Source organism: Nonomuraea helvata (assembly GCF_039535785.1).
In the GTDB taxonomy this organism is placed as follows: Bacteria; Actinomycetota; Actinomycetes; order Streptosporangiales; family Streptosporangiaceae; genus Nonomuraea; species Nonomuraea helvata.
Window position 1 is genome coordinate 1,074,248 of sequence record NZ_BAAAXV010000001.1, and the last position, 115,343, is coordinate 1,189,590.

The 115,343-nt window shown below is 71.3% G+C and carries 103 protein-coding genes and 1 riboswitch (2 of these 104 running past the window's edge); of the genes, 27 read left to right on the forward strand and 76 right to left on the reverse strand.

The window, feature by feature from the left end; genetic code table 11:
- The 5 genes in view from hisH to hisD are tightly spaced (each overlapping or abutting the next) and all read right to left on the reverse strand, a layout consistent with a single transcriptional unit that may run on beyond the window.
- Positions 1-50, reverse strand: partial view of an imidazole glycerol phosphate synthase subunit HisH gene (hisH, locus tag ABD830_RS04880; protein ID WP_344987626.1) — the beginning only. 583 nt of this gene lie to the left of the window's left edge; the window shows 50 of its 633 coding nt (coding positions 1-50); the start codon lies at positions 48-50; the stop codon falls past the left edge of the window.
- Positions 47-202 (reverse strand): hypothetical protein, encoded by a 156-nt coding sequence (locus ABD830_RS04885; protein ID WP_344985127.1) that lies wholly within the window; start codon positions 200-202, stop codon positions 47-49. The genes hisH and ABD830_RS04885 overlap by 4 nt, the downstream gene beginning before the upstream one ends.
- A complete protein-coding gene (hisB, locus tag ABD830_RS04890) occupies positions 199-792 on the reverse strand; it encodes an imidazoleglycerol-phosphate dehydratase HisB (RefSeq protein ID WP_344985129.1) in 594 nt (197 codons plus the stop codon). Before hisB ends, ABD830_RS04885 begins: the two co-directional genes overlap by 4 nt.
- On the reverse strand, positions 789-1,859 hold the full coding sequence (locus tag ABD830_RS04895) for a histidinol-phosphate transaminase (protein ID WP_344985130.1): 1,071 nt from the start codon (positions 1,857-1,859) through the stop codon (positions 789-791). Before ABD830_RS04895 ends, hisB begins: the two co-directional genes overlap by 4 nt.
- The gene (gene hisD, locus ABD830_RS04900) at positions 1,856-3,172 is read right to left on the reverse strand and encodes a histidinol dehydrogenase (RefSeq protein WP_344985131.1); all 1,317 of its coding nucleotides are present in this window, start codon (positions 3,170-3,172) and stop codon (positions 1,856-1,858) included. Before hisD ends, ABD830_RS04895 begins: the two co-directional genes overlap by 4 nt.
- A 401-nt stretch (positions 3,173-3,573) precedes the next feature.
- On the opposite strand from hisD, the gene ABD830_RS04905 reads away from it, so the two are divergent.
- The 3 genes from ABD830_RS04905 to ABD830_RS04915 all read left to right on the forward strand — a co-directional run bounded on the left by ABD830_RS04905 (position 3,574) and on the right by ABD830_RS04915 (position 6,374).
- Entirely contained in the window at positions 3,574-3,768 is a 195-nt protein-coding gene (locus tag ABD830_RS04905) for a hypothetical protein (RefSeq protein WP_344985132.1), read from the forward strand.
- A 48-nt stretch (positions 3,769-3,816) separates the two neighbouring features.
- On the forward strand, positions 3,817-4,818 hold the full coding sequence (gene ligD / locus ABD830_RS04910; protein WP_344985133.1) for a non-homologous end-joining DNA ligase: 1,002 nt from the start codon (positions 3,817-3,819) through the stop codon (positions 4,816-4,818).
- Positions 4,819-4,910: 92 nt separating this feature from the next.
- Positions 4,911-6,374, forward strand: coding sequence for a trypsin-like serine peptidase (locus ABD830_RS04915; protein WP_344985134.1), 1,464 nt, complete (start codon positions 4,911-4,913; stop codon positions 6,372-6,374).
- Positions 6,375-6,396: 22 nt separating this feature from the next.
- On the opposite strand, the gene ABD830_RS04920 is transcribed toward ABD830_RS04915, so the two are convergent.
- A complete protein-coding gene (locus tag ABD830_RS04920) occupies positions 6,397-7,521 on the reverse strand; it encodes an MFS transporter (protein WP_344985135.1) in 1,125 nt (374 codons plus the stop codon).
- A gap of 53 nt (positions 7,522-7,574) precedes the next feature.
- Between ABD830_RS04920 and ABD830_RS04925 the strand changes: the two genes are divergently transcribed.
- The gene (locus ABD830_RS04925) at positions 7,575-8,354 is read left to right on the forward strand and encodes an AraC family transcriptional regulator (protein WP_344985136.1); all 780 of its coding nucleotides are present in this window, start codon (positions 7,575-7,577) and stop codon (positions 8,352-8,354) included.
- A 62-nt stretch (positions 8,355-8,416) separates the two neighbouring features.
- Positions 8,417-8,872, forward strand: a complete 456-nt coding sequence (gene ybaK, locus ABD830_RS04930) for a Cys-tRNA(Pro) deacylase (RefSeq protein ID WP_344987627.1) — start codon at positions 8,417-8,419, stop codon at positions 8,870-8,872.
- A 13-nt stretch (positions 8,873-8,885) separates the two neighbouring features.
- Here the strand turns inward: ybaK and ABD830_RS04935 are convergent, their stop codons facing one another.
- A complete protein-coding gene (locus ABD830_RS04935) occupies positions 8,886-11,120 on the reverse strand; it encodes a transglycosylase domain-containing protein (RefSeq protein ID WP_344985137.1) in 2,235 nt (744 codons plus the stop codon).
- Between the two features lie 74 nt (positions 11,121-11,194).
- Positions 11,195-12,502, reverse strand: coding sequence for a UDP-N-acetylglucosamine 1-carboxyvinyltransferase (murA, locus tag ABD830_RS04940; RefSeq protein ID WP_344987628.1), 1,308 nt, complete (start codon positions 12,500-12,502; stop codon positions 11,195-11,197).
- Positions 12,503-12,568: 66 nt separating this feature from the next.
- On the opposite strand from murA, the gene ABD830_RS04945 reads away from it, so the two are divergent.
- A complete protein-coding gene (locus tag ABD830_RS04945; protein ID WP_344985138.1) occupies positions 12,569-13,090 on the forward strand; it encodes a hypothetical protein in 522 nt (173 codons plus the stop codon).
- Positions 13,091-13,116: 26 nt separating this feature from the next.
- Here the strand turns inward: ABD830_RS04945 and ABD830_RS04950 are convergent, their stop codons facing one another.
- Together ABD830_RS04950 and ABD830_RS04955 are read right to left on the reverse strand one after the other, a co-directional pair.
- On the reverse strand, positions 13,117-14,487 hold the full coding sequence (locus ABD830_RS04950; RefSeq protein WP_344985139.1) for an amidase: 1,371 nt from the start codon (positions 14,485-14,487) through the stop codon (positions 13,117-13,119).
- A gap of 85 nt (positions 14,488-14,572) precedes the next feature.
- Positions 14,573-15,379, reverse strand: coding sequence for a CPBP family intramembrane glutamic endopeptidase (locus ABD830_RS04955; RefSeq protein WP_344985140.1), 807 nt, complete (start codon positions 15,377-15,379; stop codon positions 14,573-14,575).
- Between the two features lie 124 nt (positions 15,380-15,503).
- Between ABD830_RS04955 and ABD830_RS04960 the strand changes: the two genes are divergently transcribed.
- Both ABD830_RS04960 and ABD830_RS04965 read left to right on the forward strand, forming a co-directional pair.
- Positions 15,504-16,667, forward strand: a complete 1,164-nt coding sequence (locus ABD830_RS04960; RefSeq protein ID WP_344985141.1) for a sensor histidine kinase — start codon at positions 15,504-15,506, stop codon at positions 16,665-16,667.
- Positions 16,664-17,338, forward strand: a complete 675-nt coding sequence (locus tag ABD830_RS04965; protein ID WP_378520816.1) for a response regulator — start codon at positions 16,664-16,666, stop codon at positions 17,336-17,338. The genes ABD830_RS04960 and ABD830_RS04965 overlap by 4 nt, the downstream gene beginning before the upstream one ends.
- A gap of 707 nt (positions 17,339-18,045) precedes the next feature.
- On the opposite strand, the gene ABD830_RS04970 is transcribed toward ABD830_RS04965, so the two are convergent.
- The 3 genes from ABD830_RS04970 to ABD830_RS04980 all read right to left on the reverse strand — a co-directional run bounded on the left by ABD830_RS04970 (position 18,046) and on the right by ABD830_RS04980 (position 23,406).
- A complete protein-coding gene (locus ABD830_RS04970; protein WP_344985142.1) occupies positions 18,046-19,917 on the reverse strand; it encodes an ABC transporter ATP-binding protein in 1,872 nt (623 codons plus the stop codon).
- Positions 19,918-20,326: 409 nt separating this feature from the next.
- Positions 20,327-22,720 carry an ABC transporter permease gene (locus ABD830_RS04975; protein WP_344985144.1) on the reverse strand — a complete coding sequence of 798 codons (2,394 nt, stop codon included), beginning with the start codon at positions 22,718-22,720 and terminating at the stop codon, positions 20,327-20,329.
- Positions 22,717-23,406, reverse strand: coding sequence for an ABC transporter ATP-binding protein (locus ABD830_RS04980; protein WP_344985145.1), 690 nt, complete (start codon positions 23,404-23,406; stop codon positions 22,717-22,719). Before ABD830_RS04980 ends, ABD830_RS04975 begins: the two co-directional genes overlap by 4 nt.
- A 244-nt stretch (positions 23,407-23,650) precedes the next feature.
- Between ABD830_RS04980 and ABD830_RS04985 the strand changes: the two genes are divergently transcribed.
- Together ABD830_RS04985 and ABD830_RS04990 are read left to right on the forward strand one after the other, a co-directional pair.
- Positions 23,651-25,117, forward strand: coding sequence for a sensor histidine kinase (locus ABD830_RS04985; protein ID WP_344985146.1), 1,467 nt, complete (start codon positions 23,651-23,653; stop codon positions 25,115-25,117).
- On the forward strand, positions 25,117-25,815 hold the full coding sequence (locus ABD830_RS04990; RefSeq protein WP_344985148.1) for a response regulator: 699 nt from the start codon (positions 25,117-25,119) through the stop codon (positions 25,813-25,815). Before ABD830_RS04985 ends, ABD830_RS04990 begins: the two co-directional genes overlap by 1 nt.
- Positions 25,816-25,946: 131 nt before the next feature.
- Here ABD830_RS04990 and dnaE read toward each other — a convergent pair whose 3' ends face one another.
- A complete protein-coding gene (gene dnaE / locus ABD830_RS04995) occupies positions 25,947-29,474 on the reverse strand; it encodes a DNA polymerase III subunit alpha (RefSeq protein WP_344985150.1) in 3,528 nt (1,175 codons plus the stop codon).
- 168 nt (positions 29,475-29,642) lie between these two features.
- Between dnaE and ABD830_RS05000 the strand changes: the two genes are divergently transcribed.
- Together ABD830_RS05000 and ABD830_RS05005 are read left to right on the forward strand one after the other, a co-directional pair.
- The gene (locus tag ABD830_RS05000; protein ID WP_344985151.1) at positions 29,643-31,007 is read left to right on the forward strand and encodes an amino acid permease; all 1,365 of its coding nucleotides are present in this window, start codon (positions 29,643-29,645) and stop codon (positions 31,005-31,007) included.
- 13 nt (positions 31,008-31,020) lie between these two features.
- Positions 31,021-32,133: an SGNH/GDSL hydrolase family protein gene (locus tag ABD830_RS05005; RefSeq protein WP_344985152.1), complete on the forward strand. Its 1,113-nt coding sequence runs from the start codon at positions 31,021-31,023 to the stop codon at positions 32,131-32,133.
- A 102-nt stretch (positions 32,134-32,235) separates the two neighbouring features.
- Here the strand turns inward: ABD830_RS05005 and ABD830_RS05010 are convergent, their stop codons facing one another.
- A complete protein-coding gene (locus ABD830_RS05010) occupies positions 32,236-33,093 on the reverse strand; it encodes a chorismate mutase (protein ID WP_344985153.1) in 858 nt (285 codons plus the stop codon).
- Positions 33,094-33,382: 289 nt separating this feature from the next.
- Here ABD830_RS05010 and ABD830_RS05015 point away from each other — a divergent pair, with 289 nt between their 5' ends.
- The 6 genes from ABD830_RS05015 to ABD830_RS05040 are packed head-to-tail and all read left to right on the forward strand — an operon-like array spanning position 33,383 to position 40,150.
- On the forward strand, positions 33,383-35,323 hold the full coding sequence (locus ABD830_RS05015; protein WP_344985154.1) for a serine/threonine-protein kinase: 1,941 nt from the start codon (positions 33,383-33,385) through the stop codon (positions 35,321-35,323).
- Positions 35,324-35,333: 10 nt separating this feature from the next.
- Entirely contained in the window at positions 35,334-36,908 is a 1,575-nt protein-coding gene (locus tag ABD830_RS05020; protein ID WP_344985157.1) for a serine/threonine-protein kinase, read from the forward strand.
- Positions 36,909-36,932: 24 nt separating this feature from the next.
- Positions 36,933-37,778, forward strand: a complete 846-nt coding sequence (locus ABD830_RS05025; protein ID WP_344985159.1) for an AraC family transcriptional regulator — start codon at positions 36,933-36,935, stop codon at positions 37,776-37,778.
- 9 nt (positions 37,779-37,787) lie between these two features.
- Positions 37,788-38,462: an AzlC family ABC transporter permease gene (locus ABD830_RS05030; RefSeq protein WP_344985160.1), complete on the forward strand. Its 675-nt coding sequence runs from the start codon at positions 37,788-37,790 to the stop codon at positions 38,460-38,462.
- A complete protein-coding gene (locus ABD830_RS05035; RefSeq protein ID WP_344985161.1) occupies positions 38,459-38,764 on the forward strand; it encodes an AzlD domain-containing protein in 306 nt (101 codons plus the stop codon). Before ABD830_RS05030 ends, ABD830_RS05035 begins: the two co-directional genes overlap by 4 nt.
- Positions 38,765-38,779: 15 nt before the next feature.
- A complete protein-coding gene (locus tag ABD830_RS05040) occupies positions 38,780-40,150 on the forward strand; it encodes a serine/threonine-protein kinase (RefSeq protein ID WP_344985162.1) in 1,371 nt (456 codons plus the stop codon).
- A gap of 11 nt (positions 40,151-40,161) precedes the next feature.
- On the opposite strand, the gene ABD830_RS05045 is transcribed toward ABD830_RS05040, so the two are convergent.
- The 3 genes from ABD830_RS05045 to ABD830_RS05055 are packed head-to-tail and all read right to left on the reverse strand — an operon-like array spanning position 40,162 to position 42,058.
- A complete protein-coding gene (locus tag ABD830_RS05045) occupies positions 40,162-41,091 on the reverse strand; it encodes an RluA family pseudouridine synthase (protein WP_344985163.1) in 930 nt (309 codons plus the stop codon).
- The gene (lspA, locus tag ABD830_RS05050) at positions 41,088-41,606 is read right to left on the reverse strand and encodes a signal peptidase II (RefSeq protein WP_344985164.1); all 519 of its coding nucleotides are present in this window, start codon (positions 41,604-41,606) and stop codon (positions 41,088-41,090) included. Before lspA ends, ABD830_RS05045 begins: the two co-directional genes overlap by 4 nt.
- A 47-nt stretch (positions 41,607-41,653) precedes the next feature.
- Positions 41,654-42,058: a TraR/DksA family transcriptional regulator gene (locus ABD830_RS05055; protein ID WP_378520815.1), complete on the reverse strand. Its 405-nt coding sequence runs from the start codon at positions 42,056-42,058 to the stop codon at positions 41,654-41,656.
- A gap of 454 nt (positions 42,059-42,512) precedes the next feature.
- On the opposite strand from ABD830_RS05055, the gene ileS reads away from it, so the two are divergent.
- Together ileS and ABD830_RS05065 are read left to right on the forward strand one after the other, a co-directional pair.
- Positions 42,513-45,659 carry an isoleucine--tRNA ligase gene (gene ileS / locus ABD830_RS05060; protein ID WP_344985166.1) on the forward strand — a complete coding sequence of 1,049 codons (3,147 nt, stop codon included), beginning with the start codon at positions 42,513-42,515 and terminating at the stop codon, positions 45,657-45,659.
- A gap of 62 nt (positions 45,660-45,721) precedes the next feature.
- Positions 45,722-46,888: a tetratricopeptide repeat protein gene (locus tag ABD830_RS05065; protein WP_344985167.1), complete on the forward strand. Its 1,167-nt coding sequence runs from the start codon at positions 45,722-45,724 to the stop codon at positions 46,886-46,888.
- Positions 46,889-47,174: 286 nt separating this feature from the next.
- On the opposite strand, the gene ABD830_RS05070 is transcribed toward ABD830_RS05065, so the two are convergent.
- From ABD830_RS05070 to ABD830_RS05140, 15 genes are all read right to left on the reverse strand, one after another.
- Entirely contained in the window at positions 47,175-49,217 is a 2,043-nt protein-coding gene (locus ABD830_RS05070) for a hypothetical protein (protein ID WP_344985169.1), read from the reverse strand.
- Between the two features lie 42 nt (positions 49,218-49,259).
- On the reverse strand, positions 49,260-50,138 hold the full coding sequence (locus ABD830_RS05075; protein ID WP_344985170.1) for a DivIVA domain-containing protein: 879 nt from the start codon (positions 50,136-50,138) through the stop codon (positions 49,260-49,262).
- A 105-nt stretch (positions 50,139-50,243) separates the two neighbouring features.
- Positions 50,244-50,531, reverse strand: coding sequence for a YggT family protein (locus ABD830_RS05080; protein WP_344985171.1), 288 nt, complete (start codon positions 50,529-50,531; stop codon positions 50,244-50,246).
- Positions 50,532-50,611: 80 nt separating this feature from the next.
- Entirely contained in the window at positions 50,612-51,112 is a 501-nt protein-coding gene (locus ABD830_RS05085; protein WP_344985172.1) for a cell division protein SepF, read from the reverse strand.
- A 140-nt stretch (positions 51,113-51,252) separates the two neighbouring features.
- A complete protein-coding gene (locus ABD830_RS05090) occupies positions 51,253-51,945 on the reverse strand; it encodes a YggS family pyridoxal phosphate-dependent enzyme (protein ID WP_344985173.1) in 693 nt (230 codons plus the stop codon).
- 100 nt (positions 51,946-52,045) lie between these two features.
- Positions 52,046-53,545, reverse strand: a complete 1,500-nt coding sequence (gene ftsZ, locus ABD830_RS05095; protein WP_344985174.1) for a cell division protein FtsZ — start codon at positions 53,543-53,545, stop codon at positions 52,046-52,048.
- A 324-nt stretch (positions 53,546-53,869) separates the two neighbouring features.
- Complete coding sequence (locus tag ABD830_RS05100) at positions 53,870-54,535, reverse strand: cell division protein FtsQ/DivIB (protein WP_344985176.1); 666 nt, start codon at positions 54,533-54,535, stop codon at positions 53,870-53,872.
- A 144-nt stretch (positions 54,536-54,679) separates the two neighbouring features.
- The gene (gene murC, locus ABD830_RS05105; RefSeq protein ID WP_344985178.1) at positions 54,680-56,080 is read right to left on the reverse strand and encodes a UDP-N-acetylmuramate--L-alanine ligase; all 1,401 of its coding nucleotides are present in this window, start codon (positions 56,078-56,080) and stop codon (positions 54,680-54,682) included.
- Positions 56,077-57,153 (reverse strand): undecaprenyldiphospho-muramoylpentapeptide beta-N-acetylglucosaminyltransferase, encoded by a 1,077-nt coding sequence (gene murG, locus ABD830_RS05110; protein ID WP_344985180.1) that lies wholly within the window; start codon positions 57,151-57,153, stop codon positions 56,077-56,079. Before murG ends, murC begins: the two co-directional genes overlap by 4 nt.
- Before the next feature lie 12 nt (positions 57,154-57,165).
- Positions 57,166-58,443: a putative lipid II flippase FtsW gene (ftsW, locus tag ABD830_RS05115; RefSeq protein ID WP_344985181.1), complete on the reverse strand. Its 1,278-nt coding sequence runs from the start codon at positions 58,441-58,443 to the stop codon at positions 57,166-57,168.
- Positions 58,427-59,803, reverse strand: a complete 1,377-nt coding sequence (gene murD, locus ABD830_RS05120; RefSeq protein WP_344985182.1) for a UDP-N-acetylmuramoyl-L-alanine--D-glutamate ligase — start codon at positions 59,801-59,803, stop codon at positions 58,427-58,429. The genes ftsW and murD overlap by 17 nt, the downstream gene beginning before the upstream one ends.
- Complete coding sequence (gene mraY, locus ABD830_RS05125; protein WP_344985183.1) at positions 59,800-60,861, reverse strand: phospho-N-acetylmuramoyl-pentapeptide-transferase; 1,062 nt, start codon at positions 60,859-60,861, stop codon at positions 59,800-59,802. The genes murD and mraY overlap by 4 nt, the downstream gene beginning before the upstream one ends.
- On the reverse strand, positions 60,858-62,615 hold the full coding sequence (locus ABD830_RS05130) for a UDP-N-acetylmuramoyl-tripeptide--D-alanyl-D-alanine ligase (RefSeq protein ID WP_344985184.1): 1,758 nt from the start codon (positions 62,613-62,615) through the stop codon (positions 60,858-60,860). The genes mraY and ABD830_RS05130 overlap by 4 nt, the downstream gene beginning before the upstream one ends.
- Positions 62,615-64,153: a UDP-N-acetylmuramoyl-L-alanyl-D-glutamate--2,6-diaminopimelate ligase gene (locus ABD830_RS05135; RefSeq protein ID WP_344987630.1), complete on the reverse strand. Its 1,539-nt coding sequence runs from the start codon at positions 64,151-64,153 to the stop codon at positions 62,615-62,617. The genes ABD830_RS05130 and ABD830_RS05135 overlap by 1 nt, the downstream gene beginning before the upstream one ends.
- A 40-nt stretch (positions 64,154-64,193) precedes the next feature.
- On the reverse strand, positions 64,194-65,924 hold the full coding sequence (locus ABD830_RS05140) for a peptidoglycan D,D-transpeptidase FtsI family protein (protein ID WP_446686099.1): 1,731 nt from the start codon (positions 65,922-65,924) through the stop codon (positions 64,194-64,196).
- A 285-nt stretch (positions 65,925-66,209) separates the two neighbouring features.
- On the opposite strand from ABD830_RS05140, the gene ABD830_RS05145 reads away from it, so the two are divergent.
- Complete coding sequence (locus ABD830_RS05145; RefSeq protein WP_344985186.1) at positions 66,210-67,136, forward strand: hypothetical protein; 927 nt, start codon at positions 66,210-66,212, stop codon at positions 67,134-67,136.
- Between the two features lie 5 nt (positions 67,137-67,141).
- Here the strand turns inward: ABD830_RS05145 and ABD830_RS05150 are convergent, their stop codons facing one another.
- From ABD830_RS05150 to mraZ, 3 genes are all read right to left on the reverse strand, one after another.
- Positions 67,142-67,813 carry a hypothetical protein gene (locus ABD830_RS05150; RefSeq protein WP_344985187.1) on the reverse strand — a complete coding sequence of 224 codons (672 nt, stop codon included), beginning with the start codon at positions 67,811-67,813 and terminating at the stop codon, positions 67,142-67,144.
- The gene (gene rsmH, locus ABD830_RS05155; protein WP_344985188.1) at positions 67,803-68,768 is read right to left on the reverse strand and encodes a 16S rRNA (cytosine(1402)-N(4))-methyltransferase RsmH; all 966 of its coding nucleotides are present in this window, start codon (positions 68,766-68,768) and stop codon (positions 67,803-67,805) included. Before rsmH ends, ABD830_RS05150 begins: the two co-directional genes overlap by 11 nt.
- A 219-nt stretch (positions 68,769-68,987) precedes the next feature.
- Positions 68,988-69,419 carry a division/cell wall cluster transcriptional repressor MraZ gene (mraZ, locus tag ABD830_RS05160; protein ID WP_090930667.1) on the reverse strand — a complete coding sequence of 144 codons (432 nt, stop codon included), beginning with the start codon at positions 69,417-69,419 and terminating at the stop codon, positions 68,988-68,990.
- Between the two features lie 407 nt (positions 69,420-69,826).
- Here mraZ and ABD830_RS05165 point away from each other — a divergent pair, with 407 nt between their 5' ends.
- The 3 genes from ABD830_RS05165 (at position 69,827) to ABD830_RS05175 (ending at position 74,668) form a co-directional block, all read left to right on the forward strand.
- A complete protein-coding gene (locus ABD830_RS05165) occupies positions 69,827-70,867 on the forward strand; it encodes an AAA family ATPase (RefSeq protein ID WP_378520814.1) in 1,041 nt (346 codons plus the stop codon).
- A gap of 100 nt (positions 70,868-70,967) precedes the next feature.
- Positions 70,968-72,230 carry a DUF58 domain-containing protein gene (locus ABD830_RS05170; protein WP_344985190.1) on the forward strand — a complete coding sequence of 421 codons (1,263 nt, stop codon included), beginning with the start codon at positions 70,968-70,970 and terminating at the stop codon, positions 72,228-72,230.
- Complete coding sequence (locus tag ABD830_RS05175; RefSeq protein ID WP_344985191.1) at positions 72,227-74,668, forward strand: transglutaminase TgpA family protein; 2,442 nt, start codon at positions 72,227-72,229, stop codon at positions 74,666-74,668. Before ABD830_RS05170 ends, ABD830_RS05175 begins: the two co-directional genes overlap by 4 nt.
- A gap of 197 nt (positions 74,669-74,865) precedes the next feature.
- On the opposite strand, the gene ABD830_RS05180 is transcribed toward ABD830_RS05175, so the two are convergent.
- The 8 genes from ABD830_RS05180 to ABD830_RS05215 all read right to left on the reverse strand — a co-directional run bounded on the left by ABD830_RS05180 (position 74,866) and on the right by ABD830_RS05215 (position 81,960).
- Positions 74,866-75,270, reverse strand: a complete 405-nt coding sequence (locus ABD830_RS05180; protein WP_344985192.1) for a DUF3040 domain-containing protein — start codon at positions 75,268-75,270, stop codon at positions 74,866-74,868.
- Positions 75,271-75,500: 230 nt separating this feature from the next.
- Positions 75,501-76,742, reverse strand: coding sequence for a DNA polymerase IV (locus ABD830_RS05185; protein WP_344985193.1), 1,242 nt, complete (start codon positions 76,740-76,742; stop codon positions 75,501-75,503).
- A gap of 27 nt (positions 76,743-76,769) precedes the next feature.
- On the reverse strand, positions 76,770-77,522 hold the full coding sequence (locus tag ABD830_RS05190; protein ID WP_378520825.1) for a methyltransferase domain-containing protein: 753 nt from the start codon (positions 77,520-77,522) through the stop codon (positions 76,770-76,772).
- Between the two features lie 225 nt (positions 77,523-77,747).
- A complete protein-coding gene (locus ABD830_RS05195; protein WP_344985195.1) occupies positions 77,748-78,086 on the reverse strand; it encodes an MmcQ/YjbR family DNA-binding protein in 339 nt (112 codons plus the stop codon).
- Between the two features lie 202 nt (positions 78,087-78,288).
- Complete coding sequence (gene nusB, locus ABD830_RS05200; RefSeq protein WP_080041071.1) at positions 78,289-78,699, reverse strand: transcription antitermination factor NusB; 411 nt, start codon at positions 78,697-78,699, stop codon at positions 78,289-78,291.
- Position 78,700: 1 nt separating this feature from the next.
- Positions 78,701-79,261, reverse strand: coding sequence for an elongation factor P (gene efp / locus ABD830_RS05205; protein ID WP_344985196.1), 561 nt, complete (start codon positions 79,259-79,261; stop codon positions 78,701-78,703).
- 26 nt (positions 79,262-79,287) lie between these two features.
- Positions 79,288-80,361, reverse strand: coding sequence for a M24 family metallopeptidase (locus ABD830_RS05210; RefSeq protein ID WP_344985197.1), 1,074 nt, complete (start codon positions 80,359-80,361; stop codon positions 79,288-79,290).
- A gap of 66 nt (positions 80,362-80,427) precedes the next feature.
- On the reverse strand, positions 80,428-81,960 hold the full coding sequence (locus ABD830_RS05215; protein WP_344985198.1) for a serine/threonine-protein kinase: 1,533 nt from the start codon (positions 81,958-81,960) through the stop codon (positions 80,428-80,430).
- A 125-nt stretch (positions 81,961-82,085) separates the two neighbouring features.
- Between ABD830_RS05215 and ABD830_RS05220 the strand changes: the two genes are divergently transcribed.
- A complete protein-coding gene (locus ABD830_RS05220; RefSeq protein WP_344985199.1) occupies positions 82,086-82,691 on the forward strand; it encodes a DUF2975 domain-containing protein in 606 nt (201 codons plus the stop codon).
- Positions 82,691-82,912, forward strand: a complete 222-nt coding sequence (locus ABD830_RS05225) for a helix-turn-helix domain-containing protein (RefSeq protein ID WP_344985200.1) — start codon at positions 82,691-82,693, stop codon at positions 82,910-82,912. Before ABD830_RS05220 ends, ABD830_RS05225 begins: the two co-directional genes overlap by 1 nt.
- 19 nt (positions 82,913-82,931) lie before the next feature.
- Here ABD830_RS05225 and ABD830_RS05230 read toward each other — a convergent pair whose 3' ends face one another.
- Entirely contained in the window at positions 82,932-84,215 is a 1,284-nt protein-coding gene (locus tag ABD830_RS05230) for a dicarboxylate/amino acid:cation symporter (RefSeq protein ID WP_344985201.1), read from the reverse strand.
- Positions 84,216-84,443: 228 nt separating this feature from the next.
- The gene (locus tag ABD830_RS05235) at positions 84,444-85,484 is read right to left on the reverse strand and encodes an LLM class F420-dependent oxidoreductase (protein WP_344985202.1); all 1,041 of its coding nucleotides are present in this window, start codon (positions 85,482-85,484) and stop codon (positions 84,444-84,446) included.
- 94 nt (positions 85,485-85,578) lie between these two features.
- Between ABD830_RS05235 and ABD830_RS05240 the strand changes: the two genes are divergently transcribed.
- Positions 85,579-86,466, forward strand: a complete 888-nt coding sequence (locus tag ABD830_RS05240; protein ID WP_344985203.1) for an endonuclease/exonuclease/phosphatase family protein — start codon at positions 85,579-85,581, stop codon at positions 86,464-86,466.
- On the opposite strand, the gene ABD830_RS05245 is transcribed toward ABD830_RS05240, so the two are convergent.
- The 30 genes from ABD830_RS05245 to carB all read right to left on the reverse strand — a co-directional run.
- A complete protein-coding gene (locus tag ABD830_RS05245; protein ID WP_344985204.1) occupies positions 86,452-87,018 on the reverse strand; it encodes a nucleotidyltransferase family protein in 567 nt (188 codons plus the stop codon). The two genes, ABD830_RS05240 and ABD830_RS05245, sit on opposite strands and share 15 nt — an antisense overlap.
- 11 nt (positions 87,019-87,029) lie before the next feature.
- A complete protein-coding gene (locus ABD830_RS05250; RefSeq protein ID WP_344985205.1) occupies positions 87,030-88,124 on the reverse strand; it encodes an XdhC family protein in 1,095 nt (364 codons plus the stop codon).
- A complete protein-coding gene (locus ABD830_RS05255; protein ID WP_344985206.1) occupies positions 88,117-89,187 on the reverse strand; it encodes a vWA domain-containing protein in 1,071 nt (356 codons plus the stop codon). Before ABD830_RS05255 ends, ABD830_RS05250 begins: the two co-directional genes overlap by 8 nt.
- A complete protein-coding gene (locus ABD830_RS05260; protein ID WP_344985207.1) occupies positions 89,180-90,046 on the reverse strand; it encodes an AAA family ATPase in 867 nt (288 codons plus the stop codon). Before ABD830_RS05260 ends, ABD830_RS05255 begins: the two co-directional genes overlap by 8 nt.
- 56 nt (positions 90,047-90,102) lie before the next feature.
- On the reverse strand, positions 90,103-90,555 hold the full coding sequence (locus ABD830_RS05265; RefSeq protein WP_344985208.1) for a PH domain-containing protein: 453 nt from the start codon (positions 90,553-90,555) through the stop codon (positions 90,103-90,105).
- 19 nt (positions 90,556-90,574) lie between these two features.
- Complete coding sequence (gene ribH, locus ABD830_RS05270; RefSeq protein WP_344985210.1) at positions 90,575-91,042, reverse strand: 6,7-dimethyl-8-ribityllumazine synthase; 468 nt, start codon at positions 91,040-91,042, stop codon at positions 90,575-90,577.
- A complete protein-coding gene (locus ABD830_RS05275) occupies positions 91,039-92,268 on the reverse strand; it encodes a bifunctional 3,4-dihydroxy-2-butanone-4-phosphate synthase/GTP cyclohydrolase II (RefSeq protein ID WP_344985211.1) in 1,230 nt (409 codons plus the stop codon). The genes ribH and ABD830_RS05275 overlap by 4 nt, the downstream gene beginning before the upstream one ends.
- The gene (locus ABD830_RS05280; protein ID WP_344985212.1) at positions 92,265-92,924 is read right to left on the reverse strand and encodes a nicotinamide mononucleotide transporter family protein; all 660 of its coding nucleotides are present in this window, start codon (positions 92,922-92,924) and stop codon (positions 92,265-92,267) included. The genes ABD830_RS05275 and ABD830_RS05280 overlap by 4 nt, the downstream gene beginning before the upstream one ends.
- The gene (locus tag ABD830_RS05285; RefSeq protein ID WP_344985213.1) at positions 92,921-93,511 is read right to left on the reverse strand and encodes a riboflavin synthase; all 591 of its coding nucleotides are present in this window, start codon (positions 93,509-93,511) and stop codon (positions 92,921-92,923) included. Before ABD830_RS05285 ends, ABD830_RS05280 begins: the two co-directional genes overlap by 4 nt.
- Positions 93,492-95,135, reverse strand: coding sequence for a bifunctional diaminohydroxyphosphoribosylaminopyrimidine deaminase/5-amino-6-(5-phosphoribosylamino)uracil reductase RibD (ribD, locus tag ABD830_RS05290; protein ID WP_344985214.1), 1,644 nt, complete (start codon positions 95,133-95,135; stop codon positions 93,492-93,494). The genes ABD830_RS05285 and ribD overlap by 20 nt, the downstream gene beginning before the upstream one ends.
- A 109-nt stretch (positions 95,136-95,244) precedes the next feature.
- Positions 95,245-95,375, reverse strand: a riboswitch (FMN riboswitch).
- Positions 95,376-95,455: 80 nt separating this feature from the next.
- Complete coding sequence (locus ABD830_RS05295) at positions 95,456-96,265, reverse strand: oxygenase MpaB family protein (RefSeq protein ID WP_344985215.1); 810 nt, start codon at positions 96,263-96,265, stop codon at positions 95,456-95,458.
- A 30-nt stretch (positions 96,266-96,295) separates the two neighbouring features.
- Positions 96,296-96,958, reverse strand: coding sequence for a ribulose-phosphate 3-epimerase (rpe, locus tag ABD830_RS05300; protein WP_344985216.1), 663 nt, complete (start codon positions 96,956-96,958; stop codon positions 96,296-96,298).
- Between the two features lie 254 nt (positions 96,959-97,212).
- The gene (locus tag ABD830_RS05305) at positions 97,213-98,724 is read right to left on the reverse strand and encodes an RsmB/NOP family class I SAM-dependent RNA methyltransferase (RefSeq protein WP_344985217.1); all 1,512 of its coding nucleotides are present in this window, start codon (positions 98,722-98,724) and stop codon (positions 97,213-97,215) included.
- Between the two features lie 15 nt (positions 98,725-98,739).
- Complete coding sequence (locus ABD830_RS05310; RefSeq protein WP_344985218.1) at positions 98,740-99,303, reverse strand: hypothetical protein; 564 nt, start codon at positions 99,301-99,303, stop codon at positions 98,740-98,742.
- Positions 99,304-99,344: 41 nt separating this feature from the next.
- Positions 99,345-100,271, reverse strand: a complete 927-nt coding sequence (gene fmt / locus ABD830_RS05315) for a methionyl-tRNA formyltransferase (protein WP_344985219.1) — start codon at positions 100,269-100,271, stop codon at positions 99,345-99,347.
- Between the two features lie 4 nt (positions 100,272-100,275).
- Positions 100,276-100,824 carry a peptide deformylase gene (gene def, locus ABD830_RS05320; protein ID WP_344985220.1) on the reverse strand — a complete coding sequence of 183 codons (549 nt, stop codon included), beginning with the start codon at positions 100,822-100,824 and terminating at the stop codon, positions 100,276-100,278.
- Positions 100,825-100,851: 27 nt separating this feature from the next.
- The gene (locus tag ABD830_RS05325; RefSeq protein WP_344985221.1) at positions 100,852-102,186 is read right to left on the reverse strand and encodes a hypothetical protein; all 1,335 of its coding nucleotides are present in this window, start codon (positions 102,184-102,186) and stop codon (positions 100,852-100,854) included.
- Between the two features lie 37 nt (positions 102,187-102,223).
- Positions 102,224-103,663: a hypothetical protein gene (locus ABD830_RS05330; RefSeq protein ID WP_344985223.1), complete on the reverse strand. Its 1,440-nt coding sequence runs from the start codon at positions 103,661-103,663 to the stop codon at positions 102,224-102,226.
- A 49-nt stretch (positions 103,664-103,712) separates the two neighbouring features.
- The gene (locus ABD830_RS05335) at positions 103,713-105,932 is read right to left on the reverse strand and encodes a primosomal protein N' (RefSeq protein WP_344985224.1); all 2,220 of its coding nucleotides are present in this window, start codon (positions 105,930-105,932) and stop codon (positions 103,713-103,715) included.
- Positions 105,933-106,118: 186 nt separating this feature from the next.
- Entirely contained in the window at positions 106,119-106,286 is a 168-nt protein-coding gene (locus tag ABD830_RS05340) for a hypothetical protein (protein WP_344985225.1), read from the reverse strand.
- A gap of 66 nt (positions 106,287-106,352) precedes the next feature.
- On the reverse strand, positions 106,353-107,546 hold the full coding sequence (metK, locus tag ABD830_RS05345; RefSeq protein WP_344985226.1) for a methionine adenosyltransferase: 1,194 nt from the start codon (positions 107,544-107,546) through the stop codon (positions 106,353-106,355).
- Between the two features lie 128 nt (positions 107,547-107,674).
- A complete protein-coding gene (locus ABD830_RS05350; RefSeq protein ID WP_344985227.1) occupies positions 107,675-107,998 on the reverse strand; it encodes a hypothetical protein in 324 nt (107 codons plus the stop codon).
- A gap of 184 nt (positions 107,999-108,182) precedes the next feature.
- Positions 108,183-109,562, reverse strand: a complete 1,380-nt coding sequence (gene coaBC, locus ABD830_RS05355) for a bifunctional phosphopantothenoylcysteine decarboxylase/phosphopantothenate--cysteine ligase CoaBC (RefSeq protein WP_344985229.1) — start codon at positions 109,560-109,562, stop codon at positions 108,183-108,185.
- An 8-nt stretch (positions 109,563-109,570) separates the two neighbouring features.
- Entirely contained in the window at positions 109,571-109,840 is a 270-nt protein-coding gene (gene rpoZ / locus ABD830_RS05360) for a DNA-directed RNA polymerase subunit omega (protein WP_043638590.1), read from the reverse strand.
- Between the two features lie 4 nt (positions 109,841-109,844).
- Positions 109,845-110,438: a guanylate kinase gene (gmk, locus tag ABD830_RS05365; RefSeq protein WP_344985231.1), complete on the reverse strand. Its 594-nt coding sequence runs from the start codon at positions 110,436-110,438 to the stop codon at positions 109,845-109,847.
- Positions 110,439-110,553: 115 nt separating this feature from the next.
- Positions 110,554-110,877, reverse strand: coding sequence for an integration host factor, actinobacterial type (mihF, locus tag ABD830_RS05370; RefSeq protein WP_020541698.1), 324 nt, complete (start codon positions 110,875-110,877; stop codon positions 110,554-110,556).
- Between the two features lie 598 nt (positions 110,878-111,475).
- Positions 111,476-112,171, reverse strand: a complete 696-nt coding sequence (gene pyrF / locus ABD830_RS05375) for an orotidine-5'-phosphate decarboxylase (RefSeq protein WP_344987631.1) — start codon at positions 112,169-112,171, stop codon at positions 111,476-111,478.
- Between the two features lie 49 nt (positions 112,172-112,220).
- The gene (locus ABD830_RS05380; protein ID WP_344985232.1) at positions 112,221-113,198 is read right to left on the reverse strand and encodes a dihydroorotate dehydrogenase; all 978 of its coding nucleotides are present in this window, start codon (positions 113,196-113,198) and stop codon (positions 112,221-112,223) included.
- Positions 113,188-114,054, reverse strand: coding sequence for a dihydroorotate dehydrogenase electron transfer subunit (locus ABD830_RS05385; RefSeq protein WP_344987632.1), 867 nt, complete (start codon positions 114,052-114,054; stop codon positions 113,188-113,190). The genes ABD830_RS05380 and ABD830_RS05385 overlap by 11 nt, the downstream gene beginning before the upstream one ends.
- A gap of 23 nt (positions 114,055-114,077) precedes the next feature.
- Positions 114,078-115,343, reverse strand: partial view of a carbamoyl-phosphate synthase large subunit gene (gene carB / locus ABD830_RS05390; protein WP_344985234.1) — the final stretch only. It continues 2,022 nt past the right edge of the window; the window shows 1,266 of its 3,288 coding nt (coding positions 2,023-3,288); its start codon lies off the right edge, out of view; the stop codon is at positions 114,078-114,080.

Consider the following 115,343-nt stretch of genomic DNA (forward strand, 5'->3'; position numbering starts at 1 on the left):
GAGCGCAGATTGCCCGACCCGTAGTCAAGGATGACGATATTGGGCTTCACCACCACAGCACCCCCGCCGTGATCGCCATGGCGGCGCCCAGCGCGCAGATCGCCGCACCGATCTTGAGCCCCTGCCTGAACAGGGAGAACACGCCGCCGATGAGGAACAGGCCGATGAAGACCATCACCCCGGCGAGCAGGTTGTCGGTCATAGGACGCCCTTGGTGCTGGGCACGCCCGTGGCGCGCGGGTCGAGCTCGGACGCCTCGCGCAGCGCCCTGGCCAGGGCCTTGAACTGGGCCTCCACGATATGGTGGGCGTTGCGCCCATACGGGACGTGGACGTGGAGGCAGATCGCGGCCTGCGCGACCAGCGACTCCAGGATGTGGCGCGTCATCGTCGTGTCGTAGTCGGGGCCGATCATCGGCGCCATGCCCTCGGGCTCGGTGTGCACGAGGTACGGTCGCCCGGACAGGTCGACGGTGACCTGGGCGAGCGACTCGTCCAGCGGGCACGACGCACTGCCGAACCGCCTGATGCCCGACTTGTCGCCCAACGCCTCGCGGAACGCCGCGCCCAGCGCGAGCGCGGTGTCCTCGATCGTGTGGTGGGAGTCGATGTGCAGGTCGCCCTCGGTCTTGACCGTCAGGTCGAACAGCCCGTGCTTGCCGAGCTGGGCCAGCATGTGGTCGAAGAACCCGACCCCGGTCGCGACCTCGACCCGGCCGGTGCCGTCGAGACCGACCTCCACCAGGACCGAGGTCTCCTTCGTAACGCGCTCGACGCGGCCTACGCGACTCACAACACTCCTTCCATGGCGGCGCGGAAAGCCGCCATCTCCTCACCGGTGCCGATCGACACACGCAGCCATTGTGGCGGGCCCACCTCGCGGATGAGGACCCCGCGCTCCAGCAGCCCCTCCCACACCTTGCGCCGGTCGGGGAAGCGCCCGAACAGCACGAAGTTGGCGTCGGAGTCGGCCACGGCCAGGCCCTTGGAGCGCAGCCACGCGACCGTGTCGTCGCGCTCGCGCCGCAGCGCGTCGACCGTGCCCAGCAGCTCGGCGCGGTGCCGCAGCGCCACGCGGGCGGCCGCCTGGGTGAGCGTGGACAGGTGGTACGGCAGCCGCACCAGCAGCAGCGCCTCCACCACGGCCGGGTGGGCGGCCAGGTAGCCGAGCCGGGTGCCCGCCATGGCGAACGCCTTGGACATCGTCCTGGTGACGATCAGCCTCGGGTGGGCGGACAGCAGGGTGAGCGCCGACGGCGTGCCCTCGCGGGCGAACTCGGCGTAGGCCTCGTCGACCACGACCATGCCCGGGGCCGCGGCCACCACCGCCTCGATCGTCTCGAGCGGCTGGGCGGTGCCCGTCGGGTTGTTGGGCGAGGCCAGGAACACGATGTCGGGCCGGTGCTCCTCGATCGCCGCCGTCGCCTTGGCGGGGTCGATCGAGAAGTCGTCCTCGCGGCTGGCCGAGATCCACTCGGTGCTGGTGCCGCTGGTGATGATCGGGTGCATCGAGTATGACGGCTCGAACCCGATGGCCGTGCGGCCGTGGCCGCCGAAGGCCTGCAGGATCTGCTGGAGCACCTCGTTGGAGCCGTTGGCGGCCCACACCTGCTCGGTGGTCAGCCCGTGGCCCAGGTAGCCGGCCAGGTCGGCGCGGAGCGCCGTGGCATCCCTGTCGGGGTAGCGATTGAGGTCCGCGGCGCTCGCCCTGACCGCCTCGGCCAGGTCGGCGATCAGCCCGGGCGAGGGCGGGTAGGGGTTCTCGTTGGTGTTGAGCCTGACGGGGACGTCGATCTGGGGCGCGCCGTACGGCGACTTACCCCGGAGATCGTCCCTGATGGGCAGGTCGTCGAGGTTCACGCGTTCTCCGTGGGAACTTTCCAGTCGAATCGGGCACGGACGGCGGCGCCGTGGGCGGGCAGGTCCTCGGCGTCGGCCAGGACCGACACGTGGGCCGCCGCGCCCGCGAGCGCCTCGCGGGTGTAGTCGACGACATGGATGCCGCGCAGGAACGACTGCACCGACAGGCCGCTGGAGTGGCAGGCGCAGCCGCCCGTGGGCAGCACGTGGTTGGAGCCGGCGAGGTAGTCGCCGAGCGAGACGGGCGCGTACGTGCCCACGAAGATCGCCCCGGCGTTCCGGATCTTCCCGGCGACCTCGGCGGCGTTCGCGGTGTGGATCTCCAGGTGCTCGGCCGCGTACGCGTCCACGATCTTGATGCCGTCGTCGACGGAGTCGACCAGCACGATGCCCGACTGCCTGCCGCTCAGCGCCTCGGTGATGCGCTCGGAGTGCTTGGTCGCCGACACCTGGGCCGGCAGCTCCTTCTCGACCGCGTCGGCCAGCTCGGCGCTGGTGGTGACCAGCACGGCGGCGGCGATCACGTCGTGCTCGGCCTGGCTGATCAGGTCGGCGGCCACGTGGACCGGGTCGGCCGTCTCGTCGGCCAGGATGGCGATCTCGGTCGGGCCCGCCTCGGAGTCGATGCCGATGCGGCCCTTGAGCAGCCGCTTGGCCGCGGCCACCCAGATGTTGCCGGGACCGGTCACCATCGTGGCGGCCGGGCACTCCTCCGTGCCGTAGGCGAACATGGCCACCGCCTGCGCCCCGCCCACGGAGTAGACCTCGTCCACGCCGAGCAGCGCGCACGCGGCCAGGATCGTGGGGTGCGGCAGCCCGCCGTACTCCTTCTGCGCCGGGCTGGTGACGGCCAGCGAGGGGACGCCGGCCTCCTGGGCCGGGACGACGTTCATCACCACGCTGGAGGGATAGACCGCGCGGCCGCCGGGGACGTACAGGCCCACGCGCTCGACCGGCACCCACCGCTCGGTCACGGTGCCGCCGGGCACGACCTGGGTGGTGACGTCGGCGCGCCGCTGGTCGCGGTGGACCAGCCTGGCCCGCCTGATCGACTCCTCCAGCGCCGCCCGGACTCTGGGGTCGAGCTCGCTCAGCGCTCGCTCGATCGCCTCGGCGGGGACGCGGGTGGTGGCGATCTCGACACCGTCGAACCTGGCGGTCAGCTCCCGTACGGCTGCCGCCCCGCGATGGCGTACGTCGTCGCAGATGGGCCGCACCTTCTCCAGGGCGGCCTCGACGTCGAGCTCGGCGCGGGGCAGCACGTCGCGCAGATCCTCCGGCAGAGAACCGCGCATGTCGATACGGGAAATCACCCGTACAGTCTACGGAGTCCGTCCCCTGAATCAGGTTCTGTCCACCATGCGGGACGCCCGACACCCGCGGCCCCCACAGGCTCCCTACAGGTGACGTGTGGCGGCCGTGGGCGACGCTCGCCGACGTCGCGCCCACGGCCGCCGCGACCCCGGACCGGGCATGCCGGGGCAGCGCCGCGACCGTCACGGGGGGTACGGCCACGGCCGGGAAAGCTCAGGACCACACCACTGCCCCTCAGGAGCCTCTCGCTAACGCGCCACGCCAAAAAAGCGCCAAGCAGTTTTTGCCGGGTGATCACGGAGCACGTGTCGCGGCACGAAGGAGGTCACAGCGGCCTTCGAGGCCATGTGAGTACTTTCACATTGCATGTCCATTATGTCCGAGCCCATACGCTTGCCGGGTGGGACAGTGGCGAAGCCCGGACGGGCTCCTGGTAGAGGCGATCATTCTGGACGATCGCCCACTTCTGCGTGTCTCCCACCAGGTCAACGGCAGGACGTACCTACGCGGCTACTGCGCCACCGTCTCCGAGCTGGCCGTCCACGGCGTGGATCTGGCCGAGCTCGTCGAAGACCCCTCCCTTGACCATCTGTAAACCCTGACCCGCCACTGTCGATCAGCCGGGCCGGGTACGGCATGCACCATGGTCCGGCTGCCGCCCTACACGCCGATGCTGGCCCAGCTCGGCTCCCTGAACTCCGTCCAGGGCGCGGACTGGGCCGTCGAGATGAAATGGGACGGCGTCCGCGCCCTCGCCTACATCCAGGGCGGCGCCGTCCGCCTGATGTCGCGCAACAGCAAGGACATCACCACCGCCTACCCCGAGCTCCAGCTCATGGCCGGCGCCACCGGCGGGCACCCGGCCGTGATCGACGGGGAGATCGTGGCGTTCGACGAGACCGGCCGGCCCAGCTTCGAGGCGCTGCAACCCCGGATGCACCAGCGCAACCCCGTGGCGATCGCGGAGCTGGTCAGGTCGGTGCCGGTGACGTACATGGCCTTCGACATCCTCCACCTCGACGACGACAGCACCGTCGCCCGCCCCTACTCCCAGCGCAGGGAGCTGCTCGAGACCACGTTCAGGCCCGGCTACCGGTGGGAGGTGCCGGTGTGGTTCGCCGACCACGCCGGGCTGGCGTTCGACTCCTCCAGGCAGCTGGGGCTCGAAGGGGTCGTGTGCAAGCGGATGGGCTCGCCGTACCGTCCGGGCCGGCGCAGCGCGGACTGGACGAAGATCAAGAACGTGCGCGCCGTCGAGGTCGTGGTCGGCGGGTGGAAGCCCGGAGCAGGGCGGCGGTCGGGGATGATCGGCTCGCTGCTGCTCGGCGCGTACGACCCCCAGGGCCGGCTGCAGTACGTGGGGCACGTCGGCACCGGGTTCACCGAGGCCGCGCTGCGCGACCTGGGCGAGCGTCTCGCGGCGCTGGAGCGGCCGGAGCCGCCGTTCGACGAGGCAGTGCCGCGCGAGTACGCGAGGGACGCCCACTGGGTCGAGCCGCGCCTGGTCGGCGAGGTGCAGTACGCCGAGGTCACCGGCGACCGCCGGCTGCGCCACCCCTCCTGGCGCGGGCTGCGGCCCGACCGCGAGCCGCACGAGGCCACCATCGCGGAGATCCTCCCGGGACACGACGCGGCAGCCGGCTGACCGCCACGACACGCAGCACTCAATTACATTTCGCTTCCATACTGTGACTTAGAGTCATCGACAGGCTGTAGATCACCTTCCGAGGGGACGCTGTGTCGAAGACTCTGGTCACCACGCTGATCACGCTGGCCGGCGTCGCGTTCGCGATGCCCGCCGAGGCCGCCGAGCCACCGCCGCCCGCCGCGCCAGTCAAAGAAGGCTCCTGGGGCGTCGCGTCGTCACCGCTGATGCGCCCGAGCCAGGCCGTGCGTTACTGGACCGCCGGCAAGCAGGCCAAGGCCAGCGGCGCGAACCTGCCGCGGACCCTGCGCAAGCCCACGCAGGCCGCCGCGCGGCGCAGCGTGCCCAGCGCCAAGCGGCTCACCCCCGGCGGGGACGCCAACGGCTACGCCCGCGTGCACCGGCCGTACACCGACTCGGTGGCCAGCAGGATCACCGGCCGGCTGTTCTACGTCAACGCGAGCGGGGAGGACGACGCCTGCAGCGCCTCCGTGGTGCGCTCCGCGGCCAAGGTGCTCGTCGTGACCGCCGCCCACTGCGTGTACGGGGTGCCGATGGGCGCCTCGACCGGCCGGTGGCACTCGCACTTCGCGTTCGTGCCCGCGTACGACGGGCGGGCGAAGAGCATGCGCCAGCGCGAGCCGTACGGGCGGTGGGGCGCCCGCCGGGCGTGGAAACCCGACGGCTACACCGGCCTGAGCGGCGGCGACTGGAACTCGATCTACGACATCGCCCTCATCGAGGTCGGCAAGCGGAACAACCGCACGCTCCAGGACGCGGTCGGCGCCTTCACCCCGATGCTCAACCAGGGCGTCCGGCACACCATCGCCACCACGGGCTATCCCGGCGTGTCCGGCAGGAGGCCGTACGACGGCAGGGACCAGCTCTGGTGCATGGGCAGGAGCGAGCCGGCCGGCGGGATCATCGACGGCACCCTCTACGTCCCCTCCGGCTCCGCCCCCCTGCCGGAGGACGGGCGGATGGAGACGTACAACTGCCACCTGTTCAGAGGCCACAGCGGCGGGCCGTGGCTGCTCAAAGGCACCCGCGACCTGGTCGGCGTGCTGTCGGCGGGCACCGAGGACGGCGAGGACGGCGGGTTCTCCGTGGCCAACGCCCTCAACGCCGAGAGCTACGGCGCCATCGTGCAGCACGCCGACCCGGACGGCGTGTACGACGCGCTGTCCATCAGCGCCGACGGCCCGAAGAGCGCGGTCAGACCCGGCGACACCGCCACCGTCACGGCCACCGTCGCCGTGCGCGGGCTGATGTCCGCCGCGCGGGTGCCCGTCACGTTCACGCTCCCGGAGGGCACGAGCCTGTCCTCGGTGGACGGCGCCTCCTGCAGGCAGACGCGCGGAAAGGCCACCTGCACGATCCCCGTCGTCCGCCCCGGCCATCCGGTCCGGGTCTCGGCTCAGGTCCAGGTCGCCCGCGACGCCGCGGCCTCACCGCGCATCACCGCCACCGTCGGCTCCACGCCCCTCGACCCGTCCCAGACCGACAACACCAGCACGTTCTCCCTTCCCACCGCGGCCGCGTCCGGCCTGCTCTGATCATCCGGCGGGAGGCGCCGGGTCAGGCGGACGGCTCCAGCACCGGCTCCTTCAGCGTCCGCGCCAGCAGCCAGGCCAGGGCCGGGAAGGCGATCAGGCAGGCCAGGGCCGTCCTCAGGGTCGTCGCCTCCGCGAGCGCGCCCACCAGCGGGCTCGTCAGGCCGCCCACGCTCACCGCCAGCCCCAGGGTCACGCCGCCCGCCGTGCCCACCCGGGTGGGCAGGAAGTCCTGGCCCAGCGTGACGTGCAAGGAGAACGGGACATACAGCGCGATCGAGGAGGCCGCCACGAAGACGTACGCGACGGGACCGGGCGCGAGCACCACACCCGCGACCGCCGGGACGGCCAGCGCGTAGGCCAGGCGCATCGTGCGCACCCTGTCCCAGCGGGCCGCCAGCCTGCCACCCAGCACGGTGCCCACCGCCGCGCCCCCGAACAGCACGAACAGCGCCACCGCGCCCGCCGCTCCGCCGCCCATGAACAGGGCCACGAAGGCGCTCAGCCCGACGTACACGACCGAGCGGAAGACGATCACCAACGTCAGCCTGACGAACGACGGCCAGTCGTCCCGGCCGGACACCGGCGCCGCGCCCTGCGCCGCCCGCCCACCCCCGGTCAGCGCCCGGACCGCCGGGAGCGTCGCCACCGCCCCCAGCACCGCCGGCGCCGCGAGGAACGGCGACGCGCCCAGCCCCCAGCCCGCCAGCAACGGCGTCACCAGCACGGGAGCCGACGCGAAGCCCAGCGTCCCGCCCATCGAGAACCAGCTCATCCGCACATGGCTGCCCTCGCTCGCGATCCTGGCCAGCCGGGCCGACTCCGGGTGGTAGGCCGCCACCCCCAGACCGGACAGCGCCACGGCCAGCCAGGTCAGCGCGTACGAGTCCGTCACGCCGCCGAGCGCCACCCCGGTGCCCGCCACGACCATGCTCAACGGGATCAGCCACGGCATCCGCCACCGGTCGGTCAGCACGCCGAACAGCGGCTGCACGATCGACGACAGCAGCGTCGCGGCCAGCACGATGCCGGAGACCGCGACGTACCCGTAGCCGCGCCCGGCCACCAGGAACGGCACGAGCGCGGGAACCGCGCCCTGATAGAAGTCCACGGCCGCGTGGCCGGCGGCGAGCATGGGGATCCTGTTCACGCTCCGATCCTGTCCCGGTGGCGGCTGTCGCGCTTCCGATAAATTGACAACCTATGACGGAAATCCGCCACCTGTCCGAGGCGCCCACGGGCCGACGGCCGCTCGCTCCGGGAGCGGGCATCGACGCGCACCGCCACGACACCCACCAGATCGTGTACGCGTGCCGCGGCGTGCTCTCCGTCACCACCGGCGCGGGCACGTGGGTGGCCCCGGCCAACCGGGCCCTCTGGATCCCGGCCGGGACGGTCCACGAGCACCGGGCCCACGGTGACACCGACCTGCGCCTGGTGGGTCTCGCGGACAATCCCCTCGGCCTCGACCGCCCGGCCGTCCTCGCCGTCGGCCCGCTGCTCCGCGAGCTGATCATCGCCTACACGGCCGACGCCCATCATGGCGGCGGCCACGCCGTGGGCACCCCACACGGTGGCGAGCACCACAGCGGTGAGCGGGCACGGTTGTGGGCGGTGCTGCTCGACCAGCTCAGACGAGCCCCCGAACAGCCCCTCCACCTGCCCACCGCTCACGACCCCCGGCTGACCGCCGTCTGCGCGATCCTGCACCGCGACCCCGCCGACAGCAGGACCCTCGCCCAGCTGGCGGCGCGGGTGGGCACCAGCGACCGGACGCTCGCCAGGCTGTGCCGGCGCGAGCTGGGCATGAGCTTCCCCCAATGGCGCACCCAGCTCCGCCTGCACCACGCGCTGCTGCTCCTCGCCGACGGAGTCCCCGTGACCGCCGTGGCCCACCGGTGCGGTTGGGCGTCGGCCAGCGCGTTCATCGACGTGTTCAGGCGGGCCTTCGGGTACACCCCGGGCCGGGCCTTTACATTGTAGATTCGCTACAATGGGCTCCCGTGAGCAAATCGAAAGGCAAGGGCGGCGGCACTCCCGCCACCATGGCGCTGACCAAGGCGAAGGCCGAGTTCACGCTCCACCCCTACGAGCACGACGCCGCCGCGCAGGCCTACGGTGAGGAGGCGGCGGACGCGCTCGGCGTGCCGTACGAGCGGATCTTCAAGACGCTGGTGGCCGAGGTGGAGAGCGGCCTGGCGGTGGCGGTCGTGCCCGTGGCGGGCAAGCTCGACCTGAAGGCCCTGGCCGGCGCGCTCAACAGCAAGCGGGCCGCCATGGCCGACGCCGCCAAGGTGGAGCGGGTGACCGGCTACGTCGTGGGCGGCATCAGCCCCCTGGGCCAGCGCAAGCAGCTCCCCACGGTCGTCGACTCCTCGGCGCTCGACTTCGAGACGATCTACTTCTCGGCCGGGAAGCGCGGCCTGCAGATCGAGACCGCCCCCGACAACCTCATCACCCTCACCAGGGCCGTCACCGCCCCCATCGGCAAGCGCGGCTGACCCCTCGCCTGTACTACCCGCGCCGCCGGGACCACCCGAGGTCCGAGTCCAGGGGAGACCGGCCGACCAGCCACCTGAACAGCCGCCGGTGCCGCCGGAAGAACGGGTGGTCGCCGCGCCTGTCACCCCGTCCGTCCATGGCCTCGCGCCGCTTCTCCTCCTCCAGCGCCTTCTCCAGCCCGGGCGTGTAGCCGCCGCCGAAGCGGGCCATGTCCGGCCCGGTGAAGCCCCTGGGCTCGACGCGCCGCAGCGCGGGTCCCATCGAGTCCACCCAGATCGGCCCCGGCAGCGACGCGCCCTGCACCGCCCCGTAGTACTGGTTCCCGATCTGCACGTCCTGCAGCGGGTACTTGTACGAGCCCCGGATGTCCCCGACGCTGACCGCCGCCGCCAGCGCGGGCGTGTAGCCGGCGAACCAGGCCGACGTGTAGCCGTTGTTGGTCCCCGTCTTCCCGGCGGCCGGCCGGTCGATGCCCTGCCCGTGCATGGTGCCCTTGGTGAAGACGCCCTCCAGCACGTAGTTGACCGCGTCCGCGACGTCCTCCTCGAGAGCCCGCCGGCACGCGGGCGGCACGTGCGTGCGCCGCCCGTCCCTGCCGATGATCTCCACGATGGCCAGCGGCCTGCAGTAGATCCCCCTGGCCGCGAACGTCGCGAACGCCGCCGCCACCGTCACCGGGTCCATCTCGTTGACGCCCAGCGTGAACGTCGGCACCTCCTTCAGCGGCTGGCCGTCCGCCCTGGTGATGCCGAGCGACTTGGCCGTGCGCACCACGTTGCAGAGCCCGACCTTGCGCTCCAGCATCATGTAGAAGATGTTCACCGACTTCCAGGTGCCGGTCTCGATGCTGTGCGGGCCGCCCGAGCCCTCGCCGCTGGCGTTGAGTATGCGGGTGTCCGGGTCGTTGACGGGCCGTCCCGAGCAGTCGCGGTAGCCCTGCGCGGGCACGAGCGAGCCCGGCGTCACGAAGCCGTCGTTGAAGCGCCACCCCTGCTTGAGCGCCGTGGCCAGCGTGAACACCTTGAACGTCGACCCGGCCTGGAAGCCCTGGCCGCCCCCGTGCGCCACGTCCGCGGCCAGGTTGAAGGTGGTCTTGGGGCCGTTCTTCCGGTTGCCCGGGTTGCGGCCGAACCGCTTGCTGGCCGCGATCGCCGTGATCCGCCCGGTCCGCGGCTCCACCATGGCCTCGGCGGCCACCTCCGTGTCCTCGGGCGAGACGTAGCGGCGGATGGCCTGCTCGGCGGCGCGCTGCGCGATCGGGTCGAGGCTGGTCCTGATCACCAGGCCGCCCCTGGCCATCCTGGAACGGCGCTCGGCCGCCGTGTTGCCGAAGACGGGGTTCGACAGGAGCTCGCGCTGCACGTACAGGCAGTAGAACGGGTAGTCGCTCTGCTCGCAGCCGCCGGGCTCGGGCTTGAGCTTGATGTCGAGCGGCGCGGCCTTGGCGCTCGCCGCGTCCTGCTGGCTGATCAGCTTCAGCCCGGCCATGCGGTCGAGGACGAGGTCCCGCCGCATCTTCAGGCGTGCCCGGTGCGCCGGGCCGAGCGAGGGATCGGTCGAGAACGGCATGCGTACGGCGCCCGCCAGCGTGGCCGCCTGGGCCAGCGTCAGCCGGGAGGCCGAGGTGGAGAAGAAGCGCCTGGCCGCCGCCTCGACGCCGTGCGCTCCCGCGCCGAAGTAGGCGATGTTGAGGTAGCGCTCCAGGATCTCGTCCTTGCGGTACTTCTTCTCCAGGGCCAGCGCGAGCCGCAGCTCAGTGATCTTGCGGGCCAGGTTCGGGGCGCGGGCCCTGTCACGCTCGGCCTCGGTACGTGCGCTCTCGACCAGGATGTTCTTGACGAGCTGCTGCGTCAGGGACGAGCCGCCCTGCCTGATGCCACCGGCCTGCGTGTTGGTGAGCAGCGCCCGGAGCGTGCCCCTGACGTCGAGGCCGCCGTGCTCGTAGAAGCGGGCGTCCTCGATGGCCACGATCGCCTGGCGCATCACCGGCGCGACGGCGCCGAGCCGGACGGCTGTCCTGTTGGCCTCGTAGAACTGGGCGAACGGCCGGCCGTCCTTGTCCAGCAGCCTGGTCACCTGCGCGAGAGGCTCCTCGCGCGGCGCGGGCGGCAGGTCGACGAAGGTGTTCGCGACGGTCTTGGCGGCCATGCCGCCCCCGCTCACCACGGGCGCGGCCAGTGCCGCGGTCAGCACTCCGCCGAGCGCCCCCGCCAGTGCGAGTGCGCCGACGGATCTGAGTACGGTCACGTACCTTGGTGTGCGACGTCCGCATCCGCGCCAAACAACCGCTTGTCAGCTGTTTACCGATGCCTGCGGGACCCTTACCGCTGGCGGCGGATGTGCAGGCCGAGCGAGGCGAACTGTTCGAACGGCCGGTGGTAACCGCGTTCGATGTGGTGGACGCCGCGCAGCGTGGACGGGCCGTCGGCCACCGCTGCCGCAAGCACGGCCGAGAACCCGGCCCTGATGTCGGGTAGCGTCACGTCCGCGCCCTTGAGCTTGGACACGCCGCGCACGACGGCCGAGTGCCTGGCGTTGGTGTCGTGGTAGCGGCAGGCCGGGCCGCCCAGGCACTGGTCGAACACCTCGATCTCGCAGCCCATCTTCTGCAGCGCAGGGACGTACACCAGGCGGTTCTCGAAGACCGTCTCGTGCAGCACCGACATGCCCTGGCTCTGCGTGAACAGCACCATGAGCGGCGTCTGCCAGTCCGTCATGAACCCGGGGTGGGTGTCGGTCTGCACGGCCGCCGAGCGCAGGCCCTCCGGCGGGGCGGTGGCGCACAGGTACTCGTCGTTGATGTCGAACTGGGCGCCCATCCTGGCCAGCGTGGTGATCGCGGTGACCAGGCGGTCCTGCGGGCAGCCGTGCACCCGCACCTCTCCCCCGGTGATCAGGCCCGCCGCCAGGTACGAGAACGCCTCGATGCGGTCGCCGTTCAGCCAGGTGGAGGCGCCGCGCAGCCGTTCGACGCCCTCGATGACGATCCTGCGGTCGGGCGAGAGCTCGATCCTGGCCCCCATCCGCTGCAGGAACAGCGCCAGCTCGACCACCTCGGGCTCCATCGCGGCGTTCTTCAGCACCGTCTTGCCCTCGGCCAGCACGGCCGACATCAGGATCGTCTCGGTGGCGCCCACACTCGGGTACGGCAGCTCGATCCTGGTGCCCACGAGACGGTTGGCCTTGGCGAAGATGCCGGTGTCGCCCACCTCCACCTCGGCCCCCATCGCGCGCAGGGCCTCCACGTGGAAGTTCACCGGCCGCCGCCCGATCGGGTCGCCGCCGACCAGCGGGACGAACGCCTCCCCCGCCAGGTGCAGCAGCGGGCCGAGCATGAGGATGGGGATGCGGTTCAGCCCGGTGAAGGCGTCCGGCACCCTCGGCTCGATCTCCCGGCCCCGCTCGATCCTGATCTCCGTACGGGAGATCTCGACGTTGATGCCGAGCGCCCGCAGCATGGCGGCCGTGATCTCCACCTCGCCCACCTCCGGGGCGTTGTGGATACTGCTCTCCCCGCCGCCCAGCATGGCGGCGACCATGTGCTTGGAGACTCCGTTCTTGGAGCCGCGTACTTCTACGTCCCCCCGGAGCGGGCCGGAGGGTTCTATCAACCAGACCTCTTCTTGCATCACGAAGCGAGCCTAGCCGGGGGATACCATCGAGCTGATTCGGACACACATGTGAGGGGGAGTGGCGTGACGAGGGAAGTGCGCGCTTTTGCGGTAACTGTCCTCACACTCGCCACTCTCGGAGCCGCTGCCGGCCTGCTCTGGTCGGGGCTCACGCCACGGGCTCCGTACGAGGTCACGCAGCACGGGACGGTGCTGGCCGACCCCTCCACGCAGGCGCTGATCGCGGCCGACGGCTGGTTCGCGGTGATCACCGGCGGGCTCGGGCTGCTGTGCGGCGGGGTCGGGTGGTTCATCGGGCGGCGATGGATGCTGGCGGTGCTCCTCGGGCTCTGCGCGGGCGGAGTGCTGGGCGCGATGCTGACACTGTGGGTCGGGTCCACGTTCACCATCGGCGCGGTCGTGATCGAGGCCGCCGCCCAGCCCGGCGCCAAGGTCGTCCCCGGCGCGCTGCGGCTGACCGCCTCGGGGGTGCTGGTCTCCTGGCCGCTGCTCGCGGTGGGGCTGTTCGCGCTGATGGAGGGCATGCACGGCTACCGCGAGTCGCCCCTGCGCCACCCGTACGCCGACCCGCCCGACCCCCTCTGACCGCTCCTCCTCCACACCGGCGGGAGCTACAGCGGCGGGCGGCGGAGACCATAGCCGGTGGCCTGCTCGAACGCGCGGGCCACCCGCAGGACCCTCGCGTCCTCGAACGGCCTGCCCACGATCTGCACCCCCACCGGCAGCCCGTCGGGCGTGAACCCGGCGGGCACCGACGCGGCCGGGGCGTGCAGCACGCTGATCCAGTAGGCCGAGCGCATCCAGGCGAGGTAGTCGGGCAGCTTCTCGCCGTTGATCTCGTCGACGTAGGGGTGCTCGACCGGGAACGGCGGCACCTGGCTGACGGGCGCGATCAGCACGTCGTACGTGTCGAAGAATGCGGCCATCCGCTGGTAGAGGCGGCTGCGCGCCTGCTCGGCCCTGGCCAGGTCGGCGCCGGTGACCTTGCGGCCCTGCTCGACGTTCCACGCGGTGTTGGGGCCGAGCCCGGTCAGGTCGCCGAAGGAGAGCGCGTAGTGCCACGCCCGGTACGTCCTGAACGCGTCCTCGGCCTCCGTCAGGTCCAGCTCGACCTCGTCGACGCGGGCCCCCAGCCGCTCGAACACCGCCGGCGCCGTCGCCGTGACCTCCGCCGTCCTCGAGTCCACCGGCAGCCCGCCCAGGTCGGGGCTCCACGCCACGCGCAGCCCCGCAACGCCCTCCTCGGGCTCCGGGGCGAAGATTTCCTTGATCGAGTACGGGGAGCGCCGGTCGAACCCGGCGATGGCCCCGAACATCAGCGTGACGTCCTCGACCGTCCGCGCCATCGGCCCCCGGACGGACAGGGTGTACCAGGCGGCGGTGTCGGACGGGTCGGGGACACGCCCGGGAGTGGGGCGCAGGCCGACCACGTTGCAGAACGACGCCGGGTTGCGCAGGGAGCCGCCCATGTCCGACCCGTCGGCCAGCGGAACCATACCCGTGGCCAGGGCCACCGCGGCGCCCCCGCTGCTGCCGCCGGCCGACTTGGTCAGGTCGTAGGGGTTCCTGGTGGCGCCGAACACCTCGTTGACGGTGTGGGAGCCGGTGCCGAACTCCGGGGTGTTGGTCTTGCCCACGGTGATGGCCCCGGCGGCGCGGAGCCGCCGGACGATCACGTCGTCCTGGGCGGGGACGTTGCCGGCGAAGAGCGGCGAGCCGTAGGTGGTGCGGATGCCGGCCGTGTCGACGAGGTCCTTGTGCGCGACGGGCAGGCCGTGCAGCGGCCCGGCCGGTTCGCGGGCGTCGGCCGCCTCGGCCGCGGCGAGCGCCTGCTCGGCGACCAGGGTCACGATGGCGTTGACGTGCGGGTTGACCTGCTCGATCCGGTCGAGGTGGGCGCGGACGACCTCCACGGCGCTCACCTGCCTGGTCCTGATCAGGTGTGCCAGCTCGGTCGCGCTCAGGTAGTGCAGTTCGCTCACTCTTGTGATCCTGCCCCACGAGCCGCGGGGCGGCGACGGCGAGGGTTGCCCACGCCGCTGACACCCACTCGTCGGATCACCACCCTCAGACGCTCACCTCGGTGGCGCGCTCCGGAGCCGCCGCGCGTTCCCCCCGCCGGCTGGACAGGATGAGCAGCCCGGTGACGGTGAGCGTGCAGGCCGTGATGACGAGCTGCACGCCGTACTGGATGTCGTTGGTCTGAAGTGTCATGTTGCCGATGTGGAGGCCGAGGTGCACACCGACCGCCATCCAGACCGCTCCGGTGCGCGCCCGCGCCGCCGCGCAGGCGAAGCCGAGAGCGGCCGCCTGCACGGTGTAGAGCAGGCGTTCTGCGACCGTGTCAGCCGCGCTCTGCGAGATGATGTGCATCGCCCCGAAGACCACAGCCGTCACGATCATCACAGTTCTCGGGGAGAGCCGGCCCGACAGCGTGTCGAACAGGTGCCCTCGCCACAGCAGCTCCTCCGGGAACGCCTGGCCGAGCAGGGCGATGGCGATCGCTATCGGCAGGTAGAGCGTCTGGGGGGTGAACAGGTCGTACGGCATCCAGGTGGCGACGCCGAACGCCACCGACAGCGCACTGGCGACCGCGACCGCGGCGGCACCCGCCAGAGCGCCTGCCAGCAGGTGCGGCACCGCCCGCCAGGATCGCGTGAGCCCCACGCCCCGCCATGGCTGGCGGCCGAGGTATCGGCGGATCAGGTAGACGATGCCGAGCGAGGCCAGCGTGATCCCGACCACGCCCACCGGCTGGTAGAGGATGTTGTCGCGGTCCAGGAGCAGCATCGCGGGAGCAGAGCCGATGACCACCTGCGCCAACATGGCGACGACGGCGATCAGCACGGCCCAGACAGGATGGGTGGCTTTCATGGACAGCCACGTTAGGAAGCCCGCCGTCGTGCCGCATCGGCCTGCGGACGGAACTTGTCATGACCTTCGTCATGGGTACTCAGGGAGGATCACAACGCGCGCTCGGGAAATTAAGGTCGGAGCCATGCTGCGTCGTCTGGCCTGGCTGCGTGACCCCGACCGGCCCATGCTGTTCAACGTCGTCTTCTGGGTGGTGTTCGCCGCCACCGGGGTGATCACGTACGCGAACGACTCCTGGACGCCGCCCGGGGCCACGGCGTTCGCCGTCAACCTGGCGCTGGTGGCCGCGCTGTGGCTGCTGCTGCCCTGGCGGCGCCCCGGCGGACGGCTGGGCGGATGGCGGGGGTCCCTGCCGATCGTGTTCCTGCTGGCGACGTTCGCGCTGGGATTCACGGGATCGGCCGAGGTCCACCAGTTGCTGACGCTCCTGGCCGTCGCCAACGTGGCGTTCGTCCACAGCGTGCGGACCGCCGCCGTTGTCATCGGCTGCGTGGCGAGCGCGATGTTCGTCTGGGTCCTGGTGGTGTTCCACCGCAATGTGCTCAACGCCACCGCGCAGAGCGTCCCCATCATCGTTTTCTCCTCGTTCGTGCTGGGCATGGCGTCGGCGGTGCTGGAGGCGCGGCGCAGGCGGGCGGAGGCGCAGCGGCTGCTGGCCCGGGTCAGGGAACTGACGGTCGCCCAGGAGCGGGCGCGGATGGGCGCGGAGATGCACGACTCCATCGGCCACCATCTGACGGTGATCAAGTTGAGCCTCGAGAACGCCGAACGCTTCCGCACGCGCCGGCCCGAGGCCGCCTGGGGCGAGGTGCGCCAGGCGAAGGAGCTGGCCGTGGCGGCGCTGGCCGACGCCCGCCGCTGGGTCCGCGCGCTGCGCCCGCTGGCCCTCGAAGGGCGCGTCGGCGGCGCGGCGCTCGGACAGCTCGCGGCGTCGTTCGACGGCACGGGGCTCGCGGTGTCCTTCGAGGTGGTGGGCGACGAGCCGCCCCTGGAGCCCGACGTGGAGCTGGTGCTCTACCGCGTGCTGCAGGAGGGGCTGACCAACGCCGTACGGCACGCGGACGCCCGCCAGGTGACCGGCACGCTCGCCTTCGACGGCGAGCGCGTCGTCCTGGTGGTCGCCGACGACGGCAGGGGCCGCGCCCACGGCGCGCGCCGCGGGTTCGGCCTGCCCTCGCTCGCGGAGCGCGCCCACGCCGTGGGCGGCACCCTGACCGCGGGCGACCGGCCCGGCGGCGGATTCGAGGTACGGGCCGAACTCCCCGTCCGGGCGAAGGTGGCGCCATGAAAGATCCCGGCGAAAGCGGCGACGTGAGCACGATCAAGGTGCTCCTGGTCGACGATCAGGAGCTGCTGCGGCAGGGGCTGCGCAAGATGCTGGAGATCGAGGACGGCATCGAGGTGGTGGGCGAGGCCGCCGACGGCGCGGAGGCGCTGCTGGTGGCCGCCGAGTGCCACCCGGACGTGGCGCTGGTGGATGCCAGGATGCCGAGGATGAACGGCGTCGAGCTCATCTCCCGCCTGTCCGCCCGGCATCCCGGCGTGGCCGCGATCGTGCTCAGCACCTTCGACGAGGACGACTACATCTTCGGCGCGCTGCGCGGCGGCGCCGTCGGCTACCTCCTCAAGGACTGCACGCCGGAGGAGCTGGTCGACGCCGTCCGCCGGGCCGGTCGCGGGGAGACGGTGCTGGCGTCGCCCGTGGCCGCCCGCCTCGTCGCCGAGCTCCGCCGGACGCCGGCCGAGCCGAGCGTGCCGCGGGACGCGGAGCGGCTGTCGGCCCGCGAGGCGCAGGTGGCCAGGCTCATCGCCACGGGGGCCTCCAACCGGGAGATCGCGGCCCGGCTGCTCATCACCGAGGGCACGGTGAAGAACCACGTCTCCAGCCTGCTCCGCAAGTACGGCCTCCGCGACCGCACCCGCCTCGCCCTCCACCTCAAACACACCCCTGAGCCGTGACGACCGCTGTCCCCGCGACCGCTCCGGCGGCCCGGCACGTGAGTCTGCTCTGCGGGCGTCACGGCGGACCGGCCCTCGCCGAATACGCCGGATGCCCCTGCCACGGATCACGCTTCGCCACCGACGGGCTGTCCTGCACGGTCCAGCCACCCGGGCACTCGAACAGATCGACCTGGACAACCCATAACGCACTGCCGCCTGTCATCGGGGCCGAACCGGGTGTGCTGAGGCCGCGTCTCGTGTCTGCGGAGCGTCTCTTCCCAGGAAGCGTCCAGGTAATAGCCGCGGCTTGTGCCACGATGATCACGAAACAGCGCTTGCAGCATCTCTTCGTAGCGGCTCCGGGCGAGGATGCCTTCAAGGATGACGTGGTAGCCGGCGTTCAGTACGTTTCCCGCACGGCCCGGGCCACGGTGGACTTGCCGGATCCGGAGTCGCCGCGGATGACGATCAAGACCGTGTTCGGTGAGCCGGTGAGCACCGTACGACGGTACAGGGGCGTCGACGGCGTTGAGCGCAGAGGCCGAAGCGGCGGCCGATCCGCCTGCGAGGATCGACAGTCGGGCGGTTCGGGGAGGTGGTACGAGCACGACTGCCGGATGAGGACTGAGCCCAGGGCATCGCCGGCGTCGTAGGCCAGTGAGGCGGCCGCTCGTTGACGCAGGGATGTCCCGCATGCGCGGACCCTTCAGGTGGGGGGGTGGCTGTTACCGGTAGGCGGCTGCTTGGAGGGTGTACAGGTCTCTGTACAAGCCATCGGCGGCGATCAGCGCTTCGTGCGTGCCCTGCTCCACGATCTTGCCGTGGTCGAGGACGTAGATGCGGTCGGCGTAGCGGACGCTGGCCAGGCGATGGGTGATCAGCACGACGGTGCGGCCGTCGGCGTGGGCGCGCAGGCCTTCGAACGCGGCGTGTTCGGCGCGCGCGTCGAGGGCGGCGGTGGGCTCGTCGCAGATGAGCAGGTCGGCGTCACGATGGAAGCCACGGGCGACGGCGATGCGCTGCCACTGGCCGCCGGACAGCTCGCAGCCGTCCTTGAAGCGGCGATCCAGCAGGGTGCGGTAGCCGTGGGGCAGGCCTGCGATGACGTCGTCGGCGCCCGCGATGGCCGCCGCGGCATGCAGGGCGGGCTCCCCCTTGTCGGTACCCATGGTGATGTTGTAGCGGGCCGTCAGCGGCCAGCGGGTGTGGTCCTGGGCGATGATGGCGGTGCGCAGGCGGACCGCGTCGGGATGGACGTCGGCCAGATCGACGTCGTCCCAGAAGACGGTGCCGCTGTCGGGCTCGTACAGGCCGGCAAGGATCTTGGCGAGCGTGGTCTTGCCGGAGCCGTTCTCACCGACGAACGCGATCACCTCGCCGCGCTTGATCTCCAGGCAGACTCCACGCAGCGCCGGGGCGTCGGAGCCGGGGTAGGAGAACGTCACGTTCTCCGCGGCGATCCGGCGGAACCCGGTCAGGGCCGCGGTGGCGGGAAGTGTACTGGGCGGATGGTGCCGGTCGGCGCAGAAGTCGAGGAACCGGGTGAAGTCGGTGAAGTAAAGGCCCTCCTCATACAGGCGGTTGGTGGCGTACATGAGGTTGGCCAGCGAGGTCTGGGCCGACTTGATGGCCAGGACGGCGGTGCCGGCGATGGCGAGGGGGATCGCGGCGACAGCCAGCAGGAGGCCGAGGGCGATGTAGACGAGTGCCGCGCCGAGGCCGCCGATGGCCTCACCGATCAGCCTCGTGATCGTCTGCCGGCGTGCGAGTGCGAGCCGGACGTCCTGCTCGGCGACGGCTACCGCGTCGTACATGCGCAACAGGAAGCCTCGCATGGTGAACGCGCGGACCTCGGCGGCGGATGAGCGTTCGGCGAGCAGCTTACCGATGATCCACTTGCGGCGGTGGACCGGGATGAGCGCGTACTCGGTGGTGTAGCGCATGCGCGCGGCGCGGACGGCGGCCCAGGCATCGGGCAGGACGGCGAGCAGGAGGAGCGGCAGCAGCCCGGGATGCAGCACGCCCAGCACACCGGCGACGGCGATGAGTCCGATGGCGGCGGTGAGCACGTCGATCGCGGAGGTGACCACGGTCGAGGCGACGTACATCCCGCGCGAGGTGGCGCGTTCGAGGGCGTCGTGGAAGTCGGGATCGTCGAAGGCGACCAGCGGAACCTCGCTGGTCTGTCGGTAGAGCTCCTCCTCGCTCAGGCGGGAGATCTGCGGGTTGAGACGGGACTGCGCCCATCCCGCGCCCGCTTGCAACGTGGCGCGCATCGCGGCGGCCGCGGCGACCAGGGCGAGGCTCGGCAGCGCAGTCTGGACCCGGCCGAGGGTGGGGCCGGCGGTGAACAGTGCGGTGAGCACGCCCGTCGTGGCCAGCAGCCCGAAGGCGGTGAAGACGCCGCCGAGCAGGTTGAGGATGACCGCGCACAGGGTGTCACGGGGGCTGGCCCGCCAGGCCACGCCCATGGCCTGGCGGACGAGGGAGGGCAGGCGTCTGGCGATCGTGCGGAAGCGGATTTCGGCCATCTTGTCGGCGTGGCCATACCAGTCGGAGATCGTGATCTCGCCCATGTCGAGGGCCTCTTCTTCCATAACGGAGAGTATGGATGCGACCACTGACAGTTTCGTCTTCGGAAGGGGCGTCGGGCGGTGAAGGTGTTGGACACCCCGTCATGCACCAACAGTGGCGTCCCTGGCTCAGGCGAGCCGCTGCCTCACACGGTCAGTCGCGCGTCGCCGCGTACGGTCGGCAGATCCCCTCGCTCGCTGCGGTGAGGGTAACGCGATCGCCGCGCAGCACGGTGATCTTCCATTTGGCGGCCGTGGTCATGGCGCGCCCGCAGGCGCGCTGTACCGGATGACGTGCCCGAGTCGCGCACCGCGCCGAGGCGCGGCTTGACCTGGGCACGCGCCTGGTCAGCGGCGGCGCCTGACGCCTCGGCGGAACGAATGCCACAGTCGGCGGTGCGGGCGCTCGCTGGAGCGGCCGCACCGCCTTGGGCTATTCGGTGCGCAGGGCGTTCTGCGTGCGGGTGCGGGCGGCCCAGCCTGCGGGGAGGGCGGCTCCTGCAAGGGCGATGAGGATGCCGCCGAGAGCGAGGGCGACGAGTTCAGGCGGGTGGTAGACGTCGATGTAAGCGGACGGGAAGTGGGTGCCGATTGCGTTGCCCATCAGCGGAATGACGAAGTGGTGCGTCATGACTCCAAGCGGTACTCCGGCGATGCCGGCGATCAAGCCGATCCCGGCGACAGAGGTCAGGACCATGACGATCGTCTGGCGCGGGGACATGCCCAGCGCCTTGAAGATCCCGAGGTCGTGGACGCGCTGCCGGGTGTCGAGCACGACGAGGTTGAGCACGCCGAGCCCGGCCACCGCGACGATCAACAAGGTGAGCAGGACGGCGAGTGCTTCCGCGGCGGCGGTGACCGTACCGCCGCCGTTGGTGTTCGGCCGGGCCTGGGCGGTGGTCGAGGCGAACTTCGCGTTGAGTGCGTCGACATAGCCGGTCCGGTTGGTGCCAGGCTTGAGTTCGATGTTGAACTGCTGTGGTTGCAGGCCCAGGTGAAGCCCGTTCAGGGAGGACAAACTGGTGAGGATCTGCATGCCGTGCTCGCTGGTGTCCAGCGCCTCACCGGTGATCCGCAGGGACACGCGGCGCCGGCCCCGGGTGATGGTGATGGTGTCTCCGATGGTGTCTCCGGTGGCGGTGAGGAACCGGGTGGGGACGACAGCCTGTCCTGGTCCGGTGAACCAGCGCCCGGAGATCATCTCGTAGGACGCCCAGGCCGTGTCGCCGGAGAAGCCGATGACGCTCACACCACCGGTGAGGCCTGCGACCCCCACCGTGGTGCTGCTGCTGCCGACATAGGACGCGGTATCAGGCTGCGCCGCGATGTCGGCCGCGACCTGGGCTGGGGATGCCGTGCTCCGATGGGAGTCGCCCTGGTCGATCGGGGCGCCCGGCCGACTGCCGCCTACGTTGACGATGACGTTCCCGAGCCTCCAGATGCTCGGCGCGTTCTGCGCGTCGCTCAGCGAGGCCGTCAGGCCGACGGCGAAGGTGACCGCGCCCGCGCCGAGCAGGACTGCGCCGGTCATGGCGAGAGTGCGTGCGGGGCGGGTGAAGGGGGTGGCCAGGCCGATGACGACAGGGCGTGGCAGCGGGAGGCGGCCGGCCAGCCGGCGGGCCAGGCGTCCTCGCCCGGCGGCGGGCGTGTGGCCGACGGCGATCGCATCGACGGTGCGCAGCCGGCCCGCCCGCAGAGCGAGCGCCCAGGCGGCTGCCGCGACGAGCGCGAGAGCGCTGGCTGCTACCGCGGCGTCGACCCAGGCCGGGATGGTCAGCGTTCCAGTGCCGTAGACGGTCTCGGCATCGCGGAGGGCCAGGATGCCGAGCAGGTTCCCGGCGACCAGCCCGAGCGCGGTTCCGATGACGGCGGGGATGAGGGCTTGGCCGACGTAGGCGCGGACCACTTGGCCGGGGGTGAAGCCGAGCGCTTTCAGAATGCCGATGCGCCGGGTCTGGGAGCTGACCGCGCCACTGACGATGATGCCCACGATGAGCACGGACATCAGCAGTGCGAGGATGCCGAAGGCGGCGACGAAAGGCACGAACCCGGCCGTTTGGCTAGTGGCGGTCAGTTGGACCTGCAGCCAGGACCGCGCGCCGGTGAACGCGCCCTTGGGGAGCGCCGCCGCGATCGCGGAACGGTCCGCGTTGATCTGGGCGTCGGTGGCGGCGTGGGTGAAGCGGTAGAGCATTTGGTACTGCGGGGTTGTCCCGGGGGTCATCGCGGTCATCTGGGCTGGGGTGACCCATGCGTCGGCGGTGTCGCTGACCGAGTTGGCGAATCCGACGACGGTCAGCGTCGGCGCGCCGGGCACATCGGGGAACGTCACGTGTGATCCGAGGCTGAAGTAAGTCCCTCCCCCTGGTCCGGCACGCATCACGATCTGTCCGCGGCCGGTGGCCCACGTGCCGGACGTCAGGTCGACCTGGTCCACCGCGCCGGCCGGGCCCGAGCGGCCGACGACGGTCATCTGCTTCAGCGCGGTGCCGGCCGGCACGTCCGCGCCCGAGCCGGCGACCGGGTGCAGCGAGGCGACCGGGTAAGGGCCGGCGCTCGCGATCACCCCTGAGGCGTGGGCGGTGGCGGCGATCTGTGCGGCACCGGCCCGTGCTCCGTTGACCTGCGCGGTGAGCTGGGAGCCACGTTGCGCGGCGAAGGCGCGTTCGAAGGGGGCTCGGGAGTTCACCAGCAGGCCGGCGGCCAGCACGGATGCGGCCACCGCGAGCAGGGTGGTGAGCGTCATCACCAGGCTCTGCACCCGCCTGCGCCCCACGCCGGAGCGGACGATCCTGCCCAGTGGGCTCGTCAGGAACGTGCGGCTCACCCGGCCACCGCCGCGGTGTCCCGCACGATCCGTCCGTCGGTCAGTTCTATGGTGCGCGTCGCACAGGCCTCGGCGAGGGTGATGTCGTGGGTGACCAGCACGATGGTCTGCCCGTCCTGGTTGAGCTCGGCGAGCAGACGGCGGACCTCTTCACCGGAGGCGGTGTCCAGCGCCCCGGTCGGTTCGTCGGCGAGAAGCAGCGGGGGCCGGTTCATCAGCGCGCGGGCCACCGCGACGCGCTGCCGTTCGCCGCCGGACAGCCGTCCCGGGTAGGCGCGGGAATGCCGGTCGATGCGCAGGTACGACAGCAGCTCGGCGGCGCGGGCCCGGGCCCGCGCGGTGGGCATCCCGGCCAACTGCGCGGGCAGCAGCACGTTGTCGATGACGGTCAGGTCGTCCAGCAGGTTGAAGAACTGGAAGACCATGCCGATGCGTTCGCGCCGGTACTTGGCGGATCCGGCCTCGCTGAGCCTGTCGACACGGATGCCGTTGACGGTGACCTGGCCCGAGGTCGGCTTGTCGAGGCCGGTGATCATGTTGAGCAGGGTGGACTTGCCGCTGCCCGAGGGGCCCAGCACCGCCAGGGCCTCGCCTGCCTGGACGGTCAGGGAGACTCTGTCCAAGGCGGGCAGCCCGGCGTCGTACGTCTTACTGGCATCGCTGATCTCGATAACTGGCGCGGTCACGGCCACTCCCTGGGTCGGTGTCAACACCTGATTGATCCGCCACCGACCGCTCCAGGAGCGTCCGGCGGACCTCGTGAACGCTAGAAGTCCTGCCACGGCCGGCGCATCGCCCGAGCCATCGATATCCGCCTACCTAGATCGTCTGACCCGGCCCGAAGTCATACTGGCGATGTACGCGAAAGTCGTACGCGGATGGTCACCAGGTCGGACGCGCCGGTACACGGCGGTTTGCGATACTTCACCGGTGGACACGACAGCGATCGCCGCAAGGTGGCGCCGAGCCTGGTCCGCGCTGCTGCGCCCCGACGGCACGCTGCCGCACCTGCCCCGTCGCTCGTGGGTGTTCGACGCTCTCGTCATGCTCTGCGTGCTGGCCTACGCGCTGCAGTCCCTCAGCGCGTACACGGCGGTCCGCATGATCGGCCGACAGGTCATCCCGATCTGGGTCACGGTTCTGCCGTCCGTGTCCGTCCACCACCAGTCCCCCGCGATCCCACCGGTTCAGGTGGCGGTGGAGGTCGTGCTCAGCACCTTCCCGCTGGCACTGCGGCGCAGGTTCCCGCTGTCGGTCTTCGTGGTCGTGGTGGGTGCCAAACTGCTTTACCACGTCAGCGGGGGTCTGGAACCAACCTTCGCGGTGCTGCCCGCGATGATCGCCGCCTACAGCGCCCTCGTGTACAGCCCGCACCGGATCGCCGCCGTGACGTCCGTCATGGCGACCGCGGTGATCGCCACGTTCGGGGGCTTCGGGAAGCTGCCGCCCATCCCGAGCGCCCTGCTGCCGATCGTCGTGATCGTCCCCGCCGGCCTGGCCTTCAGCATGATCAACACATGGAAGCAGCGTGCGGAGGCGACACGGGAGAAGCTTCGGGCCCTCCAAGCCGAGCAGCAGGCCGCGGCCCGATTGGCGGTCGAGCGCGAGCGCGCCCGGCTGGCCGGCGAACTGCACGACGTCGTCACCCACAATGTCAGCGTGATGGTGATCCAGGCCGGTGCCGCACGCATGGCCCTGGAGTCCGACCTCGATCAGGCGCGCGAAGCACTGCTGGCCGTCGAGACGGGCGGACGCGCCGCCATGTCCGAACTCCGCTATGCCATGGGCCTCCTCACCCTGGACAGCGACCCTGCGGATGAGATCGGCATGCTGGACACACCCGCGAACGCCCTCGGCACCGACATCTCCCATGACCATCAGCCCCCTGGGTGCGATGCGGCCGAACCCACTGCGGCGGACCTCGCCCCACGGCCTGGACTCGCACAAGCCCCGGCCCTGGTGGAACGTCTCCGCCGAACTGGTGTGCCGATCGAACTGACCGTAACCGGGACACCGGTCGCCCTCCTGCCCGGCGCCGATCTGGCCGCCTACCGAGTCGTACAGGAGGCCCTAACCAATACGGTCAAACACGCCCACGGTGCGAGCGTGAAGGTCAGCGTCGCCTACTCGCCCACACGGGTCACCGTCGACGTCGCGGACACCGGCGGCGTCCCCACGGCATCGGCGAACTCCGGAACCGGTCACGGCCTGACCGGCCTGCGCGAAAGGCTCGCCGTCTACCATGGCACACTGCACGCCGCGGAGCGGCCAACCGGCGGCTTCAGGGTCCGAGCAGTGATTCCGATCGAAACCCCGCACCCGAACGACGCGCTGCACAGGCCTGCGCCGGCACCGGCAGGTCCACCGAACGACGCCCCGAGAGGAAAGGGACGGTAGTGAGCCAGCCCGTCCGGGTCGTGATCGCCGACGATCAACAACTCGTGCGCACCGGCTTCCGGCTGATTCTCGCGCGCCACCGCATCGAGGTCGTCGCGGAGGCCGCCGACGGCGCGCAAGCCGTGGAAGCGGTCCACCGCACCCACCCCGACGTGGTCCTGATGGACATTCGCATGCCCGAGATGGACGGACTGGAGGCCACCCGGCGCATCCTCGCCGCCAACGATTCACCGCCACGGGTCATCGTCCTGACCACCTTCGATCTCGACCGTTACGTCTACGCGGCTCTCCGCGCCGGCGCCAGCGGCTTCCTCCTCAAGGACATCAGCCCGGAACACCTGGCAGCGGCCGTGTGGCAGGTGCAATCCGGCGACGCCCTGCTCGCTCCCACCATCACCCGCCGCCTGGTGGAGCGCTTCGCCGCCCGTCAGGAAGCCGACGCATCCCCGCACGCGGACCTCGCCACCCTCACTCCCCGTGAGCTCGAAGTCCTCAAGGCACTGGCCAGGGGCCGCAGCAACGCCGAACTCGCCACCCTGTTCCAACTCAGCGAAGCGACCATCAAGACCCACGTCACCCGCATCCTGACCAAACTCAACCTCCGCGACCGCGCCCAAGCCGTCGTCCTCGCCTACGAAACCGGACTGATCACCCCAGGAGCAGCCGGCAGCGGCCGGGCGACGCGGGAGAGCGGTTGACGGTGTTCGTGTCAGGGGATCCCCCGACGAACACTCGCGATCTCGCGCCCTCAAGGAACGGATGTCAGGGCGGCGGGAGAGTCACGTGCGGTGGACTCTCCCATGCACCCGTAAGAGACAGAGGCGCCGCGTCAGGCACCCAGGCAGGCGGGCCCCAGGAGCTGCTTCAGATCGCCCATCAGGGCGGGAGAGGGTGTCACCCGCAGCCGGTGGTCGACGCGCAGCACCGTCGTCCTGGGCCCGCTGTGGACCTGCAGGTGCACCTCCGACGTGCCCGGATGCGTGCTGAGGATCTCCTTCAGCCGGCCGACGACGGGCGGCGTGCAGCGGGCCAGCGGCAGGCTCACCAGCAGCGGCCCGCCCGCCTCCTGCGTCAGGTCGGGCGCCGTCACCTCCATGGCGATGATCTTCGCCACGTCCTCCCGCTTGTCGATCCGCCCCTTGACGAAGACGATCGCGTCCTCGGCCAGGATCGTCGAGCACAGCTGGTACGCAGACGGGAAGATCATCACCTCGATCGAGCCCGCGAGGTCCTCCAGCTGGGTCAGCACCCACGTGTCACCCTTCTTGGTGACCTTGCGCTGCACCCCGCTCAGGATCCCGCCCACGGTCACGATCTGCCCGTCGGCCCGGCTCTCGTCCTGGACGGCCGCGATCGAGCAGTCGGCCCCGGCCGAGAGGATGTGCTCGACGCCGAACAGCGGATGGTCGGACACGTACAGGCCCAGCATCTCCCGCTCGAACTGGAGCAGGGTGTTCTTGTCCCACTCCCCCACCGGGATCTGCACGTCGAAGGTCTGGTCCTCGCCGCCGTCGATGGCCCCGAACAGGGAGTCCTGGCCGATGGCCTCGTTCTTCTTGATGTCGATGATCGCGTCCACGGCCTGCTCGTGCACCATGACCAGGCCCTTGCGCACGTGGCCCAGCGAGTCGAACGCGCCCGCCTTGATCAGCGACTCGATGACGCGCTTGTTGCAGACGACGGCCGGGACCTTGCGCAGGAAGTCCTTGAAGTCCGCGAAGCGGCCCTTCTCCTGGCGCGCCCTCAGGATGCCGTCGACGACGTTGGCGCCCACGTTGCGGATGGCGGAAAGGCCGAAGCGGATGTCGGTGCCGCGCGGCGTGAAGTCGAAGTCGGAGTCGTTGACGTCCGGCGGGAAGACCTTGATGCCCATCCGGCGGCACTCGTTGAGGTAGAGGGCCGACTTGTCCTTGTCGTCCTTGACGCTGGTCAGCAGGGCGGCCATGTAGGCGGCCGGGTGGTTGGCCTTGAGGTACGCGGTCCAGTAGGCGACCAGGCCGTAGCCCGCGGTGTGGGCCTTGTTGAAGGCGTAGTCGGAGAACGGCAGCAGGATGTCCCACAGAGCCTTGATGGCCGCGGCCGAGAAGCCGTTGTCCTGCATGCCCTTCTCGAAGAACTCGAACTGCTTGTCCAGCTCGGACTTCTTCTTCTTGCCCATCGCGCGCCGCAGCAGGTCGGCGCCGCCCAGCGAGTAGCCGGCGACCCGCTGCGCGATGGCCATGACCTGCTCCTGATAGACGATCAGGCCGTAGGTCGTGTCGAGGATGTCCTTCAGCGGCTCCTCGAGCTCGGGGTGGATCGGGGTGATCTCCTGCTGGCCGTTCTTGCGCAGCGCGTAGTTGGTGTGGGAGTTGGCGCCCATCGGGCCGGGCCGGTAGAGGGCGAGGGCGGCGGAGATGTCCTCGAAGTTGTCGGGACGCATCAGCCTCATGAGCGAGCGCATGCCGCCGCCGTCGAGCTGGAAGATGCCGAGCGTGTCGCCGCGGGCCAGCAGCTCGTAGGACCTGCGGTCGTCGAGCGGCAGCTTCAGCAGGTCGATCTGCTCACCGGTGGTGGCCTCGATCATCTTCAGGCAGTCGTCGATGATCGTGAGGTTGCGCAGGCCCAGGAAGTCCATCTTCAGCAGGCCGAGCGTCTCGCAGGTCGGATAGTCGAACTGCGTGATGATCGCGCCGTCGGAGTCGCGGCGCATGATCGGGATGTAGTCGGTCAGCACCTCGGCCGACATGATCACGCCGGCGGCGTGCACGCCGGTCTGCCTGATCAGGCCCTCCAGGCCCTTGCCGAGGTCCATCGTCGCCTTGACGTCAGCGTCTTCCTCGTAGAGCCTGCGCAGCTCGCCCGCCTCGGCGAAGCGGGGGTGATCCTTGTCGAAGATGCCCGCCAGCGGGATGTCCTTGCCCATGACGGCGGGCGGGAACGCCTTGGAGACCCGGTCGCCCAGCGCGTAGGGATAGCCCAGGACGCGGCCCGCGTCCTTGATGGCGGCCTTCGCCTTGATGGTGCCGAACGTGGCGATCATGGCGACCTTGTCGGCGCCCCACTTCTCGGTCACGTAGCGGATGACGTCGCCGCGCCTGCGTTCGTCGAAGTCGATGTCGACGTCGGGCATGGACACGCGCTCGGGGTTGAGGAAGCGCTCGAAGATCAGGCCGTGCGGGATCGGGTCGAGGTCGGTGATGCCCAGCGCGTACGCCACCAGCGAACCGGCCGCGGAGCCACGGCCGGGGCCGACGCGGATGCCGTTGTTCTTCGCCCACATGATGAAGTCGGCGACCACGAGGAAGTAGCTCGGGAAGCCCATCTGGATGATGACGCCCAGCTCGTTCTCCGCCCAGGCGCGGTGCTCCTCGTCGACGCCCTCGGGGAAGCGCCGCTCGAGGCCCTTCCAGACCTCCTGCCGGAAGAACTGCTCCTCGGTCATGCCGTCGGGGACGGGGAAGGTCGGCATGAGGTTCTTGTGCTGGAAGAACCCCGCCGGGTCGACCTTCTCGGCGACGAGCAGCGTGTTGCGGCAGCCCTCGGCCCACAGGTCGGAGGAGTCGATGGCGCGCATCTCGTCGGCGGTCTTGATGTAGTAGCCGCTGCCGTCGAAGCGGAACCGGTCGGGGTCGGACAGCTGCTTGCCGGTCTGGATGCACAGCAGGGCGTCGTGGGAGGCGGCGTCGGACTCGTACGTGTAGTGCGAGTCGTTGGTGACCAGCGGCGGGATGCCGAGTTCCGTGCTGATCCGGCTCAGCCCGTCGCGGACCCGGCGCTCGATGTCGAGCCCGTGGTCCATGATCTCCAGGAAGTAGTTGTCCTTGCCGAAGATGTCCTGGTACTTCGCCGCGGCCTTGAGCGCCTCGTCGTACTGGCCGAGCCGCAGCCTCGTCTGCACCTCGCCCGACGGGCAGCCGGTGGTGGCCATCAGGCCCTCGGCGTGCTCGGCGAGGATCTCGGCGTCCATCCGCGCCCATTTGCGGACGAACCCCTCGGTGTAGGCGCGCGAGCTGAGCTTCATCAGGTTGTGCAGGCCGGTCTTGTTGCGCGCCCAGATCGTCATATGGGTGTAGTAGCCACCCGCCGAGACGTCGTCCTTCTTCTGGTGCGGCTCGCCCCACAGCACCGGCTTCTTGTTGTGGCGCAGCTCCAGCGCGACGTACGCCTCGATCCCGATGATCGGCTTGATCCCGGCGCCCGTCGCCTGCTTGAAGAAGTCGTACGCGCCGTGCATGTTGCCGTGATCGGTGATGGCGATCGCCGCCATGCCCAGCTCGTCGACTTTCTTGAACATCTGCTTGAGCCGGGCCGCCCCGTCCAGCATCGAGTATTCGGTGTGTACGTGCAGGTGAACGAATGACTCGCTGGACGACATGGAGCGGCGCCTCCCAGTCTCGCTGTGGTTGTGCGCTCCGACTCTAGTGGTCCGTGCCGACAGCCCGGAGCGGGTGGTGGGCGCACCCGCCGACCGGCGCGCCGGAACCTTCGTGACCGGCGGCGCGGATATCGTCGTACTCACTTTGAGTAGTTGAGGAGACACTCGGTGCGCACGCAGACCGACGAGGGGTACCGGCACTCGCTCGGCAACCGCCAGGTCCAGATGATCGCCATCGGCGGGGCGATCGGTGTCGGGCTCTTCCTCGGCTCCGGGGGCCGACTGGCCGCCGCCGGGCCCGCCCTGGTGCTGTCGTACGCCGCCGCCGGGCTGGCCGCCTTCTTCGTCATGCGGGCGCTCGGCGAGCTCGTGCTCTACCGCCCCGTGTCGGGGTCGTTCGTCGAGTACGCGGCCGAGCTCATCGGCCCGTGGGCGGCGTTCGCCAGCGGCTGGATGTACTGGCTCAACTGGGCGTTCACCGGCATAGCGGAGCTGACCGCCATCGCCGCCTACATCCATTACTGGGCGCCCGCCTTCCCCCAGTGGCTCACCGCGCTCGTCGCCCTGGGCTTCGTGCTGGCGGTCAACCTGCTGTCGGTGCGGCTCTTCGGCGAGCTGGAGTTCTGGTTCGCGATGCTCAAGGTTCTGGCGATCACCGTCTTCCTGGTCGTCGGCCTGGTCCTCGTGGTGTTCACGATCGGCCAGGCGAGCCCGCACAACCTCGTCGCCCACGGCGGCTTCTTCCCCAAGGGCTTCCCGCTGGTGCTGATGAGCCTGCAGTCGGTGGTGTTCGCGTACGCGTCGATCGAGCTGGTCGGCATCGCGGCGGGCGAGACGGCCAGGCCGCACCAGGTCATGCCGAAGGCGATCAACGGCGTGGTGTGGCGCATCGCGATCTTCTACGTGGGCTCGGTGGCGCTGCTGGCGATGGTCCTGCCGTGGACCGCGTACCACGCGGGGGTCTCGCCGTTCGTGACGGTCTTCTCGGGCCTCGGCGTCCCGTGGGCCGCCGACGCCATGAACCTCGTGGTGATCACCGCCGCGCTCTCGTCCTGCAACTCCGGCCTGTACGCCACGGGCCGCATCCTGCGCGCGATGGCCATGAAGCAGGAGGCGCCCCGTTTCGCGGGCACCCTGAGCTCCCGGTTCGTCCCGCTCGGCGGCATCCTGTTCACGGCGATCATGTTCCTGGCGGGGGTGGCGCTCTTCTACTTCCTGCCCGAGCGCGCCTTCAACATCGCCACGGCCGTCGCCTCCCTCGGGGTGATCACGACCTGGGGCGTGCTGGTCTACTGCCAGATGCGGCTGCGCAGGTCGGGGCACCGGTCGGTGTTCCCGATGCCGGGCACGCCGTACTCCAACTGGCTCACGCTGGCGTTCCTGGCGCTGGTCGTGCTGCTGATGCCCTTCGCCGACCAGGACCAGCGGGTGGCGTTCTTCCTCATCCCCGCGCTGACCGTGGCCATCGCCCTGGGCTGGCAGGTGGTCAACCGCCGCCGCCGCGCCCGCAACGGCTCCCCGACGATCACCTGACTGGGTAGTCTCGATGTCGCTGACACGCAGCCGCTCGGGGGAGGCCGCACTGGACGGGGCGACACGACAGACACCGAAACAGGCGAGGCGCGGCATCGCCCGGGCCGCCGCGGCGGCAGCCGCCGGCATCGCCCTCGCCGTGGCGTGCTTACCTCTGGGCGTCTTCCCGAAGCTGGCCTGCGTCGTGCTGGACGCGGGCTGCCCCGCCGCCCGCGAGCCGTCCGGGCGGCTGCCTCACGTGACCCGCCTGACGGCCGTGCAGGTGGCGCAGCGCGGCATGTACGTGGCGCTCGGCGACTCCTACTCCTCCGGCGAGGGCGTCTACGACCTCGACGACAAGCCCGTCAACGACGGCGCGGGCCGCTGCCACCGGGCGTCGGGCTCCTACGTGCCGCTGGTGGCACGGACGTACCGCTTCGGCGGCGGCACCGCCTTCTACGCCTGCAGCGGCGCCACCACCGGCCAGCTCCTGTCGGGCCAGTACGGCCAGCAGCCCCAGATCTCCCGCGTGAGCCCGTCCGCCAGCCTGGTGACGCTGAGCATCGGCGGCAACGACGCCGGCTTCACGAAGGTGCTCACGGGCTGCATCGTCAAGCTGCCGTGGTCCTCGGCGTGCGTCGAGCAGGACGCCGCCGTCGCCCGCCGCATCGAGGAACTGCGGCCCAGCATGCTCAAGGTGCTGCGCGAGCTGCGGGTCCGCGCGCCGAACGCGCGCGTCATCGTCCTCGGTTACCCGCGGCCGTTCCCCGAGGAGCCGGCGGAGAGCGTCGACAACCTCAGCGCGGCCGACCAGAGCTGGCTCAACGAGGTGACGCGGCGGCTCAACGACACGGTGCGGTCGGTGGCGGCCGACTTCGACCGCGCGATCGCGGCGTTCGGGGCGCCGGGGAGCGTGGAGTACGTGGACGCGTACGAGGCGTTCGCGGGGCACGAGGTGGGGCGGCCGCAGCCGTACCTGAACGGGTTGAACGTGGACTTGGAGGAGCTCACGGTCAACGCCCGCAGCTACCACCCCACGGGCGACGGCTACCGCCGCTTCGCCGAGCTCATCACCAGGCAGATCGCGGCCGGCCCCGGCCGCCCCATGAACAACTTCCTCCTGACCACCCCCCGGCCAGGGGGTTGAGCGCCGCAAGCGTCGCGCCGCACACCGCCACACCACCTCCCGCCGACCCGGCGCCCGCGGCGGTCACGTGGGGGCAGTGGTGGCGGTCCTGCGCACGTGGGGTCACTGGGACGAGCGTTCCTCGGCCAGGTGGAGGCCCGCTTCGATGACGGCGTTCATGATGGGCGCGAGCCGCTCCTCCCCCAGCGACGGCGCGCGCAGCGCCATCCGGGCCACGAGCGCGCGCTCCCGCGCGAGGTCGCGCCCTTCGAACCCGCCCACCGGCTTGATCCGCTGCACGATGCCCGCCAGCGCCGCCCGCCGCTCGAGCAGCGTGGCCAGGGCGGCGTCCACCCGGTCGATCGCCTGCCGGCACTCCGGCAGCGTGGTGGGCGACTCCGGCCGCACCAGGGCCCCGACGACCGTCACAGCCTCCTCGGCCACCTTGGGCGCCGGCGACCCGGCTGCCGGCGCGTCGAGAACGAGGCCGTCGGCGCCCGCCGCCACCGCCGCGGCCGACAGCTCCACGTCACGGGAGACGTCGGCGAGCACGGGACGCCCCGAGGCGGCGCGGGCGGCGCGCATCAGCCCCAGGTCCAGCCGGCCGGCCTCGCACAGGAGCACCCGCCCGTCCCCCGCCTGCGCGCAGTAGTCGGCCAGCTCCAGCCACTCCGCCATGGAGGCGGACGCCCGCCGCTCCACCACCACCGGCAGCCCCAGCCCGGCAGCCGCGCGTACCAGTGGGATGTCGCGCGTCCACGACGAGCCCACCACCACCGCGTCCGCCTTGGAGGCGATCGCCGGCAGGTCGGCGGCCGAGTACGGCTCAACGAGCGTGGCGCGCTCTCCCAGCACCTCGTACGCGTCCACCTGCCCGTGGTGCGCCCGCAGGTTGACCCGGCCGCCGATCACCACGGCGGGTCCCTCGCCCACGAGCAGGTCGCCCACCGCCACAGAGTGCCGTTCCAAGGTCGATGACATCCTCGACTCCCCAAACTCGGGCCGGCCCCCAGCAGCCGGCGAGAAAACCAAAAAGGCAGAGACGGGCGTCTCTGCCTCGTGCCGGCTCCAGGTGGTCGCTAGCTGACGACCGGCTCTCCCAGAGCCGGCTCGGTAAACGCGTAGCGACAAGTCATGTCTGAAACACTACACCCATGTCTCCACCAGCTGTGTGGCACCAGTCACATAACGGAGTGACCTTCAGGCGAGTCGCCGTTGATCCGTCGCTATGGGAGTATTTCTTGGCCTAGAGGAGGGTACGAGGCCGTTGATGTCGGATCGCAAGCAGGACGGACGCCGCATCGCCGGCCGCTACCAGCTGCAGGAACCCATCGGCAGGGGCGGAATGGGCATCGTCTGGCGAGCCTACGACGAGCTCCTCGACCGCACCGTCGCGGTCAAGGAGGTCAGGTACGCCGCCGCCCTGGGCGAGGAGGTGCAGCTGCTGAACCGGCGCACAATGCGCGAGGCGAGGGCGGCGGCGAGGTTCGAGCATCCCAACGTGATCGTCGTGCACGACGTGATCGAGGAGGACGATCGGCCCTGGATCGTCATGCAGCTCGTCCAGTCGCGCTCACTGGGCGCCGTAATCAAGCAGGACGGGCCGCTGGAGCCGAAACGGGTGGCCGAGATCGGCCTGGCCGTGCTGGACGCGCTGCACCGCGCCCACGAGGCGGGCGTCATGCACCGCGACGTCAAACCCGAGAACGTGCTGCTGGCCGACGACGGCCGCGTCGTGCTCACCGACTTCGGCATCGCCACCCTGGAGACCGAGACACAGCTCACCGTGACGGGCCTGGCCGGCACGCCGGCGTTCATCGCGCCCGAGCGGCTCAAAGGGCTGCCCGCCCGGCGCGAGTCGGACCTGTGGTCGTTAGGAGCCACGCTGTACACGGCGGTGGAGGGCCGCTCCCCCCACGAGCGGGGGATGGCCCTGGCGACCATGCACGCCGTGCTGACCGACGAGCCCGACCCCATGCCGCACGCGGGCCCGCTCACCGACGTGATCAGCGGGCTGCTGCGCAAGGAGCCGGTGCAGCGGCTCACCTATGAGGAGGCGCAGCGGATGCTGCGTCAGGTCATCGCGCAGGCGAGCCCGCCGCCGACCATGCAGTTCCCGGCTGCCAACCAGACGGTGCGCGTGCCCACCCCGTTCCGCACGCCGGCCGCACCGTCGGCGCCGGCCACACCCCCGCCATCGTCGTCACCGCCGTCGCCATCGCCGTCGCAACCGTCACCGTCGCCGTCGCCGTCGCCGAGCAAGGAGTCCTCCCCCGACAGGGGACGCCCGTACGGCAAGCCGCGCACCTACGGCAGGCCGCGGACGTACGGCAAGCCGCGCCCGGTGCCCGTCGAGGACGACACCCCGACCGACCCGCACGCGAAGCCGTCGCCGCCCCTGTCGCCGGCCGTGCCCGAGACCGGCGCGCGGATCACCGCCGCGCCCACCGAGGACCCGGCGCCCGTCGCCGAGTCCACGATGAACGCGGCGAAGCCGGACGGGTTGCGGGCCGGGCCGGTCGTCACGGCGGGCCTGGCGGTCCTGCTGGTCGCCGGGATCGGCGGCTACCTCGGCCTGCGCTCGGCCCCGGAGGACCGTACGGCGGGGAAGGACAAGTCCCAGGCCACGCTCGCCACGGCGACTCCTTCCGCGGCCACGCCCAGCGCGTCCCAGCCGAGCGCCTCCCAGCCGCCGTCGCCCTCGGCCACGCCTACGGTCTCCCCCACCCAGAGCCCGACTGCCGAGAAGAAGCCGGAGGACGCACTGCCCAAGGGCTGGAAGATGTACACGGACGACAAGCTCGGCTTCTCGGTCGGCCTGCCCAAGGGCTGGGACGTGCTGACCCGCGGCGGCAAGCAGGTCAGGTTCAGGGGCCCGGGCGCGGCCTCCAACGCGTACCTCCTGATCGAGGACGGGGGCAAGTCCGACAAGGACCCGTACAAGGACTGGAAGAAGCAGGAGCCGTCGCTCAAGTACAACTTCGGCGGCTACAAGAAGCTCGGCATCCACAAGGTCGACTACCAGAAGGCCGCCGCCGACTGGGACTTCACCTGGAAGACCAACACGGGCCTGACCCGGGTGCGCAACCGGGGCTTCATCACCGACAACGGAAGGGCGTACGCGATCTACTGGCACACGCTGAAGAGCCACTGGAAGAAGGACTACGACTTCTTCGAGGGCTTCTGCGCCACCTTCAAACCGGCGAAGTAGGCTGCACTGCGTGGAACGGCAGGTCGGCAACCGCTATCGCCTCATCGAACCGCTCGGCGAGGGCGGGATGGGCGTGGTCTGGCGTGCCTATGACGAGCTGCTCGACCGCACGGTGGCGGTCAAGGAGGTCCGCTACACGGGCGTCGGCGACGCCAAGCGGGCCGAGCTCAACCAGAGGACCATCAGGGAGGCCAGGGCCGCGGGCCGGCTCGACCACCCGTCGGTGATCGTCATCCACGACGTCGTCGAGGAGGACGGCCGCCCGTGGATCGTGATGCAGCTCGTGCGCTCGCGCTCGCTGGCCGAGGTGCTGCGCGAGCAGGGACCGCTCACGGTGGGGCAGGCCGCGGTGATCGGCGGGCGGGTGCTGGACGCCCTGCGGGCCGCGCACGCCACCGGCGTGCTGCACCGCGACGTGAAGCCGGAGAACGTGCTGCTGGCCGACGACGGCCGGGTGGTCCTGACCGATTTCGGCATCGCCTCGCTGGAGGCCGAGGCAGGGCTGACGGCGACCGGCGGGCTGGTGGGCACGCCCGCGTACATGCCTCCCGAGCGGCTGAACGGCGAGCCCGCCCGGCCGGAGTCGGACCTGTGGTCGCTGGGCGCGACGCTGTACGCGGCCGTCGAGGGCGAGCCGCCGTTCAAGCGCGACTCGTGGGCCGCGACGGTGGCGGCGGTGCTGCGCGACGAGCCCAGGCCGCCGGCGCGGGCGGGCGCGCTGGAGCCGGTCATCATGGGGTTGCTGCACAGGAGCCCGGCCGGGCGGATGTCCGCCGACGAGGCCGCGAGGCTGCTGTACGAGGCCGCTGCCGCCCGTCCCGTGCCCGGCGGTCCCCAAGCCCGCAGCCACGCGGGCGGCGGTGGCACGCCCGCCTGGCAGACGACGGCCGACAGCGCGCCGCACCCCACGCTCTCCGCACGCGCCAGGCGTGGCAAGGCGCTGTGGATCGGCGTGCCCGCCGCCGTGGCCGCCGTGGCGGTGCTGGGGACGGGCGGCGTGCTGCTCTCCGACCACTGGAGGGGCGGCGCCCCTGCGACGACCAGCCCGGCGCCCACCGCGAAACCCACTGAGCGTCCTACCGTCACACCCCCGGTGAAGACCGCTGACCCGACGCCCACGGTGGGAGCGGTGCCCGCGGGCTGGCAGGCCTACACCAGCGCGGCGGGCCACTTCTCGATCGCCATGCCCGAGCAGTGGCGGGCGACGAAGCACCCCACGCGGGACAGCATCAGTTTCAAAGGCCCCGGCACCTCCGGGGCGCTGATCGTCGAGTGGACGGTTCCCGAGTTCGCCTGGAAAGATCCGGCGCGGCAGTGGATGGCGCTGGAGAAGGAGATCCGGGCCAGGGGCGAGTTCGCGGGGTACAGCCGCATCGGCATCGTCCGCACCAGATATCTCGGCCTGCAGGCCGCCGACTGGGAGTTCACCCGGGTACGCGACGGCGTGCTGATCCACGTGATCAACCGCGGCTTCCGCACCGCCGACGGCCGCCCGTACGCCCTCTACTGGGAGGCTCCCGCCTCCCGCTGGGCCACCGACAGGCGCTACTTCGATACGTTCGCGAAGACGTTCAGGCCCGAATGAAAGAGCCGCAGTGAAGGAGCCGCGGTGAAGGAGCAGGCGCACTTCTGGCGGCATCCGGCGGTGCCGGGCACCGACCTGCTCAAGGCCAGCTACGTCACCCACCGCTTCACCCGGCACGTCCACGACGGGTACGCCATCGGCGTGATCGTCAGGGGCGTCGAGGAGTTCGACTACCGCGGCACCCTGCTGCGTGCGGGGGCGGGCGAGGTGGTGCTGGTCAACCCCGACTCCTCGCACACCGGCCAGGCGGGCACGCCGGACGGCTGGTCGTACCGCATGCTCTACCCGTCGATCGACACGCTGGCGGGGATCGCCGCCGAGCTGGGCGCGGCGTACGCGACGCCGCACTTCCCCGAGCAGGTGGTCCGCGACGACGAGGTGGCGGCGCTGCTGGCCCGGGCCCACCGGGCGGCCGAGCGCGGCGACGCGCTGGCCACCTCGACGCTGAGCCGCACGCTGTTCGCCCGGCTGGTCACCCGCCACGCGACTCCCCGCCCTGCCGCGGTCCTGCCCGCCGCGGGCGCGCGGGCCGTGCGTGAGGCGCTCGACCTGCTGCACGAGAGCCTCGTCGACCCGCCGACGCTGGACGACCTGGCCGGCGCGGTGGGCGCGCGGCCGTTCGCGCTGCTGCGGGCGTTCAAGGCCGTGACGGGCCTGCCGCCGCACGCCTACCTCACCTCGCTCCGGGTACGCCAGGCCCGCCGCCTCCTGCAGTCCGGGGTGCGTCCCGCGCAGGTGGCCGCCGAAGTGGGCTTCACCGATCAGGCCCACCTCAACCGGCATTTCAAGCGCATCGTGGGCGTGCCGCCCGCCGCGTATCAGCGTGCCGCCGCAGGAACGTACAAGACCGGAGATCTGTCCGCCTCCTAGCCTTTTCGGATGGAACAGACAACACACCGTTCCGGCGCCGTGCGGGACGGTCTCGGCGTCGGCGTGGCCGTGGGGCTGTCGGGTGTCGCCTTCGGCGCCGCGGCGATCACCGCGGGCCTCAGCGTGCCGCAGGCATGCGTGCTGAGCCTGCTGACGTTCACCGGCGCGTCCCAGTTCGCGCTCACCGGAGCGGTGGGCGCCGGCGGCGACCTGGTGGCCGCCACCCTCGGCGCCCTGCTGCTGGGCGGCCGCAACACGCTCTACGGCCTGCGCCTGGCCGACCTGCTGCGGGTACGCGGGCCACGCCGGCTGCTGGCCGCGCACGGGGTGATCGACGAGACGACGGCCGTCACGCTGGCCCAGCCGACCGAGGAGGCGGCGCGCACCGGTTTCACGACCACGTTCGCCAGCCTCTACGTCACCTGGAACCTGACCACGCTGGCGGGCGCGTACGGCGCCTCGTCCCTGGGCGACCCCGGCACGCTGGGGCTGGACGTGGTGGGCCCGGCCGCGTTCCTGGCCATCCTCTGGCCCCGCCTGGCCTCCAGCGCGCAACTGCGCTGGCTGGCCGCGGCCGGGGCGGCGATCGCGCTGTGCGCCACCCCGTTCCTGCCGCCGGGCCTGCCTGTGCTGCTCTCCGCCCTGCCGGTGGTCGCCGCGGTCCTGGTGGTGATGGCGCGATGACGCTGTGGTGGGCCATCGCCGCGCTCTGCGCGGGCTGCTACGCGCTCAAGCTGGCCGGGCTGGCGGCGCCGCGCCGGATGCTGGAGCATCCCGCGGTGCGCAGGTTCGCGGAACTGGTTCCGGTGGCGCTGCTGGCGGCGCTGATCGCGGTGCAGATGTTCACGGAGGAGGGCGGCCTGCGCTTCGACCCGGCACGCACCGCGGGACTGGGCGCCGCGGTCGTCGCACTGGTGCTGCGGGCGCCGTTCCTGGTCATCCTGGCCGCGGCGGCCGTCGTCACCGCGCTTGTCCGGCTCTTTTAGGGGTAGGCGCCGTGCATGTCCGATTCAGCGGTGATGGTCGGCGGGCGCTATCGGTTGCTCAGAACGATCGGCAGAGGCGGCATGGGCAAGGTGTGGCATGCCCACGACGAGGTGCTGGGCAGGGACGTGGCCGTCAAGGAGGTCCTGCCGCCCCCCGACCTGACGGGTCCCGAGCGCGAGGTGTTCGCCGTACGGACGTTCAGGGAGGCCAGGGCGGCGGGCCGGGTGGCGCACCCGGGCGTGGCCGCCGTGTACGACGTCCTTGAGGAAGGCGGCCACCCCTGGATCGTCATGCAGCTCGTGGACTCCCGCACTTTAGGAGATCTGGTCCGCGAGGAAGGCCCGATGTCCCCACTCGAGACCGCGAACATCGGGCTTCAGCTCCTGGAGGCGCTGCGCGCGGCCCACGCGGCGGGCGTGCTGCACCGTGACGTGAAGCCGGACAACGTGCTGCTCACCGAGGACGGCAGGGCGGTGCTCACCGACTTCGGCATCGCCACCACGGAGGACGAGGCCCCCGTGACCCGTACGGGCATCCTGATCGGCACCCCCGCCTTCATGGCGCCGGAACGCGCGGCCGGCGGGCAGGCGAGCCCCGCCTCGGACCTGTGGTCGCTGGGCATCACGCTCTACATGGCCGTCGAGGGCCACTCCCCCTTTCAGCGGGACAACGCCCTGGCCACGCTCAGCGCGGTCATGCACGCCGAATCGGCGCCGCTGGCCCGCGCGGGCGTGCTCGCCCCCGTGCTGCTCGGCCTGCTGCGCAAGAACCCGGCGGAGCGTATGTCGCTGGTGGAGGCCGAGCGGCGGCTGGCCGTGATCATCGCGGGCGGCACGACCGAGCAGACGGGTCCCGTCCCCATACCCGTGGCGGAGCCGCGATCGCGGCGGCGCGGGCTGCGAGTGGCCGCGATCGCCGGGAGCGCGCTGATCGTCGCCGTCGTCGCGGGCGGTGCGGCCTGGTGGTCGAACCGCGCGCAGGAACCGCCCCTGGACCAGAGCCCCGCTCCGGCCGTGGTGACCGCCGGCCCGTCCAGCTCCGGTCCCGAGCCGACCCGGGACCATGAGTCCACCCGTCCGACCCCCGCTGAGACCTCCTCCGCGTCGGCCCCTGAGAGGTCCCCTGGAACGGCTTCTGAGCCGGCCAACGGGCCTTCCGCTCCGCAGAGCTCCTCGCCGCCCACCAAGGAGCCGCGCAAGACGCCGACCGGCGATCGCAAGAGCCCCACCCACGAGCCGACGCCCACCGCGTCCAAGACCAAGGACGAGACCAAGAACGAGAAGAAGACCGAGAAGCCGAAGGAGAACAAGCAGACCCCGGCCCAGGCGCCGGGCGCGGTCGAGCCGTCGGACCAGGGCCGCAAGAAGGTCAAGAAGCGCCGCTGACGCGGGGCCGGTCAGGACTCGGCGCGGACGATGTCCAGCGCCTTCTGCAGGTCCTGCGGATAGTCCGTGCTGAACGACATCCACTCCCCCGTGGTCGGATGCTCGAACCCGAGCGCCACGGCGTGCAGCCACTGCCGCGTGATCCCCAGGCGGGCCGCCAGCGTCGGGTCGGCGCCGTACAGCAGGTCGCCGACGCAGGGGTGCCGCAGCGCCGCCATGTGCACCCGGATCTGGTGGGTACGCCCGGTCTCCAGCTTGATGTCCAGCAGCGAGGCCGCCCGGAACGCCTCGACGGTGTCGTAGTGGGTGACCGACGGCTTTCCGCCCGCCACCACCGCGAACCGCCCGTCCCCGGCGGGGTGGCGGTCGATGGGCGCGTCCACCGTGCCCCTGAACGGGTCGGGATGCCCCTGCACCAGCGCGTGGTAGCGCTTGTCGACCGTGCGTTCCTTGAAGGCCCGCTTGAGCCGGGAGTACGCCACCTCGCTCTTGGCCACCACCATCGCCCCCGTGGTGTTGGCGTCGAGCCGGTGCACGATGCCCTGCCGCTCGGCCGCCCCGCTGGTCGCGATGGTGTGACCGGCCCCGAGGAGCCCGCCGATCACGGTCGGCCCGGTCCAGCCGACGGTCGGGTGGGCGGCCACCCCGATCGGCTTGTTGACCACGACGATGTCGTCGTCCTCGTACACGACGGCCATGCCCGGCACCGGCTCGGCGACCGGCATCGGCGTGGTGACCGGCGGCGGCATCGTCACATCGAGCCACGCGCCCGCGTGCACCCGGTCCGACTTGGCCGGCTGCTGCCCGTCGACCAGCACCTCGCCCGCGACGATCAGCTCGGCCGCGCGCGTGCGGGAGAAGCCGAACAGGCGGGAGAGCGCCGCGTCGAGCCGCTCGCCCTCCAGGCCGTCGGGGACGGGAAGGCTGCGCTGCTCACTCATCCTTCGCCACCGTCCTTCGCCACTGCCTTGGACCCGTCGATCTGCACGTTGCGCCAGGCGAGGAGGACGGCCAGGATGCCGCCGCAGACGATGGCCGAGTCGGCGATGTTGAAGACGGGGAAGTAGTCGATGACGGGGAAATGCCCGGGGAGCACCTCGATGAAGTCGACGACGTGCCCCTGGAGCTGCGTGGAGCGCCCGAAGCCCGAGGGGTAGCGCAGCAGCCGGTCGGTGAGGTTGCCGACCGCCCCGCCGAGCAGCAGGCCGAGCGTGAGAGCCCAGGCCCGGCTGCCCAGCTTGCGGGCGGTGCGCACGATGGCCACGACCACACCCGCGGCGATGAAGGTGAAGACGAGGGTCATTCCGGTGCCCATGCTGAACGCGGCACCGGAATTGAAGATCACCCGGAACTGCAGCACGTCCGGGATGACGATGAGCGGCGCCCGGCCCTCGAGCGTGCGCAGCACCACCGTCTTGGTGATGACGTCGGCCGCGTAGATCACGGCCGCCAGCACGACGAGGACCGCGAAGAGGCGCCCGCGGGGGGTGCCCTCAGGCGCTGCTACCGGCGCTCCTCCTTCTGCTTGCAGGCCACGCACAGCGTCGCCCTCGGGAACGCCTGAAGGCGTTCCTTGCCGATCGGCTTGTGGCACGATTCGCACACTCCATAGGTCCCTGCGTCGATCCTGGCGATCGCACGTTCGTTCTGCGCGACCAGATCGCGCGCATTCAGGGTAAGGGCGATCTCGCGTTCGCGCTCGTACGTCTTGGCGCCGGCGTCCGCCTGGTCGTCGCCGGCTCCCTGGGTGACGTCTCCAGAGGCTATCTCCGTCTCGTGGCGGTGGATGTCCGCGTTGAGCTCGTCGATCTCGCTCTGGAGCATGCCGCGTACCTCGGCCAGCTCCTCTTCCGACCACATCGACGGTGTAGCGGTGGTCTGCGTGACTGCCGCCATGGCTGCCTCCATTGCTGATCAAGGCCGTAAATGGTGCGGGCAGCTTAGGATCCTCATAACGGAACGGCAAACGACCCGCCGGACGGTTTACCTCCCCCGTACTATCCCGCCTCGCGCATTCAACTCCTCCACAGGGGCGTCCATTCCCACATCTTTGTCGGTTGCGTACCGAGCGTGGCCGTTGGAGGGCCTCCGGACGGTGCGCCCCTGGAAACCAGGAAGCCTTCGCCTCCACTCTGCGTTATGGTTTGAGACTGCAAGGCGTTGATGGGGCCCGACTGTGAGGGATATCACCCCGGAGCCGCCGGAAGAACGGCTCGTGCGAGCTCATTAGACCCGGCAGCAGACCAAACGAAGAGGGCCTTTCCGCTGGAGAGGTCAAGAAGGGTGGTACCGCGGAGCCGCGTGGCTTCGTCCCTTCACGCTCAGCCCTGACGGCCGACGAAGCGTGGAGGTCACGCCCGAGATGTCTTCCCCAACGTTCCGCTCTCTTCCCGCGCAGGTCGACCTGCCCGCGCTCGAGCGCGAGGTCCTGGACCGCTGGCGGGACGGGAAGATCTTCGAGCGGTCCATCGAGCAGAACGCCGGCAACCCGTCCTGGGTCTTCTACGAGGGTCCGCCCACCGCGAACGGCCTGCCCGGCGTGCACCACGTCGAGGCGCGGGTGTTCAAGGACCTCTTCCCGCGCTACAAGTCCATGCGCGGATTCAGCGTTCCGCGTAAGGCCGGATGGGACTGCCACGGCCTCCCGGTCGAGGTCGGCGTCGAGCGCGAGCTGGGCCTGACCGGCAAGAAGGACATCGAGGAATATGGCATCGCCGAGTTCAACGCCAAGTGCCGCGAGTCGGTGCTGCGGCACGTGGACGCGTTCGAGCAGATGACCGAGCGCATGGGCTACTGGATCGACCTGTCCCAGGCGTACCGGACGATGGACCCGTCCTACATCGAGTCGGTGTGGTGGTCGCTGAAGGTCGTGTGGGACAAGGGGCTGCTGTTCCGCGACTTCCGCATCACGCCGTACTGCCCGCGCTGCGGCACGGGGCTGTCCGACCACGAGCTGGGCCAGCCCGGCGGCTACGAGAACGTCTCCAGCCCGTCGGTCTACGTCCGCATGCCGGTGACCTCCGGGCCGCTGGCCGAGCTGGGCGCCGCCCTGCTGGTGTGGACGACGACGCCGTGGACCCTCGTGTCCAACACGGCGGTCGCCGTGCACCCCGACGTGACCTACGTCGCGGCCCGCACGGCGGACGGCGAGGTCCTGGTGGTCGCCGAGCCGCTGCTGTCGGTCCTGGGCGAGGGCGCGACCGAGGTCGCCCGCTGCACGGGGCGTGAGCTGGAGCACACCACCTACTCCCGCCCGTTCGACCTGGTCGACATCCCCGGCGCCCACTACGTCGTGCTCGGCGACTACGTCACGGTCGAGGACGGCACCGGCCTGGTCCACCAGGCCCCGGCGTTCGGCGCCGACGACCTGGCCGTGATCAAGCGGTACGACATGCCCGTCGTCAACCCGATCGGCCCCGACGGCCGCTTCCTCGACGACGTGCCCATGGTCGGCGGCCGGTTCTTCAAGGACGCCGACGAGGAGCTGACCGAGGACCTGCGCGCCCGCGGGCTGCTCTACCGCGGCGGCCACTTCGAGCACGCCTACCCCCACTGCTGGCGCTGCCACACCGCGCTGCTCTACTACGCCCTCCCGTCCTGGTACATCCGCACCACGTCGGTCAAGGACAAGATGCTGGCGGAGAACGCCGACACCAGCTGGTACCCCGAGACGATCAAGTGGGGCCGGTTCGGCGAGTGGCTGCGCAACAACGTCGACTGGTCGCTGTCGCGCTCGCGCTACTGGGGCACGCCGCTGCCGCTGTGGGTGTGCTCCGAGGACGAGTCCCACGTGACGTGCGTCGGCTCGCTGGAGGAGCTGGGCACCCTGGCAGGGCAGGACATCTCGGCGCTCGACCCGCACCGCCCGTACGTCGACGACGTGACCTTCGACTGCCCCTCGTGCGGCGCCCTGGCCCGCCGCGTGCCCGACGTCATCGACGCCTGGTACGACTCCGGCTCCATGCCGTTCGCCCAGTGGGGCGAGCGCGGCAAGCCCGAGGGCCTCTACCCGGCGCAGTTCATCTGCGAGGCCACCGACCAGACGCGCGGCTGGTTCTACTCGCTGATGGCCGTCGGCACGCTCGTCTTCGGCAAGTCCTCGTACGAGAACGTGCTCTGCCTGGGCCTGATCCTGGCCGAGGACGGCCGCAAGATGAGCAAGCACCTGGGCAACATCCTCGAGCCGATCCCGCTGATGGACCAGCACGGGGCCGACGCGCTGCGCTGGTTCATGGCCTGCTCGGGCTCGCCCTGGGCGGCTCGCCGGGTGGGGCACAACGCGCTGGAGGAGATCGTCCGCAAGGTCCTGCTGACGCTCTGGAACACCTCGTCGTTCTTCACCCTCTACGCCAACGCCGAGTCCTGGTCGCCGTCCATGCTCGCGGAGGCCACGCCGGCCGCCGAGCGCCCGCTGCTCGACCGCTGGGTGCTGGCCGAGCTGCACAGGACGGTGGCCGAGGTCACGGCGTCCTTGGACGAGTACGACACCCAGCGCGCCGGCCGCCGCCTGGCCGACTTCCTCGACGACCTGTCCAACTGGTACGTGCGCCGCTCGCGCCGCCGGTTCTGGCAGGGGTCGCGAGAGGCGTTCGCGACGCTGTACGAGTGCCTGGAGACGGTGACGCGGCTGATGGCGCCCATCGCGCCGTTCATCACCGACTACCTCTGGGACGTGCTGCGCTCCCCCGAGGCGCCCTCCTCGGTGCACCTGGCCTCCTGGCCCACGGTCCGCGAGGACCTGCTCGACCCGGTGCTGTCCGACCGGATGGCCCTGGTACGGCGCCTGGTCGAGCTGGGCCGCTCGGCCCGCGCCTCGTCGGGCGTCAAGACCCGCCAGCCGCTCCGCAGGGCCCTGGTGGGGGCGCACGGCTGGCCGTCGCTGCCCGGCGAGCTCCGGGGCCTGGTGGCGGACGAGCTGAACGTCCACGCGCTCGAGGACATGTCCGGGTTCAGCGCCGATCTCGTGTCCTACTCCGTCAAGCCCAATTTCCGGGCCCTGGGCAAGCGCTTCGGCTCCCAGACCAAGCTGGTGGCCGCCGCGGTCTCGGCCGCCGACCCCGCCCGCGTGGCCCGGGCTCTCCGCTCGGGCTCCACGGTCATGGTGGAGGCCGACGAGCTCGGCGAGATCATGCTCGGCCCCGACGACGTGATCGTCAACGAGCAGCCCCGTGCGGGCTGGGCGGTGGAGACGGGCGCGATCGGCACCGGCACGGGCGAGACGGTGGCCCTGGACCTGGAGCTCACCGACGACCTGCGCCGCGCCGGCCTCCTGCGCGAGGTCATCCGCCTGGTCCAGGACGCCCGCAAGTCGACCGGTCTGTCGATCACCGACCGCATCGACCTGTGGTGGACCACGTCCTCCCCTGACCTCGCCGCCGCCCTGCGTACCGAGGGGCACGTGGTGGCGGAGGAGGTCCTGGCGACCACGGTCACGGAGGGCACGGCCCCGGACCTGCCGTCCCACACGGACGAGGACCTGTCGCTGACCTTCCAGCTCCGCCGCGCCTGAAACGGCGCGGCGGGGCTCGGCGGTTCGGCTGTGCGGCCGGCGCCAGGACACATCACCGGGGGATGAACACATTGTCAAGGAAATCGCTCACCATGCTGCGCGGCGCGGTAGAGCGCGCTGTCGCCGACCAGGACTACTCGCTCGTCCGCAGTGCGGCGCTGGCCGAACGCGCCCGCCGCCTGGCCGGCACCCTGAGGAACGACCGGCCTGACGTCGAGTCCCTTTTCATCGTGGCGCACTTCATGGGGCTCCGCTACGCCGAGCTCGGCCCGGAGGGCCGTGGTGAGCGGGACATCGCGCTCGAGTTATTCGCCCGCTGCCTGATCCATGGCGACGAGCCAGTGCCACGACGACTCCTGCCCGAGCTCATCCCCATATCCTTCGACCTCGCCGTCGATTTGCTGCAGCGGTATGTCCACGCCCGGAAACCGCCTCCCGTCGCTCAAGTCGTCGAGGCGTGGCGACGACTTGAGCGGGTCACCTCCGGTGAAAGCCCGGAGCGGGCGATGGTGCTGGCCAACCTGAAGGTCGCGCTCCTGATGCGGTTCGGGGAGACCAGAGACATGACTGATCTGGACGAGGCGATCATCGTCGGCAGGCAGGCCGTGGACGCGGCCACCGCCGACGATCCCGATCGGGTCAGATATCTGATCCATCTCGGTGACACGCTGCAGATGCGGATCAAGCAGACCCAGACGGCTTCGGACCTCGATGAGATCGTCGAGGTGTGGCGCGAGGCGCTGCGAGCCCTTCCCGGGGACTCTGCCGAGCGGCTGGACCTGCTCGGCCGGCTCGGTGGCGCGTTGGTCCTGCGGTTCGGGCCCGGTCAAGCCGAGACGGAGGCTGATCTGGACGAGGCCATCGCCCTGTTTCGGCAGGCGGTGCAGGCGGCCCCGGCCGGCCATCCCGACCGAGATAAACACCTGTCCAATCTCAGCACCGCTCTGGAGATACGAGCCGAGGTGCGCGGAGAGGCAGCCGACAGGGAAGAAGCCAGGACGATCCGCGAAGAGGCGGCGAAAGCGACAACCGTTTCACCTGGAAATATCGACGGTCGGGGCGGACCCGACGATCCGCCCGGCCTTCAAGGAGGTGCCACACCGGCAGAAACGGGTCCCGAGCGGCTCTGGACGGAACGGCCCGAACGCCCCACCCCCGTGACCCAGCCGACTGTGAGGCGTCAACAGCGCAAACGCCAGTCACGCCGGGAACGCCGGAGCGGCTCCTGACCGATAGCGGGCTCCGCCCTGGAGCCCGGCGATCCCCCACCCCCGCCACAACCGAACCGGACCGTACGCTGACCACCCGGGTTGGACCGGCTCGATATTCTCGGCGGCATCAGCGGCCCGGCACGCCGGTAAGCCTCGTGGAGACCAGCCCGGAGGTTCAGCACGACGTCCCGAGCCCACGGCGGCTGTCGGGGTCCGGTGCGTCGGCCAAGGCCGGGTTCGGCGGCGAGGGCCGAGTTCGGGGGTGAGGCGGCACGAGGCCCACGCCGGGCGCGGGTGCCGGCTCTCAGCTCACCGTCTCGTGGTCGTGCTGGCAGACCGAGCAGCTGGTCAGCCCGGCCGCCTCCGCCTCGGCCAGCGTCATCGTCTCCACGCCGGTCTCGCCGGCGCCCCTGATCAACGGGCAGGCGGTGCTGTGGTAGCGACGGGTGCCGACGATGACCTTCACCATCTCAGGACGCCCGCCCTTGCCTTCCGGGCCGGGGCCCGCAGGATCGCTGGGCTCGTCGCCGCCCTTGGCGGATCCGGCGGACTCGGCCTTGGAGGCCCCGGTCTTGGACGCACCGGTCTTGGCCGCACCGGTCTTGGCCGCACCGGTCTTGGGCGCGGCCGAACCACTCGACTGCGGCGCACCCGCCTTGGGCGCGGCCGTAGCACCTGTCGTAGGAGCGGGCGAGGCACCGGCCTTGGGCGCCGGGCCGCTCTCCGCCCCTCTGGACGGCTCGCCCTTGCCGCCGCCGGCACTCGACGTGTCGTCCCCCTTGGGGGCGGGCGGCTTGGCAGGAGCGGCCTTGGGAGCGCTCGTGGCGGGCCGCTCGGGGCCGGTCTTGCCCGCCACCGCCGGCTTGGCGGGGGCGCCCGTACCGGAAGAAGGTCCCTCCGGTGCTCGGGCGGCCGTGCCGGGGCCGGGAGGAAGGGGCCCCTTGGGCTTGGCCTCCGATTCGGCCGAGGACGCGGGCCTCTCGGGCGCCACCGCGCTCTTCCCTGGCGAAGCAGGTGCCTTGGCGGCCCCAGAAGGGCGCTGTGACGGGCCGGTGGCCCCGCCCTGGGCACCTGGACGGGGCGGCACCGCCGAAGAGGGCACACGCGGCTGCGGCGCCGTGGCGGGACCTGCGGAGTCGTCGTCCTCATCGGCCGCAGCCGAGGACTCCCCCAACCTGGCGCCGGACGGTCCGGCCGCGCTCGACGACTGGCCCGCCTTGGCACCGGACGGCCCCGACGCGCTCGAGGGCTGTCCCGACTTGGTGCCCGACGGCCCGGACGCGCTCGACGGCTGTCCCGGCTTCGTCCCGGACGGCCGGGGGGCGGCGGTGGATTGGCCGGGCTTGGTCCCGGGCTGCTCGGGCGTCCCGGCCCGCTGCGACGGCTTGCCCGAAGCAGGAGCCCCGGGCTTGCCCGGAGCGGAAGTGCTCGGCGTGGACTCGCCCGTGGCAGGCGATCCGGTGGAGGCCCCGCTCGACGCACCCTTGGCAGGGGCGCCCGACGAGGGCCGGGGCGGCGTCGGGTCGGGCCCGCGCGTGGCGGCCGGCGGCCGGAGGTAAGAAGTCTGCTTGTCCGCCTGATCATCGTCAGATTCGGCGGCGGCGGAGGGGCGGCCGAACCACCCGGTGGCACCTTCCTCGTCGGAGGCGGCGGCATCCGGGGTGGGGGTGGAAGCCTTCGTGCCGGGCTTCGGCGGCGCGACCGGCGGACGTACGTCGCGGGTCTCCGCGGAGTCTTCCGCCCGGCTCTCCGCCTTGGCGGCGGGGCCGGGTGCGACGACGGGCTCGGGGCCGGCGGCAGGCGGCAGCTGCCGTCCGCCGAGCGCTGCGTCGGGCAGGCACGCCGTGCAGGGCGTGAAGCCCTCCTCGCGTGCCTCTTCGTACGTGAGCTCCTCGCTGTCCCGGCCGCTCAACTGCCGGCAGCCGGACACGTGGTAGCGCTTGCGTCCGGGGATCACCAGCACGATCGCATCCGGCGAGATGCCGCCGGCCGCGGGGCGGCGCGGAGCGGCGGGAACGGTCGCCGTCCGCTGGGGCGCCTGCGGATGCGGTTGGGGTCGCGGTGCCTGGGGGTGAACCGTGGGGCCGGTCTGGGGGACCGTAGGACCGGTCTGGGTGTACGGCATGCCCGGCGGCATGAGCCCTTTCGGTGGGGTGGCCGGCGCAGCGGCCTGCCCACCACCGGGAAAAAGCTCGTTCCGCCGAAGGAACGCCCCGATCACGAGGAACAGCGCGGACAGCACGCTGACCACGATGGACCACATGATCAGGAACGGCTTAGCCAGCACGAAGCCCGCGATCAGCAGCACGACCGCCGCGAGCACCAAACCAGCACTGATAAGGATCACAGGGGAGCTCTTTCGAGTGACAGGTCCTAGTGACCCGTTACTTTACCGGCGGTCGTTGTGAGGACCGTCACCGCCGGGAAAGGCGCCCTGGGGAGCCTCGCCGCCGAACGGGTTGGGACCACCGGGAAGAGGCTGCTGGCCGCTCTGCGACACCGCGTGCGACATGGCGGGAGCCTGACCCTGCGGACCACCGGACATGACCGGGAACCCACCGCTGCCCTCGGCTGCGACGTTGAGCTCGGCGAGCTGGTTCTCCAGGTAGAGCTTGAGCCTGCTGCGGTATTCGCGCTCGAAGCTGCGCAGCTCCTCGACCTTGCGCTCGAGCTCGTCGCGGGTCTGCACCAGCGAGCCCATCGCCTGGCGGTGGCGCTCCTGCGCGTCGCGCTCGAGCGTCTCGGCGCGGGCGCGGGCGTCGCCGATGACCTGCTCGGCCTGGCGGCGCGCCTTGGTGAGGATGTCGTCGGCCTCGCGCCTGGCGCGGGTGACCGTCTCGTCCGCCTCCCGGCGGGCGTCGGAGATCGCCTGGTCGGCCGTCTGCTGGGCGAGCGCGAGCACGCGGGCCGCGGTGTCCATGTTGTCCTCGGCGGGAGGCATGTTCATGGCCACGGGGACCGGCTGCTGCACCGGCTGCGGCTCGGGGGCCCGCATGGGCTCGGGCTGCGGCGGGGGCGGCGCCATCATCTCGGGCTTGGGCTGCTCCTGGACCGGGGCGGAGGCCATGGGCATGTTCATGCCGCCCGGCACCTTCCCGCGCAGGCACTCGGCCAGCTTCGCACGGAGCTCTTCGTTCTCTTGGATCAGACGGTCGAGCTCAGCCTCTACCTCATCAAGGAAGGCGTCGACCTCTTCCTCGTCGTAGCCCGGCCGCAACCGGGTGGTACTGAACTGCTTGTTCCGCACATCAGCGGGCGTCAGCGGCATTTTTTGGTCTCCTTGGCGCGCTTGGAGTCTGTCCGGAGGGACGGTAACCCGAATCACTTCAGCGCGGACACGAGTTGGATCACGACCGGCGCGGCACCGGCCCGGTCATCGCAGCAATCCCGCCAGCTGGATCAGGATCAGCACGACGATGAACAGGACAGTGAAGCTTAGGTCAAAGGCCACCGTACCCAACCGGAGCGGAGGAATGAAACGGCGGAGGAACTTGAGAGGTGGGTCGGTTGCGGTGTAGGTGGCCTCGGCCAGTACCAGGATGACACCTGAAGGGCGCCACTGGCGGGCGAAGGCCTGTACCGTCTCGAAGATCATCCTGCCGATGAGCAGCACCAGATAGAGAGACAGGACTACGACCAAGATCTGACTTACGATCCCCACGGCCTGGCCGCGCCTCCACTTCTGATGTGCCCTCCCGGCCTCGGCGAGGCCTGGTTGGGTTCGATAGACATACAGAGACTCTAACTCTGGTTGAAGAACCCGCGTTCCGCGATTCGGGCCTTGTCCTCGGCGGTCACCTCGACATTGGCAGGGGACAACAGGAACACCTTGTTGGTAACACGTTCAATGCTGCCATGTAGTCCAAAGACCAGACCTGCCGCGAAATCGACAAGCCGCTTGGCGTCACTGTCAACCATCTCGGTCAAGTTCATGATGACCGGGGTGCCGTCGCGGAAGTGCTCGCCGATGGTGCGCGCCTCGTTGTACGTCCGGGGGTGGAGGGTCGTGATGCGGGCCAGATCGGTCGTACGGCGTTCCAGGACGGCCGCGGCGGGTCTCGGCGCGGGGACCCCCGCGTCGACCTCGTCGTCGCGCTCCTGGACCGCCACGGGACGCTCCTCGCCGGTGCGCTGCACCTCGTCCTCGTAGGCGTACTCGTCCGTGTACGTCTCATATCTCTCGTAGCGGTCGTCCTCCACGAGACCGAGGTAGACCGCCATCTTGCGCATCGCGCCGGCCATCGCTGCGTCGTCCTCCTGCTCCTGGTCGCACTCGCTCGGGGTCCGTCGCCGGCGCCCGAGGCGGTAGCCGTACCCCCTTGGAGCTCACCGCTGATCGACCTCTACTTGGTCGTGGGCCTGGAGACCCACTTGAGGGGACATTACCTGACGAAGGGCTTGCGACGGCCGAGCAACGCCGTACCGACGCGCACGTGTGTCGCGCCGTACGCGATGGCTTCCGTGAGGTCTTCGCTCATTCCGGCCGAAATCATCGTCGCGCGCGGGTGCTGCTCCTCAAGACGCGTGGCCACCTCGCGCAGCCGGGCGAACGCCTTGGCGGGCTCCTCGTGCAGCGGTGCCACCGCCATGACGCCGCCGAGCCACACGCCCTCGGTCAGAGCCACCTCGTCGGCCAGTTCCAGCACGTCGGCGGGACGGGCGCCGCCTCTGGAGGGGTCGTCGTCGAGCGCGACCTGGATGAGGCAGCCGATCCTGCGGCCCTGGCGGACCGCCTCCTTGCTGATCGCCTCCACCAGCCGCAGGCGGTCCACCGAGTGGATCACGTCGGCGTACGAGACGACGGAGCGGACCTTGTTCGTCTGGAGCTGGCCGACGAAGTGCCAGGTCAGCGCCAGCTCGGCGAGCTCCTGCGCCTTGGGCGCGGCCTCCTGGTCGCGGTTCTCGCCGATGTCGCGCACGCCCAGCTCCGCCAGGATCCGCACGTCCTCGGCCGGACGGGTCTTGGTGACGGCGATCAGCGTGACCTCGCCGCGGTCGCGCCCCACCGCGCGGCAGGCCGCCGCGATGCGCGCGTCGACCTCGGCGAGCCCGGCCGCGATCTCGTCCCTTCTCACGTGAGTCTCCCTTTCGCTGCAGACCGGCCCAGGGTACGCGCTCGCGTACACGACGGCGCCGCTCCCGGATCCTGCCGGGGAGCGGCGTCAGGCGGCCGGGCTATTTGAGGAAGTCGGGGACGTCGAGCTCCTCCTCCTGCTCCTCGAAGATCACCCTGGGACGTTTGGCGGGCTCCGACATGCGGGAGGTGATGGGCGTGGGCGGGTTGGCGGGCTCGGGCGTGGGCCGGGGGATCGAGACGGGGCCGGACGGCTCGTCGGCGACGGGCTCGGCGTCCGCGGGCTCGGGAAGCTGCACCGACTCCACCGGCCGCACCGGCTCGGGACGCGGCGGCTCCGGACGGGGCTCGGGGCGCGGCTCGGGCCTGAACTCGGCGCGCGGCTCCGGACGGGGCTCAGGACGCGGCTCGGGCCTGAACTCGGCACGCGGCTCCGGACGGGGCTCGGCGCGGAAGTCGGAGCGCGGCTCGGGCCTGAAGTCGCCGCGCGGCTCCGGACGCACCTCAGCGCGCGGCTCAGGGCGCAGCGGCGGCTGCTCCGACTTCACGCTGGGGGACGCGACGCTCGGCCGCGCAGGAGCCGACGGAGGCGGCGCGGCGGGCTGCGCGGCGGGACGGCTCACCGGACGGGGCAGCGGCTTCTCCACCGGCGGCGGCACGTCGTCGAAGCCGGCCGCGATCACCGTCACGCGCACCTCGTCGCCGAGCGCGTCGTCGATGACCGTACCGAAGATGATGTTGGCGTCGGGCGCGGCCGCCATGGACACCAGCTGCGCGGCCTCGTTGATCTCGAACAGCCCCAGGTCGGAGCCGCCCGCGATCGACAGCAGCACGCCGTGGGCGCCGTCGATGCTGGCCTCCAGCAGCGGGCTGGAGACGGCCATCTCGGCCGCCGCCACCGAGCGGTCGTCGCCGCGGGCGTGGCCGATGCCCATGAGCGCCGAACCGGCGCCCGACATGACCGACTTGACGTCGGCGAAGTCGAGGTTGATCAGGCCAGGAGTGGTGATGAGGTCGGTGATGCCCTGGACACCCGAGAGCAGCACCTGGTCGGCCGCCTTGAACGCGTCGAGCACGCTCACCTGCCGGTCGGAGATCGACAGCAGGCGGTCGTTGGGGATCACGATCAGCGTGTCGACCTCGTCGCGCAGCGTCTCGATGCCGGCTTCGGCCTGCATGGCCCTGCGCCGCCCCTCGAAGCTGAACGGCCTGGTCACGACGCCGATGGTGAGCGCACCGAGCGACCTGGCGATGTTGGCCACGACGGGCGCGCCGCCCGTGCCGGTGCCACCGCCCTCGCCGGCCGTGACGAAGACCATGTCGGCCCCCTTGAGGACCTCCTCGATCTCCTCACGGTGGTCCTCGGCCGCCTTGCGCCCCACGTCGGGGTTGGCGCCGGCGCCCAGTCCGCGCGTGAGCTCACGGCCCACGTCGAGTTTCACATCGGCGTCACTCATCAGCAGCGCCTGGGCGTCGGTGTTGATGGCGATGAACTCGACGCCCTTGAGTCCCTCCTCGATCATCCGGTTGACGGCGTTTACTCCGCCGCCGCCGATGCCGACGACCTTGATGACCGCGAGGTAGTTCTGCGGTGCTGCCACGACGAGGGGCCTTTCCGCTCGTTGACTTGCCATTTCGGTGCGGATTGTCTCCGCTTTTTCTCACTTCGGGTAACTCTCAACCTCAGGTTGAGATTTAGATTTATGTCAACCTGAGGATTGATACGGACAGTAGGAGTCCCCTGCCTGGCGGGTCAACTAACCGCGCCGCAAGCACGTCCGGCGTGTCGCGGGCTGTCCGTTTCGCTCCGAAGTCGCGCCTGGTCGGGGGCTCCTGCGCCCGACGTACGACTTAAGGCTCTCACGCCGTGACCCCCACCTCGCACAAGCTCGGCCATGCCTTGCCGCGGACTTGCCCACTCTTGATCACTTCAGCGTCACGACATCCGGTGAGCTGACGTCATACACCGTTGCTTTCTCACGTTTGAGCAGGGAAGTGAGGATGCGGCCCTTCTCCTCGGAGCGGTCGGCGCCGCCCCAGATGACGGTGCGCCCGTCGGACAGCTTCAAGGTCACCCCTTCGGCCGTTCCGGCGCGTACCTCTCTCAGCTTGGGCGCCACTTCGCCGGGGACCGCCTGGATGACCTGGAGCGCCGCCATCGTGGCCGGGTCGCCCGTCGCCGGCGTGTCGACCTTGAGCACCGGCAGCATGAACGGCGCCGCGGACTTGACCTCGATCACCACGCCCTGCTTGTCGACGACCGCGAACTTGCCGCCCGCCGGGATCGCGGCGACGGGCTCGCGTTCGACCACCTCGATCTTGAGCGTGCCCGGCCAGATCCGGTCCACCTTGGCGCCGGCGAGCTGTCTGATGCCCAGGACGCGGTGCTGGACGTCGGCGAGGTCCACGGTGGCGAGGGGATGCAGATCGGCCACGCCGGCCTGCTGCTTGATGCGCTCGCTGGGCACTGTGAGATTTCCCACGATCTCTATCGAGCGCACCCCGAGGACGGGCGAGAAGAACACCAGCCAGGCGGCCGAGCCCACCACTCCCGCCGTGAGCAGCACCAGGAACGCCGTACGTGCCTTCATCGCCCTCCCCATGCCGGCCCCTGCGCGTCGGCACAGAACCTACGCCGATCGCGCGCCATAACACCGCACGCCACGCCCAACGGACGGGACGCCGCGATCGCGGCACTCCCGCCGCCTTGAGGCTCTTCCCCGGAACGCCGGCCGTCAGGAGGAAAGGCGGGCCACGATCTGCGGCCCGAGCTCCGTGACGTCGCCCGCGCCCATGGTGAGCACGATGTCGCCGGGCCGCGCACGTTCGGCCACCAACGCGGGCACCGTGGCCCGGTCGGGTGCGTACGCGACCCGCTCGGGAGGCAGCGGCACCCGCCCGGCCACCATCGCCCCCGAGACCCCCGGCTCGGGGTCCTCACGGGCCCCGTAGACGTCGAGCACGATGGCCTCGTCGGCCAGCCCGAGCGCCGCGCCGAACTCGTCGGCGAAGAAGCGGGTGCGCGAGTAGAGGTGCGGCTGGAAGACCGCGATGACCCGGCCGTCGCCGGAGTAGGAGGCGACCACGTCACGGGCGGCCCTCAGGTCGGCGGCCAGCTCCGTCGGGTGGTGCGCGTAGCTGTCGAACACCGCGATGCCGCCGGCCTCCCCCTTGGCCTCGAAGCGCCGCTTGGCCCCCGTGAAGGCGCCGAGGCCCTGCCTGATCTCCTCGAACGGCAGCCCCAGCTCGTCGGCCACGGCGATCACCGCGGTGGCGTTGAGCGCGTTGTGCGCGCCGGGCACGGCCAGCCGCACGTCGCCCCGGCCCTCGACGTCGAAGACCGTGCCGAACCCGTCCGGCCTGATCCCGCTCACGCGGTAGTCCTCGCCCTGGAGGCCGTACGTCTTGACCCGCAGCCCCCGCTCGCGCGCCCGGCGAGCCAGCTCGGCCGCGCCCGGGTCGTCGGCGCAGGTGATGAGCAGCGAGCCGACCCGGTCGGCGAACCTGGCGAAGCTGTCGTGCACGGCCCGCGGGTCGCCGTAGTTGTCGAGGTGGTCGGCCTCGACGTTGGTCACCACGGCGATGTCGGGCGCCAGCATGAGGAACGAGCCGTCGCTCTCGTCGGCCTCGGCCACGAACACCTGCCCCTGACCGTCGTCGGCGCCGAGCCCGGTGGTGACGAGCTGGCCGCCCACGCAGTAGGACGGGTCGGCCCCGCACTTCTGCAGCGCCACGGTCAGCATCGAGGTGGTGGTCGTCTTGCCGTGGGTGCCCGCGATGGCCACCGCGGTGCGCCCGGCCATGACGGAGGCCAGCGCGGCGGCCCGCGGGATGATCCGCACCCCCTGCTTGAGCGCCTCGCCCAGCTCGGGGTTGGAGTCGCGGATGGCGGTCGAGACGACCACGGTGTCGACGTCTTTCACGTGCGAGGCGGCATGGCCGATGTGGATGGTGGCGCCCAGCTCGCGCAGCTCGGTGATCAGCTCGGAGCTGCGCGCGTCGCTGCCCGACACCCGAACGCCGCGTTTGAGCAGGATGCGGGCGATGCCCGACATTCCCGCGCCGCCGATGCCGATGAAGTGCACCCGCCCCAGGTCCGCTACGGCGACGGGATCGACCAGCTTGACGAGACTCATCGGGCTATCTCCAACACTTTCCTGGCGAGCATGATATCGGCGTCCTTGCGTCCCAGCCTGGACGCCGCCTCGGACATGGCGGCGACCCGCTCGGGGTCGCGGAGGATGGGGAGCACGTTGTGGATGATCCATTCGGGTGACAGGTCGGCGTCGTCGACCGTCAGGCCGCCGCCGCCCTGGACGATGCGTCCGGCGTTGATGGCCTGTTCGCCGTTGCCGTGCGGCAGCGGCACGTACGCGGCGGGCAGCCCGACCGCGGTCAGCTCCGCGCACGTCAGCGCGCCGGCGCGGCAGAGCACGAAGTCGGCGGCCGCGTAGGCGAGGTCCATGCGGTCGACGTAGGGCAGCAGCACGTACTGCGGGTCGCCCGGCGGGGGCTCGTGGGTGACGGTGTTGTTCGGACCGAGCACGTGGAGCACCTGCACTCCCGCCCTGCGCAGCACGGGGGCGGCGGCGAGCGCGGCCTCGTTGAGCGACCTGGCCCCCTGGGAGCCGCCGAACACCAGCAGCGTCGGCCGGTCGTTCTCCAGCCCGAACCAGGAGCGCGCCTTGTCGCCCATGGACAGCCGGTCGAGGTTGACGATCTCACGGCGGATCGGGGTGCCGAGGTATTCGGCCTTGGGCAGCGTGGTGGCGGGGAAGCCGGTGAAGACGTGCTCGGTGAGCCGGGCGCCGAGCCGGTTGGCCAGCCCCGGGCGGGGATTGGCCTCGTGCACGACGATCGGCAGGCCGCGCCGCTTGGCCGCCAGGTAGGCGGGGGTCGCGACGTAGCCGCCGAAGCCGACGAGGACGTCGGCCTGGACCCGGTCGAGTATGGCGGCCGCCGCGTTGATCGCCCCTGCCAGCCTCCCCGGCACGGTGAGCAGGCTCGGGGTGATCGCCCTCGGCAGCGGCACGGCCGGCACCAGCTCCAGCTCGTAGCCCCTGGCGGGGACGAGTCTTGTCTCCAGGCCGCGTTCGGTGCCCATGCAGGTGATGCCGACGCCCTGGTCAAGATGGCGCAGCGCGTCCGCAAGGGCCAGCGCGGGCTCGATGTGCCCGGCCGTCCCCCCACCGGCGAGGACCACCCTCATCTCGGTCACTCCCTAACGTGTCGCTCGGCCTCTGGTCGTACCCCCCAGGCCAAGCCAGCTTAGGGCCCGGGCGGCCGGTCCGGGGCCACGAGCTGCCAAGGCTTCTCGCGCACCCGGCTCGCGTTTGGCGAACGACAGCAGCATGCCGAGCGCGGCGAGCGTGGGCAGCAGCGAGGAGCCACCGTACGAGACCAGCGGCAGGGGGATGCCGGTGATCGGCAGCACGCCGATCACGGCGCCCATGTTGACGGTCGCCTGGCCCACGATCCAGGCCACCATGGCGGCGGCGGTGAGCCTGGTGAAGGCGTCGTTGACCCGGACGGCGACCCGCAGCCCCGCGTAGCCGAGCATCCCGAACAGCGCCACCACCATCAGCGTGCCCATGAGCCCGAGCTCCTCGCCCAGGATGGCGAAGATGAAGTCGCTCTCGCCGTGCGGCAGCCAGCTCCACTTCTGCCGGCTCGCGCCGAGCCCGAGCCCGAACCAGCCGCCCGAGCCCATCGCGATCTGCCCCTGCACGGCCTGGTATCCGGCGTTCTGGGCGTCGGCCCACGGGTTCAGATAGGCCCCGATGCGGGCCATCCGGTACGGCTCCACCTTGATCATGATGACCGCGGCGAGCACCGCCAGCCCCATGATGCCGCCGAACAGCTTCACCGGCGCCCCCACCACCCACAGCAGCGCCAGGAAGATCATGAACAGCACCAGCGTGGTGCCCAGGTCGCGGCCGAGCATGACCAGGACGGCCATGATCGCGGTGCCGGGCATGAGCGGGATGAGCATCTGCCGCCACTCGATGCGGCCCTGCCGCGCCCGCCTGGCCAGCAGGTCGGCCCCCCACAGCACCAGCCCGAGCTTGGCCGGTTCGGACGGCTGGATGGTGAGGGAGTCGCCGATGTAGATCCACCGCTGCGCGCCCAGCTCGGACGAGCCGATGAACAGCACCATGACCAGCGCGATGATCGACAGCGCCATCATGGGGTAGCCCGCCCAGCGGAAGAACTTGACCGGCAGGCGCGAGCAGGCCCACATCAGCGGCACGCCCACCGCGGCCGACACCGACTGCTTGATGAACCACGAGAACGGGCTGCCGGTCTTCTGCAGCGCCTCGACGCTGGAGGCCGACAGCACCATCATCAGGCCGAGCGCGAGCAGCAGCGCGCTGCACATGATGATCAGGTAGTACGTGGTCAGCGGCTTGTCCAGCAGCTCCTTCAGCGTGCCGAGTTGCTCGCGCGCCCAGCTGCCCGGCCCTTCGACGGCGCGCGGCTCCTCAGCGCTCGCGCTCACGTCGCAGCCTCAGCTCGCGTACGGCGCGGGCGAAGGCCTCCCCCCGCGCGGGATAACCGGCGAACATGTCAAGCGAGGCCCCCGCCGGGGAGAGCAGCACGGTGTCCCCGGGCGAGGCCAGCCGGGCGGCTTCGGTGACGACTCTTTCCATCGCACCAGTGTCCCGATCGGCAATGTCCACGACGGGGACATTCGGCGCGTGTCGCGCGATGGCTTGCGCGATCGCCGCGCGATCGGCGCCCAGCAGCACCGCGCCGCGCAGCCTGGGAGCCGCCTGGCGCACCAGCTCGTCGACGTCGGCGCCCTTGAGCAGACCGCCCGCCACCCACACGATCGACGGGTACGAGGCCAGCGCCGCGGCGGCGGCATGCGGATTGGTCGCCTTGGAGTCGTCGATGTAGTCGACCTCGCCGACCCTGTCGACGTGGGAGAGCCGGTGGGGGTCGGGCACGAAGTCCCGCAGGCCCTGGCGTACCGCCTCGGAGGGCACACCGAGGGAGCGGGCCAGGGCGGCGGCCGCCAGCGCGTTGGCCACGTTGTGCGGCGCGAAGGGGCGTACGTCCTCCAGCGTCGCCAGCTCCTCGGCCGCCTCCACGGGGTCGGCCACGAACGCCCGGTCGACCAGCAGGTCCTCCACCACGCCGATCTCCCCGCGCCTGGGTACCCGCAGCGTGAACCCGACCGCTCCCGGATAGGGCGCGGCCAGCCTCGTGGCCTCGGGGTCGTCGGCGTTGTAGATCACGTGCTGGGCGCGCTCGTAGATGCGGCCCTTGGCGGCGGCGTACTCCTCCATGGAGCCGTGCCAGTCGAGGTGGTCGGGGGCCACGTTGAGGATGGCCGCGGCGTGCGGGGCCAGCGTGCTGGACCAGTGGAGCTGGAAGCTGGACAGCTCGACGGCCAGCGCGTCGTACGGCTCGGCGACGGCCCGCACGACGGGGACGCCCACGTTCCCGACGGCCAGGGCCTTGCGGCCGGCGGCGAGCAGGATCGAGGTGAGCATGCGCACGGCGGTGGTCTTGCCGTTGGTGCCGGTCAGCGCGAGCCACGGCGCCGCCTGAGCGGGCCGCAGCCGCCAGGCGAGCTCGACCTCCCCCACCACCTCGACGCCCGCCTCCAGCGCGGCGGCGATCAGCGGGTGGTGCGGCGCCCAGCCGGTGGTGACCAGCCGCGCCGCACCCTCCGGCACCTCCATCGCCCCGAAGCGGGTCTCCACGCCCACCGCGGCCAGCTCGGCGGCCGCGGCGAGCTGGCGCTCGCCCTCCACCGCCTCCACGACCACGACCCGCTCGCCACGCTCGGCCAGGACCCTGGCCACGGCGGTGCCGGAGACGCCGAGCCCGGCCACGCACGTCACGCTCATGGCTTCGGCATCCACTCGACGTAGAACAGCCCGAGGCCGAGCGCCGCGCAGAGCATCGCGATCAGCCAGAACCTGACCACGATCGTGGTCTCCGCCCAGCCCTTCAGCTCGAAGTGGTGCTGCAGCGGGGCCATCCTGAACACCCGTTTCCCGGTCATCTTGAAGGATCCGACCTGGATGATGACCGACAGCGTGATGATCACACACAGGCCGGCGAGGATGATCAGCAGGAGCTGGGTACGGGTGGCGATGGCCAGGCCGGCCAGCACGCCGCCCAGGGCCAGCGAGCCGGTGTCGCCCATGAAGATGCGCGCGGGCGGGGCGTTCCACCACAGGAACCCGATCAGCGCCCCCAGCACGGCCGCGGCCACCACGGCCAGGTCGAGCGGGTCCCGCACCCAGTAGCAGTGCGGGCCGAGCTGGTCGACGCAGTTGTTGCGGAGCTGCCAGTTGCCGATCAGCACGTACGCGGCGAGCACGACGCCGGTCGCGCCGCTGGCCAGGCCGTCGAGACCGTCGGTGAGGTTCACCGCGTTGGAGAACCCGACGATCATGAAGAGCACCCAGATGGTGAACCCGACGATGCCGATCGAAGGAGGGCCGATGTCGCGGAGGAACGAGATCCGGGTCTCGGCGGGGGTGATGCCGTAGACGTTCGGCTGGCGGACCACCAGGAACGCGAAGACCGCGCCGATGACGAGCTGGCCGAGCGCCTTGGCGCCACTGCGCAGGCCGAGGCTGCGCTGCTTGTAGATCTTGATGAAGTCGTCGAGGAACCCGACCGCGCCGAGCCCTGTCATCAGGAACAGCACCAGCATGCCCGACACGGTGGGCGCGGCGAAGGTGGCCAGGTGGGAGGCGCCGTAGGCGAGCAGCGCGGCCAGCACGAACACGATGCCGCCCATCGTGGGGGTGCCCCGCTTGCCGAGGTGGGCCTGCACGCCCTCCTCGCGGATCTCCTGGCCGTAGCCGCGCCGCGAGAACAGCCTGATCGCCAGCGGGGTGCCGAGCATCGAGAGGATCAGGCCCACCGCACCGGCGATGATGATCTCGGTCACTGGGCGGCACCTCCGAGCAGCAGCTCGGCCGTCCGTTCCAGTCCCATGGCTCTCGGTCCCTTCACCAGCACCGCGTCACCCGGACGCAACCACCCGGCCAGTTCGGCTGCGGCGGCCTCGGCATCGGGCACGTGCACAATTCGCATCGTCTGCGCAGGATACGCGGCCCCCGCACCGGGCGGCCCTCCGGCCGGGGGTCCCCCTGCCGGGCCCCCTGCCACGGCGGGCGCGCCCGCCGGCGGCTGCCCGTGCACGGGTCCGCCCACCGGCGGCCCACCCGTCGGAGGCTGCCCGGGCGCGACCGCACCCACCGGCCCCTGCCACCCTTGCGGCGCCTGCCGGCCGGGCTGCGGCGCCCCTTGCTCAGGAGCGGGTCCGTGCCAGCCCTGCGGCGCTCCATGCTCCGGAACGGGCCCATGCCAGCCCTGGGGCCCGCCCTCGTGAGGGGCGGGTGGGAGGCCGGCGGCGGCCTGGGCTGCCGCCTGTGCGTCCAGGGACGCCTGTGCCGCCGCCTGCGCCTCCGCCGCGGCCGCCCGGGCGCCTTCCAGCACGGGCTCCGCGTCAGGGCCCGCCACGATCAGACCGGCCAGCCCCGAACCGCCGGCCAGCCGGCCCAGCTCGGCGTTGAGCGCCGGCCCGTCCTCGCCCAGCTCCCGCAGCGCCGCGATGACGGCGAAGCGCCGCCGCCCCCGCCCCAGCACCGCGAACGCCCCGAAGGCGGCCCGCATCGAGTCCGGATTGGCGTTGTACGCGTCGTTGACGACGGTCACGCCGTCGGCCCGGTCCGTGACCTCCATCCGCCACCGGCTGCGCGGCGTGGCCTCCGACAGCTCCGCCGCGATGGTGGCCACCGGCAGGCCCAGCTCGTAGGCGGCAGCCGCGGCGGCGAGGGCGTTCTCGACCGCGTGCTCCCCGTACAACTTGAGCGACACGGGCGCGGTCCCCGAGGGCGTGCGGAGCGTGAACGAGGCCCGCCCACGGGCGTCGACCGAGAGGTTCTCGGCCCGGATGGAGGCGGAATCGCCGCGCCCGAAGTACGTGACGCGTGCCTCGGTGCGCGAGGCCATGGCCCGCACCAGCGGGTCGTCGGCGTTCAGGACGGCCACGCCGGTGCGCGGCAGCGCCTCCACCAGCTCGCCCTTGGCCTTGGCGATGGCCTCCTTGCCGCCGAACACGCCGAGGTGCGCGGTGCCGACGTTGAGCACCACGCCGATCTGCGGCGGCGCGATGCGGGTCAGCTCCTTGATGTGGCCGATGTTGCGCGCCGCGAGCTCCAGCACCATGAAGCGGGTGTCGAGGTCGGCCCGCAGCACGGTCAGCGGGTGGCCGAGCTCGTTGTTGAAGCTGCCGACGGGGGCGATGGTGGAGCCGATCCGGGCGGTCAGCCTGGCCAGGAGGTCCTTGGTCGTGGTCTTGCCCGCCGAGCCGGTCACGCCGATCACGGTGACCTTGGGCAGCGCGGCCGCCTGGGCGGTGGCCAGTTCGGCGAGCGCGGCGGCGGCGTCGGGCACGATCACCGAGGGCGCGTCGACCGGCCTGGTCGCCAGCACGGCGACGGCTCCGGCCCTGATCGCCTGCGCCACGTAGTCGTGGCCGTCCACCCGCTCGCCCCGGAGGGCGACGAAGAGCGATCCCGGTTCGACGGCCCGCGAGTCGATCACGACGGGCCCGCGCACGACGGCGCGGGGATCGGCCATGCCCGACAGGGCGCCCGAGGTTATCTCGGCGATCCTGGCCAGAGGCAACGGGATCATCAGTGCTTCCTGCTTTCCGTGCTTTCCTTGCGTGCGGCAATCGACTCGGCGACCACCTCGCGGTCGTCGAAGGGGATCACCTCGCCTGAGACGTACTGACCCTGCTCGTGACCCTTCCCGGCCACGACGATCACGTCGCCGCGCCCGGCCCGGGCGATCGCCAGGCCGATGGCGGCCGCGCGGTCGGGCTCAATGATCACATGAGCGCGGTCGTGCTGCGGAACGCGGAGCGCTCCCTCCATCATCGTCGCGAGAATGGCGAGCGGATCCTCCGAGCGCGGATTGTCGCTCGTGAATACGGCCACGTCCGCCAGACGAGCGGCGAGTTCGCCCATGATAGGCCGTTTGCCCTTGTCGCGGTCACCGCCGCAGCCGAGCACGATCGTCAGCGTGCCCGCCGTGACGGACCGCAGCGAGCGCAGCACCGACTCGACGGCGCCGGGTTTGTGCGAGTAGTCCACGACGGCCTGGAACTCGTCCTCCGCGCTCGTGATCCGCTGCATGCGCCCGGGCACACCGGTGAGCATGCCGACGCCGTGCACGGCGGTCTGCAGCGGCACTCCGGCCTCGACCAGAGTGACGATGGCGCCGAGCGCGTTGGCGACGTTGAACGGGCCGGGCAGCGAGATCTGCGCGTCCGCCTCGACCCCGCCGGGACCGACCACCCTGAACGCGCTGCCGTCCGCGCCGAGCCTGGCGTCGAGTGCCCGCCACCCGGCCTCCGGGTCGCCCAGCGCCGAGAACGTGGTCATCGGCACCTTGGCCAGGCCGAGCAGCTCCCGCCCGTAGCGGTCGTCGATGTTGGTGACGCCGAGCCGGCTCAGCTCCGGCTGGAACAGCCGGGCCTTGGTCGCGAAGTAGTCGTCGAAGTCCTTGTGGAAGTCGAGGTGGTCCTGGGAGAGGTTGGTGAACAGGGCGACGTCGTAGTAGACCCCGTCGACCCTGCCGAGCGCGAGCGCGTGGCTGGAGACCTCCATGGCGGCCGCGCTGACGCCCTCCTCGCGCATCAGGGCGAACAGGCCGTGCAGCTCCGACGCCTCCGGCGTGGTGAGCGTGGGCTGGAAGCGCAGGTCACCCGCGTGGATCTCGACGCCGCCCACCAGGCCAGTCGTGTGGCCGGCGGCCCGCAGGCCGGCCTCGATCATGAACGTGGTGGTGGACTTGCCGCTGGTGCCGGTGACGCCGAGGACCTGGATGTCGTGGGCCGGCTGCCCGTACACCCAGGAGGAGACCTGCCCGAGCAGGGCGCGCGGGTCGGGCACGACCAGCACGGGCAGCCCGGTCGCGACGGCGGCGTCGCGGCCCTCCGGGTCGGTGAGCACGGCCACGGCACCCGCCGCCATCGCGTCGGCGGCGAAGGCGGCGCCGTGGGCCTGCTTGCCCGGCAGGGCCACGTAGAGGTCTCCGCGCCTGACGTTGCGGGAGTCGATGGTGACGCCGGTCAGGGCGGCATGAGGCGACCGCGCCGAGCCTGAGCCGGCATCGAGCATGGTCGCGAGCCCGGTCAGCGGACGGGGCTGGCTGGTCGTGGGACGCATAGACGACGGGGGACGCACGGCGAGAGCGTACCTTCCCTGCTCACTGTCCCGCGCGCATCCGCACCGGAGGCGCGGTGGAGCCTGTGGGAGGAATCTTCTTGCTCTTGATGGCGAACGTCATCACATCCTTGAACACGGGGGCCGCCAGCTGCCCGCCGAAGTGTCCGTTCTTCGGGTTCTGCAGCACCGACAGCACCACCAGCCTGGGCTGGTCCGCAGGCGCGAACCCGACGAACGAGGCCGTGTAGCCCTCGTAACGGCCGAGCTTGGCATCGTAGCGGTTGGCCGTGCCCGTCTTGCCCGCCACCCGGTAACCGGGGATGGCCGCGAGCAGTCCGGTGCCCTCCGCGCTCACCGCGCTCTCCAGCATGGTCGTGATCTCCTTGGCCGTCGTCGCGCTCACCACCTTGGTCTGCTTACCTGCGGGAGCGGGAACGAACCTGCCGGACGTGTCCGTCGTACCGGCGATGATCTGCGGCTCCACCTTGACGCCGCCGTTGGCGATGGTCTGGTACACGCTGGCCATCTGCAGCGCGGTCACCGACACGCCCTGCCCGTAGGCGACGGTGCAGTTCTGGCTGCCCGACCAGCTCTTGTAGTCGGGCAGCAGGCCCGCCTCGGCGCTCGGCACGCCGCCGCCGGGCGTCGAGCCGAACCCGAACGCCTTCAGCATCCGGTACAGGCGCTCGCTGCCGACCTTGCGCGCGGCCATGATCGTGGCCACGTTGCTGGACTCGGCCACGGCCTGCCGGAACGTCATCGACTCCGACTTGTGCGCATGGGCGTCGCGCAGCACCTGGTCGGCGCACTTGATCCGGTCGGGCACCTGGAACACCGTGTCGGGCGTCACCTCTCCCGCCTCGATCGCGGCGGCCGCGGTGATCACCTTGTTGGTGCTGCCCGGCTCGAACACGTCGGCGGCGGCCTTGTTGATGTAGCTGGCGGCGGGGGCCTTGCGCCAGTTGTTCAGGTCGAGCTCGGGGGCGTTGGCCATGGCGATGATCTGGGCGGACCGCACGTCCATGACGATCACGGTGCCGCTGTCGGCGCCGGCCTTCTTGACCTGCCCGGTGATGGACTCCTGGGCGGCCCACTGGATGTCGCGGTCGATGGTCAGCCGTACGTCCTGCCCGTTCACCGGGGTGGTGCGCTGGCTGCTGGTCATCGGGATGCGCAGGCCGTCGCGGCCCGTCTCGACACGCTGTTCGCCGTCGCGGCCGGCCAGCAGCTTGTTCTTGGCCTGCTCCATGCCGCCGAGGCCGTCGCCGTCGTCGCCGACGAACCCGATCAGGGTGCCCGCCAGGTCACCCGCCGGGTAGAGCCTGCGGTACGTCTTGGTCGCCGACAGCGCGGGCACGCGGGCCTGCAGCAGGCGGCTGGCCACGACGGGGTCGACGTCGGTGGCCAGGCGCTGGTAGCGGGTGTTCGTCCTGGCCAGCTTCGCGGAGATCTCCTGCTCGGTCTTCCCGAGCTGCTGCGCCAGGAGCTTGGTCCACTTCGGGCGATCCTGAGGGAGGATCTTGGACGGGTCGATCGACAGCTCGCGGGCCTCGACGGTGACGGCCAGCCCGTGTCCGTTGACGTCGGTGATCGAGCCCCGCTTGGCGGGGATCTTCTCGGTGTGCGTACGCTGGCCCACCGCGGCGGCCTCGTACACCTTGGAGTCGAGACCCTGCATCTGGACCAGCCGCCCGGAGAAGATCGACAGCACGAACGTCATGCCGATCAGGCCGATGTTGATCCGCCTGCGCGGGTTGCCCAGCCGCAGCACGAGCGGCGGCCTGGGCGGTCGCGGCGGCGGCCGGCGCGGCCACCTGAGTGGCGGCACGTCCGCGCCGCGGCGCGCCTCCGCCCGCTCACGGCCCCGTGCCGTCTCCGGCCTGGCCTGCGGCCTGGGGCTGCCCGCCTGGGTACGCCGCGCCCCTTCCTCCCTGCTCCGGCTCCGGAGCTCGTCCTCCGGCCTGCCGCGGCGCGGAGGGTCGTCGTCGCGCCGGCCGCGGGCCCGCTCATCACGCCCCTGATCGCGCCCCCGGAGCCGATCGACGTCATCGCGTCCTTGGGCCGCGCGCCCCCTGGGACGCTCGCCCTCGTCACGGCTCTGCCCGGCACGTCCCCTGGGGCGGTCGTCCTCGTCCCGGCCCCGTCCGGCACGCCCTCTGGGACCGTCGCGCTCGTCACGGCTCTGCCTGGCACGCCCTCTGGGACCGTCACCTTCGTCCCGGCCCTGCCCGGCACGCCCTCTGGGACGCCCGTCGCCACGGACGCGTCCCGCGCCGTCGCGGGGGCGGTCGCCCTCGTCGCCGCCGCCCACGCCGCGGCTTCTCGGGCGGTCGTCCTCGTCGTGCGGGCGCGGGCGGGTGCCTCGGTCCGCCTCGCCGCGCGAGCGGGCGCGCGGCACCTCACTACGGGAACGGCCCGCCTCGCCACGGGAACGGCCCGCCGCACCGCCATCACGGGCCGCCGGACCGCCTTGACGGCCCGCCGCACCACCCTGGCGGCCACGGTCCTGGCCGCCTTGGCGGGTGCCACCGGAGTCGCCGGAACGGGAGCGGCCGGGACGGCCCTGATCGGCGCGGTCCGCGCGTTCGGCGTCGTCGCGCGGCGAGCGGGAACGCGGAGAACGACCACGCGGATCACCGCCGGCATCGCGCGGAGAACGACCACGCGAGTCGCCACCGGCATCGCGCGAAGAACGACCACGCGGATCAGCACCGGAATCGCGCGGCGGACGCGCCCGGGGCTCGTCGTCGTGGCCGAACGGCAGGTCGAGAGGGTCCTGCGGGCGCTTGCGCGGCTGGCGCGGCGGGTTCTCCGCCGAGCCCGGGCGGCCCGTGCCCTCGGAGCGGCCCCCCTCAGAACGGGAAGAGCCCCCCTGGCGCCCCGACCGCCCAGGGCCACCGGGCGTACGACGAGCGGCGCCGGGCCCTCCTTGAGAGCCGGCGCCGCCAGCGCCGCGGCCGGGACCCTGACCCCTGCCGCCTGAATTACTCACCGTTCCGTGTCCGCCTGGCCGGCCGGAGCGTCATCGCCGGTGTAGCTGTTGACCTTGTCCCAGTCGGAATGCAGCCCTTGGTTGCGGGCCATGTCGGCCACGTTTCCCGGCTGCATCTTGAGCTGGTAGTTCTGGTCGATCTGCTCCTTCTCCTGCTTCGCCACCGAGATCTCGTCGCGCAGCTTGGCGTCGGTGATGGCGTCCTTGGCGAGCATGGTGTTGAGCAGCAGCAGGCTCACCAGGCCGCCGCAGAGCAGGCCGACGACGAGCAGCACGAACGGAGCGCGCTGCCGCCGCGCGGGACGCCGTCGCGGCGCCGGCCGCCTGACCTGCGCGTCCGCCGAGCCTGATCGCGTCCCCGCGGCAGGACGCACGCGTTCGGTGACGGGCCGCTTCCCGCCGACGTCCGTACGCGTCCGCGGCGAGGCGGTCGAGGCGTCCGTGCGCACGCGCGCGCCGTCCGTCCGCGCCCGCTCGGCGGCGGACCCCTTGCCGTCGAGGTCGAGGCGCGCCCGTTCGGCGGCCGACAGCTTGCTCTCGACGTCAGGACGGGGCCGCGGCTTGGACTGGTGCGGCGCCCCGAGCCGGCGCGTGCCCGTCTTGGGCCCCGGCTTGAGCGTCGCACGGCGGCCGGGCGTCTCCCGGCCGGTCTCCTGCTCAGTCGTCAACACGGATCCTCTCTGCCGCCCGTAGCCGGGCCGAGGCCGCCCGCGGGTTGCGGGCGAGCTCTTCTTCGCTTGGGAGCTCGGCTCCCCTCGTCAGCAGGCGGAACCTCGGCTGGTGAGCCGGCAAGGAGACGGGCAGCCCGGGGGGGCTGGTGTCCCTGGTTCGCGCCGTGAGGGCCTGCTTGGTGAGCCGGTCCTCCAGTGAGTGGTAGGAGAGCACGACGACTCGCCCACCGAGCGCGAGCGCGTCGAGTGCCGCGGGGAGCGCCGCCTCCAGGGCGGTCAGCTCCGCGTTCACCTCGATGCGCAGCGCTTGGAAAGTCCTCTTGGCGGGGTTTCCCCCGGTGCGCCGGGTCGCGGCGGGAATCGCCTCGCGCACGATGTCCGCAAGCCGCTTGGTCGAGGTTATTGCCTCTTTAGCCCGTTCCTTAATGATCAGGGCCGCGACACGCGGGGCGAATCGTTCCTCACCGTAGTCACGCAGGATGCGGGTCAGCTCCGCGGCGGAGTAGGTGTTGACCACTTTCTCCGCCGTCAGCTCCTGCTCGGTGTCCATCCGCATGTCGAGCGGCGCGTCGTAGGAGTAGGCGAACCCCCGCTCGGCCTCGTCGAGCTGCGGCGAGGAGACCCCCAGGTCGAACAGCGCTCCGTTGACCGTGGTGCGGCCCGCACGGGCGAGCACCTCGGCCAGGTCGCCGGAGGACGCGTGGACCAGGGTGATCCTGTCCGCGTACGGGCTCAGCCTGCGGGTCGAGTGGTCGATCGCGAAAGGGTCGCGGTCGATCCCGATCAGATGGAGCGCGGGAAACGCGGCGAGCAGGGCCTCCGAGTGGCCACCGAGGCCGAGGTTGGCGTCGACGACGACGGGCGACTCACCCGTCAGCGCCGGGCCGAGCAGCTCCAGAACGCGCTCGAGCATCACCGGAACGTGACCGCCCGTGCCAGCGTTGTCGTGCATCTCCAACCCCCCTCTCGCGCCCTTGCTCGCGGATGACGCGTACAGATCGATCGTCGGTCACTCCTGAGTCCCCACCCGGTGCCGCCCGGCCAGGTCCCCATCCGCACCCTCTTCGTGGACGCCCGCCATCTGACACCGGGGAAGGTGCATCAGCTGGCAAGCAGTGGTTGCGGGTGGAGACCTCGCCGAACGACAGCACCGACGGATCGACCGTGACTCCTACAAGATCCCTGGCAGCACCTCCTCCGACAGATCGGCGAACGCCTGCTCCTGCGCGCTGAGATAGGTGTCCCAGGCCTGCGCGTCCCAGATCTCCAGCCGGGTGTTGGCCCCGATGACCACGCAGTCACGCTCAAGCCCCGCGTACTGGCGCAGGCTCTGCGGGATCGTGATGCGGCCCTGCTTGTCCGGTTTCTCGTCGGACGCACTGGCGAAGAAGACGCGGCTGTAGTCACGCACCGCCTTGGCGGTGACCGGGGCGGTGCTGAGAGCCTCGGTAATGCGCTGGAACTCCTCCACGGGAAACACGTAGAGGCATCGCTCCTGGCCTTTGGTGATCACAAGACCCTCCGCCAGCTCCTCACGGTACTTAGCCGGCAGGAACAGCCGTCCCTTGTCGTCCAGACGCGGTTGATGGGTGCCGAGGAACACCGGCCCCACCTCCCGTGCCTCGTGAAGCGCTCAGCGCTGGTGCACCGGGCCCTCCACTGCGCACCACCATACTCCACTTCTCCCCACCGTCAACTGATTCGAACGGTCTTCATCATTGGTTTCCGTTGTGTTTCCGCAGGTCAGAGCGATGGAGCGGGGTGGAGGGCGGTGACCGGACGGTCAACCCTCATGGGCGTGTCGAGGGTTCAAAAGCGCGGGGAAATAGGGGCTCGGCCCCTTCGCGAAGCCTTCGGTGGTGGAAAGTGGAGCGCCCGGAGGGGGGTGTGTCACGGGATTCGCACCGCTATGCGACAAGAACGGGAACATCGCCAGGGTTCCCTTGAATATCCACAAATGTCGCCCGCGAACCCACAGCGTCGTAGGGTCGTACACACAATGGAAAAGGAATGGCATGGCTCCCGCAATGGCACAGTACGGGACAGCCGTCGCACTTCTCTCATGGAGGCCCGGTGGCAGTTACCCATGATGTCCCTCCCCAGCTCGACGAGCTGGTCTCCACGGCTCACCGGATTCGCAGCGCGATCGAATCGGTGATCGAGGGCAAGAGCGACGCCGTACGCCTCACTCTCACCGTCCTGCTCGCGGAGGGCCACCTCCTGATCGAGGACGTGCCAGGGGTCGGCAAGACCATGCTGGCCAAGGCGCTGGCGCGTTCCATCGACTGCCCTGTGCGCCGCGTGCAGTTCACCCCCGACCTGCTGCCCAGCGACATCACCGGGGTCAGCGCGTACAACCAGCAGACCAGGGAGTTCGAGTTCAAGCCCGGCCCGGTGTTCGCGAACATCGTGGTGGGCGACGAGATCAACCGCGCCTCCCCCAAGACGCAGTCCGCGTTGCTGGAGTGCATGGAGGAGCACCAGGTGACCGTGGACGGGGTGACGTACGCACTGGACTCGCCCTTCATGGTGATCGCCACGCAGAACCCCATCGAGATGGAGGGCACCTATCCCCTCCCCGAGGCGCAACGCGACCGCTTCACCGCGCGCATCGCGATGGGCTACCCCGAGCCGCACGCCGAGCTGGAGATGCTCGACGTGCACGGCGGCACCTCACCGCTCGACAAGCTGGAGCCGGTGGCGACGACGGCCGAGGTGCGCGCCCTGATCGAGGCCGTACGCGGCGTCTACGTCTCCCAGGCGGTCAAGAAGTACGCCATCGACGTCGTCGTGGCCACCCGCCACTCCCCCGACCTGCGGCTGGGCGCCTCGCCCCGGTCCACGCTGCAGCTGGTACGGGCCGCCAGGGCGCACGCGGCGCTGGCCGGCCGCGACTACGTCATCCCGGACGACCTGCAGGACCTGGCCATCCCCGTGCTCGCGCACCGGCTGCTGCCGAGCGTCGAGGCCCAGGGGCAGCGCCGCCTGCCCGAGCAGGTGGTGACCGACCTCATCAGGCGCGTGCCGGTGCCGGAGACACGGGGCCGGTGATGGATCCGCAGCGCAGCGAGGACATCCATCACCGGCACGGATCGAGAAATCCGCAGCGCAGCGAGGGCATCCACCGGCGACACCGGTCGAGGGAGGCGCGGTGAGGGCCGGGCTGCGGGCGCTGACCTCCAGGGGCAGGTCCTTCCTCGCCTCCGGCATCGCGGCGCTGCTGATGGCGTTCTTCCTCGGGGAGAACGACCTGTTCAGGATCGGCGTGCTGGTGACGGCGCTGCCGCTGCTCGCGGCCATGGTGGTGGCGCGCACGCGCTACCGGCTGAGCTGCGCCAGGCGCCTCGACCCGCCCAGGGCGGAGGTGGGCGGCGAGGCCACCGTGACCCTGCGGCTGGAGAACGTCACCAGGCTGCCGACCGGTCTGCTGCTCATCGAGGACACCGTTCCTTACGCGCTGGGCGTGCGGCCGAGGTTCGTGCTGGACCGGGTCGAGTCCCGGGGCGTCCGGGAGATCGACTACCGGGTCCGCTCGGACCTGCGCGGCCGTTACACGATCGGCCCGCTGTCGGTCCGCATCGCCGACCCGTTCGGGCTCGTCGAGCTGACCCGCTCGTTCACGATCAGCGACACGCTCGTGGTGACGCCGCACGTGGCGGCGCTGCCCCACGTACGGCTGTCGGGTGAGTGGACGGGCGGCGGCGACAGCCGTACCAGGAGCGTGGCGGCGGCGGGTGACGACGACGTGGCGCCGCGCGAGTACCGGCAGGGCGACGACCTGCGGCGGGTCCACTGGCGATCGACGGCCCGCCACGGCGAGCTGATGGTGCGCCGCGAGGAGCAGCAGTGGCAGAGCCGCGGCGCGCTCCTGCTGGACAGCCGCAGGTACGCGCACCGCGGCGAGGGCCCGCGCTCGTCGTTCGAGGTGGCGGTCTCGGCCGCGGCCTCGATCGGCGTGCACCTCGCCCACGAGGGCCTCGGCCTGCGGCTGGTGACCGACCAGGGCGCCGAGCACCTGACGGACACCGGCCTGAGCTGGTCGCTGCTCGACACTCTGGCCGTGATACGGCACAGCCCGGCCCGCTCGCTGGAGATGGGCGTGTCGGCCCTGCGCCAGGGCGGCGGCGACGGGCTGATCGTGGCCGTGCTCGGCGATCTCGATCCGGAGGAGGCAAGGGAGCTGGCCAGGCTGAGGCACAGCGGCATCACCGGGGTGGCGGTCCTGCTCGACGTGAGCACGTGGGACGCCGGCGACCGGACGGCCGCGGAGAACCACCAGGCCGTCCAGACGATTCTGGCCGGGTACGGCTGGCGCATCGTGCGGCTGCCCGCGGGCACCTCGATCGCCTCCGTCTGGCAACACGCCGCCAACCGCGGCAGGTACGCGCTCAACCCGACGGGAGGTGCGGCATGAGGCTGACCTCCGCCGCGGGAGTGGCCACGTTCGCCGCCGCGCTGCTGCTCTACCCGCTCTTCCAGGGCGGCGCCTGGTTCTGGACGTCGCTGGGCGCCGTGCTCGCCGTGATGGCGGCGGGCCTGCTGAGCAGCCGGCTGTCGCTGCCCGCGTGGGCGGCGCCGCCGGTCGCGCTGGTCGCGACGTGGATCTACCTGACGGTGGTCTTCGCGGCCGGCAAGGCGTGGGTGCTGGTGATCCCCACCAAGGCGTCGGTGATGGAGCTGGGCAGGCTGCTGGGCGTCGGCTGGACCGACATCCAGCGCTTCGCCGCTCCGGTGCCGCAGACGGACGGCATCACGCTGCTGACCGCGGCCGGCGTGGCGCTGATCGCGATCGCCGTGGACCTGCTGGCCGCGCGGCTGCGCAAGGCGGCGCTCGCCGGGCTGCCGCTGCTGGCGCTGGCCACCGTGCCGGCGACGATCCTGCCCGACCCGATCAGCTGGCCGGCGTTCATTCTGGCGGCACTGGGGTTCGTCAGCCTGCTGATCGCCGACGGCCGCGAGCGGGTGGGCCACTGGGGCAAGGCGGTGCTGGTACGGCGGACGCGCGCGGCCACCTCGCAGCCCGCCTCGCGCAACGGGGCGGACACCAGCGGCCTGCGACTGTCGGGCAAGCGCATCGGGTTCGCCGCGATCGCGCTGGCCGTGGGGGTCCCGGCGCTGCTGCCGGCCATGGAGCCGGTGTCGTTCTTCACGTTCGGCGTGGGCGGCACGGGCCTGGGCAAGGGCAACTCGATCAGCATCCCCAACCCGGTCGCGTTCCTGAAGGGCCAGCTGGACCTTCCGGAACGGCGGGTGGTCCTCACCTACACCAACAACGACGACAAGCCCCGCTATCTGCGGATCTACGCGCTCGACACGTTCGACGGCCAGCAGTTCGGCATGACCGATCCGACGGGGCTGGCGCAGAACACCACGGACAACGGCCCGCTCCCCGCGCCGCCCGGGCTGGGCCCGCAGCCGAAGATCGGCAACGTGGTCACGAAGATCCAGATCAGTGACGAGATCAGGAAGCTGCAGTTCCTGCCGCTGCCGTACCCGCCCAGGGAGGTCCAGGCGGACGGCGACTGGCGGGCGGACGTGGACACGCTCATGGTCTTCTCCACCCGCGACGAGGCCGCGGGCCTGGACTACCAGGTGGCCACGAGCGAGCCGCTGCCGACGCCGGAGCTGCTGGAATCGCTCGGCGGGACCCGGCCGACCACCGACCCCCGCTACCTGAAGCTGCCGGACAATCTGCCTCCCGAGATCGGCAAGCTGGCGTCCGACCTGACCGCGGACGCCAAGACGGACTACGACGCGGCGGTGAAGCTGCAGCAGTTCTTCACCAAGGACGGCGGCTTCACCTACAACCTGCGCACGCAGGGGCAGAGCAACTCGGCGCTGCGGGACTTCCTGCTGCGCGACCGGGTCGGCTACTGCGAGCAGTTCGCCGCGTCGATGGCGGTGCTGGCCAGGCTGGTGGGCATCCCGTCGAGGGTGGCCATCGGCTACACGGGCGGCACGAAGGTCGGCGACCGGTGGCAGGTCGGCACGAACGACTCCCATTCCTGGCCCGAGCTGTATTTCGAGGGCGTGGGCTGGCTGCCGTTCGAGCCGACCCCGGCGGGGTCACTCGGCCAGGGCAGCGCGCGTGTGCCCGAGTACACCCAGCCCAGGCCGCGCTCCGCGGGCGAGGCCGCGACGCCGACGCCGGGCGCGACCAGCTCGTCCGCGGACGAGCCCGTCGCACCGCAGACCCGGCGTAACCCGCGGGAGCTGGACCGCGAGGGCGTGGTCGCCACCGGCGGGCTGCCGCCGGACGACTCCATGCCGCTGATCGCCAAGATCGGCATCGGCGCGGGGGCGCTGCTCCTGCTGCTGCTGATCCCCGCCGGTCTGCGGGTGCTCACCAGGAACCGGCGCGTACGCAACCTGGGCTGGAAGGTGTCGGCACCCGCCGACGAGCTCACGTCCGCGATGGTCTCGGATGCCTCGCGCCGCCATCCGTCCGTGGCCCCGTCCGTGGCGGCGGCCTGGGCGGAGCTGGACGACGTGCTGTACGACTACGGCATGGCCCGCCAGACCAGCGAGACCCCGCGGGCGCTGGCGCGGCGGCTGGCCCAGCAGTACGAGTTCGACGCGGAGTCGGCGGCGGCCGTCGCGGCCATCGCCTCGGCGGTGGAGCGCGTGCTGTTCGCCCGGGATCCCGGGGAGATCGGGCCCATGCGCAAGGACCTGCGCAAGGTGCGCCAGGCCCTGGCGGCCACGGTCTCACGCGGGCGGCGGGTGCGGGCGGTGCTGCTGCCGCCGTCGACGCTGCGGCGGCTGCGAGCCGTGGGAGAGCGGCTGCTCGACGGGTTCGACCTGCTGGAGAACATCAGGCTGCGGCGGACGGCGGCTCAGAAGGGCTCCTGACCGGTGTGTCCGGCCGTTCCCCCGAGGAAGGGGTGCGGCCGGACCGGTCAGTCTCCAACGCCTCCGGCACGGCCAGAACGGTCGCACTCAAGACGCGCCTTCAGGACACGACGGCCGGGGGACGGCTCGGCCGGTCGGGGCGCATCCAACACGACGGCCGCCCGGGCGGATGCCGGGCGGCTGTGCCGGATCAGCGGTCAGCGATCGTCGTGGCGACGGCGCCAGCGCTCTTCCATGCGCTCCATGAAGGTGCCCCGGTTACGGCGGGCCTGCTTGCCCTGAGGGGTGCCCGTACCGGAGGAGGGAGGGGAGTCACCGAACCCATTCATGCGTTTCCAGCTGGACAGGCCCCACAGACACGCGGCGAGCATGACCACGAAACCGCCGACGCCGAGCGGGATCAGCGCACCGCCACTTATCACCACGCCGACCATCATGACGACGACGCCGAGAGCAAAGCCGATGGAGGCCCTGATCAGGCGACGCTTGTAATGGGTGCGCGGGTCACTGATCCTTACGGTGTTGGCCCACTTCGGGTCCTCGGCGTAGAGGGCCTGCTCGATCTGTTCGAGCAAGCGCTGCTCGTGCTCAGAGAGCGGCACGGCGCCTCCCAAGGACGGCCCCAGGACGGGGAAGACGGCAACGGACGACACGGGGTGTCCGAACCTCGCGGTCGGTTATCCCCAGAATACGAGGCTGTAGACGTAGGCGAAAGCAAACGTCCAACGCAGACCAAACCGGAGGTGTCGTCATGGCTCCATTGTGACCCATCTCGCCCCCTTCCCCCCAAAATCGCCACACTTAAAGCCCCCAGCAAATCCGGACATCGGCGTCATGTCTCTGCTTCATCAAGCTTGCCACGTACGAGCGATGCCGGGACCACCGCATCGGGACCGAATCTCCGGATCGCCCTGTCCATCGCCTGCTCGGCCTCACGCCAGCCGGTCTCCCGCTCCCCGAGGCTGAGCTGCCGGGTGGCCTCCTCCGCCGGCCGGAGGTTCTCCATCCGGACCCCCACCAGGCGCAGCCGTACGCGCTGGAGGTCGGCCGCCTCGAACAGCTCGCAGGCTGTGGCGTAAATCACCTGAGCCACGTCGGTCGGCTCGCGCAGCGTGCGCGAGCGGTTGATCGTGGTGAAATCGGCTCGGCGTAGCTTCACACTTACAGTCCTTCCCACGTGGCCGCCCTTACGCATCCTGGCGGCCACCCGCTCGGAAAGGCGCAGCAGCTCCCGCTTGATCACCTCGGGATCGTCCACGTCGACCGCGAACGTCTCCTCATTGCCGATGCTCTTGTCGGGCACGTGGGCGCTCACCGCCCGCTCGTCGCGGCCCCACGCCAGCGCCGCCAGATGACCGCCGACGGCCTGGCCGAGCTCGCGCTGGAGGGTGGCGGGCGGCACTCTGGCCAGGTCGCCGACGGTGCGGATGCCGAGGCGTACGAGGGACTGCTCAGTGCGCTCGCCGACGCCCCACAACGCCGACACGGGCAGCGGGTGGAGGAAGTCCACGACCTGGTCGGCGGGCACCACCAGGAGCCCGTCGGGCTTGCACTGCTTGGAGGCCAGCTTCGCCACGAACTTGCTGCTCGCCACGCCGACCGAGCACGTGATGCCGTAGCGCTCGAGGACCTGCTCCCTGATCATGGCGGCGATGGCGGCGGGCGGGCCGAGCCGGCGCCTGGCGCCCCCGACGTCGAGGAACGCCTCGTCGGACGCGATGGGCTCCACCAGTGGGGTGATCGCGTGGAAGATCTCCATGACGCCCTTGGAGACCTCGGAGTATTTGCCGTGGCTGGGCGGGATGACCGTGGCCTGCGGGCAGAGTCTGCGCGCCCTGCTCATCGGCATCGCCGAGTGCACGCCCTGGGCCCTCGCCTCGTACGTGGCGCTGAGCACGACGCCACGCCCGGCGGGCGAGCCCACGATCACCGGGCGGCCGCGCAGCTCCGGGCGGTCGAGCAGCTCGACGCTGGCGAAGAAGGCGTCCATGTCGACGTGGAGGATCGGGCAGCCGCTGTCATCGGCCCCGGTACGCGGAGCGGGGCCGATGCCTGTGATCTGCTTGCGGGACACGCCGTCGATTCTATCCGAACACGCGTTCTAAAGCCTATGACCGAGCACGTGCAGCTGTGTGGCGATGTCTCTCAGCACGGGATGGGCGGCGGCGGCCTGTTCGAGCGCGACGAGCGCCTCCGCCGCGCCGGGCTCGCCGTCGACGAGCCTGCTCGGCACGAGGTCGGCGAAGACCCGGACGCCGTGGACGGCGCTGACGGAGAACCCGGTGGCGCTCAGCAGCTCGGCGAGCGCCTCCGCGGCGAAGCGCCTCGGCGTGGGATCGCGGTCGCCCCACGTGCCCGCGGGATCGCCCAGCACGGCCCGCGCCTCGTCGAACTGGCCGGCGAGCGCCCGGTGGATGGCGCTGGCGACGGGGTTGGCGGCCAGCACGCTCACGGCGCCGCCCTTGCGCAGCACGCCCGCGACGGCGGCCAGCGCGCTGGTCGGGTCTTCGACGTACTCGAGCACGCTGTGGCACAGGACCAGGTCGGCGCTGTCACGGCTGAGCAGCTCGTCCAGGCCGTCGGCGTCGCCCTGCAGGGCGCGTACGCCCACGCCCTTCTCCTTGGCGCGGCGTTCGAGCGCGGCCAGCGAGTCGGGGCTCGGATCGACGACGGTGACGGTGTGGCCGAGCGCGGCCAGCGGCACGGCGAACCCCCCGGTGCCGCCTCCGGCGTCGACGATGTCGAGCGCATCGCGCCCGGTCGCCGCCGCCCGCTCGGTCAGCACGGACCGCAACGCGTCCCAGACAACGGCGGTCCGCACCGCCGGGGTCCTCGTGGCGCCTTCAGCACGCAACGTCGGCTCGCCTCCCTCTCCCCTCGCGACGGGGGCCCGGCGCCCGGCCGTCGCGAACGTGCACCCCGCGAACTGCTTCTCCGCGGACGGGCCCAGCCTACGCGGTACGCCGGTCCCCTGCTTCCCGCCGCCCACACCCGCGCCCGGCCGAACCTCCGCCCGCCACCACAGGTGCTGACGGCGGACCCGCCTCCCGAGCGCCGCGTCGGCGACACGCCGCACAGGTCAGATGTCGTAAGCGGCCGCCAGCCGCTTCGGCGCCCGCAGCCGCCACGCGTCCGTCAGCAGCTCGCGCAGCTCGTCGGCGTCCACCGCCCCGAACCGCACCAGCACGGTGGCGGAACCGTCGTAGTGCGGCGTCGTGAAGAACGTGCCGGGTCCGGCCGCGATGAGCCCGGCCTTCCCCTCCTCGGAGCCCACCGGCAGCACCAGCACGTCGCCCTCGTCCCTGAGCCGGGCGAACCATGCGCCGCGCACGTAGAAGGCGGGCGTGCCGTACATGGTCTTCTCAAGGGTCTCGGGCAGCGCCAGGGCGAGCCGGCGCACGTCGTCCTCGGTCACCATGGCCCTACGATACGCACCGCGGGAAGGGCGGAAAGGGGCGCGTCGCGGCTGGTGACGCGCCACTTGTCCGCCCGCTCCCGCGCCGGACGGCCAGGCCCCTCGCCGACGGGGCGCCTGACCGCGTGACAGGACGTGTCCTGCGCGGAGCCGTGCAGGCCGACGTGGTTGGAACCGTACCCCGAACACGCGCTCCTGACGGTGTCTAAAGGGTGAGGCTTGGCTTGAGCTGCTTGAAGCGGGCCAGCAGCCCGTTGACGAACTGCGGCGACTCGTCGGTGGACAGCTCCCCCGCCAGGTGCACCCACTCGCTGATCACCACGCCCTCGGGCACGCCGGGCATCCAGAGCAGCTCGTACGTGCCGCCGCGCAGCAGGTTGCGGTCGACGGCGGGCATCCGGTCGAGGGTCCAGCCCTCGGCGTACGTGGTGATGAGCTCGTCGATGCGCGCGTGGTGCCTGGCGACGCCCTCGACGATGGTCGAGGTGTATTCGTTCACCGGGGGCTCCTGCCGCTCCACGCGTTCGGCGAGGATCTTCAGCGGATCCTCGCCGCGCAGCTCGGCCTCGAAGAGGATGTCAAGCGCCCGCCGGCGTGCTTTGCCGCGTGCCGACACCTCAGGCCCGGCCGAGGTATTCGCCGCTGCGGGTGTCGACCTTGACCTTCTCGCCGGTGGTGATGAAGAGCGGGACCTTGATCTCGGCGCCGGTCTCCAGGGTGGCGGGCTTGGTGCCGCCGGTGGAGCGGTCGCCCTGCAGGCCGGGCTCGGTGTTGGAGATGGTCAGCTCGACCGCGGCGGGCAGGTCGACGTAAAGAGCCGAGCCCTCGTTGAACGCGATCGTGGCCAGAGTGTTCTCCAGCATGTAGTTGGCGGCGGTGCCGACGGTGCCGCTGGGCACGTTGACCATGTCGTAGGTCTCGGTGTCCATGAACACGAAGTCGTCGCCGTCCTTGTACGAGTACTGCATCTCGCGCTTGTCGACGTTGGCCACATCGACCTTCACCCCGGCGTTGAAGGTCTTGTCGACGACCTTGCCCGAGAGGACGTTCTTGAGCTTGGTGCGCACGAACGCGCCGCCCTTGCCCGGCTTGACGTGCTGGAACTCCACGACGGCCCACAGCTCACCGCCGTCGAGCTTCAGCACCATGCCGTTCTTGAGGTCGTTGGTCGTCGCCACTCGTTCTTCTCCCGCGTGCGGCCGCTCTAAAGGACGAGCAGCTCCTTTGTCGTCTTCGTGAAAAGTTCCGGCCCGCCCTCACGTGTCACGAGGGTGTCCTCGATGCGAACCCCGCCCCGGCCCGGGAGGTAGACCCCAGGCTCGACGGTGATCGGAACTCGATCCTCTAGTCTACCGGTCCGCGAAGGGCCGAGGAACGGCTCCTCGTGGATCTCCAGGCCGACGCCGTGTCCCAGGCCGTGCCGGAAGTGGTCTCCGTGGCCCGCGCCCTCGATGACGGTGCGGGCCGCGGCGTCCACGTCCCTGGCCCCCGCGCCGGGGGCCAGGGCGTGCCTGCCCGCCCTCTGCGCCTCGGCGACCAGGTCGTAGATCTCGCGCTGCCAGCCGGCGGGCGCGCCCAGGCAGACCGTCCTGGTCATGTCGGCGTGGTAGCCCTGGTAGCGGGCGCCGAAGTCCATGGTGACCAGGTCGCCCGCGCGCAGCTCCCTGCCGGTCGGCGCGTGGTGCGGGATCGCGCCGTTCTCGCCGGCGGCCACGATCGTGTCGAACGCGGGCTTGTCGGCCCCGAGCTCCGTCATGCGGTTGTCGAGGAGGCGGGCGAGGTCGCGTTCGGTGATCCCCGGGGCGATCTTCACGGACACGTCGGCGAACGCCTGGTCGGTGATCTGGCAGGCCGTATGGAGGAGCTCCAGCTCGCTGTCGTCCTTGACCGCCCGCAACAGCTCCACCACCGGCTCCAGCGGCACCAGCCCCCTGTCCAGCCCGCTGTCCAGCCCCCCGTCCAGGCGCCGGTAGGTGGCCACGCTCATCCACGCCGCCTCGATGCCGACGCCCGGCCCAGCCAGGTTCTCGGTCAGCTTCTCCGCCACGTCGTACGCCTCGACCGACGGGACGTCCAGCGCGCGGGCCGCCTCGATGTAGCGGTTGTCGGTCGCCAGCAGCGCCGTGCCGTCGGCCCTGACCAGGACGGCGGCGTTCGAGCTGGCCAGCCCCGTGAGGTAGCGGACGTTCACCGGGGAGGTGACGAGCAGGGCGTGGACCTCACGCGCGGGCAGCAGCTCGGCGAGGCGCGCGCGCCGCGCCACGTAGTCGAAGGCCATGGCGCCAATGTACGCGTTCCTGCCCTCGCGTCACTATCGCCCGCCTCGCCCCAGAGCGGCAGCCGGCTAGGTCCCGGGCAGCCGCCAGTCCCGCAGGACGTCCGCCGCCGGCCCGGACCTTTCCATGTCGCCCTTCTGCTGAGCCCGCTCCAGGTCGTGGTAGACATGGGCGATCTGGTCGATGCCCGGATCGACTTTACCCTCGGCGAACTTCCTGGCCGCCTTCCTGATCTTCTCCCGGGCCTTGCCCGCGACCTCGGGGTTGATCCCGCCCATCGCCTGCTGGGACATCAGCGCCTGGTCGAACTCCGACAGCCACTTGCCCCACCCGCCCCTCGGGATCGCGTCGCCCAGGGTGGCCTTGGGAGCGGCCGTCTCCTGCAGGGAGGTCGGCTCGGGCACCAGGGTGGCCACGAGGCCGGGCGACAGGTCGGAGGTGGGCGTCTCGATGGGCGTCTCGGTCTCGGTGGGCGGCGTGAACGTGGAGGGCGCGACAGTCGGGGTGGGCACGGCGACCGGCTCCTCCTTCCGCGAGCCCGCCCAGATCACCATGACCACGGTGACCACCGCGATGATCGCCACGGCGGCGCCGAGCTGGAGGAGGAGCTTGCGGTTGGAGCCTGGCCCGGGTTCGAGCTCGCCCGCCTGGTAGACGGCGGTGTCACCGGCCCGAGGCCCGCCGCTCTGCCCCACGGTCTGGAAGACCTCGGTGGCCCCCTGCTCGTTCGGCGGCAGGCCGCCGTCGCGCAGGGAGGCGCCGGTCACGGGCATGGCCGGTGCGGCCGGGTGGGCGCGGGGCCGGGCGATGCCCGCCAGGGCGCGCCTGATCGCCTCGCCGCTGGCGGGCCGCTTGGCGGGCTCCTCGGCGATCATGGCCAGCACGAGCCGGTCCAGCTCCGCCGGCACCTCGGCCCTGAACGCACTGGGCGGCGCGGGCTCAGCCTCGCCCCCGCCGGAACCGGGCCCGCCGTCATCGTCGGCCGCGTCACCGAAGGGCGGACGGCCACAGAGCAGCTCGTAGCAGACACATCCGAGGGCGTACAGGTCGCCGGAAGCCGTGGCCTCCTGCCCCGCGACCCGCTCGGGCGCCACGTACCGGCTGGACGGCGGCACCCGGTCGTCCATCCCGAACCCGACGACCTTGAGCACCCCGCTCCCGGCCGACCGGAAGCTGTCCGGGCCGACCTGGCCGTGCACGACCCCCGCCCGGTGCGCGGCGTCGAGCCCGGCGGCCGCCTGCCCGATCAGGTCGCACACCTCGACGATCCCCAGGGGACCCCGCGCGGCCAGCTCCTCGCCCAGGCTGAGCCCCGTGAGGAACTCCATCACCAGGAACGGCGCGCCCTCGTGCTCGCCGACGTCCAGCACCATGGCCACGTTCGGGTGGATCACCCTGGCCACGGCCTGGGCGTGCTGCCTGAGCACCTCACGCGTGGCGGCCCCCGCCACCCTGGCGCCGAGCACCTTCACGGCCACGACCCAGTCGGCCCGCGTGTCGTACCCCCGCCACACTTCGCCCATCGGCCCGCTGCCGATGCGCTCGTCAAGCCGGTAACGATCAGCGACCAAGGACGGCGCGCGCTCCGTCGAGTCGGACATATCCCCGCCAATTACTCGAACATCAGGATTTTCGACCAACCATAGGGCCCCACGGCCCCCGCCGCCCCCTCATCCGTCCGCATCACGGCTCGACATAACGAATTTCGTTATTTACGATTATCGTTATGACAACACGATGGCTGATCCGACTCGAGATCCTGCTGAGCATCGGGCTCGTCCTGGGCTGCCTGGCCGCCCTGGCCGGCCTCGCCATGACCGCCGGGATGGCCTTCTTCGGCACGCCGGTGGGGGTGGGCATCCCGCTGCGCCTGTTCGACGTGCCGGTCGAGGGAATGGCGGCGGCCGGCGCCACAGTCGGCGACGCGACCGCCGAGGTGGTGGTCCGCCCGGAGGGCGCCGCACCGCTCGCCGCCCTGCTCTACCTGCTGCTGTGGGGTCCCGGCACGGCGACGTGGCTGCTCTGTCTGCTCACGCTCGTACGCGCGCTGCACAGGGCGAGGTCGGGCGACCGGGCGCTGTTCTCCGCCGTCACGGCCGGGCATCTGCGCCGGCTGGGCTGGATCCTGATCGCGGGTTCGGCCGTGTCGGCCGTGCTCGGGATGATCGCGGAGGCCATACTCTCCTCCATGCTGCTGACCGAGAGCCACCCCTTCTACCTGCCGTCGAGCGCGCTGCTCGGGAGCGTCGTGGCCGGGTTCGCCGCTCTGGGCGTGTCGGAGATCGTACGGCGGGGTCTGACCCTGCTCGAAGAGGTCGAGGCCACCATCTGATGGGTGAGCGCGTCATCAGGGTCCGGCTCGACGAGCTGCTTCAGGAGCGGGGCATGACGCTCACCGAGCTGTCGCACCGCGTGGAGATCACCGTGGTCAACCTGTCGATCCTGAAGAACGGCCACGCCAAGGCGATCCGGTTCTCCACGCTGAGCCGTCTGTGCGACGCGCTCGACTGCCAGCCGGGCGACCTGCTCACGTACGAGCAGTCAGGCGAGTGAGCAGGCCGCCCGGCGGCGATCAGGCCGCCGCGGGCTGCGCGGCCCCCGAAGGAGCGCTGTCGAGCGGCGAGGGCGGCGCGTTGAAGACGGCCTCGTCCAGGCGGCCCTCCGAGCGGGCCACCAGGACGGGCACCACCATCTGCCCGGTGACGTTGGTGGCGGTGCGGATCATGTCCAGGATCGGGTCGATGGCCAGGAGCAGGCCGACGCCCTCCAGGGGCAGCCCGAGCGTGCTGAGCGTGAGCGTCAGCATGACGATCGCGCCCGTCAGACCGGCCGTGGCGGCCGCGCCGACCACCGACACGAACGCGATCAGCAGGTAGTCGCCCACCCCGAGGTGGACGCCGAACACCTGGGCCACGAAGATCGCGGCCAGCGCCGGGTAGACGGAGGCGCACCCGTCCATCTTGGTGGTGGCGCCGAACGGCACGGCGAAGGAGGCGTAGTCGCGGTCCACGCCGTTGCGCTCGATGGTGACCCGCTGCGTCAGCGGCAGGGTGCCGACCGAGGAGCGGGAGACGAACGCCAGCTCGATCGCGGGCCAGGCGTTGCGGAAGAACTGGACGGGGTTGACCTTGCCCCACACCGCCAGCAGCGTCGGGTAGACGGCCAGCAGCACGATGAGGCAGCCGGCGTACACACCGAGGCTGAGCTTGGCCAGCGGCGCCAGCAGCTCCCACCCGTACGTGGACACGGCCTTGCCGATCAGGCCCGCCGTGCCGATGGGGGCGAGGCGGATGACCCACCACAACGCCTTCTGGACCAGCTCCAGGACGGAACGGGAGAGGTTCAGGAACGGCTCGGCCTTGTCACCGATCGCCAGGGCCGCCGCGCCGAGCACGATGCCCAGGAAGACGATCTGGAGGACGTTCACCTCGGTGAAGGACGTGACGATGTTCGTGGGGAGGATGCCGGTGACGAAGTCGAGCCAGGTGCCCGCGCCCTCGGTGTCCACGGCCTTGGCCGCGCCGGTGTCGAGGGTGACGCCCTGGCCGGGGTTGATCACCAGGCCGAGCCCGATCGCGAACGCCACGGAGACGAACGCGGTGATGAGGAACCACATCAGCGTCTTGGTCGCGAGCCTGGCCGCGCCGTTGACGTTGCGCAGGTTGGCCACGCTGACCAGCACGGCGGTGAAGACGAGGGGCGGGACGGCCAGCTTGAGCAGCTGGACGAAGATCTGACCGGCCTTGGTCAGCGTCTCGGCGAGCCAGGCCACGTCCCAGATCTTGGCGACGAAGCCCAGCGCGATGCCGGCCACGAGGCCGACCAGCAACTGCAGGGAGAAGGAGAATCTCTTCATGGGTGGGGAACTCCGGGTGAATCACGGCATGCGGCGGCAAGCACAGTGCAGGGCATACCAGAGGGAGGGGGGACGATCGTGGGCGTGTCGGTCAGCGACAGAGAGATCCGCGCAGCCGGCACAGGTCAACGTGCAGCCGCTCGACCAGCCAGACGGACACCAGAGAGAACCTCACGAGCCGCTGCAACACCCACATGACCGGAGATATTCCCCATAAACGAAGTAGACTTACCTCACAATTTCCTTGATCGTCTCGATCAGCCGCACCCGGTCCTCGTGCGTCCTGCCGAGCGGGGTCACGTTGAGCGTGGTCACCCCCGACTCCTTGAGTGCCTGCACGCGGTCGCGCACGAACCCCTCGCTGCCGATCAGCGACATCTTCTCCAGCAGCTCGCCGGGCACCAGGGCGGCCGCCTCGTCCTTCTTGCCCTCGAGGTAGAGGTCCTGGATCTGCTCGGCCTCCTTCTCGTAGCCGTAGCGCCGGGCCAGGTCGTTGTAGAAGTTCCTGCCCTTGGCACCCATGCCGCCGATGTAGAGGGCCGCCATCGGCCGGCCGAACTCCAGCAGCCCGGCCACGTCGTCGCCGATCGCCAGGAACGCCTGCGCGATCACATCCAGCTCGCCCAGCTCCGGATCGCGCCTGGCCTTGCCGGCGGCCAGCGACGGGCCCCACACGTCGGCGGCCTTCTCGGGGACGTAGAAGATCGGCTCCCAGCCCTCGGCGAGCTCGGCGGTCAGCTCGACGTTCTTGGGGCCGATGGCGGCGACCACGATCGGGATGCGGGGCCGTACCGGATGGTTGATGAGCTTGAGCGGCTTGCCCAGGCCCGTCCCCTGCTCGGGCGGGAGCGGCAGCGTGTAGTGCCGGCCGTCGTGCTCCAGGCGCTCGCGCCGCCACACCTTGCGGCAGATCTCGATGATCTCCCTGGTACGCCCGAGCGGCGCGGCGTACGGCACTCCGTGGAACCCCTCGATCACCTGCGGCCCGGACGCGCCGATGCCGAGCGTGAAACGCCCGTCGGAGACGTAGTCCATGCCCGCGGCCGTCATGGCCAGCAGCGTCGGCGTGCGGGAGTAGATCGGCAGGATGCCCGAGGCGATCTCCAGCCGCTCGGTCCTGGCCGCGATGTAGCCCATCTGGCTGACGGCGTCGAACGAGTACGCCTCCGCCACGAACACGATGTCCAGCCCGGCCTTCTCGTAGTCGGCCAGCTCGGCCACCGCCTCCTTGAAGCCGCCCGAGTACTTGAGTGCCATTCCGATGCGCATGCCGGGCTCCCACTGAAACCGAATGATATTCCGTTGCGACGCGACAAGGCTATCGCGTCGGCATGCCGGGCGGTCAGCCACTAGCCTGGATCAGGTGCTGAGTCGGCTCGTCATCGTCGTGAGCGCCGTGGTCACCGTGGCCCTGGCGGGACATCAGCTGATCCCGGCACTCGGCGGGTTCACGCCCGTCATGGAGAGCCTGCTGCCCTGGCTGGGGCTGACCGTTCCGCTGCTGCTCATGGCGGCCGCAGTGGCACGTTCCAGGGCCGCCGCCCTCACGGCGCTGGTGCCGGGGGTGGTGTGGGCGGTGATGTTCGGCTCCACGCTCTTCCGCACGCCGCCGGGCGGCCCGAGCGACCTGGCCGTCGGCACGGTCAACGTGGGCGTGACCAACAACGCCTCCGGCGAGGCCGTGCGCATGATCGCCAAGGATCTCGACCTGCTGGCCGCCCAGGAGCTGACCAGCGGCGGGCCGGCGGCCAAGCAGCTCAACAAGATGTTCAAGTACCACTACCCGGTCAGCACGGTCGGCCTGTGGAGCCGCTATCCGATCAGCGACACCAAGCCGCTCGACGTCGGCCTGGGCTGGCCCCGGGCCTTGCGCGCGGTGGTCACCACCCCCAAGGGCAAGGTGACCGTCTACGTCATGCACCTGGCCTCGGCCCGGCCGGGTGCCACCACCTCGCGCGACGCCTCGCTCGCGCACGCGCGCGAGCTCATCGACGCCGACCCCAGCAAGCGCATCCTGCTGCTCGGCGACCTCAACACGGCCACCACCGACCGGGGCATGCGGGGGCTGACGCCGCCGCTGACCGACGCGCAGACCGCGGCGGGCGACGGGTTCGGGTTCACCTGGCCGTCGGAGTTCCCGGTCACGCGGCCTGACCACATCCTGTTCAAGGGCATGACGGCGACCAAGGCGGGCGTCGCCCCGGCCACCGGCAGCGACCACCGGGCCGCCATCGCCTCACTGCGGCTCTAGCAGCCTCAGGTCTCCCGGCGTGTCGATGTCGGCCGGGTCTCCGTGCTCGTCGCACGGCACCTCGGTGACCAGCTCGGGGTGGGCCTTCATGAACGGCCTGGCCCCGACGTCCCCGACGGCCAGCTCCGCCACCCCGGCGAAGTGCTCGCGGGCGATCAGCACCGGGTTCCTGCGCCTGCCTCCATAGGTGGCGACCGCCAGGCCGGCGCCCGAACCGATCAGGGCGCGTACCGCGCCCGGGCGGATGAGCGGCTGGTCCACGAGGGCGACCACCACGGACTCCGCCTCCTCCGGCAGCGCGGCGAGCCCGACCCGCAGGGACGAGCCCATGCCGGAGGCCCAGTCGCTGTTGCGCACGGTCACCGCGCCGCGCACCTGCACGGTGGCCGCGCCGAGCACGACCACGACGGGGTGGCAGCCGCCCTCCTCCAGCAGCCGCACGCCCCGGTCGACCAGCCGCTCGCCCGCGTACTCGACCAGCGCCTTGGGCGTGCCCAGCCGAGCGCCCTGGCCCGCGGCCAGCAGCAGCCCCGCCACCCTGCCACTCTTCATCGGGCCGCTCTTCACAGGGCCGCCTCGTGGTGGATGCGCCCCTGCGTGCTGGACAGCGGGCGCCCGGAGCCGCCCCAGCGGAGCTGGATCAGCTCGGCGGCGATCGACACGGCGGTCTCCTCCGGGGTGCGCGCGCCGAGATCGAGCCCGATCGGCGAGCGCAGCCCGGCCAGCTCGGCTTCGGTGAGCCCGCACTCGCGCAGCCGGGCGAGCCGGTCGTCGTGGGTGCGGCGCGAGCCCATCGCGCCCACGTACCCGGCCTCGGTCCGCAGCGCCACCTCCAGCAGCGGCACGTCGAACTTGGGGTCGTGGGTGAGCACGCAGATCACCGTACGCTCGTCCACCTGCACCGACGACAGGTAGTCGTGAGGCCACTTGACCACGACCTCGTCGGCGTCGGGGAAGCGCTTGGGAGTGGCGAAGACCGGGCGGGCGTCGCAGACCGTCACGTGATAACCGAGGAACTTGCCCACCTTGGCCACGGCCGCCGCGAAGTCGATGGCCCCGAAGACCAGCATGCGCGGCGGCGGCGCGAACGACTGGACGAACACCGCCAGGTCGTCCAGCCGCCGCTCGCCCTGGCCGCCGTAGCGCCTGATGCCGGTCACCCCCTGGGCGAGCATCCCGCGCGCGTCGTCGTCCACGGCCTCGTCGAGGCGCTCGAGGCCGAGGGTGCCGGAGGAGCGGTCCGGCCAGACGACCCGGCGGGCGCCGATCTGCCCGGGGCCGGAGAGGACGGTGGCCACGGCGACCGGCTGATGCGCCTCCACGGCCGCCGAGATCTCCCCCAGCTCGGGGAACGTCTCGATCGAGACGGGCTCGACGAGGATGTCGATGATGCCGCCGCAGGTGAGCCCGACGGCGAACGCGTCGTCGTCGCTCACGCCGTACCGCTGCAGGACGGGCCGGTCGATCTCGGCGGCCAGCTCGAACACGGCGCCCTCGACGCAGCCGCCGGACACGCTGCCGACCACCTCGTCGCCGCGGACCGCCATGGCCGCGCCCGGCGGCCTGGGCGCGCTGCTGAACGTGCTCACCACGGTCGCCAGCCCGAACCGGAGACCGGACCGCCACCACTTCATGATCTCCGGCAGCACGTCACGCATGGGCCAGCCTTTCGCCGAGTTGCTCGAAGGCGGCCAGGCTGTGCCCGGCCACCAGGTCGTCGATGTGCGGGAGGGCGGCGCGCATGCCACCGGTGAGCGGCTGGTAGTCCTCATACCCCTTGTGCGGGTTGACCCAGATCACCCGGTACGCCTGCCTGGCCAGCCTGGCCATCTGCGCTCCCAGCAGCGCCGGATCGCCGCGTTCCCAGCCGTCCGAGGCGATCACGGCTATCGCTCCTCTCGCACTGTAACGGGACAGGTATTCCCTGAGTTCCTCCCCCAGCCGGGTCCCGCCGCTCCAGTCGGGGATGGCCTTGGAGACCTCGTTCAGCGCGGTGCCGGGGTCCCGGTGGCGCAGCTCGGCGGTGATCGGGGTGAGCCGGGTGCCGACCGAGTAGACCCTGGTGGCCCTGGGCTCGCTCCTGACCAGCGCGTGGGCGAAGCGCAACAGGGTCTCGGCGTACGGGGCCATCGAACCGCTGACGTCCACGAACAGCACGACCGTGCGCGGGCGGGTGGTGTGCCGCTTGCGCCGGAGCCTGGCGACGTCGCCCTTCCTGAGCGCGTCGCGGATGGTGCGGCGCGGGTCGAGCACGCCCCGGCGCGCGCCCTCGAAGCGGCGCGAGAGCCGCCGGGCCCGCGCGGTCCTCAGCATGGCCAGCATCCTGTGCACCTCGGCCCGCTCGGCCTCGGTCAGCCGGGCCACGTCGCGGTGCCGCAGCACCTCGGCCCGGCTCGCCGTCGCGGGCGCCGCCGTCGCGTCGTCCCCGCCCTCCCCTTCCGGCTCGGCCGCCAGGTGCCTGGTGACGCTGGTCGTGCCCGTACGGGCGAGCGCCGCCTTCCGGCCGCCGAAGTACGCGGCGAAGCACCGGTCGTACCTGGGCAGGTCGTCGGGCGTGGCGCAGAGGGTGAGCCGCCCGGCCCAGTAGACCTCGCCCCGGTCGGCCACGTCGAGGTGGTCGAGCGCTCTGAGCATGTTCCCCGTCCGCTCGTGATCGGCCCCGACCCCGGCCGCCCGGAGCGTCCTGGCGAACCCGGTCACGGTGGCGACCAGCTCATCCATGGGAGAGCAGCCCGTTGCCGAGCACGCTCGCGACGTCCTCGCGGTACTTCAGCGCCGCACCCAGCGTGGCCGCGGCCAGCCCCGGATCGAGCTCCTTGGCGCCCAGCGTCAGCAGCGCCTCGGTCCAGTCGAGCGTCTCGGCCACGCCGGGCGGCTTGACCAGGTCCGCCTGCCGCAGCCGCGCGGCCGCCCGCGCCACCTGCGCGGCCAGCGTCTCGGTGCAGTCGGGCAGCCGCCGCAGCAGGATGGCGACCTCGCGGTCGAAGCTCGGGTGCTCCAGCCAGTGGTAGAGGCAGCGCCGCTTGAGCGCGTCGTGCACCTCGCGCGTCCTGTTGGAGGTCACCACGACCACGGGCGGCGTCGTGGCTCTGACCGTGCCCAGCTCGGGGATCGAGATCGTGAAGTCGGAGAGCACCTCGAGCAGGAACGCCTCGAACTCGTCGTCGGCCCGGTCGATCTCGTCCACCAGCAGCACGCTCGGCTGCGTCTCGACGGCCTTCAGCAGGGGGCGCGCGATCAGGAACCTGCGATCGTAGATCTCGCCCTCCAGCCGGCTCACGTCGGTGATGCCTGCGGCCTCGGCGGCTTTGAGGTGGAGGAGCTGGCGGGCGAAGTCCCAGTCGTACAGGGCCTGGGCCGCGTCCAGCCCCTCATAGCACTGGAGCCTGATGAGCGGCGCGTCGAGGAGCGCGGCGAGCGTCTTGGCCAGCTCCGTCTTGCCGACCCCCGCCTCGCCTTCGAGGAAGAGCGGGCGGCCCATCTTCAGCGCCAGGAAGACGGCCGTGGCCAGCCCCTCGTCGGCCAGGTAGGCGTGCCGGTCGAGCAGCTCGATGAGCTTGTCCGGCGACTCGATGTCCATTGCCCTGATTGTCGGCCGCAGCACCCCTTCAGCCTACGTTCTCGCGCAGGACCCGCCTAATCTTCGCGGGCTTCCGCGCGCTCCCGGATCAGGGCCTCCAGCTCGGCCGTGGCCCTGCGGGCGCGGTGCTTCTCCGAGCCCTGGATGCCCATCGCCCCGATGGTGCGCCCGTCCGAGAAGTCGATGCGCGGCCAGGGGTCGCCCACCAGCAGCGTGACCTCCAGGATCTCCGGCCACGTGTAGCGGTGGGTGCGGACGGCGTTGACGATCGTGACGCCCTCGTCGTCCGCCTCCACCCGCACCCGGCCCAGCAGGTGCAGCACGAACGCCACCGCACAGCCGAACAGCACGATCCCGATCCGGTCGGGCAGCTTGAACGGCTCCGCGATGAAGACCGCCATGATCACCGCCCCGAGCACGATCAGTGCGGCGAAGCCGTACGCGACGAACCGCGGGCGGCGGGGCCGCCAGATGACGGGCAGGGGCGGTGGAGACACGGGCTCAGGCACGAGGGAAACCTATCTCAGCTCAAGGGAGGTCCCTCAGCAGGAGGGCGGTCTCGAGCGCGGCGATGGTCGACTCGTACCCCTTGTCCTCCTTACTCCCGGGCAGTCCCGAACGGTCGAGGGCCTGGTCCAGGTTCTCGACCGTGAGGACGCCGTTGCCGACCGGTGTCTCCTCGTCCAGCGAGATCCGGGTCAGGCCCGCGGTCACCGAGTCGCAGACGTAGTCGAAATGGGCGGTCTCGCCCCTGATGACCGCTCCCAGCGCCACCACCGCGTCGCAGCGGCGGGCCAGCGCCTGGGCGACCACCGGGATCTCCAGCGACCCCGGCACCCGCACCACGGTCGCCGTGGCGCCGCTGTCGGCGCAGGCCTGCACGGCCCGCGCCACGAGCTGGTCGGTGATCTTGGCGTGCCAGCTGGCCGCCACCACCCCGACGCTCAGCCCCGAGGCGTCGGGCGCCGCGACGCCCGGCCGTCCTTCTCCGCTCATGAGGCCTCCGAGATGTGCCCTGAAATATCGTGGCCGAGGCGGTCGCGCTTGGCCTTGAGGTACCGCTCGTTGTGCGGGTTCATGGCCACGGGCATGGGCTCGCGGCCGAGGACCTTGATGCCGTACCCGTCCATGCCCTTGAGCTTGGCCGGGTTGTTGGTGAGCAGCCGCACCGACTTGACGCCGAGGTCGGCGAGCATCTGGCCCGCGTTCGAGAACTCCCGCGCGTCCACCGGCAGCCCCAGCTCGACGTTGGCGTCGACGGTGTCGCTGCCGTTGTCCTGGAGGCTGTACGCCTTGAGCTTGGCCAGCAGGCCGATGCCCCTGCCCTCGTGGCCGCGCAGGTAGACGACCACGCCCCGGCCCTCCTCCGCGATGGCCGCCATGGCGTGGCTCAGCTGCACCCCGCAGTCGCAGCGCAGCGAGCCGAACACGTCGCCGGTCAGGCATTCGGAGTGGGCTCTGACCAGGATGTTCTCGCCGTCTTCCAGGTCGCCGTAGACGAGCGCGATGTGCTCGCCGCCGTCGAGCGCGCTGGCGTAGCCGTACGCCCGCCACATCCCGTGGGCGTTCGGCAGCCGCGTCTCGGCCACCCTCGTCACCATGCTCTCGGCCCGGCGGCGGTAGTCGACGAGCTGCTCGATGGAGACCAGGGCCAGGTCGTGCTCGTCGCAGAAGCGGCGCAGCTCGGGCAGCCTGGCCATGGTGCCGTCGTCGTTGACCACCTCGGCCAGCGCGCCCGCGGCCGACAGCCCGGCCAGCCTGGCCAGGTCGACGGCCGCCTCGGTGTGGCCGCGCCTGGCCAGCACGCCGCCCTCCTGGTAGCGCAGCGGGAAGATGTGGCCCGGGCGGACCAGCTCGGTGGGCTCGGTGGCGGAGTCGGCGAGCGTGCGGATGGTCCTGGCGCGGTCGGCCGCCGAGATGCCCGTGGTGACGCCGTCGCGGGCGTCCACGGTGATCGTGTACGCCGTGCGCATGCGTTCCTTGTTCTGGAAGACCATGAGCGGCAGCCCGAGCCGGTCGAGCTCCTTGCCGTCCATGGCCACGCAGATCATCCCGCTCGTGTGCCTGATCGTGAACGTGCACAGGTCGGGCGTGGCCTTGGCCGCGGCGAAGATCAGGTCGCCTTCGTTCTCCCTGCTCTCGTCGTCGACGACCACGACCGCCTTGCCGTCGCGGATGTCCTCGATGGCCCGCTCGATCGGGTCCAGCCTGATGTCGCTCATTGCGCCACCGCCACGCTGAGCTCGGCGGTGCGGTATTCACGCAGCCACTTCACGAACCCGACGACGACCAGCACGAAGAAGATCCCGTACACCCAGCCGGAGACCACCAGCCCCGAGCTGAACGCCAGCGGCACGCCCACCAGGTCGACGGCCACCCACACCACCCAGAAGTCCACCAGCGCCCTGCCCTGCGCCCAGGTGGCCATCGCGCTGCCCACGAAGATGTAGGCGTCGGCGGCCACCAGGAAGGCGCCCTTGGGCAGCGGCACCTGCGCGCCCCACGACAGGCCGGTGACGAAGAACAGCAGCCCGACCACGGCCGTGCCCAGCAGCATGACGCCGATCAGCAGCGAGCGCTCCCACCACTGGGCGGGGCGGACGGCGAGTTGCTTACCGTCCTGCGTGCCGCGCCGCCACGCCCACCAGCCGTAGACCGCCAGGCCGGCGAACAGGGCCTGCTTGAGCGCGTTGCCGGTGATGTGCGCGTTGATCGAGGCGATGAACAGCAGCACCGATCCGGCGAACTGCACCGGCCAGGTCCACATCGACTTGCGCATCGCGAGCAGGACCGTCGACAGCGCGGCGATGTTGCCGATCAGGTCGGTCCACAGCACATGGGTGCCGAATACCTCGAATCCAGCGTCGGCCCAGTTCATTGCCTGACCACCAGCCTTTCCACATACTTCGCGATCACGTCGACCTCGATGTTCACCACGTCGCCGACCTTGCGGTCGCCCATCGTGGTGAGCTGGAGCGTCGTGGGGATGAGGCTCACACCGAAGCTTTCGTCGTCAACCGTCGTCACCGTCAGGCTGATTCCGTCGATCGCGATCGAGCCCTTCTCCGCGACGTACGGGGCGAGCGCCTCGGGGAGCGAGAAGCGCACGTCGTCCCATCGCTCGCCCGGGTCCCGGGAGAGCAGCACGGCGGTGCCGTCCACGTGGCCCTGCACGATGTGGCCGCCGAGGCGCTGGTCGGCGCGTACGGCGCGCTCCAGGTTCACGGGGGAGCCGTGGACGAGGCCGCCGAGTGAGCTGCGGTCGAGGGACTCCCTCATCACGTCCACGGTGAACACGTCGTCCTTGGCCTCCACGACCGTGAGGCACACGCCGTTGACCGCGATCGAGTCGCCGTGCTTGGCATCGGAGGTCACGACCGGGCCGCGTACCGACAGCACGGCCCCGCCGCCCACCTGGTCGATGGCGACTACCTCGCCCTTTTCCTCAATGATTCCGGTGAACATCACTACTCCCTGCCTGGTTGGGGGCTGCGGGCCGGGCAATTAGCCGTACATCCGGCCCAATAAGGGAAATTTCGTCAAATGTCAGGCGGTGGATCTCGCCGATCGTGCCCACCCCGGCGGCGCCCAGCGCGGCCCGCCCGGAGCCCAGCAACGCGGGCGCGACGTACGCGACCACGCGGTCGACCAGGCCTCGCCTGAGGAACTCACCTGCCAGCGTGGGGCCGCCCTCCAGGAACACGCTCACGATCTCGCGCGCCGCCAGCTCCTTCAGGAGTGCGTCCAGGTCGAGGCCGCGGCCGTCGCGGGGGAGGCGGAGGAGGTCGGCCTTGAGGTCGGCGACGGCGTCCTCGGCGACGGCGACGAGCGTGGGGGCGCTGTCGTCGAGCACCCTGGCGTCGCGCGGCGTGCGGGCCCGCGTGTCGACCACGACCCGCAACGGCCCCCGCCCGTTCGCCTTCCGCCCTCCAAGGGCCGTCCCGCTTCCGTCACCCGACCCGGCGACGCCGCCACCTTCCCCGAGCGGCCCAGCGTGGCCCCCGGCGCTCTGGTACCCCTCCGCGCCGACCACGCCTTGACCGTCACCGGCGCCGCGCTCGGCCGGAGCAAGCACGCCATCGCCAACGCCCGTCTCCCGGCCGCCTCGTGCAAGGTGATCCTGCTCACCGCCGACAGCGCTCCCACCGAGACGGCCCGCCACAGCCGGAGCACCGGTGCCGTCACCGACGGGCCCCTCCGCGTCGCGCCCGGCGCCGCCGTCCCCACGGCCCTCCGATCCGCGCCCAGCATCGCCGTCCCCACGCCCCTCCGGCCCGCGCCCAGCGCCACCTTCCCCACGGACCTCCAGCCCGCGCCCAGCATCGCCGTCCCCACGCCCCTCCGATCCGCGCTCGCCGCCCTCCTCGGGCTGCCCCTCCGGTGCGCGGCGAGCGCCATGCCCGGCGTGGGCCGACGAGACCGGGAGAGCGGTGGGGAGAGCGGCGGCGGCCTGGGGGCGGGCGGTGAGGTGGGGGTCGTCGGCGAGGACGGTGCCGATGCCGGCGACGACCGCGTCCGAGGCGGCCCGCAGCCGGTGCACGTCCGCCCTGGCCTCCGGCGAGGTGATCCATTTGCTGGTCCCGTCCGCGGCCGCCGACCGCCCGTCCAGCGTCGCCGCGAACTTCCACGTCACATGCGACCGTCCGAGCCGCGCGTACGTCAGCCACTCCTCGTTCACCAGCGAGGCCTCGGCGGCCAGCACCCCGGTCGTCACGGAGACCCCGTGCGCCCGCAGCCGCGCCGCCCCGCCGGCGGCCTTCGGGTTGGGGTCGGCCACCGCGATCACCACCCGCGCGACCCCGGCCGACAGCAGCGCCCGGCTGCACGGCCCCGTCCGTCCGGTGTGGTCGCAGGGCTCGAGCGTCACGTACGCGGTGCCGCCGCGCGCCCGCTCCCCCGCCTGCGCCAGCGCGACGACCTCGGCATGCGGCCCGCCCGCGTACGCGTGGAACCCCTCGCCCACGACCAAGCCCGCGGAGTCGAGCACGACGCAGCCCACGACCGGATTGGGGCTGGTGGTGCCGTGTCCGCGCGCGGCCAGCTCGACGGCGCGCGCCATGTGCGCGGCGTCCTGCGGGGGGATCTCCACCCGGGTCTCCTACTCGCCAGTAGCTACAAGCCACGGCGGGCCCCGGGGGATTTTCTACCGTGATGCGCATGTGCACCACGGCAAGCGCCCGGCTGGGACGCCGGACACCTCGCGCGCTTCCTCCCATCCGGACTTTAACCGTCGGTCCCGGAATTTCACCGGGTCAACCGGCCGATGGCATCGGCCGGGTCGCGGACTATAACCGCCGGTTCGGAATTTCACCGACCCCGGAGCACGCTAGCTCTCTTTCGCTACCAGTGTGCCATGCCCCAAATGTCGCGCGCGACCACCCCTAGCCCCCTACTGAACAAGCGCTAGTTTCAGGCAGCCATGAGCCGGCGCGCCCGCCGCGCCGCCGGGCTGTAGAGAACGTCGCCGGGGACCAGCCCGATCCCGGTGTGCAACGTACGCAGCGTGGCCGTGGCCCACAGGTCGCCGACCGGCGTGGCGGGCAGCCCGTACAGGCGCCTGGCCCAGCGCGGCAGCGTGGCGAAGGCGAGGAACGTCAGCGCGGGCAGCGCGGGCTTGAGCGGCGTCAGTTTGCGCGGCAGCGGGGCGTTGAGCGACAGGCGGAGCGGATGGGCCGCCTCGGGCACGAACCGCAGCCCCGGCCGCGCGGCCTCGATGTAGTCGTGCAGCTCGGCCACCGACCCGGGAACGTCCCCGGCCTTCAGCCCCACCACCTCGGCGGCCCGCCGCCACTCCGCGACGAACGCGTCCGCCTCGGCGTCCGTCAGCCGCACCCCGGCGCGACGGGCGACCGACAGGTAGGAGTCGACCTCGCCGACGTGCACCCAGCGCAGCGCGTCGGGGTCGTCCAGGTGGAAGGTGGTGCCGGTGTCGGGGTCGTAGGCGCTCAGCTTGGCATGGATCTTGCGCACGCGCCGTCCCGCCCGTTCGACCTCGGCATTGGTCCCGTACGTACGGACGCGCACGAACTCCGTGGTCCGCACGAACCGCGACCAGGCCTCCTGCGGATCCATGAGCGCGGAGTTCTGCAGCACCCCGCGCATCGCCCTCGGATGCAGCCCCTGCATCAGCAGCGCCCTGATGCCCCCCACCAGCAGGATCGGCTCGCCCATCACCCGCCACGTCACCGAGCGGGGACCGAAGATCCCATGATCGCCCATAAGTGAATGGTTACCCGGGGATCGACCGATCTATGCGTTTTTGCGAGCGGCTGCGGCGCGGAGGGCGTCGACGGCGGAGGCGGGATCGGAGGCCCCGTAGACGGCGCTGCCCGCCACGAACACGTCGGCGCCCGCCTCCGCGCAGCGCTCGATCGTGCCGGCGTCGACTCCTCCGTCCACCTGCAGCCAGACCCTTCCGCCGTGCCGCTGGATCATCTCCCGGGCCCGACGCACCTTGGGCAGCACCCCGTCGAGGAACTTCTGCCCGCCGAAGCCCGGCTCCACGGTCATCAGCAGGAGCATGTCGACCTCGCCCATCAGGTCTTCGTACGGCTCCACGGGTGTGGCCGGGTTGAGCGCCAGACCGGCCCGGGCGCCGAGCGCGCGGATCTCGCGCAGGGTCCTGATGGGCCCCCTGGCCGCCTCGGCGTGGATGGTCACGCTGCCGGCCCCCGCCTCCGCGTACTGCGGCGCCCAGCGGTCGGGGTCGTCGATCATGAGATGACAGTCGAGGGGTGTCGAGGTCGCCTTGCGCAGCGCCTCGACCACGGGCAGCCCGATGGTGAGGTTGGGCACGAAGTGGTAGTCCATGACATCGACGTGCAGCCAGTCGGCGTTGGGCACGGCGGCGGCCTCGTCGGCGAGCCTGGCGAAGTCGGCGGCGAGGATGCTGGGCGAGATCTGTACGGCCATGATTGCCCAAGTCTATTGACTACGCACCGCACTGAAGAAGCGAGGGGAGCCCGACGGCCGCCCGCCGGAGTTGCCGCTTCTCGGGCGGCTGAACCCGGGAGGACCCGCCGCATACGCCTCACCTGGGACGACGCTTACGCAGCGAAGGCCAGGCCTCATCGGACCGCACACCGCACGCCACGCATCTCACCTGGGATGACACTTCCGCAACGGAGGCCAGGCCTCATCGGCTCAGACACCGCATGCCACGCGTCTCACATGGAGGGCCGCTTGCGCAGCAACGCCAGGAACATGGCATCGGTGCCGTGTCTGTGTGGCCAGAACTGGACGTGCGGACCGTCGCCCAGGCCGTCGACCTCGGGCAGGTAGTCGCGGGCGTCGAGCTGCTCGACGTCCTGCCGGCGCCCCAGGATGTCCCCGATCACCACCCGGGTCTCGGCCAGGTGCGGGGAGCAGGTGACGTACGCGACGACACCGCCGGGCCGCACAGCGTCCAACGCGGTGTCGAGCAGCCGCCGCTGCAACTTGCCCAGCTCGGCGATCCCGGCCGGGTCCCGCCGCCATCGCGCCTCCGGCCGCCGCCGCAACGCCCCCAGCCCGGTGCAGGGCGCGTCGAGCATCACCCGGTCGAACACCCCGGACCGCCACGCCGGCTCGGTGCCGTCGGCCGTCACCACGGCCGCGTCCCTGGTCGTCTGCCAGACCAGCCGGGCCCGGTGCTGCTGCACGTCCGCCGCCAGCAGCCGCGCTCCCCCAGGAAACGCCGCACCGTCACCGGCCCCATGATCGGCTTCGCCGACCGCGCCCGCGCCGGTGGACGTGGGGGTGTGAGTGCGTTCCTTGCGCAGACCTTCGAGGTCGCCGTGGGTGGCGATGGCGTCGAGCAGGCCCGCCTTGCCGCCGGGCCCCGCGCACATGTCGAGCCACAGCTCGTCCTCGTCCCCCTCGAGAGGGACCCGGGTCAGGGCCAGGGCCACCAGCTGGCTGGCCTCGTCCTGGACGGCGGCCCGCGTCTCCGCCACCGCCTCGATCTGCCCGGGATCGCCTTCGCGCAGGTAAGCGGCGTACGGCGAGTAGCGGGCCGGGAGAGCGCCGAAGGCTTCGAGCTCCTCCACCGAGCTCCGCCCTGGCCGTGCCACAAGCGTCACCAGGGGCCGGGCGTTGTCGGCGTCGAGCAGGTCGGCCATCTCGTCGGGGCGGCCGAGAGCGTCGCGGAAGGCGGAGACGATCCAGCGGGGATGGCCGTAGGCGATGGCGAGATGGCCGACGGGGTCGTCGGCCGGGTCGGGCGCGACGATGGGGATCCACTCGTCGAGCGTCCTCGAGCCGATCTTCCGCAGCACCGCGTTCACGAACTTGGCCGCCCCCTGACCGATGCGCAGGCGCACCAGGTCGACGGTGGTGCCGACGGCCGCGTGCGGCGGGACGCGCATGCGCAGGAGCTGGTGGGCTCCGAGCCGCAGGGCGTCGCGCACGTCGGGATCGGGCGAACGGTCGCTGCACATCTCGATCACGGCGTCATAGGTGCCGAGCCCGCGCAGCGTCCCGTACGCGAGCTCGGTTGCCAGCGCGGCATCGCGTCCCTTGATGCCGCGCTCGCGAAGGAGCCGCGGCAGGAGCAGGTTGGCGTACGCGTCACGCTCGTCGACCGCGCGCACGACGTCGAAGGCCGCGTTGCGTGCCTGGTCGCGCACTGGCCTCGGTGGCTTCCGCGTACGGCTCCCGCCGCCCCTGCCTCCGGCCCCTTGGTCCCCCCGTGTCCTCATCCCTCAAACTTTCCTTTATGCCTTGGGAGGCAGCCTCTCGAGCACCTCGCCGAGCAGCGCCTTGACATCGATCATGTCGCCGTTGAGCCCTCCGACACTCGTCTTGAGGCCCGCGACGTCCGCCTTTAGCTCCTTGACGTCCGTCTTGAGGCCCGCGACGTCCGTCTTCAGCTCCTTGACGTCCGTCTTCAGGACCGCGACGTCCGTCTTCAGCTCCTTGACGTCCGTCTTCAGGACCGCGACGTCCGTCTTCAGGACCGCGACGTCCGTCTTCAGGACCGCGACGTCCGTCTTCAGCTCCTTGACGTCGGTCTCCAGCACGGCCACCCGACCGTCGAGTGCGTCCAGCTTCTCCCCCGCCTGCACGGCCAGGCCGAGGGCCTTGTCGGTCTTCTGCTCGACCCGCGCCACCTTGCCGTCGAGTTTCGCCATGTTGCGATCGCAGCGGCGGGTCCAGATGTTGATGTCGCGAATGTGGTCGCGCGCGTCACAAAGCGTCGCAAACGCGACATCCTGGTCCTCGCGGAGGTTGTCCATGCGCGCGATGAGCGCCAGTGCTTCGTTACTGGTGGTAGTCATGGCGTCGATGTTACAGAGAGCGTCATGATCGACACGCCGGGTCATTTGAAGATCTCTTTACCCTCTGGGCGAACCCCGCGAGCCCACTCCACCGCGCCCATCACGCGCTTCCCCTGCGGCTGCACCTCACCCAGCTCGACCGCGTCGGTGGCGGTCCCCACCAGCACTTTCGTCTTTGTGGCGGCGATCTCACCGGCGGGCAGCCGCTCGCCGGGAACGATCCGCACCGGCCCCAGCTTCACCCGCTGCCCGCGGAACTCGGTCCACGCCCCAGGCGCGGGTGTGCAGCCCCTGATGAGCCGGTCGACGTGCAGGGCGGGCTTGGTCCAATCGACGCGGGCGTCGGTGACGGTGATCTTGGGCGCGATCGTCACCCCGTCGGCGGGCTGCGGGCGGGCCTCCAGGGTGCCGTCCTCGACGCCGTCAAGGGTGGCGGCGAGCAGCCCCGCCCCCGAGACCGACAGCCGCTCGAGCAGCGTCCCGCTCGTGTCGGTGGTGTGGATCTCCTCGGTCACCACGCCGTAGATGGGCCCGGCGTCCAGCTCCTTGACGATCTGGAACGTCGTCGCCCCGCCGATCTCGTCGCCGCGCAGGATCGAGTGCTGCACGGGCGCGGCCCCGCGCCAGGCGGGCAGGATCGAGAAGTGCAGGTTGATCCACCCGTGCCGGGGGATGTCGAGCGCCGACTGCGGGAGCAGCGCACCGTACGCGACCACCGGGCAGCAGTCGGGCTCCAAGGCGCGCAACCGGTCGAGGAAGTCCGGGTCGCCGGCCTTGAGCGGGCGGAGCACCTCGATGCCCGCCTCCTCCGCGAGCTCGGCCACCGGCGAGGGGTGGACCTTGCGGCCCCGGCCCGACTGCGCGTCGGGTCGGGTGACGACCGCCACGACCTCGTGGCGCGGCGAGTCGATCAGGGTCCGCAGCGACGGCAGCGCCGTCTCGGGTGTGCCCGCGAAGACCAGACGCATGCTCTCAGAGCGCCCTTCCGCCGGTGGCGTGCGGCGAGACCTTGATGACGGGGGCGGCCAGCCCGCTCCACTCGGCCTCGCGGACGGCTTTCATGGCCAGCTTGCGCTGCTTGGGGTCCATGCGGTCGATGAACAGGATGCCGTCGAGGTGGTCGGTCTCGTGCTGGAAGCAGCGCGCCATCAGGTCGGTGCCCTCCAGCGTGACGGGCTCGCCGTGCATGTTGAGGCCCTTGGCGACCGCGCGGACCGCCCGCGGCGTCGGGTACGACAGGCCGGGGAAGGACAGGCAGCCCTCCTCACCCTCCTCGTCCATCTCCGAGGACAGGTCGAGGTCGGGGTTGATCAGATGGCCGAGCTGCTCGTCCACGTAGTAGGTGAACACCCGCAGCCCGACCCCGATCTGCGGCGCCGCGAGGCCCGCGCCGGGAGCGTCCATCATCGTGTCGGTGAGGTCCTTGACCAGCTTGCGGAGCTCCTTGTCGAAGTCGACGACCGGGGCCGCCGGGGTGCGCAGCACCGGGTCTCCGAACAGCCGTATCGACTGGATCGCCAAGGGGGTTACTCCGTTCTCACGTGTGGATCAACCCAGTTTAGTGTGCTCGAGCGAGCGCGCCTTCATCGCCGCCTTGCGGGCCGCCTTGACCACGGCCTGGTCGTCGTGGGCGGCGGCCAGCATGTCGAGCACGGCGATCGTGTCGGGGTGACCCACTCCGGGCATCTCGCCGACCAGTTTGATCAGGTCTTCCCCCGGCTCGGGCGGGTCGATCCGGCCCGCGGCGGGCCCCGACAGGTGCATGAGGGCGGCCAGGGAGTCGACCGCCAGCCAGGTGTGGTCCTCGGGGCTGAGCGTGGGGGCGTCGAGGTCGCGGATGTGCAGCCAGGAGGCGGCGTAGCGGCGCATGAGCGGGTGGTCGAGCGCCTCCCTGACGGGCTTCTCGGCCTCCGGGCCCAGCTCCTCGAGGATGGCGCCGACCGCGCCGCGCTGCCCCGCGGTGCCGGAGGCGGCGATCTCGATCAGGTCGCCGGCCGCGGACTCGGGCGCGCGGCGCTCCAGCCACCCGGCGACGGCGCTCTGCGTGGCCGAGCCCTTGACCAGCGCCTCCACCAGCTCGGCCGCCGACAGATCGGCGAACACCTCCACCTCGGCCGTCGTCGGCGCGTCGTGACCCTCGCGCAGCAGGTCGCGGCGGATGGCCCAGACGCCGAGCGGGGTGAGCGCGGTGCGGCCGGCGGCGGTCTGCTCGACGAGCCCGCAGTACGCCAGCAGTGACAGCGCCTCCAGCAGCTCGGCGGGCAGCGCGGCGGCGAGCCTGCGCATCTCGACGGGACCGGGCGCGCAGGCCACCTCGTGGGACTGGAGTATGCCCCTGGCGAGATTGGCGGTGGCGACGCCGGAGCGCACGGAGTAGATCGTGGCGAGCATCTCGGCCAGATGGCCGTCGACCACGGCGGACCCCGTCAGGCCGTCGTCGGCGCGGTCGAGCACGTCCATGACCACGCCGTCCCAGAACTCCAGCGTCGCCTCCACCGTGAGCCGCATCGACAGTGGCCCTCTGGAGGCGCGGCCGCCGAGGATCTGGAGCAGCCCCGTGTTGACGGCGACGATCCAGACCAGGCGCAGCCGGGAGGCGGGCAGGCCCAGCTCCCGCACGGCGGCCTCGGCGTCCGCCTCGGTCAGGTGCCCTTCGGGGGTCACCTCGCGGGTGCCCGTCCAGGTGGTGAGCCTGATGGCGTCGGCGACCAGCGGCACCGAGGGCACCACCGCGGCCAGCTCCGCGTCGGGCGCCGGCAGCACCGGCGGGAACGTGAGCGCTTCGTGCTCCACGGGAGTCTCCTCAGGAGGCCGTGGCGGCACGGCGGCCTGCTCATCGATCAGCTTGCGCAGCTCGGCGAGGTCGAAGACGTTGTTTGCCACCCACGAAACTTACTGCACAGCAGTCACATGAGCGTACTCAACGGATGGCCCGAGACCGGGCCTTGAACGCCGCCTTGCGCGCCGCCTTCGCCACCGTGCCGTCGGGAATCGAGCGTCCGAGCAGCTCCAGGACCTCGACGACGTCAGGGTGGTCGACCCGCCACATCTCCTCGATCATATGGGCAGGGGGACCGGAGGCGGCCATGTTCTCGGCGAAGTTCTCGGGGTCCTCCTCGGCCGCGGGCATCGCCAGCGCGAGCATGTCGACGCTGACCCAGAGCAGCTCCTCCTGGGTGAGCTGCGGCGCGGGCAGCCCTCTGGCGGCCAGCCAGTGGATGGCGTGCGGACGCAGCTCCTGATCGTCGAGGTACCGGCGTACCTCCGGCTCGGCCTCGGATCCCAGCCGGTCGACGATGGTGATCGCGATGCCGCGGGCCACCGCGGGCGCGCCCGAGGCGGCGGCCAGCAGCTCCGCCACGGCCTCGCCCGGCGCCCTGCCGGTCAGCCAGCGGCTGATGTCCTGCTCGGCGAGCTCGGCGGGAACGCCTTCGAGCAGCCCTTCGATGAGTCCCAGCGCGTCGGCCTCGGCCAGGTCGGGCGCCTCGGGCGCGTCGAGCCCGAGCGACAGGTAGTGCCGGCGCAGGCCCCAGACGGCCAGCGGGGTGAGTTCGGCGGTGTCGTCCGTGAGGTGGATCATGCCGTGCCGTACGAGGTCGTCGAGCACGGCGTCCAGGTCGGTCTCGCCGCCGTCGGCGTACTCGTCGAGGTAGTCGTGGATCACACTGACCGGCACGCGCACCTGGACCCGGTAGAGCATGTCGAACAGGTCGTAGAGCCCCCGGTCGGCGTCGTCCTCGAGGAGCGCGGCGACCCGCTGCGCCCAGGCCTCCAGCGGCTCGCCCGTGTCGGGCAGCGGGTCATCGGCCAGCGCTGGCACGGTCTCCAGATCGGCGACGAGATCCTCCGGCGAGGCCAGCCGGGCGGCGGGCAGCGGCGTGCACCCGGGGCAGTCGCAGGGCGCCTCCCCCAGGTCGGGCATCTCACCGGAGGGGATGGCGATCGCCTGCTCGAGCGACTCCGGGCCGATGGAGCTGAACAGGGTCTTGGCCATGCCGAAGTTCGCCTGGTCGGCGAGGGCCTCGGGCATGCGCGGCGCGATGTCGTCGAGCCTGTCGCGCATGAGCGCCGCCGTGTCCCCGGAGACCGCGCCCGACTCGCTGAGGTAGTCGACGAGGGTGCGGGCGGCGGCGATGCTCTCAGGAGCGCTCTCCGGGGGCGCGATGACCTTGCGCGGATAGATGGACAGCAGCAGCTCGTCGAAGGTCTCGGGGGTGAAGTCACCCAGTTCGTTGACGTTGAGGTAGTCGCTGGCGTAGTCGCAGAGCAGGCGGACCTCGTCCGCGTCCACCTCGACCTCCCGCGCGCGCCCCCAGGCGCGCAGGGCGTCGATGGCCCCGTTCACCCATTCGATCGACACAGAGGCACGCTAACGGCTGGTCCTCAGATGAGCGAATCGGGGAAATGGTCTAAATCAGGTCGAGCGGGTCGACACTTACCTTCACGACATCTGGCGTCTTACGCGCCGCACGTACCCCACTGGCCCCTTTCAGCGCGGCGGCCAGCGCGGCGCCGCCGGACCGCCGGACCCGGATCATGGCCCGTTCCAGGCCGGACTCGTCCATGGGGACAGGGCCGAGCACCTGGGCTCCGGGCGGGAGGCGTACCTCGTCGAGCATCTGCCTGACCGCGCTCGCCACGCCCGTGAGCGTCGCCATCCGCACCGCCGGCGGGAACCCCAGCTCGGCGCGGTCACCCAGTTCGCGCTCCGCGTGGGTGACGGGGTCCCACCTCAGCAGGGCCTGTACGGCGGGCAGCGCCGCGTCGCCCAGCACCACCAGCTCGGCCGCGGGGCGGAGGAGGGCGGCGGCGTTCATCCACCGGCGGACCGTCTCCTCGGCCGCCCTCAGGTCGGCCCTGCCGAGGAGCGCCCATCCGTCGAGGAGCACGGCCGCCGCGTAGCCGCCCTGCGCCACCGGCTCGGCGCCGGGGGTCGCGACGACCAGCGCGCGGGTGTCGGGGACGGTGGCGAGGACGCCGTCGCGGCCCGACGTGCGCACCGGCACCGAGGGGAAGGCCCGGCCGAGCTCCTCCGCCGTACGCCTGGCGCCTGTGACGACGGCACGGAGCCTGGGGCTGCCGCAGGACGGGCAGCGCCAGTCGGCGTCCACCCGGCCGCACCAGCGGCAGTAGGGGGCCGCGTGGCCGCCTCTGAGAGCGAGCGGCCCGTGGCACACGGGCCCCGGCCAGTCGGCGATCGGCGCCGCCGGCGTCCCGCCGGCGGCGCCGATCGCGTCCGTCAGGGCCGCCCCGGCGCGTCCGTTCATCGTGCCGCCGCCTGACGGGCTCAGCAGCGGTATGGCCGTCCCGGACGAGGGGGCGGCCGCGGCGGCGGCCGGCCCCGGCAACGGGACGGCCGTCCGGGTCGGAGGCAGGATGCACCGGGCGGGGGTACGGCAGTGCCGGCAGGCGAGGGCGGGCAGGTATCCGCGTCTGGGCACCTGCACCAGCACGGGGCCCCTCTCCAGGCCCTGCCTGAGGGCTCGCCAGGCGATGCTGGGGAGCCTGGCCTGGCGGGCCGCCTGGTCCTTGGCCAGCTCGGCGTCCTCGCCCGCGGGGCGCACCCGGGGGGCGAGGCTCCTGATCGTCGTGCGGGCCGCCACGATGGGCCTGGCCCAGCGGGTGGCCACGAGCTGGGTGGCCTCCGCGGTCCGCGCGTAGCCGCCGATGAGCATCGCCGCGCCCGTCCTGTGGGCGCGCAGGCCGAGGACCTCGCGGGCGTGCGGGTAAGGGGCCAGGCGTTCGGCGTGCAGGTCGTCGCCGTCGTCCCAGATGGCCACCAGGCCGAGATCGGCGACGGGTGCGAACATGGCGGCCCTGGTGCCGACCACGGCCCGTACGTGTCCTCGCAGCACCTTCAGCCACCGCCGGTAGCGCTCGGCGGGGCCCAGATCGGCGGTGAGCGCCACGTGTCTGCCCGGCCCCAGCACCCGCTCGAACTCGGCGTCGGCCAGCGCCACGTCCTTCCCGTCGGGCACCACGACGACCGCGCCCTTGCCGCCGTCCAGCGCCGCCCGCACCGCCTCGGCCATCGCGCCCGCCCATCCCCTGGCGCCGGGCACGGCCGACCACACGGCCCGGGGCGCGCGGCCGTGGCGCAGCGCGTCGAGGAAGGAGGGACCGGTGGGGTAGGCGTCCCAGGCGCTCTCGCCCGTGGGCGGCTCCGCGGCCGGAAGGTCCTGCTTCGGCGGCTCTTCCGACTCGGCCTTGGCGTGACGGGGCGGGACGGCCAGGCGGAGCACGTCGGTCAGGGTGCCCGCGTACCTGTCGGCGACCGCCCTGGCCAGCCCGGCGATCTCGGGCGTGAGCACGCGCTCCGGGGAGATCACGCGTTCGAGCGGCATGAGCTTTCCGTCGTGCTCGCTCTCGCCGGCCCGTTCCAGCAGGAACCCGTCGACCAGCTTCCCCGCGAACCGCACCCGCACGCGCACTCCCGGCTCGGCCGTGTCGTGCATGGAGGCGGGCACCAGGTAGTCGAAGGGGCGGTCGAGGTGCGGCAGCGGGCTGTCCACCACGACCCTCGCCACGGGGCGGTCAGGGGCGGGTACGGTGGCGCCCTTGGTGTCCTTCGACGACGCTGGGGGCCGCACGGCGTCGAGCGGCAGAAGGGCGTCGTCGGAGTCAGTCACGCCTAACGTCTACCAGACCTCACCACCCGAAGCCTCCGCCACGCACGCGCCCGGACCGGCGCTCCGCTGCCACGCGAGGTCCTGGGAGGGCCGTACGCACACCGAAGCGAGCCACGCCTGCCCCGAGCCGAAGGACCCAGCCGGCGCACGGCGGGCAGGGGGAGATGATCATCGCCTCCGACCACGTCACATCATGGCGCGCCAGAGGCCCGTCGGGCTGCAGCACACCGACGCGCGCTCCGCCCGTCCCGACGTCAGGATGCGGTCAGTACGCCCTGACGACGGGACCCGGCCGGCCGCCGGTGGCGAGGTCGCCCAGGCGACGACCTCGGAGGCGTCAGCCCGCAGCGACATCAGCTCACCATGGCCTCGGCCGGTGATGGCGGCCTGCGGTGTGCGGTCGGCCCGCGGTGGATCAGATCAGAGGCCGACGGCGGTGCGCAGGGCCTCGGCGCGGTCCGTGGACTCCCAGGAGAAGCCCTCACGGCCGAAGTGCCCGTAAGCGGCGGTCTCCGAGTAGATCGGGCGCAGCAGGTCCAGGTCGCGGATGATCGCCGCCGGGCGCAGGTCGAACACCTGGAGCACGGCGTCCTGGATCTTCTCCACCGGCAGCTTCTCGGTGCCGAAGCACTCCACGAACAGGCCCACCGGCTGCGCCTTGCCGATCGCGTACGCCACCTGAACCTCGCACCGGTCGGCGAGGCCGGCGGCGACGACGTTCTTGGCGACCCAGCGCATGGCGTAGGCGGCCGAGCGGTCCACCTTGGACGGGTCCTTGCCGGAGAAGGCGCCGCCACCGTGGCGGGCCATGCCGCCGTAGGTGTCGATAATGATCTTGCGGCCGGTCAGGCCGGCGTCGCCCATGGGACCGCCGATCTCGAAGCGGCCGGTCGGGTTGACGAGCAGGCGGTAGCCCTCGGTGTCGAGCTCGAGGCCGGCCAGCACGGGGTCGACCACGTGCTCCTTGATGTCCGGCGTCAGCATCTCCTTGAGGTCGATCTCCGCCGCGTGCTGCGTGGAGACCACCACCGTGTCCAGGCGGACCGGCGTGTCACCCTCGTACTCGATGGTCACCTGGGTCTTGCCGTCGGGACGGAGGTAGGGCACCACACCCGTCTTGCGCACCTCCGACAGCCGCTGCGCCAGCCGGTGGGCCAGGGTGATCGGGAGCGGCATCAGCTCGGGGGTCTCGCGGCAGGCGTAGCCGAACATGAGCCCCTGGTCACCCGCGCCCTGGCGGTCCAGCTCGTCGGCGTCGGTGCCGCCGCTGACCCGGTGCTCGTACGCGTCGTCGACACCCTGGGCGATGTCGGGGGACTGTGCGCCGATCGACACCGACACACCGCAGGAGGCGCCGTCGAAGCCCTTGTGGGAGGCGTCGTAGCCGATCTCCAGGATCTTCTCCCGGATGAGGGCCGGGATGTCGACGTAGGTCTCAGTCGTGACCTCGCCTGCGACATGGACCTGGCCGGTAGTGATCAGCGTCTCGACCGCGACCCGGCTCCTGGGGTCGTCCTTGAGCATGGCGTCGAGAATCGCGTCACTGATCTGGTCAGCGATCTTGTCCGGGTGGCCCTCGGTGACCGACTCGGAGGTGAACAGGCGACGTGACAACTCAGTGGCTCCTCATGCAGCGGCTGCTGACGGATGTAAGGCCCAGGACGCATGGGCACGCCTGAGCCTCGCCGAAGTCTAGCCCTACCCGGCGCCGGGGCGCGAAACCGTCCACTATCTGGCTCCCGTCACAGCTCAGGCAGGGGGTCGGGTGGCAGGGTCTCCGGCGCGAAGATCTCCGCGTCGGCGGCCGCCACCACAGCGGCGTACTCCTCATCGAACTCGAATGTCATCGAGTTTAGCTCGATGATCGGTCCAGGCAGGATAGGGCCGAGTCTGGTGTGTCTCGGGAAGGCCGCGAGCACCGCGACCGGCCGGTCGCTCCTGAGCGTCCTGGTGGCCAGCACCGAAATGGCCGAGCCGGTGACCACGATCAGGAAGTTCCCCGTCCCCGTCGGCACCGTGGACACCGCGGGAAAGACGTAGTGGATCTCCCCCTGGTCGCCGAGCAATGTTCTACAACGATCCCTGACAGCAGAACCCACCGGCATTCCATCCCCCCTCGGCCCAAGTATCCGCAGGCGCGCGAGGATGTAGCAATAGTCGATCAGGTAATCGGTCTTACGCCATTTTGGGCGTTCGCGTCCCTTTTGAAATGCGCACGCGGTGGACGCCGTGATCCGGAGTCCCGCGAGGTCAGGAGAGGCGGGCGGCGACCAGGTCCCACACGGCGTCGGCGACGTCCTCCTTGGGCCCGAACGGCACCTCGACCGGCTCGCCGCCCGCGACGAGCACGGTGGCCGCGTTGTCGGGGGTCCCGAAGGCGAGCCCCTCCCCCACCTGGTTGACGACCAGCAGATCACAGCCCTTGCGGGCGAGCTTGGCCTGCCCGTTGGCGAGCACGTCGTCCGTCTCGGCCGCGAACCCGACGATCACTTCCGGGTACGCCCTGAGCCCTCGGCGCGACGCGACCTCAAGCCCGCCACCACCCGGCCTCGAGTCACCCGGTTCCGGCGACGTGACTCCTGAAGGCGGCGACTGCGGCGTCGCGACTCCGAGGCTCGCGGGTTCCGGAGGTAGCGACGGCGAGGGCGGAAGAGGCGGCGTTCCATCGCCGGAACGCACTTGCGCCGTGCGGGCGTCGCGGCGGAGTGTGCCGAGCTCGGCGAGGATGTCGGGATTCTTCGTCAGAAAGATCGGCTCAGGCTCGCCGTCCGTCTTCTTGATCTTCGTGTCGTGCCGCGTCGCAGGCCGGAAGTCGGCCACCGCGGCGGCCATGACGACCACGTCGGCGTCGGCGGCGGCGGAGAGCACCGCCTCGCGCATCTCGGCCGCCGACTCCACCCGGACGACCTTGGCCCCGGCGGGGTCGGACAGGGCCACGTTCGCCGCCACCAGGGTCACCTCGGCGCCCCGGGCGGCGGCCGTGCGGGCCAGCGCGTACCCCTGCAGCCCCGAGGAGCGGTTGCCGATGTAGCGGACGGGGTCGATCGCCTCGCGGGTGCCGCCGGCGGAGATCACGACCTTGCGCCCGGTCAGGTCGAGCGGGCGGCCGCGCAGCACGCGCAGGCAGAGCTGGAAGATCTCGGCCGGGTCGGGCAGCCGGCCGGGGCCGGTGTCGGCGCCGGTGAGGCGGCCCACGGCGGGGTCGATCACGACGGCGCCCCGCTCGCGCAGCGTCGCGACATTGGCGCGGGTGGCGGGGTGCTGCCACATCTCCGTGTGCATCGCGGGCGCGAACACCACGGGGCAGGTGGCCGTCAGCAGCGTGTTGGTGAGCAGATCGCCGGCCAGCCCGTGGGCCGCTCTCGCGAGCACGTCGGCGGTCGCGGGCGCCACCACGACGAGGTCGGCCTGCTTGCCGATCCGCACGTGGGGCACCTCGTGAACGTCGTCCCACACCTCTGCCGACACGGGGTTGCCCGACAGGGCGGCCCAGGTGGGCGCGCCCACGAACTTGAGCGCCTCGCGGGTCGGGACGACCCGCACCTCGTGCCCGGACTCGGTGAACAGGCGCAGCAGCTCGCAGGCCTTGTACGCGGCGATGCCGCCGCTGACGCCCAGGACGACCTTCATCGAAGGGGTCAGACCGCGCCTTCGATCGGCTCGGCGTTGAGGAGACCCTCGGAGACCTCGCGCAGCGCGATGGACAGCGGCTTCTCCTGCGCGTGCGTCTCGACCAGCGGCCCGACGTACTCGAGCAGGCCCTCGCCGAGCTGGGAGTAGTAGGCATTGATCTGGCGGGCGCGCTTGGCACCCATGATCACCAGGGAGTATTTGCTGTCGACGATGTCGAGCAGCGCGTCGATCGGCGGGTTGGTGATGCCCTCCGCGGCCGGGGTGGTGCCTGCCACGATGTCAGACCTCTCGGTTGGTGGTTGTCGTGACCCCCTGAGGGTCAGTCATCAAGGCTATCAGCCGAGAGCACACGTCTTGGACGTTCGTGTTCACGAGGCTCAGGTCGAACTCCGGCTCCGCCGCCATCTCGATCCGCCCCGCGTCGAGGCGGCGCGCGATGACGTCCTCCGGCTCGGTGCCGCGGCCGCGCAGCCGCTTCTCCAGCTCCTCCCACGAGGGCGGGGCCAGGAACACCAGCAGCGCCTCAGGCATGCTCCTGCGCACCTGCCTGGCGCCTTCGAGGTCGATCTCGAGCAGCGTCGGTACGCCGTCGGCGAGCTTCTTCAGCACCGGCTCGCGCGGCGTGCCGTAGCGGTTTCCCGCGAACTCCGCCCACTCGAGCAGCTCGCCGGCCGCCACGAGCCGGTCGAACTCCTCGCCGTCGACGAAGAAGTAGTGGACCCCGTTCACCTCACCGGGCCGGGGCCTCCTGGTGGTCACCGAGACCGACAGCCACACCTCGGGGTGTGCCTGCCGGAGCTCGGCGACGACCGTGGACTTGCCGACGCCCGACGGCCCTGAAAGGACCGTCAGCCGCCGTTCGCTCAAGGGCAAGAATCCGACCTCCGCTCCGGGCCCGAATGCCTCGTAGGCACTGACTTCGCCGGACCAGGACCTGTCGGTCACTTCCTACCCCCCATTGAACCTGCGCTTTCTTGTGGAACAGAGATTAGCTCTCGTTGCCACCGAACTCGCGCTCGAGGGAGGCCCTCTGGTTCGCGCCGAGACCCCGCACGCGGCGGGACTCGGCGATGGCAAGCCGCTCCATGAGCTGCTTGGCGCGGACCTTGCCCACGCCGGGGAGCGATTCCAACAGGGCCGAGACCTTCATCTTTCCGATGACGTCATCGGTCTGCCCATCCTTGAGCACCTCAGCCAGAGAAACCGCGCCATGCTTGAGCCGGTTCTTGACCTCGGCACGCTCTTTACGGGCCTTGGCAGCCTTCTCCAGGGCTGCGGCGCGCTGCTCAGGGGTCAGTGGAGGAAGAGCCACGCCGGGTCACCTCGAATTTCTGTCGATGTACTCGGACGGGAAGGGAAACTAGCTGGTCATCGCCCCCTAAGCAACGTCAAGAGCCGTTTCTCTCCGCACAAAATCCACTTCATCACTGTCCGTGTCCGTAAAATCACATTCTGCTGATCAAATCGCCCCCACTTCCCGCTTCTCGCGTCGCCTCACGACGGTGTCGCGAAACGCAACGATGATCGCATTCCACTCACCCCCTGATGTCCGAAACCCCGCCCACACCAGGCCCGAAACCAGAATGAAGATCGCGCACAAGTGCCCCCGCGCATGCATTACGATCTTGTGATGGCGCCCGCAGAACCATGATCCGAAGGCCCGCCCGACGGGCCCTCCGTGTGACGGTTCAGAGGGACCCGAAAGCGAATGACCGGTGCACGCGTTTCGGTGCGCGCAAATAGGCCTCAGAACGGCGGTGGAGGCCTCGGCCGGCGATTCGCCACGGAGGCGGCCAGGAATGCGCGTCGTCACGGCGAGCGACCCGTGAGCACGAGCGCGCTGCCCGCCGTGCGCAGCCGTACAGGAGTGAAGAGAAGCGCGGGTCAGCCGCGGCGGGGCAGCGGAGAGGTCACGACGCGCGCCGGAGGGACGCCGCGATGGAGGCCGCGGCCGCGCCCGGATCCGGGGAGCCGGTGATGGGGCGGCCGATGACGAGGAGGTCGGCGCCGTCGGCGAGTGCCTGTTCGGGCGTGGCCACCCGCGCCTGGTCCTGCGTGTCGGCCCCGGCGGGCCGCACTCCGGGCGTGATGAGAGCGATCCCCTCCCCCACCTCCGCCCGCACCGCGGAGACCTCGTTGGGCGAGCACACCAGTGCCGTGGCCCCCGACTCCACCGACAGCGCGGCCAGGCGGCGTACGGCGTCGTCGGCGGGCCCCACGAGCCCGATGCGGCCCAGGTCGTCCTCGCTCAGTGAGGTCAGGATCGTCACTGCGGCGATCCTGGTGTGCGGGTCCGCGGCCTCCACGGCGGCGCGGATCATGGCCGGGCCGCCGGCGGCGTGCACGGTGAGGATCGCCGGGCGCAGCCGGGACACGGCGCGGGAGGCGCCGGCGACGGTGTTCGGGATGTCGTGGAGCTTGAGGTCGAGGAACACCTGCACGCCGCTGGCCCCCCGGACGGAGGCGATCACGTCGGGGCCGTAGCGGAGGTAGAGCTCCAGACCCACCTTGACCGTGCTGACGTGCGGTGTCACCAGCGCCGCCCACCGAGCGGCGGTCTCCAGGTCAGGGGCGTCCAGGGCGACGGCGATGGGCGCGGGAGTCAGGAGGGGTGCGGGAGTCAAGAGGCGCTCTTCTCTGTTTCACAACTGATGATCACGGGGTGCTCTCTTCGGAGTCGACGAGCAGGTGGCGGGGGGCGCTCCCCGGCGGGCGGTGGGCCAGACCCACGGCGTCGGCCAGGCGCTGGAAGCCGCGGGCCCTCAGCAGGTCCTCCAGCTCGCGTTCGATGCGCAGGCAGGCGTAGGGGTCGTGGAACAGCGCCGTGCCCACTCCGACCACGCAGGCGCCCGCCAGGACGAGCTGAAAGGCGTCCCTGCCGCTCATCACGCCGCCGATGCCGATCAGCGGCACCCCCGGGAGCGCCGCGTGGACCTGCCACACGCACCGTACGGCCAGCGGCAGGATGGCGGGCCCCGACAGCCCCCCGGTGACGGCGGCGAGCGAGGGCCGCAGCGCCTCGGTGTCGATGGCCATGCCGAGCGGATTGTTGATCATGGACAGCGCGTCCGCCCCGGCGTCCACGCAGGCGCGGGCGACCGACACGATGTCGGCCACGTCGGGCGCGAGCTTGGCCACGACCGGCACGTCGTAGCGCATGATGGAGCGCACCGAGGCGATGACCTCGGCCGCCGCGCTGCCCTCGCGGGCGAAGACGCGGCCGCGGTCCTCCATGTTCGGGCAGGAGAGGTTGACCTCCAGTGCGGTGACCCCGGGCGCGTCGGCGAGCCTGCGGGCCAGCTCGGAGTATTCGGCGACGGTGCCGCCGCCGATCGAGACGATGGTCTTGATGCCCCGCTGGGCCAGCCAGGGCAGCTCGCGCTCCAGGAACGCGTCGATGCCCGGGCCCTGCAGCCCGACGGCGTTCAGCAGGCCCGAGGGAGTCTCGGCCATGCGCGGCGTGGGCCGCCCCGCCCTGGGCGCCATGGTGATCGAGCGGGTGGTCAACGCCCCGAGCCGGTGCAGGTCGAAGAACTGGGCGAGCTCCCGCCCGGAGGCGGCGCATCCGGCAGCCGTGGTGATCGGGTTCGCCAGCTCCACGTGCGCCAGAAATGTCCGCATATCAACTGACATGTCGTGCACCGCCTCCGGGGGCGCCGAGCGCGTCGAACGGGATCGTTCCCACGTCCTCGAAACGCACTCGCTCTCCCCGGAACACCGGCCCTTCGGCGCACGCCCGCACCATCCTGGTCACTCCGTCGTCACCGATGACGGGCAGCACGCACGTCATGCACACCCCGATGCCGCAGGCCATCGACTCCTCGACGGCCACCTGCACCGGAATGTCGAACTCCATCCCCACCGCCGTCACGGCCCGCAGCGTCTCCATGGGCGCGCAGGCGTAGACCGCGTCGGCCCGCGTGTCGGCGATCACCGAGGGTAGCGCGTCGGTGACCTTCCCGCGTAGCCCGAGCGAGCCGTCCTCGGTGGTCAGCGTGGTGGTCTCGGCGATCCTGCGGGCCCGCATGGCGCCGAACACCCGCTCGGCCCCGGCTCCGCCCAGCACGAAGTCGACCCGGCAGCCCCGCGCGAGCAGCGCGTCGGCCAGCGGGAACAGCACGGCGGAGCCGTACTCGGAGCCGACCAGCACGCAGTGCGCGGGGTCACGCGGCAGCGGAAAAGGGCGGCCGAGCGGCCCGACCAGGTCGAGCGTGTCGCGGGCGCGCCGCTCGGCCAGCCAGGACGTGCCGGGGCCCGAGGCGGTGAAGACCAGCTCGACCGTGCCGCCGTAGTCGGCCTTGACGTCGTGGATGGACAGCGCCCGGCGCGTCACCATCGACGTGTAAGCCCCGCCGACCGCGACGGAGACGAAGTGACCGGGGCGGTAGCGCTCGGCTATGCCGGGCGCCACCACCGTCAGCGCATGGTAGGCGTCGACCCGGCGCGTCGTCAGCACCGTGCCCGTCACCTGCACCGGAGTGCCGGCCAGTCGTCTTCACCTCCCGTGCGGGGTCAGCCCCGTAGTGCCTGCGCGTGCTCCTGCAGGGACCGTACGCCGACATCGCCGCGCACGATCGCCTGGATGCCCGCCGCCGCGGCCGCGAGCCCCGAGACCGTGGTGATGCACGGGATGCCGCGCAGCACCGCGGCGGTGCGGATCTCGTAGCCGTCGAGCCGCGGGCCGGACTGCCCAGGGCTGCCGAAGGGCGTGTTGATGATCAGGTCGACCTCGCCGTCGAGAATGGCCTGCACGCTCGTGGGCTCACCTCCGGGACCCGTCCTCTCGCTGTGCTTTCGCACGATCTTGGCATGGACGCCGTTACGGCGCAGCACCTCGGCGGTGCCCTCCGTAGCCAGGATCTCGAATCCGAGATCCGCCAGCGCCTTCACAGGAAAGATCATCGCACGCTTGTCCCTGTTGGCCACGGATACGAACGCGCGTCCCTTGATCGGGAGCCGGCCGTAGGCGCCCGCCTGCGACTTGGCGTACGCGATCCCGAAGTGCGCGTCGATGCCCATGACCTCGCCCGTGGAGCGCATCTCCGGCCCCAGCACGATGTCGACGCCCCTGAACCGGTTGAACGGCAGCACCGCCTCCTTGACCGCGATGGAGGCGTCGAGAGGCAGCGTCCCGCCGTCGCCGGTCGCGGGCAGCATGCCCTCCTCGCGCAGCGAGGCGATCGACGCGCCGAGCATCACCCGGGCCGCCGCCTTGGCCAGCGGCACCGCGGTGGCCTTGGACACGAATGGCACGGTACGGCTGGCGCGCGGGTTCGCCTCCAGGACGTACAGGACGCCGGCCGACATCGCGTACTGGACGTTCAGCAGCCCGCGCACGCCCACGCCCCGGGCGATGGCCTCGGTGGCGGCGCGGATGCGCTTGATGTCGTGGCTGCCGAGCGTGATGGGCGGCAGCGCGCACGCCGAGTCACCGGAGTGGATCCCCGCCTCCTCGATGTGCTCCATGACGCCGCCGAGATAGAGCTCCGACCCGTCGTACAGGGCGTCGACGTCGATCTCGATGGCCTCGTCCAGGAACTTGTCCACCAGCACCGGGTGGCCGCCCTCCTGGGCCGCCATGTACGTCGTCAGCGTGTCCTCGTCGTACACGATGGCCATGCCGGCGCCGCCGAGCACGTAGGACGGGCGGACGAGCACGGGGTAGCCGATCTCCTCGGCGATCTCCCGCGCCTCGGCCACGGTGAGCGCGGTGCCGTGCTTGGGCGCGGGCAGGCCCGCCTCGGCCAGCACCCGCCCGAACGCGCCGCGCTCCTCGGC

Bases quoted from the DNA above. Each gene is read 5' to 3' on its own strand.
- ABD830_RS04885 (WP_344985127.1), bottom strand. From the start codon at position 202: ATGACCGACAACCTGCTCGCCGGGGTGATGGTCTTCATCGGCCTGTTC.
- ligD (WP_344985133.1), top strand. From the start codon at position 3,817: ATGGTCCGGCTGCCGCCCTACACGCCGATGCTGGCCCAGCTCGGCTCC.
- ABD830_RS04925 (WP_344985136.1), top strand. From the start codon at position 7,575: ATGACGGAAATCCGCCACCTGTCCGAGGCGCCCACGGGCCGACGGCCG.
- ybaK (WP_344987627.1), top strand. From the start codon at position 8,417: ATGGCGCTGACCAAGGCGAAGGCCGAGTTCACGCTCCACCCCTACGAG.
- murA (WP_344987628.1), bottom strand. From the start codon at position 12,502: ATGCAAGAAGAGGTCTGGTTGATAGAACCCTCCGGCCCGCTCCGGGGG.
- ABD830_RS04955 (WP_344985140.1), bottom strand. From the start codon at position 15,379: ATGAAAGCCACCCATCCTGTCTGGGCCGTGCTGATCGCCGTCGTCGCC.
- ABD830_RS04960 (WP_344985141.1), top strand. From the start codon at position 15,504: ATGCTGCGTCGTCTGGCCTGGCTGCGTGACCCCGACCGGCCCATGCTG.
- ABD830_RS04965 (WP_378520816.1), top strand. From the start codon at position 16,664: ATGAAAGATCCCGGCGAAAGCGGCGACGTGAGCACGATCAAGGTGCTC.
- ABD830_RS04970 (WP_344985142.1), bottom strand. From the start codon at position 19,917: ATGGAAGAAGAGGCCCTCGACATGGGCGAGATCACGATCTCCGACTGG.
- dnaE (WP_344985150.1), bottom strand. From the start codon at position 29,474: ATGTCGTCCAGCGAGTCATTCGTTCACCTGCACGTACACACCGAATAC.
- ABD830_RS05005 (WP_344985152.1), top strand. From the start codon at position 31,021: ATGTCGCTGACACGCAGCCGCTCGGGGGAGGCCGCACTGGACGGGGCG.
- ABD830_RS05010 (WP_344985153.1), bottom strand. From the start codon at position 33,093: ATGTCATCGACCTTGGAACGGCACTCTGTGGCGGTGGGCGACCTGCTC.
- ABD830_RS05015 (WP_344985154.1), top strand. From the start codon at position 33,383: ATGTCGGATCGCAAGCAGGACGGACGCCGCATCGCCGGCCGCTACCAG.
- ABD830_RS05030 (WP_344985160.1), top strand. From the start codon at position 37,788: ATGGAACAGACAACACACCGTTCCGGCGCCGTGCGGGACGGTCTCGGC.
- ABD830_RS05035 (WP_344985161.1), top strand. From the start codon at position 38,459: ATGACGCTGTGGTGGGCCATCGCCGCGCTCTGCGCGGGCTGCTACGCG.
- ABD830_RS05040 (WP_344985162.1), top strand. From the start codon at position 38,780: ATGTCCGATTCAGCGGTGATGGTCGGCGGGCGCTATCGGTTGCTCAGA.
- ABD830_RS05045 (WP_344985163.1), bottom strand. From the start codon at position 41,091: ATGAGTGAGCAGCGCAGCCTTCCCGTCCCCGACGGCCTGGAGGGCGAG.
- ABD830_RS05055 (WP_378520815.1), bottom strand. From the start codon at position 42,058: ATGGAGGCAGCCATGGCGGCAGTCACGCAGACCACCGCTACACCGTCG.
- ileS (WP_344985166.1), top strand. From the start codon at position 42,513: ATGTCTTCCCCAACGTTCCGCTCTCTTCCCGCGCAGGTCGACCTGCCC.
- ABD830_RS05065 (WP_344985167.1), top strand. From the start codon at position 45,722: ATGAACACATTGTCAAGGAAATCGCTCACCATGCTGCGCGGCGCGGTA.
- ABD830_RS05075 (WP_344985170.1), bottom strand. From the start codon at position 50,138: ATGCCGCTGACGCCCGCTGATGTGCGGAACAAGCAGTTCAGTACCACC.
- ABD830_RS05085 (WP_344985172.1), bottom strand. From the start codon at position 51,112: ATGGCCGGCGCGATGCGCAAGATGGCGGTCTACCTCGGTCTCGTGGAG.
- ABD830_RS05100 (WP_344985176.1), bottom strand. From the start codon at position 54,535: ATGAAGGCACGTACGGCGTTCCTGGTGCTGCTCACGGCGGGAGTGGTG.
- murC (WP_344985178.1), bottom strand. From the start codon at position 56,080: ATGAGTCTCGTCAAGCTGGTCGATCCCGTCGCCGTAGCGGACCTGGGG.
- murG (WP_344985180.1), bottom strand. From the start codon at position 57,153: ATGAGGGTGGTCCTCGCCGGTGGGGGGACGGCCGGGCACATCGAGCCC.
- murD (WP_344985182.1), bottom strand. From the start codon at position 59,803: ATGAGCGTGACGTGCGTGGCCGGGCTCGGCGTCTCCGGCACCGCCGTG.
- ABD830_RS05130 (WP_344985184.1), bottom strand. From the start codon at position 62,615: ATGATCCCGTTGCCTCTGGCCAGGATCGCCGAGATAACCTCGGGCGCC.
- ABD830_RS05135 (WP_344987630.1), bottom strand. From the start codon at position 64,153: ATGCGTCCCACGACCAGCCAGCCCCGTCCGCTGACCGGGCTCGCGACC.
- rsmH (WP_344985188.1), bottom strand. From the start codon at position 68,768: ATGCACGACAACGCTGGCACGGGCGGTCACGTTCCGGTGATGCTCGAG.
- ABD830_RS05165 (WP_378520814.1), top strand. From the start codon at position 69,827: ATGGCATGGCTCCCGCAATGGCACAGTACGGGACAGCCGTCGCACTTC.
- ABD830_RS05175 (WP_344985191.1), top strand. From the start codon at position 72,227: ATGAGGCTGACCTCCGCCGCGGGAGTGGCCACGTTCGCCGCCGCGCTG.
- ABD830_RS05195 (WP_344985195.1), bottom strand. From the start codon at position 78,086: ATGGTGACCGAGGACGACGTGCGCCGGCTCGCCCTGGCGCTGCCCGAG.
- ABD830_RS05210 (WP_344985197.1), bottom strand. From the start codon at position 80,361: ATGGCCTTCGACTACGTGGCGCGGCGCGCGCGCCTCGCCGAGCTGCTG.
- ABD830_RS05215 (WP_344985198.1), bottom strand. From the start codon at position 81,960: ATGTCCGACTCGACGGAGCGCGCGCCGTCCTTGGTCGCTGATCGTTAC.
- ABD830_RS05220 (WP_344985199.1), top strand. From the start codon at position 82,086: ATGACAACACGATGGCTGATCCGACTCGAGATCCTGCTGAGCATCGGG.
- ABD830_RS05225 (WP_344985200.1), top strand. From the start codon at position 82,691: ATGGGTGAGCGCGTCATCAGGGTCCGGCTCGACGAGCTGCTTCAGGAG.
- ABD830_RS05230 (WP_344985201.1), bottom strand. From the start codon at position 84,215: ATGAAGAGATTCTCCTTCTCCCTGCAGTTGCTGGTCGGCCTCGTGGCC.
- ABD830_RS05235 (WP_344985202.1), bottom strand. From the start codon at position 85,484: ATGCGCATCGGAATGGCACTCAAGTACTCGGGCGGCTTCAAGGAGGCG.
- ABD830_RS05245 (WP_344985204.1), bottom strand. From the start codon at position 87,018: ATGAAGAGTGGCAGGGTGGCGGGGCTGCTGCTGGCCGCGGGCCAGGGC.
- ABD830_RS05250 (WP_344985205.1), bottom strand. From the start codon at position 88,124: ATGCGTGACGTGCTGCCGGAGATCATGAAGTGGTGGCGGTCCGGTCTC.
- ABD830_RS05255 (WP_344985206.1), bottom strand. From the start codon at position 89,187: ATGGATGAGCTGGTCGCCACCGTGACCGGGTTCGCCAGGACGCTCCGG.
- ABD830_RS05260 (WP_344985207.1), bottom strand. From the start codon at position 90,046: ATGGACATCGAGTCGCCGGACAAGCTCATCGAGCTGCTCGACCGGCAC.
- ribH (WP_344985210.1), bottom strand. From the start codon at position 91,042: ATGAGCGGAGAAGGACGGCCGGGCGTCGCGGCGCCCGACGCCTCGGGG.
- ABD830_RS05275 (WP_344985211.1), bottom strand. From the start codon at position 92,268: ATGAGCGACATCAGGCTGGACCCGATCGAGCGGGCCATCGAGGACATC.
- ABD830_RS05280 (WP_344985212.1), bottom strand. From the start codon at position 92,924: ATGAACTGGGCCGACGCTGGATTCGAGGTATTCGGCACCCATGTGCTG.
- ABD830_RS05285 (WP_344985213.1), bottom strand. From the start codon at position 93,511: ATGTTCACCGGAATCATTGAGGAAAAGGGCGAGGTAGTCGCCATCGAC.
- ABD830_RS05295 (WP_344985215.1), bottom strand. From the start codon at position 96,265: ATGGGCGATCATGGGATCTTCGGTCCCCGCTCGGTGACGTGGCGGGTG.
- rpe (WP_344985216.1), bottom strand. From the start codon at position 96,958: ATGGCCGTACAGATCTCGCCCAGCATCCTCGCCGCCGACTTCGCCAGG.
- ABD830_RS05305 (WP_344985217.1), bottom strand. From the start codon at position 98,724: ATGAGGACACGGGGGGACCAAGGGGCCGGAGGCAGGGGCGGCGGGAGC.
- ABD830_RS05310 (WP_344985218.1), bottom strand. From the start codon at position 99,303: ATGACTACCACCAGTAACGAAGCACTGGCGCTCATCGCGCGCATGGAC.
- fmt (WP_344985219.1), bottom strand. From the start codon at position 100,271: ATGCGTCTGGTCTTCGCGGGCACACCCGAGACGGCGCTGCCGTCGCTG.
- ABD830_RS05340 (WP_344985225.1), bottom strand. From the start codon at position 106,286: ATGTCGCTGCGGGCTGACGCCTCCGAGGTCGTCGCCTGGGCGACCTCG.
- coaBC (WP_344985229.1), bottom strand. From the start codon at position 109,562: ATGAAGGTCGTCCTGGGCGTCAGCGGCGGCATCGCCGCGTACAAGGCC.
- ABD830_RS05380 (WP_344985232.1), bottom strand. From the start codon at position 113,198: ATGTCAGTTGATATGCGGACATTTCTGGCGCACGTGGAGCTGGCGAAC.